At 61.0% G+C, this 115343-nt stretch carries 102 protein-coding genes and 2 tRNA genes (1 of these 104 running past the window's edge); 85 read left to right on the top strand and 19 right to left on the bottom strand.

Going from position 1 to position 115343, the window contains the following annotated elements; all coding sequences use genetic code 11:
• The 8 genes from LQE90_RS02740 to htpG form a co-directional block, all read left to right on the top strand.
• Window positions 1-811: the 3' portion of a sodium-dependent transporter gene (locus tag LQE90_RS02740; protein ID WP_216529148.1), read on the top strand. It extends 629 nt beyond the left edge of the window; only the last 811 of its 1440 coding nucleotides appear in the window; the start codon falls outside the window, past its left edge; the stop codon is at window positions 809-811.
• Between the two features lie 57 nt (window positions 812-868).
• On the top strand, window positions 869-1780 hold the full coding sequence (locus LQE90_RS02735) for an acetamidase/formamidase family protein (protein WP_216529149.1): 912 nt from the start codon (window positions 869-871) through the stop codon (window positions 1778-1780).
• A gap of 220 nt (window positions 1781-2000) precedes the next feature.
• Window positions 2001-3395: an APC family permease gene (locus LQE90_RS02730; protein WP_216529150.1), complete on the top strand. Its 1395-nt coding sequence runs from the start codon at window positions 2001-2003 to the stop codon at window positions 3393-3395.
• A gap of 169 nt (window positions 3396-3564) precedes the next feature.
• Window positions 3565-4491: a PfkB family carbohydrate kinase gene (locus LQE90_RS02725; RefSeq protein WP_114566696.1), complete on the top strand. Its 927-nt coding sequence runs from the start codon at window positions 3565-3567 to the stop codon at window positions 4489-4491.
• Between the two features lie 799 nt (window positions 4492-5290).
• Window positions 5291-6244: an SGNH/GDSL hydrolase family protein gene (locus LQE90_RS02720; RefSeq protein WP_231088172.1), complete on the top strand. Its 954-nt coding sequence runs from the start codon at window positions 5291-5293 to the stop codon at window positions 6242-6244.
• A 67-nt stretch (window positions 6245-6311) separates the two neighbouring features.
• Window positions 6312-8180, top strand: coding sequence for an MFS transporter (locus LQE90_RS02715; protein WP_216529151.1), 1869 nt, complete (start codon window positions 6312-6314; stop codon window positions 8178-8180).
• Window positions 8181-8305: 125 nt separating this feature from the next.
• Entirely contained in the window at window positions 8306-12607 is a 4302-nt protein-coding gene (locus LQE90_RS02710) for an EAL domain-containing protein (protein ID WP_216529152.1), read from the top strand.
• 180 nt (window positions 12608-12787) lie between these two features.
• Window positions 12788-14743 (top strand): molecular chaperone HtpG, encoded by a 1956-nt coding sequence (gene htpG / locus LQE90_RS02705; RefSeq protein ID WP_216529153.1) that lies wholly within the window; start codon window positions 12788-12790, stop codon window positions 14741-14743.
• 222 nt (window positions 14744-14965) lie between these two features.
• Here the strand turns inward: htpG and LQE90_RS02700 are convergent, their stop codons facing one another.
• Window positions 14966-16897, bottom strand: coding sequence for a bifunctional metallophosphatase/5'-nucleotidase (locus LQE90_RS02700; RefSeq protein ID WP_216529154.1), 1932 nt, complete (start codon window positions 16895-16897; stop codon window positions 14966-14968).
• A gap of 106 nt (window positions 16898-17003) precedes the next feature.
• Here LQE90_RS02700 and LQE90_RS02695 point away from each other — a divergent pair, with 106 nt between their 5' ends.
• Window positions 17004-17510 (top strand): nitroreductase family protein, encoded by a 507-nt coding sequence (locus LQE90_RS02695; protein ID WP_216529155.1) that lies wholly within the window; start codon window positions 17004-17006, stop codon window positions 17508-17510.
• A gap of 139 nt (window positions 17511-17649) precedes the next feature.
• Here the strand turns inward: LQE90_RS02695 and LQE90_RS02690 are convergent, their stop codons facing one another.
• The 3 genes from LQE90_RS02690 to LQE90_RS02680 form a co-directional block, all read right to left on the bottom strand.
• Window positions 17650-18171 (bottom strand): gamma carbonic anhydrase family protein, encoded by a 522-nt coding sequence (locus tag LQE90_RS02690; RefSeq protein WP_216529156.1) that lies wholly within the window; start codon window positions 18169-18171, stop codon window positions 17650-17652.
• Between the two features lie 78 nt (window positions 18172-18249).
• The gene (locus tag LQE90_RS02685; protein WP_216529157.1) at window positions 18250-19212 is read right to left on the bottom strand and encodes an aminopeptidase; all 963 of its coding nucleotides are present in this window, start codon (window positions 19210-19212) and stop codon (window positions 18250-18252) included.
• Window positions 19213-19387: 175 nt separating this feature from the next.
• Window positions 19388-20353, bottom strand: a complete 966-nt coding sequence (locus LQE90_RS02680; protein WP_216529158.1) for a DUF1177 domain-containing protein — start codon at window positions 20351-20353, stop codon at window positions 19388-19390.
• 496 nt (window positions 20354-20849) lie between these two features.
• On the opposite strand from LQE90_RS02680, the gene LQE90_RS02675 reads away from it, so the two are divergent.
• The 14 genes from LQE90_RS02675 (at window position 20850) to LQE90_RS02610 (ending at window position 36596) form a co-directional block, all read left to right on the top strand.
• Window positions 20850-21968, top strand: a complete 1119-nt coding sequence (locus LQE90_RS02675; RefSeq protein WP_216529159.1) for an S-methyl thiohydantoin desulfurase family protein — start codon at window positions 20850-20852, stop codon at window positions 21966-21968.
• Window positions 21968-23548 (top strand): hydantoinase/oxoprolinase family protein, encoded by a 1581-nt coding sequence (locus LQE90_RS02670; RefSeq protein WP_216529160.1) that lies wholly within the window; start codon window positions 21968-21970, stop codon window positions 23546-23548. Before LQE90_RS02675 ends, LQE90_RS02670 begins: the two co-directional genes overlap by 1 nt.
• A 1309-nt stretch (window positions 23549-24857) precedes the next feature.
• Window positions 24858-26150: an MFS transporter gene (locus tag LQE90_RS02665; RefSeq protein ID WP_114566684.1), complete on the top strand. Its 1293-nt coding sequence runs from the start codon at window positions 24858-24860 to the stop codon at window positions 26148-26150.
• 164 nt (window positions 26151-26314) lie between these two features.
• Window positions 26315-27589 carry a CaiB/BaiF CoA transferase family protein gene (locus tag LQE90_RS02660; protein WP_216529161.1) on the top strand — a complete coding sequence of 425 codons (1275 nt, stop codon included), beginning with the start codon at window positions 26315-26317 and terminating at the stop codon, window positions 27587-27589.
• Window positions 27590-27712: 123 nt separating this feature from the next.
• Entirely contained in the window at window positions 27713-28870 is a 1158-nt protein-coding gene (locus LQE90_RS02655) for an acyl-CoA dehydrogenase family protein (protein ID WP_114566682.1), read from the top strand.
• A 51-nt stretch (window positions 28871-28921) separates the two neighbouring features.
• Window positions 28922-30469 carry a class I adenylate-forming enzyme family protein gene (locus LQE90_RS02650; RefSeq protein ID WP_216529162.1) on the top strand — a complete coding sequence of 516 codons (1548 nt, stop codon included), beginning with the start codon at window positions 28922-28924 and terminating at the stop codon, window positions 30467-30469.
• Between the two features lie 82 nt (window positions 30470-30551).
• Window positions 30552-31013: a MaoC/PaaZ C-terminal domain-containing protein gene (locus LQE90_RS02645; RefSeq protein WP_114566680.1), complete on the top strand. Its 462-nt coding sequence runs from the start codon at window positions 30552-30554 to the stop codon at window positions 31011-31013.
• Between the two features lie 30 nt (window positions 31014-31043).
• Window positions 31044-31583, top strand: coding sequence for a MaoC family dehydratase (locus LQE90_RS02640; RefSeq protein WP_216529163.1), 540 nt, complete (start codon window positions 31044-31046; stop codon window positions 31581-31583).
• Between the two features lie 182 nt (window positions 31584-31765).
• Window positions 31766-32524, top strand: a complete 759-nt coding sequence (locus LQE90_RS02635; RefSeq protein ID WP_216529164.1) for an adenine nucleotide alpha hydrolase family protein — start codon at window positions 31766-31768, stop codon at window positions 32522-32524.
• A gap of 17 nt (window positions 32525-32541) precedes the next feature.
• A complete protein-coding gene (locus LQE90_RS02630; protein ID WP_216529165.1) occupies window positions 32542-33429 on the top strand; it encodes an electron transfer flavoprotein subunit alpha/FixB family protein in 888 nt (295 codons plus the stop codon).
• Between the two features lie 64 nt (window positions 33430-33493).
• Entirely contained in the window at window positions 33494-34789 is a 1296-nt protein-coding gene (locus tag LQE90_RS02625; RefSeq protein WP_216529166.1) for an FAD-dependent oxidoreductase, read from the top strand.
• Entirely contained in the window at window positions 34786-35085 is a 300-nt protein-coding gene (locus tag LQE90_RS02620; protein WP_216529167.1) for a ferredoxin family protein, read from the top strand. Before LQE90_RS02625 ends, LQE90_RS02620 begins: the two co-directional genes overlap by 4 nt.
• A gap of 82 nt (window positions 35086-35167) precedes the next feature.
• On the top strand, window positions 35168-35605 hold the full coding sequence (locus tag LQE90_RS02615; protein WP_181792544.1) for a MarR family winged helix-turn-helix transcriptional regulator: 438 nt from the start codon (window positions 35168-35170) through the stop codon (window positions 35603-35605).
• Between the two features lie 163 nt (window positions 35606-35768).
• On the top strand, window positions 35769-36596 hold the full coding sequence (locus LQE90_RS02610) for a nitrilase-related carbon-nitrogen hydrolase (protein ID WP_114566673.1): 828 nt from the start codon (window positions 35769-35771) through the stop codon (window positions 36594-36596).
• A gap of 252 nt (window positions 36597-36848) precedes the next feature.
• On the opposite strand, the gene LQE90_RS02605 is transcribed toward LQE90_RS02610, so the two are convergent.
• Entirely contained in the window at window positions 36849-38195 is a 1347-nt protein-coding gene (locus LQE90_RS02605; RefSeq protein WP_216529168.1) for a purine-cytosine permease family protein, read from the bottom strand.
• Window positions 38196-38481: 286 nt separating this feature from the next.
• Here LQE90_RS02605 and LQE90_RS02600 point away from each other — a divergent pair, with 286 nt between their 5' ends.
• The 12 genes from LQE90_RS02600 (at window position 38482) to LQE90_RS02545 (ending at window position 50586) form a co-directional block, all read left to right on the top strand.
• Window positions 38482-38619 carry a hypothetical protein gene (locus tag LQE90_RS02600; protein WP_216529169.1) on the top strand — a complete coding sequence of 46 codons (138 nt, stop codon included), beginning with the start codon at window positions 38482-38484 and terminating at the stop codon, window positions 38617-38619.
• Between the two features lie 55 nt (window positions 38620-38674).
• Window positions 38675-40195, top strand: a complete 1521-nt coding sequence (locus LQE90_RS02595; RefSeq protein WP_114566663.1) for a TrkH family potassium uptake protein — start codon at window positions 38675-38677, stop codon at window positions 40193-40195.
• Between the two features lie 38 nt (window positions 40196-40233).
• Complete coding sequence (locus tag LQE90_RS02590) at window positions 40234-40806, top strand: hydrolase (RefSeq protein ID WP_225749597.1); 573 nt, start codon at window positions 40234-40236, stop codon at window positions 40804-40806.
• A 53-nt stretch (window positions 40807-40859) separates the two neighbouring features.
• Entirely contained in the window at window positions 40860-41852 is a 993-nt protein-coding gene (gene rsgA, locus LQE90_RS02585) for a ribosome small subunit-dependent GTPase A (RefSeq protein WP_114566662.1), read from the top strand.
• 617 nt (window positions 41853-42469) lie between these two features.
• Window positions 42470-44146, top strand: coding sequence for an ATP-binding protein (locus LQE90_RS02580; protein ID WP_216529170.1), 1677 nt, complete (start codon window positions 42470-42472; stop codon window positions 44144-44146).
• Complete coding sequence (locus LQE90_RS02575; protein ID WP_114566660.1) at window positions 44139-44855, top strand: response regulator transcription factor; 717 nt, start codon at window positions 44139-44141, stop codon at window positions 44853-44855. The genes LQE90_RS02580 and LQE90_RS02575 overlap by 8 nt, the downstream gene beginning before the upstream one ends.
• Window positions 44856-44980: 125 nt before the next feature.
• Window positions 44981-45286, top strand: a complete 306-nt coding sequence (locus tag LQE90_RS02570; RefSeq protein WP_216529171.1) for a type II toxin-antitoxin system RelB/DinJ family antitoxin — start codon at window positions 44981-44983, stop codon at window positions 45284-45286.
• A complete protein-coding gene (locus LQE90_RS02565; protein WP_216529172.1) occupies window positions 45283-45729 on the top strand; it encodes a PIN domain-containing protein in 447 nt (148 codons plus the stop codon). The genes LQE90_RS02570 and LQE90_RS02565 overlap by 4 nt, the downstream gene beginning before the upstream one ends.
• Window positions 45730-46014: 285 nt before the next feature.
• A complete protein-coding gene (locus LQE90_RS02560; protein WP_216529173.1) occupies window positions 46015-48489 on the top strand; it encodes a molybdopterin-containing oxidoreductase family protein in 2475 nt (824 codons plus the stop codon).
• 14 nt (window positions 48490-48503) lie between these two features.
• Complete coding sequence (locus LQE90_RS02555; RefSeq protein ID WP_114566656.1) at window positions 48504-49166, top strand: 4Fe-4S dicluster domain-containing protein; 663 nt, start codon at window positions 48504-48506, stop codon at window positions 49164-49166.
• A gap of 62 nt (window positions 49167-49228) precedes the next feature.
• Window positions 49229-49909, top strand: a complete 681-nt coding sequence (locus LQE90_RS02550) for a TorD/DmsD family molecular chaperone (RefSeq protein ID WP_114566655.1) — start codon at window positions 49229-49231, stop codon at window positions 49907-49909.
• Between the two features lie 8 nt (window positions 49910-49917).
• Complete coding sequence (locus LQE90_RS02545; RefSeq protein ID WP_216529174.1) at window positions 49918-50586, top strand: ferric reductase-like transmembrane domain-containing protein; 669 nt, start codon at window positions 49918-49920, stop codon at window positions 50584-50586.
• 469 nt (window positions 50587-51055) lie between these two features.
• Here the strand turns inward: LQE90_RS02545 and LQE90_RS02540 are convergent, their stop codons facing one another.
• A complete protein-coding gene (locus LQE90_RS02540) occupies window positions 51056-51328 on the bottom strand; it encodes a DUF6092 family protein (RefSeq protein ID WP_216529175.1) in 273 nt (90 codons plus the stop codon).
• 9 nt (window positions 51329-51337) lie between these two features.
• Window positions 51338-51856 carry a nitroreductase family protein gene (locus tag LQE90_RS02535; protein ID WP_216529176.1) on the bottom strand — a complete coding sequence of 173 codons (519 nt, stop codon included), beginning with the start codon at window positions 51854-51856 and terminating at the stop codon, window positions 51338-51340.
• 648 nt (window positions 51857-52504) lie between these two features.
• Between LQE90_RS02535 and LQE90_RS02530 the strand changes: the two genes are divergently transcribed.
• The 5 genes from LQE90_RS02530 (at window position 52505) to LQE90_RS02510 (ending at window position 57790) form a co-directional block, all read left to right on the top strand.
• Window positions 52505-53071 (top strand): QueT transporter family protein, encoded by a 567-nt coding sequence (locus tag LQE90_RS02530; protein WP_216529177.1) that lies wholly within the window; start codon window positions 52505-52507, stop codon window positions 53069-53071.
• A 281-nt stretch (window positions 53072-53352) separates the two neighbouring features.
• Window positions 53353-54657 carry a glycosyltransferase family 2 protein gene (locus tag LQE90_RS02525; protein WP_216529178.1) on the top strand — a complete coding sequence of 435 codons (1305 nt, stop codon included), beginning with the start codon at window positions 53353-53355 and terminating at the stop codon, window positions 54655-54657.
• A gap of 187 nt (window positions 54658-54844) precedes the next feature.
• The gene (locus tag LQE90_RS02520) at window positions 54845-55753 is read left to right on the top strand and encodes a sulfite exporter TauE/SafE family protein (RefSeq protein WP_216529179.1); all 909 of its coding nucleotides are present in this window, start codon (window positions 54845-54847) and stop codon (window positions 55751-55753) included.
• An 84-nt stretch (window positions 55754-55837) separates the two neighbouring features.
• A complete protein-coding gene (locus LQE90_RS02515) occupies window positions 55838-57151 on the top strand; it encodes a histidine kinase (RefSeq protein ID WP_114566749.1) in 1314 nt (437 codons plus the stop codon).
• Window positions 57152-57376: 225 nt separating this feature from the next.
• Window positions 57377-57790 (top strand): DUF2871 domain-containing protein, encoded by a 414-nt coding sequence (locus tag LQE90_RS02510; RefSeq protein WP_216529180.1) that lies wholly within the window; start codon window positions 57377-57379, stop codon window positions 57788-57790.
• Window positions 57791-57867: 77 nt separating this feature from the next.
• Here LQE90_RS02510 and LQE90_RS02505 read toward each other — a convergent pair whose 3' ends face one another.
• The gene (locus tag LQE90_RS02505; RefSeq protein WP_114566647.1) at window positions 57868-58749 is read right to left on the bottom strand and encodes a MarR family winged helix-turn-helix transcriptional regulator; all 882 of its coding nucleotides are present in this window, start codon (window positions 58747-58749) and stop codon (window positions 57868-57870) included.
• Between the two features lie 426 nt (window positions 58750-59175).
• On the opposite strand from LQE90_RS02505, the gene LQE90_RS02500 reads away from it, so the two are divergent.
• A complete protein-coding gene (locus LQE90_RS02500) occupies window positions 59176-59598 on the top strand; it encodes a hypothetical protein (protein WP_216529181.1) in 423 nt (140 codons plus the stop codon).
• 303 nt (window positions 59599-59901) lie between these two features.
• On the opposite strand, the gene LQE90_RS02495 is transcribed toward LQE90_RS02500, so the two are convergent.
• The gene (locus tag LQE90_RS02495) at window positions 59902-60516 is read right to left on the bottom strand and encodes a VOC family protein (RefSeq protein WP_216529182.1); all 615 of its coding nucleotides are present in this window, start codon (window positions 60514-60516) and stop codon (window positions 59902-59904) included.
• 865 nt (window positions 60517-61381) lie between these two features.
• Between LQE90_RS02495 and LQE90_RS02490 the strand changes: the two genes are divergently transcribed.
• The 3 genes from LQE90_RS02490 to LQE90_RS02480 all read left to right on the top strand — a co-directional run bounded on the left by LQE90_RS02490 (window position 61382) and on the right by LQE90_RS02480 (window position 62252).
• Window positions 61382-61456: transfer RNA gene (locus LQE90_RS02490), tRNA-Gly, on the top strand.
• Between the two features lie 54 nt (window positions 61457-61510).
• On the top strand, window positions 61511-62158 hold the full coding sequence (locus tag LQE90_RS02485) for an HAD family hydrolase (protein ID WP_216529183.1): 648 nt from the start codon (window positions 61511-61513) through the stop codon (window positions 62156-62158).
• Between the two features lie 18 nt (window positions 62159-62176).
• A tRNA-Arg gene (locus LQE90_RS02480) sits at window positions 62177-62252 on the top strand.
• A gap of 170 nt (window positions 62253-62422) precedes the next feature.
• Here LQE90_RS02480 and LQE90_RS02475 read toward each other — a convergent pair.
• Together LQE90_RS02475 and LQE90_RS02470 are read right to left on the bottom strand one after the other, a co-directional pair.
• Window positions 62423-63781 (bottom strand): sensor histidine kinase, encoded by a 1359-nt coding sequence (locus LQE90_RS02475; RefSeq protein WP_216529184.1) that lies wholly within the window; start codon window positions 63779-63781, stop codon window positions 62423-62425.
• The gene (locus LQE90_RS02470) at window positions 63774-64457 is read right to left on the bottom strand and encodes a response regulator transcription factor (RefSeq protein WP_216529185.1); all 684 of its coding nucleotides are present in this window, start codon (window positions 64455-64457) and stop codon (window positions 63774-63776) included. The genes LQE90_RS02475 and LQE90_RS02470 overlap by 8 nt, the downstream gene beginning before the upstream one ends.
• A gap of 171 nt (window positions 64458-64628) precedes the next feature.
• Here LQE90_RS02470 and LQE90_RS02465 point away from each other — a divergent pair, with 171 nt between their 5' ends.
• Genes LQE90_RS02465 through LQE90_RS02450 form a run of 4 tightly spaced genes read left to right on the top strand, consistent with a single transcriptional unit; the run spans window position 64629 to window position 67612 of the window.
• A complete protein-coding gene (locus tag LQE90_RS02465) occupies window positions 64629-64817 on the top strand; it encodes a hypothetical protein (protein WP_147269858.1) in 189 nt (62 codons plus the stop codon).
• Between the two features lie 52 nt (window positions 64818-64869).
• Window positions 64870-65769, top strand: a complete 900-nt coding sequence (locus LQE90_RS02460; RefSeq protein WP_114566639.1) for an efflux RND transporter periplasmic adaptor subunit — start codon at window positions 64870-64872, stop codon at window positions 65767-65769.
• Between the two features lie 8 nt (window positions 65770-65777).
• The gene (locus tag LQE90_RS02455) at window positions 65778-66455 is read left to right on the top strand and encodes an ABC transporter ATP-binding protein (protein WP_114566638.1); all 678 of its coding nucleotides are present in this window, start codon (window positions 65778-65780) and stop codon (window positions 66453-66455) included.
• On the top strand, window positions 66452-67612 hold the full coding sequence (locus LQE90_RS02450; RefSeq protein WP_216529186.1) for an ABC transporter permease: 1161 nt from the start codon (window positions 66452-66454) through the stop codon (window positions 67610-67612). The genes LQE90_RS02455 and LQE90_RS02450 overlap by 4 nt, the downstream gene beginning before the upstream one ends.
• Before the next feature lie 44 nt (window positions 67613-67656).
• Here LQE90_RS02450 and LQE90_RS02445 read toward each other — a convergent pair whose 3' ends face one another.
• Window positions 67657-67974: a helix-turn-helix domain-containing protein gene (locus LQE90_RS02445; RefSeq protein ID WP_181792541.1), complete on the bottom strand. Its 318-nt coding sequence runs from the start codon at window positions 67972-67974 to the stop codon at window positions 67657-67659.
• A gap of 333 nt (window positions 67975-68307) precedes the next feature.
• Here LQE90_RS02445 and LQE90_RS02440 point away from each other — a divergent pair, with 333 nt between their 5' ends.
• Both LQE90_RS02440 and LQE90_RS02435 read left to right on the top strand, forming a co-directional pair.
• Window positions 68308-69864, top strand: coding sequence for an LCP family protein (locus LQE90_RS02440; protein WP_216529187.1), 1557 nt, complete (start codon window positions 68308-68310; stop codon window positions 69862-69864).
• A 185-nt stretch (window positions 69865-70049) separates the two neighbouring features.
• On the top strand, window positions 70050-71819 hold the full coding sequence (locus LQE90_RS02435; protein ID WP_231088171.1) for a GGDEF domain-containing protein: 1770 nt from the start codon (window positions 70050-70052) through the stop codon (window positions 71817-71819).
• A gap of 98 nt (window positions 71820-71917) precedes the next feature.
• Here the strand turns inward: LQE90_RS02435 and galE are convergent, their stop codons facing one another.
• Complete coding sequence (gene galE, locus LQE90_RS02430) at window positions 71918-73054, bottom strand: UDP-glucose 4-epimerase GalE (protein WP_216529189.1); 1137 nt, start codon at window positions 73052-73054, stop codon at window positions 71918-71920.
• A gap of 458 nt (window positions 73055-73512) precedes the next feature.
• Between galE and LQE90_RS02425 the strand changes: the two genes are divergently transcribed.
• From LQE90_RS02425 to LQE90_RS02410, 4 genes are all read left to right on the top strand, one after another.
• Window positions 73513-74094 carry a type IV toxin-antitoxin system AbiEi family antitoxin domain-containing protein gene (locus tag LQE90_RS02425; protein WP_231088170.1) on the top strand — a complete coding sequence of 194 codons (582 nt, stop codon included), beginning with the start codon at window positions 73513-73515 and terminating at the stop codon, window positions 74092-74094.
• Window positions 74091-74948 (top strand): nucleotidyl transferase AbiEii/AbiGii toxin family protein, encoded by an 858-nt coding sequence (locus LQE90_RS02420; RefSeq protein WP_216529190.1) that lies wholly within the window; start codon window positions 74091-74093, stop codon window positions 74946-74948. The genes LQE90_RS02425 and LQE90_RS02420 overlap by 4 nt, the downstream gene beginning before the upstream one ends.
• A 330-nt stretch (window positions 74949-75278) precedes the next feature.
• On the top strand, window positions 75279-75557 hold the full coding sequence (locus tag LQE90_RS02415; protein ID WP_216529191.1) for a twin-arginine translocation signal domain-containing protein: 279 nt from the start codon (window positions 75279-75281) through the stop codon (window positions 75555-75557).
• Window positions 75558-75949: 392 nt separating this feature from the next.
• On the top strand, window positions 75950-77362 hold the full coding sequence (locus LQE90_RS02410; RefSeq protein WP_216529192.1) for a phosphohexomutase domain-containing protein: 1413 nt from the start codon (window positions 75950-75952) through the stop codon (window positions 77360-77362).
• Window positions 77363-77494: 132 nt separating this feature from the next.
• Here the strand turns inward: LQE90_RS02410 and LQE90_RS02405 are convergent, their stop codons facing one another.
• Window positions 77495-77980, bottom strand: a complete 486-nt coding sequence (locus LQE90_RS02405) for a hypothetical protein (protein ID WP_225749580.1) — start codon at window positions 77978-77980, stop codon at window positions 77495-77497.
• Between the two features lie 116 nt (window positions 77981-78096).
• Between LQE90_RS02405 and LQE90_RS02400 the strand changes: the two genes are divergently transcribed.
• The 10 genes from LQE90_RS02400 (at window position 78097) to LQE90_RS02355 (ending at window position 88274) form a co-directional block, all read left to right on the top strand.
• Entirely contained in the window at window positions 78097-78351 is a 255-nt protein-coding gene (locus tag LQE90_RS02400; RefSeq protein WP_114566631.1) for a dynein gamma chain protein, read from the top strand.
• An 11-nt stretch (window positions 78352-78362) separates the two neighbouring features.
• The gene (nikR, locus tag LQE90_RS02395; protein WP_114566630.1) at window positions 78363-78785 is read left to right on the top strand and encodes a nickel-responsive transcriptional regulator NikR; all 423 of its coding nucleotides are present in this window, start codon (window positions 78363-78365) and stop codon (window positions 78783-78785) included.
• Between the two features lie 8 nt (window positions 78786-78793).
• A complete protein-coding gene (gene hypE, locus LQE90_RS02390) occupies window positions 78794-79816 on the top strand; it encodes a hydrogenase expression/formation protein HypE (protein WP_216529193.1) in 1023 nt (340 codons plus the stop codon).
• Window positions 79817-80026: 210 nt separating this feature from the next.
• Entirely contained in the window at window positions 80027-80215 is a 189-nt protein-coding gene (locus LQE90_RS02385; protein ID WP_114566628.1) for an ATP-binding protein, read from the top strand.
• Window positions 80216-80761: 546 nt separating this feature from the next.
• Window positions 80762-82672 carry a molecular chaperone DnaK gene (gene dnaK, locus LQE90_RS02380; protein WP_114566627.1) on the top strand — a complete coding sequence of 637 codons (1911 nt, stop codon included), beginning with the start codon at window positions 80762-80764 and terminating at the stop codon, window positions 82670-82672.
• Between the two features lie 5 nt (window positions 82673-82677).
• Window positions 82678-83430 (top strand): nucleotide exchange factor GrpE, encoded by a 753-nt coding sequence (locus LQE90_RS02375; RefSeq protein ID WP_114566626.1) that lies wholly within the window; start codon window positions 82678-82680, stop codon window positions 83428-83430.
• A gap of 119 nt (window positions 83431-83549) precedes the next feature.
• Window positions 83550-84500, top strand: coding sequence for a DnaJ C-terminal domain-containing protein (locus LQE90_RS02370; RefSeq protein WP_114566625.1), 951 nt, complete (start codon window positions 83550-83552; stop codon window positions 84498-84500).
• Window positions 84497-84889 carry a heat shock protein transcriptional repressor HspR gene (locus tag LQE90_RS02365; RefSeq protein WP_114566624.1) on the top strand — a complete coding sequence of 131 codons (393 nt, stop codon included), beginning with the start codon at window positions 84497-84499 and terminating at the stop codon, window positions 84887-84889. Before LQE90_RS02370 ends, LQE90_RS02365 begins: the two co-directional genes overlap by 4 nt.
• A gap of 44 nt (window positions 84890-84933) precedes the next feature.
• On the top strand, window positions 84934-87591 hold the full coding sequence (clpB, locus tag LQE90_RS02360; RefSeq protein ID WP_114566623.1) for an ATP-dependent chaperone ClpB: 2658 nt from the start codon (window positions 84934-84936) through the stop codon (window positions 87589-87591).
• Window positions 87592-87842: 251 nt separating this feature from the next.
• A complete protein-coding gene (locus tag LQE90_RS02355) occupies window positions 87843-88274 on the top strand; it encodes a universal stress protein (RefSeq protein WP_114566622.1) in 432 nt (143 codons plus the stop codon).
• 276 nt (window positions 88275-88550) lie between these two features.
• Here the strand turns inward: LQE90_RS02355 and LQE90_RS02350 are convergent, their stop codons facing one another.
• The 4 genes from LQE90_RS02350 to LQE90_RS02335 form a co-directional block, all read right to left on the bottom strand.
• Window positions 88551-89030 (bottom strand): rhodanese-like domain-containing protein, encoded by a 480-nt coding sequence (locus LQE90_RS02350; protein WP_225749576.1) that lies wholly within the window; start codon window positions 89028-89030, stop codon window positions 88551-88553.
• 227 nt (window positions 89031-89257) lie between these two features.
• Complete coding sequence (locus LQE90_RS02345) at window positions 89258-90124, bottom strand: TrmH family RNA methyltransferase (RefSeq protein ID WP_216529194.1); 867 nt, start codon at window positions 90122-90124, stop codon at window positions 89258-89260.
• A gap of 14 nt (window positions 90125-90138) precedes the next feature.
• Window positions 90139-90777, bottom strand: coding sequence for a cysteine hydrolase family protein (locus tag LQE90_RS02340; RefSeq protein WP_216529195.1), 639 nt, complete (start codon window positions 90775-90777; stop codon window positions 90139-90141).
• Entirely contained in the window at window positions 90774-91448 is a 675-nt protein-coding gene (locus LQE90_RS02335; protein WP_114566619.1) for a Crp/Fnr family transcriptional regulator, read from the bottom strand. Before LQE90_RS02335 ends, LQE90_RS02340 begins: the two co-directional genes overlap by 4 nt.
• Window positions 91449-91599: 151 nt before the next feature.
• Between LQE90_RS02335 and hcp the strand changes: the two genes are divergently transcribed.
• From hcp to LQE90_RS02320, 3 genes are all read left to right on the top strand, one after another.
• Complete coding sequence (gene hcp / locus LQE90_RS02330; protein WP_216529196.1) at window positions 91600-93231, top strand: hydroxylamine reductase; 1632 nt, start codon at window positions 91600-91602, stop codon at window positions 93229-93231.
• 288 nt (window positions 93232-93519) lie between these two features.
• Window positions 93520-94452: a nucleoside triphosphate pyrophosphohydrolase gene (gene mazG / locus LQE90_RS02325; RefSeq protein WP_216529197.1), complete on the top strand. Its 933-nt coding sequence runs from the start codon at window positions 93520-93522 to the stop codon at window positions 94450-94452.
• 45 nt (window positions 94453-94497) lie between these two features.
• On the top strand, window positions 94498-95256 hold the full coding sequence (locus LQE90_RS02320; RefSeq protein ID WP_114566616.1) for a GTP pyrophosphokinase: 759 nt from the start codon (window positions 94498-94500) through the stop codon (window positions 95254-95256).
• Between the two features lie 128 nt (window positions 95257-95384).
• Here the strand turns inward: LQE90_RS02320 and LQE90_RS02315 are convergent, their stop codons facing one another.
• A complete protein-coding gene (locus LQE90_RS02315; protein ID WP_216529198.1) occupies window positions 95385-96374 on the bottom strand; it encodes a TDT family transporter in 990 nt (329 codons plus the stop codon).
• 220 nt (window positions 96375-96594) lie between these two features.
• Between LQE90_RS02315 and LQE90_RS02310 the strand changes: the two genes are divergently transcribed.
• The 18 genes from LQE90_RS02310 to LQE90_RS02225 all read left to right on the top strand — a co-directional run bounded on the left by LQE90_RS02310 (window position 96595) and on the right by LQE90_RS02225 (window position 114978).
• Window positions 96595-97491 carry a LysR family transcriptional regulator gene (locus LQE90_RS02310; RefSeq protein ID WP_216529199.1) on the top strand — a complete coding sequence of 299 codons (897 nt, stop codon included), beginning with the start codon at window positions 96595-96597 and terminating at the stop codon, window positions 97489-97491.
• Window positions 97492-97617: 126 nt separating this feature from the next.
• Window positions 97618-98742 (top strand): aldo/keto reductase, encoded by a 1125-nt coding sequence (locus tag LQE90_RS02305; RefSeq protein ID WP_216529200.1) that lies wholly within the window; start codon window positions 97618-97620, stop codon window positions 98740-98742.
• A gap of 561 nt (window positions 98743-99303) precedes the next feature.
• Entirely contained in the window at window positions 99304-99981 is a 678-nt protein-coding gene (locus LQE90_RS02300) for a DUF559 domain-containing protein (RefSeq protein ID WP_231088191.1), read from the top strand.
• 592 nt (window positions 99982-100573) lie between these two features.
• A complete protein-coding gene (locus LQE90_RS02295; RefSeq protein ID WP_216529201.1) occupies window positions 100574-101662 on the top strand; it encodes a phosphate/phosphite/phosphonate ABC transporter substrate-binding protein in 1089 nt (362 codons plus the stop codon).
• Window positions 101662-102573 carry a phosphonate ABC transporter ATP-binding protein gene (phnC, locus tag LQE90_RS02290; protein ID WP_114566611.1) on the top strand — a complete coding sequence of 304 codons (912 nt, stop codon included), beginning with the start codon at window positions 101662-101664 and terminating at the stop codon, window positions 102571-102573. The genes LQE90_RS02295 and phnC overlap by 1 nt, the downstream gene beginning before the upstream one ends.
• A complete protein-coding gene (locus LQE90_RS02285; RefSeq protein ID WP_114566610.1) occupies window positions 102570-103439 on the top strand; it encodes a PhnE/PtxC family ABC transporter permease in 870 nt (289 codons plus the stop codon). The genes phnC and LQE90_RS02285 overlap by 4 nt, the downstream gene beginning before the upstream one ends.
• Entirely contained in the window at window positions 103436-104428 is a 993-nt protein-coding gene (locus LQE90_RS02280; protein WP_114566609.1) for a PhnE/PtxC family ABC transporter permease, read from the top strand. The genes LQE90_RS02285 and LQE90_RS02280 overlap by 4 nt, the downstream gene beginning before the upstream one ends.
• A 58-nt stretch (window positions 104429-104486) precedes the next feature.
• A complete protein-coding gene (locus LQE90_RS02275) occupies window positions 104487-104936 on the top strand; it encodes a phosphonate C-P lyase system protein PhnG (RefSeq protein ID WP_231088169.1) in 450 nt (149 codons plus the stop codon).
• Window positions 104933-105586 (top strand): phosphonate C-P lyase system protein PhnH, encoded by a 654-nt coding sequence (phnH, locus tag LQE90_RS02270; RefSeq protein ID WP_114566607.1) that lies wholly within the window; start codon window positions 104933-104935, stop codon window positions 105584-105586. Before LQE90_RS02275 ends, phnH begins: the two co-directional genes overlap by 4 nt.
• Window positions 105587-106735, top strand: coding sequence for a carbon-phosphorus lyase complex subunit PhnI (locus tag LQE90_RS02265; protein ID WP_216529202.1), 1149 nt, complete (start codon window positions 105587-105589; stop codon window positions 106733-106735). It abuts the gene before it with no gap.
• Entirely contained in the window at window positions 106719-107588 is an 870-nt protein-coding gene (locus tag LQE90_RS02260; RefSeq protein ID WP_216529203.1) for an alpha-D-ribose 1-methylphosphonate 5-phosphate C-P-lyase PhnJ, read from the top strand. Before LQE90_RS02265 ends, LQE90_RS02260 begins: the two co-directional genes overlap by 17 nt.
• Window positions 107581-108441 (top strand): ATP-binding cassette domain-containing protein, encoded by an 861-nt coding sequence (locus tag LQE90_RS02255; RefSeq protein ID WP_216529204.1) that lies wholly within the window; start codon window positions 107581-107583, stop codon window positions 108439-108441. Before LQE90_RS02260 ends, LQE90_RS02255 begins: the two co-directional genes overlap by 8 nt.
• A gap of 256 nt (window positions 108442-108697) precedes the next feature.
• Complete coding sequence (locus tag LQE90_RS02250; RefSeq protein ID WP_216529205.1) at window positions 108698-110053, top strand: alpha-D-ribose 1-methylphosphonate 5-triphosphate diphosphatase; 1356 nt, start codon at window positions 108698-108700, stop codon at window positions 110051-110053.
• Between the two features lies 1 nt (window position 110054).
• Window positions 110055-110813 carry a phosphonate C-P lyase system protein PhnL gene (locus LQE90_RS02245; RefSeq protein WP_231088168.1) on the top strand — a complete coding sequence of 253 codons (759 nt, stop codon included), beginning with the start codon at window positions 110055-110057 and terminating at the stop codon, window positions 110811-110813.
• The gene (gene phnPP / locus LQE90_RS02240) at window positions 110810-111601 is read left to right on the top strand and encodes a phosphoribosyl 1,2-cyclic phosphate 1,2-diphosphodiesterase (protein ID WP_216529206.1); all 792 of its coding nucleotides are present in this window, start codon (window positions 110810-110812) and stop codon (window positions 111599-111601) included. The genes LQE90_RS02245 and phnPP overlap by 4 nt, the downstream gene beginning before the upstream one ends.
• Before the next feature lie 375 nt (window positions 111602-111976).
• Window positions 111977-112777: an ABC transporter substrate-binding protein gene (locus LQE90_RS02235; RefSeq protein WP_216529207.1), complete on the top strand. Its 801-nt coding sequence runs from the start codon at window positions 111977-111979 to the stop codon at window positions 112775-112777.
• Between the two features lie 17 nt (window positions 112778-112794).
• Window positions 112795-114210: an amino acid ABC transporter permease gene (locus LQE90_RS02230; protein ID WP_216529208.1), complete on the top strand. Its 1416-nt coding sequence runs from the start codon at window positions 112795-112797 to the stop codon at window positions 114208-114210.
• Window positions 114211-114222: 12 nt separating this feature from the next.
• Window positions 114223-114978 carry an amino acid ABC transporter ATP-binding protein gene (locus LQE90_RS02225; protein ID WP_114568041.1) on the top strand — a complete coding sequence of 252 codons (756 nt, stop codon included), beginning with the start codon at window positions 114223-114225 and terminating at the stop codon, window positions 114976-114978.
• Window positions 114979-115343 lie beyond the last annotated feature (365 nt).

The raw sequence follows: 115343 nt of genomic DNA, 5'->3' as shown, positions 1-115343 counted from the left end.
CGAGTTCTACCTGATCCCCGACTTTGGCAAGCTGTTCGCCGGGGCAACGCCTGCGGAGCAATGGGCTACGTTCGGCGACGCCGTGTACGCGGCTATGGGCCAGGCGTTCTTCACGCTTTCGCTGGGCATCGCCGCCATGGAGATCTTCGGCAGCTACATCGGCAAAGAGCGCTCGCTCACGGGCGAGGCCCTGCGCATCTGCGGCTTGGATACGGCGGTTGCCCTTATGGCCGGTCTCATCATCTTTCCTGCATGCTTCGCGTTTGCGGTTGAGCCGGGCAGCGGTCCGGGCTTGGTGTTCGCTACGCTTCCTAGCGTGTTCAATCAAATGCCCATGGGTCAGCTATGGGGCGCGCTGTTCTTCGTGTTCATGAGCTTTGCCGCCCTGTCCACCATCATTGCGGTGTTCGAAAACCTGATCAGCTGGTCTATGGACAAGTGGGGTTGGAGTCGCAAGGTGGCCGTTGCTCGCACGGCTATTCTGGTGACGGTGCTCAGTCTTCCGTGCGCTCTTGGATTCAACGTGCTCGCGGGCGTCACCATTCCGGCTATCGGCGACATCCAGTCTATCGAGGACTTCATTGTGTCGAACAACCTGCTGCCGCTGGGCAGCCTGTTCTTCGTGCTGTTCTGCGTCACGAAAAGCGGGTGGGGTTGGGAGAACTTCCTGGCCGAAGCCGACACGGGCAAGGGGCTGAAGTTCCCGGCATGGTCGCTTCCGTGGTTGAAGTTCGGCATCCCCTCGCTGATTCTGATCATTTTCGTTATGGGGTATGCACCGAAAGTGGCGGTATGGCTGGGTATGGCGTAGCGGAACGCTGAAGGAATATACTGGACGAATCGTCAACCCAAGGAGGATGAAGGCATCATGCAGGTCATCGAAGATCAGGTCATTAAGTTTTCCAAGGACAATGCGCCTTGCTACACTGCGCAGCCGGGCGAGGTTTTGCTGTTCAAGACGCAGGATTGCTTTGCCGGACGCATTCCTACCGAAGACGTCACCATGAAGGACTTGAACTTCTCGTACGGGTTCACCAATCCGGCTGCTGGTCCCGTGTACGTGGAAGGTGCTCAGCCAGGTGACGTGCTGGTGGTTGACATTTACGACGTGCAGGTTGCTGACCAGGGCGTTATCGCAACCGATGACCACTGCGGACCGTTGTTCGAATCGACCGACTACCGCAGCAAGATCATCCCCATCAAAGACGGCATGGCCGAGTTCAACGGCGTTAAATTCCCCATCGACCCCATGATCGGGGTTATAGGAACCGCGCCCGACGGCGAGGATGTCATCGACGGTTTCGTGGGTGCTCATGGGGGCAATCTTGACAACAAACTGATCACCAAGGGAACTCGCATGTACTTCCCCGTGCGCGTGCCGGGCGCGCTGCTCCAAATGGGCGACGTGCACGCAACCATGGGCGACGCCGAACTGTGCGGCACGGGCATCGAGATTGCTGCCGACATTACAGTGAAGGTGTCGCTGGTGAAGGATTTCGAGTTGAACTGGCCCGTGCTCGAGACGTTTGGCCCGCACGGCAAGTGGTACGTGAACGCGAGCGCTCAGGAGTTTGACGAGGCCCTGATGAACGGCTCCAAGGAGATGCAGCGTTTGCTCATGCGCATTACGGGTTGGGACGCTATCGACGCCTACATGTACATGTCGGTGCAAAGCGACGTAGAGTTGTCTCAGGCGTGCAAGCCCTGCGAGGTTCAGCTGAGCCTGCGCGTTGGGACGCCGAAGTTGCCGCAGTTCCCGCCGCTGGTTCCCCAGCCGTAAGCGAGTTTTACCGGGAAGGGCGCTGTTGGAGCCGGGTGAATTCCCGGCTCTAATTATGTAAGCGTCCGTTTACAAAAAAGTTGTGGATTCGATGACAAGGTAGCGCGATAATTCGAGGATGCGCTTTGCTGCGCAAGCGCGCTGGGTTGCAGCGCTTTAGTGCAGCGGAGCGGCGAAGGAAGAGGCGGCTTCGGCTGCACGTTAGTAAGGGGGACCGACTATGTCGGCTCAAACCGATTCTCCGGCGAAAGCGTCCGGAGAGAGCATCGAGCAGTTCGGCTACAAGCAAGAACTGCGAAGGGGCATGACTTTGCGCGACGTCGTTTTGTACGGCGTGTTGTTCATGGTTATCATTGCTCCGCAGTCCATCTACGGCGAAATCCAAATCGCCAGCGGCGGCATGACGCCGCTCGTGTACATCGTAGGCTTCGTGGCTATCAGCTTTACGGCCATGAGCTACATGCGCATGTCGAAGCGCTTTCCCATTGCGGGATCGGTGTATTCGTATGTGCAGCGCGGCATCAATCCCCACGTAGGCTTCATGGCTGGTTGGCTCATTTTGTTGGACTACGTGTTCGTTCCGTCGTTGCTGCTGGTTATGGTGGCGAACTGGGGCGTTGCGCTTGTTCCGGGAAGCCCGTGGTATCTGTGGGTTGTTGTGTTTGTGGTGTTCAACACGTTCGTGAACATTCGCGGCATTCAGATGACGAAGGGCGTGGACTGGGTTATTTTCGTTGTTGAGATCCTGGCCGTTATCGCGTTCATCGCTATTGGCACGAGCTTCGTTTTGGGCGGCGGCGGTGCTGGTCAGCTGACGATCGACCCCATCTATCAGCCGGGTAAGGTTGATGCGCACTTTATAGCGACGGCGGTTTCCATTGCATGCCTGTCGTTCCTTGGCTTCGACGGCATGTCCACGTTGGCCGAGGAAACCGTGAAGCCCGAAAAGACCATCGGCAAGGGCATCCTCATCGCTTTGTGCATCATGGTGGTCGTGTTCGTGGCGCAGACCTACGTCGCCGCGCTCATTCAGCCCGACGTTTCGCAGGTTGATCCCGAAATGGGATTCTTTAACGCAGCGCTTATGGCGGGCGGTCCCGTTCTGTACAAGCTGCTGCTCGTTGTGAATATCGTGGCTGTTGGTATCGCCAACATCATGAACGCGCAGCTTGCTTCTTCTCGCCTGCTGTACTCCATGGGCCGCGACGGCGTGATCCCGCGCATCTTCGGCAAGGTTCACCCGAAGTTCCAGACGCCCTACATTGCGTCTATTGCATTGGGCGTTGTGTCCTTGATTCTGCCCATGTTCTTGGATATGACCACGCTGGTGGCATTCGTGAACTTCGGCGCGCTGTCGTCGTTCGTGCTGTTGAACTTTGCCGTGTTCTTGTTCTTCTTCGTGAAGGAAAAGAAGCGCTCTTCGTTCGGCGACGTGGTGAAGTACCTGATTTGCCCTTGGCTTGGCATATTCATTCTGGTGTACGTGTTCACCGGGTTTGATTTGCAGACTTATGCGGTGGGCATTTCCTGGATGGTCATCGGCCTGATTATCGGCGCGGTGAAATCGAAGGGCTACAAGGAGGTTCCGGAGGCGTTCAGGCATCTGGAAGTGTAGCGCACAGGCGATTGATTGTTGAGCGGGCGGCCTTCGGGTCGCCCGCTTTGCCGTTCGGGTTGGTGCGTTCGCTTGGCGCGCGACGGCGCTTTGCGTTTGCCTGCGCAGCGGCTCGCGCGGGTGTCGGTATACTATGCTGATCAAGGCGGATCTACGCGAAGGGGGAGCGATGGGGGCTTCGAAAGCTCGCAATGCGGTTCTGGCGGTGGGGGCCATTATGGTGGACGTGGTGTGCTGCGTACCGGCGCTGCCGGCCTCGGGCGAAGGCGTGGTGGTCGAGTCGTCGCGCGCCGTCGTGGGAGGCTGCGCGTTCAACTCTGCGAACGCTGCGCGCCAGTTGGGGGCCGACTGCACCTTGTTTGCGCCCGTGGGCGAGGGTATCTACGCAGGGTTTGTAGAAGGTGCGCTTGCGCAGCGCGGCTTGCAGGCGCCGTTGCGCGTGAAAGGCCGCGACAACGGATCTTGCACGTGCTTGGTCGAGCCTGATGGACAGCGCACGATGATCACTTCGCCGGGCGTCGAGCGCTACTTCGAGCGGTCGTGGTTCGACGTCATCGACGCTGCGCATGTTTCATGCGGTCTTGCCAGCGGATACGAGATAGAGGGTTCCGGCGGCAACGCTATCATCGAGTTCTTTGAAGAGCATCCCGAAATCCAGTTCTTCTATGCGCCCGGTCCGCGCATTTTGGGCGTGGGGCCGGAGAAGCACGCGCGCATCAACGCGCTTCGCCCCATCTGGCACCTGAACGATCAGGAGGCCCTTGCGTACACCGGCTGCTCGACGCTTGAAGATGCGGCTCGCGTTCTGGCTGCAGCTTGCGAAAACGCCGTAGTCATCACGGCGGGTGCTGCCGGCTCCTTTGTGCTTGAAGGGCCGGACGCTTGTTTTGCCAACGTTGCAACGGAGGCGGTTCGCGTGGTCGATACCGTGGGAGCGGGCGATGCTCATCTGGGCGCGCTTGCGGCTGCGCGCGCTGCGGGCCGTTCGTGGAAGGAATCGCTTGAGCTTGCGAACAAGGTGGCGTCTGGCGTATGCTCGGTTGAGGGCGCAACGCTTTCTGACGAGGCGTTCGCTCGGTTGGGCGTGGCGCTGTAGCGACGCGCCTGCAATTCGGCTGCGAGGTTGCCGTCGATGAAGGCGGCGCTCCGCTTGCGGAGTCTCGCGTTCGCTCGCGAAGGGGTGTGCGCACGAAAAACCGCCATAGCTGGCAGGTTTTGACGTTTAGGGGTTGTCGGGCGGCGCGTCGTTCTTTCTGTCATGAGGCTTGCTTTTTATTTTGCCTGGTCATGGCCTTAGGCTATTGCACTGCTCTTTTGCGAGAGCCCGTCCGGCGGGGTTCAACGACCTCAAACCGTGAAAACCTGCCAGCGATGGAGGTTTTTCGTGCGCAAGCTTGCTGGGAGAAGGCGCCGAGCGATGCGCGTGCGCGCGAAAGCGAAAGGCAGCCGGCCTGGGCGCGTCTGGAGAGGCCGCGTGCTGGGGTCGCACGTTGGGACGCGGCCTGGAAAGCCGTGCGTTGGGGCGCGTTTGGAGAGGCCGCGCGTTCGGGCGCCTGTTGGGGCCGCGCTCCCGCTCCCCGGCTGCGTGCCACGCGTCCGGGGCTCGTCCGGGCGCCCGTTGAGGCCGTTCGCTCGGCGCCCGTTGCTGCGCTTCCCGGCTGCGCGTTCGCCCGCGCGTCGCCGCGACCCGATCCCGCAGCCAGCGCACGCTGCGACCCGACCTCGCGACCCGATCCCGCAGCCAGCGCGCGCCGCGACCCGATCCCGCAACTCGATCTCGCGGCGGCCCGACGGCAATCCGGCTCGCACCGGCTTGTGGCTTTCGGCTTGCAGCATATATGTGCTGCAGGTTCGTTCGCCTGCCTTTCGCGCTTGGCGAAGAGCCTTGCGGTATCATGGTCGCCAGACGAGATCATGGAAAGATGGCGGGTGATATGAAGCGGTTTTCGGTACTGGGCGACTCCATCAGCACGTTCGAGGGGTGCAACCCCGAAGGATTCGACGTGTTCTACGAGAACGAGCGTCGCGACGCAACCGGCGTTCGCCTTGTGGAGGACACCTGGTGGGCGCAGGTTATCGAGCAATGCGGCGGCGAGCTGTTGAGCAACGGTTCGTTCTCTGGAAGCATGGTGGAGGGCGCGGGTTTTCCTGCGGCAAACAGTGCTGAGCGCATTGCGGCGCTGGCGAAAGACGGCGTTGCGCCCGATGAGATCCTTGTGTTCATAGGCATCAACGATTACGGGTGGGGCGGCCCGGCCGCCCAAGCTGCGGGCCGCGGAAACGCCCTGCCAGCAACGCTTGATCTGTCCGCCATTCCGGAAGCCGAGGCGGGCCTGGCTTCTGCCGATGCGGCCGAGCGGTTCGGCCAGGCGTATAGTGCGATGCTCGCTCGTATGCGCGCTGCGTATCCGCAGGCCAAAGTGTGGTGCTGCACGCTGTGCCCCGGTCGCATCGAGGGCTCTGTCCATTCGACGTTCGCGTACCGGTTGCGGGGCGTTCATTTCGATCGCTATAACGACGCTATTCGCCTGGCCGCCGAATCGAACGGATGCTGCGTTGCCGACGTTCGCGCTTTGGGCCGCGATTACGAAGCTCTTGAGGGAACCCACCCGACAAAGCGCGGCATGGCGCAGTTTGCCCTTATGGTCTTGCATGCGATGGCGGCATGCGATGGCGGCTCGCTCGAAGGCCACGCTTCGAACCCCCTTGTCGATGACGCGTTCGGCAGCGCTCCTCGCTCGCTCGAGACGTGCCGGAAACCCGCTTGCGTCGGTTGCGCATACGCCGGAGCTACGGGAAACAAGTGGCTTTGCGTGTGCCGAAAGGACGACGAAGCGCGCAGCGAATAGAGCTGCCCGGCGCACGCGTCCGGCTCGCGGCGCGCCTCACAACAAAAAAGTGAAAGGATATTCCTTCATGCAAGGGAAACCTCTTGTTCTATTGCTGCTGGTTTTATACGGAGCAGCATTTCTTGCGGGGTTCAATGAAAACCTTGTAAACATGGCTCTCGTATCCATCATGGCCGATTACGGGGTGGATTCCGTGACGGCCCAGTGGTTGGTGACGGGATACATGATCGTTGCCACCGTGGTGGTCATGTGCATGGCGTTTCTGTACCGACGCTTCCACTTGCGCACGCTGTTTTTCGCTGCATCGGCTTTGAGCTTCGCCGGTTCTGCGATGGGGCTTGTTGCGAACGGGTTCGAGATGCTGTTCGCAGCGCGCTTGGTGCAAGCGGTAGGCACGGGCATATTCATCCCTCTTATGATGAACACGATCGTGGCCGTCACGCCCAAGAACAAGCTGGGCACCTACCTGTCCATTGGCGGCTGCACTATCACGTTCGGACCTGCCTTGGCTCCGGTGGTGTGCGGGGCTTTGGTGACGACGTTCGGTTGGCACAGCATTTTCGTGGTTCCCATGGTTGCGATGGCAATCCTGTTCGGCCTAGGGCTTCGCTTCGTGAAGAACCTGGAAACCAGCGAAGCTCACCTTGACGTTCTTTCCGTCGTCCTTGCGGCCGTGCTGCTAACCGCGCTTTCGCTTGGGTTGGTGCAATTGACCATCGACGTGCCTTTGGCGCTTGGCTCTCTGGCGACTTCGGCTCTTCTGTCGGTGGCGTTTGTCGTGCGTCAGCTGCGTTGCAGCCATCCGCTCATCGATCTTGAGCCGCTGAGAAACCGAGCCTTCTGGCCCGCGTTGTTGCTGGCAACCGTCTCGATGATCAGCATGTTCTCCATGAGCGTGCTGCTTCCGCTGTATTTCGAGGGCGCCGCCGGCATGACTGCTCTTTCCGCGGGGTTGGTCATTCTGGTTCCCGTGCTGGCGAATGCGGGCACGACGCTGCTTGGCGGACGCATTATGGACAAGCGCGGCGAATGGCCCCTGTTGCCGTTAGGCTTCGGTGCCATCGCCCTCGGGTTCATCGCCTTGGCGCTGGCCGGGCCTACGCTGTCTATTCCCGTTGTGTTCGCGGCCGCGCTGCTCATGTACGTGGCGGTTGGCTTCGTGTTCTCGCCTTCTCAAACAGCGGGCTTGCGCACGCTGCCGCCGCAGCAAAATCCGTTTGGCGTGGCTCTTATGACCACGGTTGTTCAAATTGCGGCATGCGTTGGCCCGTCCCTTTACATTGGCATCATGTCGACGGGACAGATTGCGGCCGTCGCTCAGGGAGCGAGCGCGTCCCAGGCTGCGGCCGAAGGGTTTTCGCTGGCCATGTTGGTGGCAAGCGGGGTGGCCGCAGCCGGGTTCGTGCTGTCGTTTCTGTACGCCCGCGCCGCGCGAAAGCGAACTGCCGAGCGCATCGGGCATTCCGTGCCGTGCTTGGCCCTGCTGATGGAACCCGATCCGTACACGATGCCTGCCGATTCGACGGTAAGCCAGGTCATGCGCGCGTTCGTGGATCTTAAGGTGAGCGGCTTGCCTCTTGTGGATGCGGCGGGGCATCCGGTGGGCTTCGTGTCCGACGGCGACGTCATGCGCTATCTTGCCGACCGTCATCCGGTGGTCACGGGCGCGTACTCGCTTATGAAGGCAGCCAACGACCAGGGCATCGACGAACGCTTGCGCGAGCTCATGCTGCTGCCGGCGCGCACGATAGCCACGGAGAAGCTGATCGCGCTTGATGCCGACGCCACGCTCGAAGAGGCATGTTCGTTGCTGGCGTCGCGCCGACTGAAGAAGGTCCCGGTGGTAAGCGAGGGCCTTGTGGTGGGAACCGTCAACCGTTCTGACGTGTTGCGCTACGCCATGGACACGGTTTTGCAGGCCGCGCCGGTGCGGTAGCGGCAAAGGTTCTCGGCTGCTTTGTTATTATGTGTGAATATGTCGTACAATAATTCTCACGTGAAGGCAAAGACCAGGAGCCGACAAAGGCCGGCACCCGTTCCTTGGATAAAGGTGGTGCGCCCATGGGGGCAGCGTTCGGAGAGGTCGAAACCAGTGCCTATGTAATCGACGGCGACTATCGCATCGTCTATTTCAACGATAAGGCTGCGGAGTCTTTTCCTGGCTTGCAATGGGGAATGTGCTGCTATCACGCTTTGCGCGGCGAATCGGCGCCGTGCCACGATTGCCCGTTGCTGCTCGATCACAGCAACAAGGGCCTTCTGTACAATCAGGTGCTTCAAAGCTGGGTGGAAACGGAAGTCAGCGATATCGAATGGCCCGGTGCGGGCGATTGCCATATATTCTTGAGCCGCAAAACCGACAAGCCTGATTTAGGGGTGCCCGATTCTCCGCCGATCGATTCTTTGACCGGCTTGTACACGCGCGCAGCATTTTTCCGCGCCGTCGCCGACGCCCTTGCCGCCCACCCGAATCGCTCGTACTGCCTGATGGCCATCGACATCGAGCACTTCAAGCTGTTCAACGAATGGCATGGAGAAGAGGCCGGGGACCGATTTCTCGAAGAAGTGGGAAGGTTGCTCAGGGAGGCGTCGGTGCAGCAAAACGGCGTGGCGGGATACTTGCGCGGCGACGATTTCTGCATGCTGATTCCCTGTTCGCCCAAGGCGATCGAGGGTTTGCAAGGCCGTATTTCGCAAAGCACGCTACGGCATGGGCGGGGCATGGGGTTTTTGCCGGCCTTCGGCTTGTATCTTGTTGACGATCGGTCGCTTCCCGTAAGCACGATGTACGATCGAGCGTTGCTGGCGCTGGCTTCGGTCAAAGGCGACTACGCGCAGCGCTCGCGATGGTACGACGAGGGCATGCTGCGAGAGATCGAGGACGATCACTCCCTTTTGCTGGAGGTTCAGCGTGCCTTGTCGAACGGGGAGATTACGTTCTACGCGCAGCCGAAGTGCAACATCACTACGGGAAAGATCGTGGGCCTTGAGGCGCTCGTGCGCTGGGATCATCCCGAGCGGGGGCTGATTCCTCCTGATCGATTTATTCCCATGTTGGAGCGAAATGGGCTAATTACCACTCTTGACCTGCACATTTGGGAAGAAGTATGCTGCTCTCTTCGCGAATGGATGAAAAGGGGCCACGCGCCCGTTCCCATTTCCGTCAATGTGTCGCGCCGGGATTTGTACGCGTTGGACGTTCTTGCCACGTTCGAGGAGCTGATCCGCAAATACGGCATCGACCCTCGCTTGCTAGCGGTTGAAATTACCGAAAGCGCCTACGTTGAAGACTGCGATCTGATGGCGGTTATCGTCGATGGGTTGCACGATCTGGGTCTTTCGGTGCACATGGACGATTTTGGCAGCGGGTACTCGTCGCTCAACATGCTGAAAGACGTAAGCGTCGATGTTCTGAAACTGGACATGAAGTTGCTTGCGGCTGTGGACGCGCGCAGCCGCAAGGGGCGCGGCATTCTGGAATCGATCATCGGCATGGCAAGGCTCCTGGATATGCAGGTCATTGCGGAAGGGGTCGAAACCGAGTCTCAACGCGCGTTGCTTGCGCAGATGGGATGCTTGTACGGACAGGGGTACTTCTTCTACCGTCCCATGTCGAAAGAGGAGTTCGAGCCGCTTATCGCTGCTCGGAGAAACGTCGATTTCCGCGGTATGCAGGCCGATTCGATCGACCAGTTCAGCATTCGAGATTTGATTGAGAGCAAAATGCTGAGCAAAACCATGTTCGACGACATCATGGGCGCCTTGGTGCTGTACGACTTCCATGATGGCGAAGTGGAATTGCTGAGCGCCAACGAGCACTATTGCCAGCTTACGGGCATTGACCCCGTTGACCTGCACGAACAGCGGTATAGCTTCGCACGTCAGGCGTACGAGGCCGATTGGGACGAAATTGTGGCGGCGTTCGAAAGCGCTCGCCAAAGCGTTCCGAACGGTGCTACCGCCGTGGTGCGGCGCATGCGCGCCGGCGAAAAGACCGTTCATTTGCAAATGCGCCTAGTTTTTTTGCGCGAGCGCGACGGACATGCGCTTTACCTGGGGTCTTTGAGGGACGTGACTCAAGAGCAGCAGCAGGCGCGCCAGCTGGAAACCTCGCGTCGCGCGCTTTCTGCGGTGGCGGGCGCGAATTCGCCGGATTTCTCGCTGATGAACCTGACCGAAGAAAATCGCAAGACCGCCTTGTCCATTTCCGCTCAAATGTCGCCGGGCGGCTTGATCGGCGGGTACTGCGAGCCGGGCTTCCCTCTGTATTTCGCCAATGCGGCCATGGTGGACCTTCTGGGGTACGATTCCTACGAAGAGCTGGCGGAATCCATTGACTGGCAGGTTGGCAACACCATCCATCCCGACGATTTCGACTCGGTTGTGGCCGACATCGGCCCCGAATACTACGTGGGCCTTGAGTACACCACAACGTATCGCATGACCAAAAAGGACGGAACGTGGTTCTGGACCATCGACAAGGGGCGCGTCGTGGAGGCCGAGGACGGGCGGATGGCCATTGTCAGCGCGTGCACGGACATCACCGAAGTGATGATGGTTCAGCAGCATCTTGCGGAGCGCAACCGATTTTTGCTGAGCCGCAACGACGAGCTGGCGTTTTTGAACGAAGACATGCCCGGAGGATACCATCGCTGCCTCGACGGCCCCACGCATGACTTCTTGTATATAAGCGATCGCTTTCTTGAGATGTTCGGCTATACGCACGAAGAGATCAAGGAGCTGTTCGATGACAAGTACATGAATATGATCCACCCCGAAGATCGCGAGCGCGTTCTGAAGGGGGTGGCCTCCTTGAAGGAGGGCGATGCGCAGCCGTTCCCCTTGGAGTATCGCATGCGAGCAAAAAGCGGGTATCGTTGGGTGGTTGATCAAAGCCGCTTTTTGGAGTACGAGGGAACGTCGTTTTTGCAGGGCGTTGTGGTCGACGTGACCGAAACGGTTGAGCTTCGCAACATGATGCGCATTTTGATGGAGCATACGCCCAACGACATCGTGCTGCTGTCGTGGTCCGACCGCGAACGCGTGCGCGCACACGTGGTGGCGTGCGGGGTGTCGGGGAAGCACGGTCTTTCCTGCGAGCAGTACGAGAAAGTTGTCTTGGATCATCTGTATGCTCGGTCCGAGGAAGGCGAGCGTCGCCTTGTCGACCTGATTGCTGATAAAATCGAATGCGGGGAAGAGGCTGTTGTCGTTACGAAAGCCCGATTCTCAGGGCAGGAAGACGTTTGGATGCACATTGAAGCGCGCCGGGTCGAGATGCTGCCGGCGAAGCATACGGCCTTGTGCTTGTGCACCGATGTGACCGAAATCAAAGACCGCCAGCAAGAGCTTTGGCTTGCCCAACGAAAGCTCGAGGGCGTTTTGAGCCAGGCTGGCGTGAAAATTTGGGATTGGGATATGGAGAACAATCGACTGGTGCTTTCTCGAAGCGAGGTGGTCGATCGGGTGTTGGGCCATGTCGGTCGCATAGAGGAGAATCTGATGATAGTTGAAGGGTTCGACCTTGAAGACCTTCCGTTTCGTTATGTTCCTCCTGGATATCGGCAGGTGTTCACCAATTTTTTCCGTCGCGTTTACGCTGCGCGGGATCATGCCCGCTTGTCGTTCGAGGCGCCGTTCGAGCTTGACGACGAAACCACCATCTGGCTGGAGACCGCGTGCGAGACCGTGCGCGACGACCGAGGTCGGCCCATTCGCGCTGTGGGGTACTACCTTGACGTGACCGACCGTCGAAACGAGTCCTTGCGCAGCAAGGCGAACGTCGAGGCGCTGCGGCAGCTGAAGGAGCAGAGCGGGCAGTTGGCTAAGATGGCGGAAACGGATGCGCTGACGGGGCTGCGCAATCGGCAGTCCGCCATTCCCAAGATAGAGGGTCGTCTGCGTGCTGTGCGCGAAGGGTCGTTGAACGAGCTGCCGTGCGCGCTGGTCATGCTGGATTTGGATTCCTTCAAGCTGGCCAACGACGTGTTCGGCCACGCTTACGGAGACGAAGTCATCACGCACATGGCCAAATCGTTGCAAGCCGTGTTCCCCGATAACATCGTGTGCCGCATGGGCGGCGATGAGTTCTTGGTGTGGTGCGAGGACGTTGACGTTGCGTCGCTCGAGAACGCCCTTGACCGGGCTTTGCGCGCGATGGAGGTTCGTCGCGTGACGGATGGCCGCACCTTCTTGTTCTCGGCTTCGGCGGGGTATGTTTTGGCGCCGCAGGAGGGCGCTTCGTTCGACGAGCTGTATCGGAAGGCCGATGAGGCGCTGTTCTCGGCCAAGATGAACGGAAAGCGCTCATGTGCGGGGTATTCGCCCGATATGAAAAGCATCCGTTGCGAACTTGCCGAATGATCGAGGAGCAACTGCGGAGTATTGTGCGATGCGCTTGACATCTTTCGAGGTCGGTTTACAATCCTGATTTAGCACTCGAAGGCTGAGACTGCTAAATCAGGATGCTTCCATGCGCGAAGACGGTTGGCAGCTTGGCCCTTTGCATGACAGACGACGAAACGAAAGGGAGCGATGCCGACCATGCGCAAGTTCAAGACAGAGAGCAAGAAACTGCTCGACCTCATGATTAACTCCATTTACACGAACCGCGAGATATTCCTTCGCGAGCTTATCTCGAATGCGTCCGACGCGGTGGATAAGCTGTACTTCAAAAGCCTTACCGACAAAGATATCCAGCTGAGCAAGGACGAGCTGCGCATTCAGGTGTCGTTCGACAAGGATGCGCGCACCGTTACCGTCAGCGACAGCGGCTTGGGCATGACCAAGGACGACCTGGATCTCAATCTGGGCACTATCGCTCATTCCGACAGCATGGCCTTCAAGGCCGATAATGCCGAGGTGCAGGGCGAGGATGTGGACATCATCGGCCAGTTCGGCGTGGGTTTCTACTCCGCTTTCATGGTGGCCAAGAGCGTGCGCGTGGTTTCGAAAGCGTACGGCAGCGACGAAGCGTGGGCTTGGGAAAGCGACGGCGTTGAGGGCTACAGCATTTCCGAGGCGCAGCGCGACGGGCACGGCACCGACGTCATCCTTACGCTCAAGGACAACACCGACGACGACAACTACGATACGTTCCTGTCCGAGTACGGCTTGAAGAACCTGATCAAGCGCTACAGCAATTACGTGCGCTACCCCGTGCAGATGGAAGTTTCCAAGACGCGCGAGAAGCCGAAGCCCGAGGATGCGGGTGACGACTACACGCCCGAGTACGAGGATTACACCGAGGTCGAAACCATCAACTCGATGATTCCCATTTGGAAGCGCCGCGCCTCCGAAGTTACCGACGAGGAGTACAACGAGTTCTACAAGACCGACTTCCACGACTTCTCCGACCCGGCGCGTACGTTCAGCATTCATGCCGAGGGCGCGCTCAGCTACGACGCGCTGCTGTTCATTCCGGGCCGCGCTCCGTACGACCTGTACAGCAAGGACTTCAAGAAGGGCCTGGCCCTGTACAGCTCCAACGTGCTCATCATGGAGAAGTGCGAGGAGCTTTTGCCCGACCATTACAACTTCGTGCGCGGCGTGGTGGACAGCCAGGACCTGACGCTCAACATTTCGCGCGAGACGTTGCAGCACAACAGCCAGCTGCGCGCCATTGCCAAGAAGATCGAGAAGAAGATCACCTCCGAGCTCAAGAAGATGCGCGACAACGACCGCGAGGCGTACGAGAAGTTCTTCGAGGATTTCGGTCGCGGCTTGGAATTCGGCATTTACACGAGCTACGGCATGTTGAAGGACGAGCTGGCCGAGCTGCTGCTGTTCTACTCCGCCAAGCAGCAGAAACTGGTCACGCTTGACGAGTACCTGGAAGCCGCACCGGCTGATCAGAAGGCTATCTACTACGCTGCGGGCGAGAGCATCGAGCGCTTGGGCAAGATGCCCATCGTGAAGACGGTGCTCGAGAAGGGCTACGACGTGCTGCTGTGCACGCGCGACGTGGACGAGTTCTGCTTCCAGTCGATGATGGCGTACGGTCCCGAGCCCGAGCTTGACGCCGACGACAAGCCCATCGAGGGCACCGGCCCCAAGGAGCTCAAGAACGTGGCTTCGGGCGATTTGGATCTGGCCTCCGAGGAAGAGAAGAAGGAAGCCGAAGAAACCGCCAAGGAGAACGAGACCCTGTTCGCGGCCATGAAGGATGCTCTGGGCGATGCCGTGACGAAGGTGAGCGTGTCGTCGCGCTTGAGTGATGCGCCCGCGTGCATTACGGCGGCGGGTCCGGTGTCGCTTGAGATGGAGCGCATCATGGCTCAGATGCCCGATGGGGCCGAAGGCCCGAAATCCGAGCGCGTGCTGGAGATCAACGCGAAGCACCCCGTGTTCGAGGTGCTGAAAGAAGCGCAGGCGGGCGGCGATGCCGATAAGGTGAAGCTCTACGCCGACATTCTGTACAACCAGGCGCTGATCGTGGAGGGCATGCCCATCGACGATCCCGTGGCTTACGCAAACGCAGTAACGAAGCTGATGGCCTAACTTGTTTCGGCGGTTGACGACCGCCGAAACATGCTGACGCTATGGCCCACGCGACGCACTGCGCGGGCCAGGACGACAGGTCAAGGAAGCTCGCATGCAACCTGCACGTTGAAACTGCCCCGCCGAATCGGCGGGGCAGTTCGCATTCGGGGCTCGTGAACGTGCGAATCAGGGACGCTGCGGCGGCCCGTGCGGCGTGCTGCGTTAACGAGGGCGCGCTCGTTACAGCTCCTGATGTGCGTCCAGCTTGTCCCGTGCGCTCACGGCGACGGCGCCTGCTGCAACGGCCGTCACGGCGGCTCCAATGACCACGGCTTCGGCAGAGTCGCCAGTGCGTGCGAGCGGCTTGGGATCGGGCTTGGCCGTCGGCGCCGGCGCTGGCGCCGGTTCGGGCTGGGGCTGGGGCTCTGGCTCGGGCGCAGGATCGGGACCGTTCTTGATGGCAATGCGCCCCTGACCGCCTTCGCTTGCGTATTCGCTGCCGATGACGCCTTTCAAGTCGTACTTCAGGTACTCGATCAACGCGGCGTTGTCCACGTCGAGCAGCACGGGATCGTCTGCCTTGAACATGGTCATGCCGTCGCCGCCCTCCATGATCATATAGGTGTGCGACACCATCTTGTACGTTCTTTCCGTATCGAGCGGCCGTCCGTCCACCAGCACGTCTCGCACGCGGTATTCTCCGGCCACGCGCACGAAGCTTCCCTTGTCGTCAATCTCGATGGACGAGGGCACGTCGGTGCGCACGGCGTAGGTTACGCCAGACGTCTGCATGAATCCGCCGCTTCCTTCGGGTAGCTTGCTCGCGCCCATTTCAAGTGCATCCAGAATGTTCTGGCCCTTGGTTTCTATGTAGCAGAGCTGGTTGCTGTAGGGCTGCACGTCGATAACGTCTCCGTACGTGATCGTTCCCGGTTCGATGTTCGCGCGGATGCCGCCGCCGTTGACAAGCGCCACCTCGGCCATTATGCCGCCATGCCAGGCGAGGGCCAGGTACGCGTCCGCCACGAAATCGCCTAGGTTCGTCTCGCGCTGACGAACGGCCCAGGTGTAGTTGTCGCTTTCGGTTGCGATAAGCCGTACGTCCGAATAGCCTACCTTCTGCCCCGTTATCGCTTCTATCTGGGCTTTCTTGTTGTTGACGACCGCCGCCGTTGCTGCGTCGATGCCGTCCCACGCCGTTATCAGCTCGCCTGCGCAGGCGCCCGCGCTTGCTGCAATCCTGTTGGCGGCGGGATCGATGATGACTCGCCCGATGCTTTCAAGCTGGGTTCCCGTTTGCGTGACCAGCACTGGAACGCCGCCCTTGTTGAGCAGCGTGTCCACGTACTCTTCGTGAGAGTGCCCGTCGATCATCACGTCGATACCGGAGGTGTTCGCCACCACGCTGCTGCTGCTCCAACGCGGGGTCACGCCGGAGCGTCCCAGGTGCCCCATGGCAACCACGTAGTCCGCGCCGGCCTCGCGCGCTGCATCGACGGCGTTCTGCACGGCTGCGTACAGCTTGGAGCCCGAGTCGTCTTCGCAAAACCCGTAGACGTACGCGCCGCTTTGGTCCTGGAAATGCGCAGGCGAAGATTTCGTCAGCGACTCGGGCGTGCAGATGCCCACGAACGCCACGCGCTTCTGCCCGGCGGACGTTTCGTACGTGCGCATGGCATACGGGTCGAGCATGAGGTTGCCGGTGCGCAGGTCGGTGAAGTTGCACGACAGGTACTGGATTGGCCTGGCCTGCGGGTCCGATGCGTCCTTTGCGCGCGAAACCAGCACGTTGACCTGGTCCATTCCGTAGTCGAACTCGTGATTGCCGGGGATGGCCATATCGTAGCGACACTGTTTCATGATGTCGATCAGGTACTCGCCCTTCGAGAGCGTGCCCATGGCCTTGCCCTGCACGGCATCGCCCGCGTCGACCAGCGTGACGTTGTCGCCTCCGTAGGTCGAGCGTGCGGTTTTCACGTAGTCGGCCAGCTTCGCGTAGCCCAGATTCTCGTCCACGGCGCAATGCACGTCGTTCGTATGGACGATGACGATGGGGCCGGGTGCCGCGGCGGCTTCGATCTCGTCGGCGAGCGCGCGTCCGGGAATTCCCAGCGTTGCAAGTGCGACGGCGGATAGAGCGCAGAACGATCGACGGGTCATTGGATAGGCCATGGTGCCCCCTGTTCGTGAGAAGCGCGTGTTCTCCAAAACGCTGCGAGTAAGTATACTGCGGGTATGAAGCAGAAACGATCAGCGATTCCTGGAAAGGGAGGCTCTTATGGTTGAAGCGATTTACAAGCGAGCGAGCGTTCGCGCATTTACGGACGAAGCGGTGACCGACGATCAGGTGCGGGCGGCCCTGCGTGCTGCCATGGCCGCTCCCTCGGGCGGAAACCAGCAGCCTTGGGAGTTTTTCGTGGTGCGAGATGCCGAGCATCGTTCTCGGTTGTCCCAGGTCACAAAGTATGCGAAGCCGGCTGACGCGGCGCCGTGCGTCATTGTTGCCTGCATGCGCACCGAAGGCTTGCGCTTCCCTAACCTGGCTGTGCAGGACATGGGCGCCGCGGTTGAGAATTTGCTGCTTGCTGTGGCCGACATGGATTTAGGAGCGGTATGGATGGGTATTGCGCCTGATGAAGAGCCCATGAAGGCTGTTGCGGACATCGTGGACGCACCGGAGGGCATTCAGCCGTTTGCCCTTGTTGCGCTGGGGCATCCTGCGGCACCGCCCGCAGCGAAGGGGGCCGACCGTTACGAGGAGTCTCGCGTTCACTGGTTGAGCTAGCGCCGTCGCACGGTGCTGCAGTCGGTCGAGGAGCGGGAGGGCGAGGGCGAAGGATCGGCCTCTCGCTCCTCGACCGACTGCTCCTCGACCCTGGTCGCTTGTCCCGTTCGGCTGCGCGGCCAAACGGGACTGCAGCGGTTTATTCCACCACGCGCGAGCGCGCGTATTCCTGCGCATCTGCGATGTACGCCTCTTGCGAGTGGGCTACGTTGCGCGCCACCGCCTCGGCATCGAGCGTGCGCACCACTTTGCCGGGAACGCCCACTACCAAAGAGCACGGTGGGATAACCTGACGTTCTTTCACAAGCGCGCCGGCTGCGATCATCGATCCCGCCCCGATAACGGCGCCGTTCAGCACCGTTGCGTGCATGCCCACGGTCACGTCGTTTTCGATGACGGCGCCGTGAACCACGGCATTGTGTCCCACCGAAACGCGTTCTCCCAGCACGATGGGGCAGTCGTGGTCGCTGTGCAACGTGGCATTGTCCTGCACGTTGCTGTTCTTCCCGATGCGGATAGGGGCAACTTCGCCGCGAATCGCCGCACCGAACCACACCGAGCTTCCTTCGCCGAGCGTCACGTCTCCGCAGATCGCAGCGTTCGGCGCGATGTAGGAGGCTTGGCTTACGTCAGGGGCCATCCCCTTGAATTCAACGAGCATGTACGGTTCCTTTCGCCAGACGGATGTCTCCGGTTTGCCGCATTGTCCCGAAACCGCGCCCGACGGGCATCGCAAGAATCAGATGATTTCGCAGAATTCGCCGTCGCGGATGACGCACTCGTCGTCCAGATACAGAGTCGGGCGAAGCACGATGCCGTCGTAATGGCAGTCTGCCTTGGTCACGCCGCCAAACGATGCGTTCGTGCCGAATGCGACGTGCACGGTGCCGTACAGCTTTTCATCCTCCAGAATGATGCCGCAGAGTTTGGCGCGCTCGTTCGTGCCAATGCCCAGCTCGGCGATGGTGCCGTTCTCCGGGCGCGCGAACAGGATGCTCAGTTGCTCGGCGTAGGCGCCGTTTGCGTCGCCGCCTTCCGCCTGTACCAACCGCCCGTTCTCCAGGGTCACCACCAGCGGTTCGGCCAGCGTGCCGATGCCCACCATCGACCCGTCGATAACCACGCTGCCGTTCGCGCCACTTTCGAGCGGCGCGATGTACGCCTCGCCGGAGGGGAAGTTGCCGCTTGCGCCCGGCGTGCGGTACACGCCGGGGCTGGCTACGCCGTTGCGCCCGTTCAGGTCCATGGTCAGAACGTGTCCGTCCTTCTCGATGCGCGCCGTTTTCGCATGCGTCAACCGTTTGGTCAGCGCCATCGTCCGACGCTCCACTTCAGCGTAGTCGGCGCATGCGGCTCCGTCGCGCAGCATGTCCATGGTGACGCCGGGCATGGTTACCACGCGCGTTCCTGCGGCAGCTGCTTCGATGCGCGCCGTGGTGTGGGTGATCGACTTCGCGGTGGGGCATAGCGCCACGTCCGCCGTCTTCATTGCCGCGGCCACGGCAGCGGGTGGCTCTTCGCCGGTCACGCGTCCTTCGGGCATCACCATGAGCAGCGCGCGGCGGTCGAGCGCGCGGGCGGCGTCGTAGAACAGCTGCCCCACCTCGCGCGTGGGGTCGTCGGTCACCACCAGCAGCGTTTCGTCCTCGCCCAGCGCGAGGTTCGTCGAAAGTATGGTTTGTGCGCGTTCTTGCAGGTTCATAAGCAGCCTTTCGAGTTGATGCGTCTCTGTTCGTTCGCATCTTCGCCCGAAACGTACGGTTTGACGCCTGAAAGCGTACGTTTCGGGCGAAGATGCTTGCAAGCGGCGATGCCCGCGAAGCGACTTTGCTCGAAAGCGCTGTCGTTCGCGGGCATCCGTTTTAGCTGCAGCGAGTTTACGCCTGCGGGTCTACGGCAGGCAGCGCGCCCATTCCCTGCAGGTGCGCCATCGATCCGTAGCGTTCTACGAACCGGGCGTACTCGTCGGCGTCGTAGAAGGAGCATTTGCCCGCGCCGAAGGCCTTGGCCGCCTCGATCATGAACGAACCCGCTTCGTCCAGATCGGTCAGGTGCGTGGCCCCGGTCGCGCAACCGGGCACCGCCGTTTCGGTGGTGATGGCAACGCCTACGACGGGCGCATCGGTTGCCGTGCACGGCTGCAGGATGGAGTTCAGGTGGTACAGCCCGTTGCCGTACGGCGTGATGTCGGCCATGGTCAGCGGGAACGTGCGGGCGCGTCGTCCGGTTGCTATCTCGACAAGCGACACCAGATCTTCGCTTACGCGCAGGATGCAACCCTGCTTGACGGTGGGGGAGATCATGAACCCGCGATCGTTCATGATGCGGTTGCCCTTCGTGGTGTCCACCACCAGCACGGCGTCCAGCGCGTCGGCGCCGCCCACTTCCTCGCGGTTGACGTCGGCGGTTGCCACGGGCGAGCCCATGAACGCCACCGGCTCGTGCGGGAACGTGGGAGCATGCGGGCACACGTGGGTCGATACGAACACGTCGCCGGGCAGCACGTCGCCGCGCGCATGCATGGACAGCAGCTTCGCCGCGCAGGCCAGCGCCGTCAGCGCGCCGTCGCCGTCCGACACGAAGCCGATGCGCTCCGGTCGCGCGCCCAGCCCGCCCAGGCGGCCCAGCAGTCCGATGGTGGGGGCGTCGCCGCCCGCGGCGCGTCCCTGCGAGCCCGGAATGCGCACGCGTACCATGTCGGTTGCGCCTTTGGGGCCTTCCAGCACGTAGGTTTCCGCATCGCAAGCGGGATCGATGCTGCGCAGGTACTCGACGGCGGCTTGCCCGCTTGCGGCAGGCGAGTCCAGTATGTCGTAGAGCTCTATCAGCTGCTTCAGGATCATGGCGTCTCCTTGTTTTCTTGGTCTGGCAAACTGTGGTGCATACCGATTGGCGTTGGCTGCGCGTCAATCGGTACTGTTTCCTGCGGCCGCCGTCCGGCGCGGTCGTCGCCGGGGCCCTGTTAGGTCTGGTTGTTGGTGTGTGGGCACGATGCCGCACAGCAGCCGTGACGAGCCCTCGATTCCCTTTGAGCTGGCGGTATCGCGCTTGTGGGCTGCGCAAGAACGGTGTACTCGAAGTTGCATGCAGCAAGTATGGAAGCAATGCGGGCAACTTGCAAGGAGCTGGCCGAAAATGGAAGCACAAAAGCAAACCCGGGCCAAACCGGGGAGGCCATCGCCGTGCGCGAAACCCTAGCATGAAGCGCAAAACGCAGCTTGTTCGGGTGCTTTGTTGGGCACTTTGCAAGTTCGACGCGTTCGTTGCCGGCTTGCTCTATTACAATCCGAATGACAGACTGGTCATGTCAACGCTACGCGGAGAAAGGGCTCACGCACCATGAGAAGGAAGATCGGCATCAAAGAGATCGAGGACATGGCGCTTGGCGCAACCGTCCTTGGCGCTGGCGGGGGCGGCGACCCCTATGTTGGCAAGCTTATGGCCATCGAAGCTATCAAGAAGTACGGCGAGGTGGAGCTTATCTCGCCTGACGAGGTTCCCGATGACGCAGTGGTGTGCGTTTCGCAGATGATGGGCGCGCCCACCATCATGGTGGAGAAGATTTGCAGCGGCGCCGAGCCCATGGCCACCTACGACGAGCTGGTCAACGAGCTGGGGCAAGAGCCCTACGCCATCTACGCCGTCGAAGCGGGCGGCGTGAACTCGACCATCCCGTTCATCCTGGGCGCGACGCGTCAGATTCCCGTGGTGGACTGCGACCTCATGGGGCGCGCGTTTCCCGAACTGCAAATGACCACGCTGGGCATCAACGGCGTGAAAGGCCAGCCGGCGGTGCTCGCTGACGAGAAGGGCAACACCGTTACGGTGCGCGGCATCGACGATCGCTGGCTCGAGCGCATCGCGCGCCAGGCCACGTCGGTTATGGGCGGCTACACCATCTTGGCCTCGTACCCGTGCACGGGCAAGCAGCTCAAAGACTTCTGCATTCCCGACACCCCCACGCTGTGCGAGGAAATCGGCCGCACCATGCGCGAAGCGCGCGAGCAGCACGCTGATCCCATTGACGCCGTGTTGCGCGTGACCAAGGGCTTCCGCCTGTTCCGCGGCAAAGTGGTGGATGTGGAGCGCAAGACCGACGGCATGTTCGTGCGCGGGCGCGCCATCGTGGACGGCCTGGACGAGGACAAGGGCAGCCAGCTGATCATCGAGTTCCAAAACGAGAACCTTATTGCGTTGCGCGACGGCCAGCCGGTCACCACGTCGCCCGACCTTATCATGTCGCTGGACATGGAGTCCGGTGCGCCCGTTACCACGGAAGGCCTCAAGTACGGCGCTCGCGTGGTTGTGGTGGGCATGCCGTGCGCTCCGCAGTGGCGCACGCCCGAAGGCCTGGCCGTAGTGGGCCCGCGCGCGTTCGGCTACGACATCGACTACGTGCCGCTTGAGGAGCGCGTAGCGGCGGCTCAGGCGACGAAAATCCAGGGGGTGCAGGCATAATGGCAGGTCAGTTGCGCACGTGGCGCTTGGGCATCGACGTCGGCGGCACGAACACCGACGCGGTTATCATCGACGGCGACCTGAAGCTGGTCGCCGCCACCAAAAGTCCCACCACCGAAGACGTCATGAGCGGCATCGTTGCGGCCATGCACGAAGTGATCTCGCAGGTTGGCATGGAGGCCGCTCAGAACATCGGCTTCGCCATGCTGGGCACCACGCATTGCACGAACGCCATCGTCGAGCGCAAGCGCCTCAACAAGGTTGCCGCTTTGCGCGTGGGTGCGCCGGCCACCACGGCCATCAGCTGCATGGCCGACTGGCCCGACGAGCTGAAGAGCGCCATGCGCGTGCGCGACTTCTTGGTGCACGGCGGCAACGAGTTCGACGGTCGCGAGATCAGCCCCCTCAACGAGGACGAGATTCGCGAGGTTGCGCGCGTCGTCCGCGAAGAAGGCTTCGAGTCCGTTGCGGTGACCAGCGTGTTCTCTCCCGTTTCCGACGCGCACGAGAAGCGCGCCGCGGCGGTGCTGCGCGAGGAGCTGGGCGAGGAATTCCCCGTTACGCTGTCTTCCGAAATCGGATCGCTCGGCTTCTTGGAGCGCGAGAACGCATCCATCCTGAACGCCGCGCTCTACGACGTGGCGCGCACGACGGCCGACAGCTTCGAGGCCGCGCTGGCTTCCGAGGGCTTGGCCGACGTGGCGGTGTACCTGGGGCAGAACGACGGCACGCTCATGTCCGTGGACTACGCCAAGCGCTATCCCATCTTCACGATTGCCTGCGGTCCTACGAACTCCATTCGCGGCGCATCCTTCCTGACGCAGGAGAGGGACGCCGTAGTGGTGGACATCGGCGGTACCACCACCGATGTGGGCGTGCTGGCACATGGCTTCCCCCGCGAAAGCATGGTGGCCGTGGAGATTGGCGACGTGCGCACGAACTTCCGCATGCCCGACCTGGTGTCCGTGGGCCTGGGCGGCGGCTCGCTGGTGCGGCAGCTGGACGACGGCCGCGTGACCGTGGGCCCCGACAGCGTGGGCTACAAGGTGACGCGCGAGGCGCTGTGCTTCGGCGGGCAGACGCTGACCGCTACCGACATCGTGGTGGCCAAGGGGCTGGCTGATGGCGTGGGCGACCCTGCGAAGGTGGCGCACTTGGATGCTGCGTTGGTGGATGCGGCGTACGTGGAGATCAAGCGCATCATCGAAGACGCCGTGGACGCCATGAAGACCTCTGCCGGCGACGTGACCGTCATCCTGGTGGGCGGCGGCTCCATTCTTTCGCCCGAAGAGCTTGAGGGTGCGGGCCAGGTGCTGCGCCCGGAGAACTTCGGCGTGGCGAATGCCGTGGGCTCGGCCATCGCGCAGGTGTCCGGCCAGATAGCCAAGGTGTTCTCGTTGTCCGAAACGCCGCGTGACCAGGCGATTGCCGAATCGAAGCAGCGCGCATGCGACGAAGCCATCGAAGCGGGCGCCAACCCTAGCACCGTGGAAGTGGTCGACGTGGAGGACGTTCCCATGGCGTACCTGGGCGATGCGCTGTGCATCCGCGTGAAGGCTGTCGGCGACTTGATGCTGTAGGCTCTTTTCATATCGAAGAAGACTCCGCCGCCTGTGCGCGGAGCCTTCTCAAGCGCAGGGGCGGGACCGGTGACGCATCGGCCCCGCCCCTGCGTTTATCGACGCTTGCACTGCGGCGCCGGTTAAGGCGCCCGTCTGAAACGGCAGCCCGGCCAACCTCGTCGGCCTTGCCGGTCTCACGCCAGAGGCAATCTGGCCGCAGGGCTTTTCAATTCTGTCAAAACGGACGAGTTTTGCGGCGATTTTCCGCCTCTCGCGGGCAGGTTGCCAAGGGGTGTTTTTCATCATGCCTGGTCAGAACGCTGCTTGCTGTATTTATCCTGATTTGAGGACCAGCAAAACTCGTTCGTTTTGACAGAACCTCGACGAAGCGGCGCAAGCAGGGAGAATCGGAGCCGGGTCAAAGGGCGCATCGGCCCCGTCCCTGCGTTTATCGCCCGTTCCCGCACCCTGCATTCTGCCGATACTTTAGTTACTACATATTTTTAAGAACATAAAATTCTGCGTTGACGTATTATGTGTCGGAAGATACTATATGACCCATCGATCGAGGCAACGGGCCTCGACTCTGGGCAACGTTCTAGGGGACTGATATGTTTGTTCTTGATGTCAAGTCGCATATCAAGCGTAACCATCGCTTACGGCAAGCCAAGATGGGCATGCTCATGAGCAAATGGGCCTGGAACCGTAAAGGTTGCCCCCGCCAGTTCAAAGCGTTCTTCTCGCGTTTCACGCTTCCGAAGGAAACCGCTTTGTTCGCTCCGCTTCTGCAAACCCATCGCGTTTCTTGCTCGTCCGCTAACTACGGCGAAGCATCCGCAACGAAACTCTTCATTTTTATAGCTTGAGAAGGCATGCCTTGGTCGCGTGCGCCCTTGCAGGGCCCCGGCCATGTTGTATTCGGACTGCCTAGAGAAAGGGGTTGAAGGCATGGCGTAGCAGCGCCACACCTTCCCGGAGACGAACCGGCTTACCCCCCTGACCGATCCAAGCCATAGGAATCGATACCGCAAAGTATAGACGAAACTTGTTCAGATGCCGCCGTTTTCGGCGACTGGCAGGTCACTTCGCGTGTTTTGACCATCCTACTCATAGTCAGGGACCTCAGCCATACGCTCCTGGAAGGCCGGCCACCGTGCATGGGGCATGTCACGGTGTCGTCTGCGCATCAAGCTTCGCATCGAGCGATCCTTCGAAACCGCATCGACGTGCAGCTTTATTCGCAGAGTGGAAAACGTACTACAACGTTGGAAGCAATTGTTGGACACGAACCCGGAGGGGGACGCGTCCGCACAACAGGAGGTAATCGATGGCTACCAATACAGCCAAGAAAAAGGGGATTCACTTCGCATGGTTCGTCCTCGTCGGCGTTTTGCTGATGATGGGTCTGTGCCGTGGCGGCATCAACAGCGGCATGGGCCTGTTCTTCCAGCCCATCAGCGCTGATATGCATATCGGCGTGGGCGAAGTGGCGATGATGTCGTCCATTTCCGCTCTCGTCACCATGTTCTGGAGCCCGTTCGCGGGTCGTTTGCTCGACAAGTTCGACATCCGCATCGTCACCATCGTGGGCGTTATCGTGCAAGCGGGCTGCTTCGCTGCATTGTCCCTGGTCGACGCCGTGTGGGGCTTCTATGCGCTGGCCGCGCTCATGGCGTTCGGCTCGGTGTTCGTGACCCAGCTGGTGGGCCCGATGATGATCAACCGTTGGTTCAAGGACAAGAACGGCCTGGCCATGGGCATCATGATGAGCTTCGTTGCCATCTGCTCCGCCGTCCTTTCGCCGGTCGTTTCCTCCATCATCGCTTCGTCCGGTTGGCGCATGGGCTACATCGTGCTGGGCGTGCTTGCCCTGGTGGTTGTCATCCCGGCTGCGCTGTTCTTGTTCCGCACTCCCGAGCAGAAGAACACGCTGCCCCTGGGCGCTACCGAAGAGGATGCGAAGGCTCAGGCTGCCGACCCGGCCGCCGCTGCTGCTGCCGCCAAGAATCTGCCTGGTTTGACCTCGAAGGAAGCCCTGAAGACCCCGACGTTCTGGTTCTTCTTCATCTTCATGGTGCTGCTCACCGGCACGCTGGCGTTCGCCTCCATCGTTCCCACGCTTGCCATTGAGGCCGGCTTCGACACCGTGACCAGCGGCTTCGCCATGACGGCGTACATGATCGGCACGGCTATCGCTGCTATCGTGTTCGGTACGATCTCCGACAAGCTGGGCCCCCTGAAGGCTACGATGGTTGCGTGCGCCTGCGGCATCATCGCGCTGGTCGGCTTGATCTTCTTCCGCACGAACCTGTACATGTTCTTCGGCTCGCTGTTCTTCTACGGCTGCCTGTCCGCCACCCTGGGCGTTATCGGCCCGCTGGTTCTGGGCACGCTGTTCGGTCAGAAAGAGTTCGGCTCCATCTACGGCATCGTCATGATGGCCACGGGCATCGGCTCCATGATCCTGATCCCGGCGTACGGCTTCATCTACGACGCCACGGGCAGCTTCACTCCGGCCCTCATCATGATCCTTGGCTTCATCGTTGTCTGCGCCATCTCCATGATCATGGCTTTCAAGACCGGCAAGAAGGTCCAGGCCATGTGGATGCCGAAGGCGTAACCGCATCGCCCCTGCGGTGCTGGATCCGGGCGCGCGATCCGGCACCGCACATCCGAAGCGCGCCACCACCCTTTGGTTTCTGCGGGGCATTGCTCCGTGCATGACGACCCCGAACGGTCGGGGTATCGCCGAAACATCCATCCTGAGAAAGAGGAGGAAGCATCATGGCTCTGAAACTACTGGAAGGCATGAAGGTTATCGAGATCGCCGCGTTCATGGCAGCTCCCATGGGCGGCCGCATCCTGGGCGAGTGGGGTGCCGACGTCATCAAGGTTGAGCCGCCCACTGGCGACAGCAACCGCGGTATCGGTCTTGCACGTCATATTTACAACGGCGACCAGGCTGGTTGGGACTCCATCAACGCCAGCAAGCGCTGCATCACGCTGGACACCCGCAACCCCGAGGGTCTGGCCATCCTGAAGGAAATGCTGAAGGACTGCGACGTGTTCCTGTCGCACCTGCGCCCGAAGGACTCCAAGAAGCTCGGTCTTGACTACGAGAGCCTGTCGGCCATCAACCCGAAGATCATCTGCGGTTCCACCTCGGGCTACGGCACCAAGGGCGAGTGGGCTCCGCGCGGCGGCTTCGACGCTGCTTCGTACGCGGCGCGCGCTGGCTACGACCTGGACTGCCCCATCAAGGGCGACAACCCCATGATCCCGTACTTCGGTTTCGGCGACATCCCCACGGGCACCTACCTGGCGATGGCCGTGCTGGCTGCGTACGTCGAGCAGCAGCGCACGGGCAAGGGCCAGGACGTCAACGTGGCGCTCATGCATGCCGGCATGTGGAGCGTGGGCGTGCCCATCGTGACCGCTGCCTACGGCGACGAGTATCCCACGGATCCGAACTCGGTGCTGCCGCTGGCTCGTCCGTACATGTGCTCCGACGAGAAGGCCATCGCGCTCATGGGCCTGCAGTGGCACAACTTCTGGCCGGAGTTCGTGCATGCGTTCGGCATGGACGAGGGCTACATCGCCAAGTGGCCTGACTACCAGACCGCGCTTGCCGCTTCCGCCGAGATCACCCCGATCATCACCGAGGTTCTTGCCGGCGTGACGCGCGACGAGGCTATCGAGAAGCTCATGACCACCGACATCCCGTTCGACCTGTGCCAGCACTTCTCCGACCTGCAGGACGACCAGCAGGCTTGGGACGCCGGCTTCTTCCAGGGCATCGACTATCCCTCCGGCAAGCACATCGGCATCGTCAAGGCTCCCGCCATCTTCTCTTCGGGCGAGGCTGAGTTCGTGGCCAGCGGCTATCCGGGCGAGTTCACCCGCGAAGTCCTCAAGGAGTACGGCTTCGACGACGCCAAGATCGACGACCTGCGCGAGCGCGGCATCGTGACCGAAGAGGACCAGTGGAACAAAGACCAGTACAACATGGAGAAGATGATGGCTGCCGCCGCTGCCGCCAAGAAGAAGGCCGCTGAATAGCAGCAAAGCAAGAACGATCGGCGGCTGCACGCCGGTTCGAAGAAATACCGTTTCCGATCCGTGCGGGGGTGCGCTCCCCGCGCCCCCGCACGGAGCAACAACACGCCCAAGGAGGCACCACCAATGATCGATTTTTCCAAGACCGAGGAGCAGGAACTGCTTCTTGAGAGCATCAAGGAGCTTCTCGAGCGCGAGTTCCCGCCCGAGAAGGAGCGCGAGTGCTACCGCAACGCTGAGTTCCCCTGGGACGCCTGGAAGGCCATGGCTGAGGCTGGCTTTACGGGTCTTGGTCTGCCCGAGGAGGTTGGCGGCACCGATGTCGACCTGATGACGGTTGCTCTGGCCAACTTCACCATCGCTCGCTACGGCGGCCCGCTGTCCGCGTTCTACTCCATGGGCATGCCCACGATGTTCGATGTGTGCGCCTTCGGAACGCCCGAGCAGATCGAGAAGTACGTCAAGCCCTACATCGAGGGCGGCGCCCCCTTGGCTCTGGGCATCTCCGAGCCTTCGACGGGTTCCGACGTTGCCGGCATGCAGACGTCCTACACGTGGGACGGCGACACCGCGGTCATCAACGGCGGCAAGCACTACACCACGTGCGGCATGGAGGCTCCGGCCATCATCGTTATCGCCAAGGACCCCACCGTGGACAACGTGCACCGCGGCGCTACGATGTTCCTGGTCGACCGCGACACTCCGGGCGTGACCATCAACAAGCTTCCGAAGATGGGCCACGAGGATGCTCCCACCAGCATCTGCGAAGTGTTCTTGAACGACGTGCGCCTGCCTCGCTCCGCCATCTTGGGCCAGGAGCACAACGGCTTCATGCAGACCATGCACAACTTCACCCGCGAGCGCATCGCCAACGTGTCCGGCGTTATCGCTACGGCTGTGAACGCGTTCGAGGACGCTTGCGCCTACGCTAACCAGCGCGAGCAGTTCGGTCAGCAGATCGGTCGTTACCAGCTGGTGCAGGAAATGGTCATGAACATGGCCTGCAAGATCGAGAACATGATGAACATGCTGTACAAGCTGTGCTGGAAGGCCGACAACGGCGAAGACGTGCGCATCCTGGCCGGCATGGCGAAGTACTACTGCTCCAAGACCACTTGCGAAGTGGTCGACGACGCCGTGCAGATCCTGGCTGGCATCGGCGTGGTGGGCGACCATCGCGTGGGTCGCTACTACGTTGACATCCGCAGCTGCCGCATCGCGGGCGGTTCCGATCAGGTTATGGTGTTCAACACCGCTCCGCAAATTCTCAAGCAGTACCGCTAGTCTGATAGTCGCATTGCAGGAGGGTACGGTTCGAAGGGGGGGTTGACGTTTATGAGCTCACGGCATGAAGGCATTCCGCAGAAGTCCATCGATCTTGCCCAGCAGCTTAGAAGGCTTGCTGAAGCATGGGGAGATGAGACGGCGCTGGTCGAAGTCGCCAACAACGGATCCGAGCGCAGCATGTCGCGCAAAGAGTTGTTCGAGGCGGTGGAGAAGGTGGCCAGCCACCTGCATGCCCAGGGCGTGGCCGAAGGAGACTTCGTAGCTGTTGCCTTGCCTAACTGCCTCGAGCATGCGGTGGTCACCATCGCGGCTTGGCAGCTGGGAGCCTGCTGTGTGTTCATGCCCCCCAAGGGAACCGCTTCTGAAAAGCGCGATCTGCTTGGTTTGATCGACTGCCGTCTTCTTGTGTCGGACTGGGATTTCGAAGGATCTCACGGTGCGGCTACGCGAGAGGACGTGCGTGAATGGATGGCCGGAGACTTCCCGGAGGGTTCCGAAAACCTGCCCTTCTTCGCCTGCACGCCGATGCGCGCGGTGGCAACGGGCGGGTCGTCCGGGAAGCCGAAGCTGGTGGTGCAGGGGATCAAACCCGCGTACTGCGGTGCCGACCTGGAAAGCTGGACGGCTATGACCGGCCAGATTGCATGGGGTCGACAGCTGGTGCCGGGCGCGTTGTTCCACAACCTGTACAACAACACCACCTACATTGGCTTGTTCTTCGGGCAGACCGTGTACTTGATGGAGCGGTTCAACGCTGCACGTGCGCTTGAGCTGATTGAGAAGCACCAGATCGATTGCATTGGTTTGGTGCCCACCATGATGGAGCGCATGATGGCCGAGCCGTCATTTACGACGCGCAACCTGAGCAGCTTGAAGGCGGTGTTCCACAGCGGCGGGCCTTGCCCGGACCGCGTGAAGCTTGGCTGGATCGATCGTTTGGGCGCGGATCGCGTGTACGAAATGTACGCGGCAACCGAGATGGTGGGTTCCGCCGTCATTCGAGGCGACGAGTGGCTTGAGCATCGCGGCAGCGTGGGACGACCCGTGGGGTGCGCGTTCCAGATCAGGAGCGAGGAGGGCGAGGTCCTGCCGGCTGGACAGGTTGGCGAGATCTTTGGCAAGCCGGTTCCTGGCCTGATAACGCATTACGTGGGGGCGCCGTCCATAGCGGCCGATGACGAGGGCTACTGCAGCGTGGGGGACATGGGCTGGCTTGATGCCGACGGCTATCTGTACATATCCGACCGCCGGGTGGACATGATCGTCACCGGCGGGAAGAACGTGTACACGGCTGAGGTGGAGAACGCCCTGTTCGATTACCTGGGCATTCAAGATGCCGTGGTGATCGGCATTCCCGATGAGGAGTGGGGTCGGCGCGTGCATGCCATCCTGGAGCTTGAAGCGGGAATGGATGCATCGTCGATATCGTTCGATGACTTGAGCGCGTTTCTTCGTACGAAGATCAGCGGGTACAAGTGCCCGAAGACGTTCGAGATCATCGAGTGCATGCCCCGCACCGATTTCGGCAAGATTAGAAGAAAAGAGCTCATTGAGCAGCGCCTGCAAGGGCTGTCCGAGCATGAGCCTTGCGCATAAGCGCGAACAACGGTATTACCCCGCCGCCGCCGACGGCGGGCATTCGATACAAAGAAGCACTACCTATTAAGGAGGAGTCAGAATGCTGCAAGCACCGATGTACTTCGAGGACGTTGAGGTTGGTTACAAGTTCCAGTCTCCCGGTGGCCGCACCATCACCAACGCTGAAGTGGTGAACTTCGCGCAGATCACGGGCGACTACAACCTGGTCCACTTGGACAAGGAGTTTGCTAAGACCGGCATGTACGGCAAGAACGTTGCTCACGGCGCGCTCACGCTGACGCTGGTGGGCGGCATGCTCAAGCGCACGGAGTTCTGGACGGCTACGGCCGAGACTCTGGGCGATCTGACGGGCTTCAAGCATGTGAAGTTCTTCAACCCGGTGTTCTTCAACGACACGATTCACCTGGAGTGCGAGATCGTGGGCAAAGAGGACAACGGCGACGGCACGGGCACCATCGAGATCTCCATCCTGGGCATCAACCAGGAAGGCACGACCTGCCTCGACAACGTGCGCTACTACTCCATCGCCAAGAAGAACTAACACAAGCAACCATTTGAGGAGGATCTCATTATGAACGAGCAACTGCAGGCAGCTTTCGACGCCAAGTTCAAGGACACCTGGTTCTTCGAGGACGTGCCCCTGAACCACAAGACGCCGGCTACCACGGGTCGCACCATCACCGAGGCTGACATCCTGAACTTCGCCGGCATCTCCGGCGAGTGGGCTCCCATTTACATGGACCTCGAGTACTGCAAGGCCCATGGCCATGACACCGTGCTGGCTCAGCACATGCTGATCTACACGTTCACGCCCTCCATCAACCCCTCCGATCCCATGATGGCCAAGATGAACAACTCCATTCTTGCCACCAAGGGCACGAAGAACTGGAAGTTCCTGAAGATGCCGGCCGTGGGCGACACCGTCTACACCACGTCCGAGATTGTTGCGAAGGACGACAACAAGCCCGAGCGCGGCGTCATCATCATCCAGATGTCGATGATCGACCAGAACGGCGACGTTCTCCAGACCGGCGAGTATCACCTGGTCCTGGCCAAGAAGATCTTCTTCGAGAAGCAGTTCGAGGAAGCCGCTGCCAAGCATCAGCAGTAACAGCAACGCTGCGCACCGTGGCCGACCTTCCCGGCCGGCCACGGTATCGCCTGCGGACATGGACGCTTGGTCCAACCGCTGCGTATCGCCTAGCCGCTTTGTGCGGTACCCAACCGTTTGGTCGAAGCGTCCATGTCGCACGCGCGGCATGCTGACGATAAGTTAGAAAGGATAGTCATACCATGAACATCATCGTTCCCATCAAAGTTCTGGCCGACGATCAGGACATCGTCGTCGCTGCCGATAGGAGCCTGGACGACTCCAAGGCCCATCGCATCGTCTCCACCTACGACCTGAACGCGCTGGAGGCCGCGGCCCAGCTGGCCGCCGCGCACGACGGCTCGAAGGTCGTCGCCGTGTCGGTCGCCGACGCGAAGGCCGACGACTCGAAGCTGAAGAAGGGCATCCTGGCCCGCGGCGTCGACGAGCTGGCCATGGTCGCCGACGACGCCTGCGCCGACCTGGACGCGCACGCCACCGCCGCCATGCTCGCGAAGCTGGTCGGCGCGCAGGGCGGGTTCGACCTGGTCGTGTGCGGCGACGGCTCCGCCGACAACTACGCGCAGCAGGTCGACGTGCAGCTGGCCGACGCGCTGGGCCTGCCGGTCGTCACGGCGGTGTGCGCCATCTCCGTCGAGGGCGGCGTCGCGACGTGCGACCGCATGCTCGAGTCCCAGGTCCAGACCGTCCAGGTCGACCTGCCCGCCGTCGTGTCCGTCGTCCCCGACGTCGCGCTGCCGCGCATCCCGGGCATGAAGGACATCCTGGCCGCCGGCAAGAAGCCCTCCACGGTCGAAGCCGCCTCCGAGGCCGCCCCGGCCGTCGTCGAGATCGTCGAGACGAAGGCCCCCCAGCAGGCCGAGCGCAAGCTCGAGATCCTCGACGCCTCCGTCGACGGCGACATCGAAAAGTTCGCAGCCGCCCTCAAAGCGGCCCTGTAGGAAAGGTTGGTGCAGCAATGAAAGCACTCGTTATAGCCGAAACCCCGCTCGCCGCGCGCGCCCTGTGCGCGGGCGCCCGCACGATGGCCGACGAGGTCGTCCTGATAGCCCCCGGCGTCGAGCCGACGACCGGCGTCGCCGACAAGGTCGTCCACGTCGACGTCCCCGCCGGCTCCGCGATCGACGACGCGTACGCGACCGTGAACGCGATCGCCGACGCCGAGGCCCCGTCCGTGGCGCTGGTCGAGCCCACGCGCCGCTGCAAGGTGCTCGCGGGCCGCTTGGCCGCGCACGCCGGGACCGCCGCCGTCACCGACGTCATCGAGTTCGCCGACGGCCTGGCCACCACCATGTACTTCGGCGGCGTGGGCCAGCGCAAGAGCAAGCCGGCCGGCAGCCTGGCCGTCTACACGGTGGGCGCGGGCGTGTTCGACGAGTCCGCCGCCACGGGCACCGACGCCGTCGAGGAGGCAGCGTTTGAGGCCCCCGAGCGCGCCCTGCGCGTCACGGGCGAGAAGGACCTGCCCGCCAGCGACGTTGACCTGCCTGCCGCCGACGTGGTCGTGGCCGGCGGCCGCGGCTTCGCCGAGGAGGCCGACCTCGAGCTCATGCGCGCCCTGGCCGCCAAGATCGGGGGCGAGTGCGGATGCTCGCGCCCCTTGGCCGAGGGCGTAGACTGGATGCCGAAGGAAGCCTACATCGGCGTGTCCGGCGTGATGCTGGCGCCGAAGGTGTACGTGGGCGTGGGCATTTCTGGTCAGATGCAGCACATGGTGGGCGTGAACCGCGCCGGAACCATGTTCGCCATCAACAAGGACAAGAACGCTCCCATCTTCAAGCAGTGCGATTACGGCATCGTGGGCGACCTCAAAACGGTCCTCCCCGCGCTGGCGGCAGCCCTGTAGGGAGCCGGCGCGAAAGGGGCTGCGGGAAGCGGCCCCTTCACCCCGATACGAGAAAGGATAGGACATGGCTGATTTCGACGCGATCGTCGTCGGGTCCGGCTGCGCTGGGGCCGTGGCGGCCTACGAGCTGGCGCGCGCCGGCAAGTCGGTCCTCGTGGTCGAGCGCGGCAGCTTCGCCGGCGCCAAGAACATGACGGGCGGGCGGATCTACTCGCATTCGCTCAAGAAGGTGTTCCCGGACTTCGAGCAGGAGGCGCCCCTCGAGCGCAAGATCACCCACGAGCGCATGGCGTTCATGGACCCCGCGGCGCAGCTGGCGGTGGACTTCGCCAGCCCGGAGCTGGCCGAGGAGGGCAAGGACTCCTACAGCGTCCTGCGCGGGCCGTTCGACCAGTGGCTGGCCTCCAAGGCCGAGGACGCGGGCGCCGAGTACATCTGCGGCATCGCCGTGGAGGAGCTCTTGAAGGACGGCTCCGGCAAGGTCTGCGGCGTGCGCGCGGGCGAGGACGAGATCACCGCCGAGGTGGTCGTCCTGGCCGAGGGCTGCAACACCGTGCTCGCCGAGCGCTGCCTGGGCAACCCGCGCCCCAAGGCCTCGCAGATGGCCGTGGGCATCAAGCAGGTGCTCGAGCTGCCGGCCTCCCAGATCGAGGACCGCTTCCTGTGCCCGGAGGGCGAGGGCGCGGCGATGCTGTTCGTGGGCGACTGCACGCACGGAAACGTGGGCGGCGGCTTCCTGTACACCAACAAGGACTCGATCTCGCTCGGCCTCGTGGCCACCGTCTCCACGGCGGCCGACGCGTCGAACCCGTACCCGGTGTACCAGATGCTCGAGGACTTCAAGAGCCACCCGGCCGTGGCGCCCATCATCCGCGGCGCGAAGCTGGTCGAGCACTCCGGCCACATGGTGCCCGAGGGCGGCTACAACATGATCCCGAAGTACGTCTTCGACGGCTGCCTGGTGGCCGGCGAGACGGCGGGCCTGTGCATGAACATGGGCTACCAGGTGCGCGGCATGGACTTCGCCGTGGCGTCGGGCCAGATGGCGGGGCAGGCGGCCGTCAAGGCGCTGGACGCGGGCGACACGAGCGCGGCGGGCCTGGCTTCGTACAAGCAGGCCATGGAGGACTCGTTCGTCGTCAAGGACCTCGAGACCTTCCGCAAGTGGCCCCACGTCATGGAGGGCTGGGACCGCATGTTCGGCGAGTACCCCGCCATGGTGAGGGAGATCTTCAACGCCATGTTCAGCGTGGACGGCGCGCCGCAGAAGCCGCTCGTGAAGCGCATGATGCCCATCGTGAAGAAGCGCGGGCTGTTCAAGCTCGCAGGCGAGGTGCGAAAGGCGGTGAAGGCGCTGTGAGCAAGGTATGCGAGATCACGGTCAACGTCGACGAGTTCCTGGCGTTGGACAAGTACGAGGTGGACGAGGAGAACGCCCACATCGAGCTGGTGGACGACCCTGACGACGAGGAGTTCCTCAAGCTGGTGCGCGTGTGCCCGGCGGCCCTCTACAAGGTCGACGAGTCGGGCGCGAAGTCGTTCGACTACGCCGGCTGCCTGGAGTGCGGCACCTGCCGCATAGCCTGCGGCTCGACCATCGTGAAGAAGTGGGAGAACCCCCAGCCCACCATGGGCGTGGAGTACCGCTTCGGCTAGGATTCCGCTATCCTAGACAGAGTATGTGGATTCGAGCAAGCGAAAGGCCCCGATGAAGGCTTCCCTTCAAGAAATAGCGATCGTGACCGAACTTTTCCGGTTGGTGAAAGAGGTCAACCGGACGTGTTCGCAGCCGTACATGGCGCGCATGGGCCTTTCGCAACTCGAAGCCGATGTCCTGATGGTTTTGTCAGGCCATCAGAAGAAAGGCGAGACGATCCGTCCCGGGTCGCTCGCCCGATTGCTCCGCATGCCCGCCAGTTCGCTGTCGCAAGCGCTCAAGCCGCTTGAAGACAAAGGGTACGTGAAGCGGGAACGGCTGCGCGATGATGCGAGAACCGTGTCGATCGAGCTGACGGAGCGTGGATGGGAGCTGGCAGAAGGGTGCCAGTACGAGATGCACGCGCTTATCACGGAATTCTGCAACACGATTGGCGTGGACGAGATCGAGGATCTTATGGCGTCGCTCGACAAGGTGTTGGAATTCGCGAATTCGTACGGCCGTCCAACGCGCGTTTGACGGTCTGTTCCGAGCTTTTTGCTGATAACGCGGCGCGTTTGCTGCGGCTTTCGCCCTGCTGCGTCCATCTTCCCGACATTCGGCTGCTTGTTCTTTGGCGTTCTGCGTTCGTCATGAGATAATGCCGTCAAGACGAAATCTGCACCCAATAAAGGAGTTGTTCATGACCGAAGCGAAGCGCACGGCGCGTTTGGCGCTCGTCCAGTTTGAAAGCGCCCTGTGCGATCCGGCCGCCAATACCGAAAAAGCTTGCCGCATGATAGCCGAGGCTGGGGCACAAGGCGCCGACCTGGTGATTTTCCCCGAGTTGTTCTCTACGGGGTACCAGCTGAACATCGTGGGACCTCGCATTGTCGAACTCGCCGAACCGGTGGAAGGCCCTACGGTTACGGCTTTGTGCGAAGCTGCTCGCGCTGCGAATTGCTACGTGGTTGCCGGTCTTGCGCTGACGTACGATTTGACCGGCGTGGTGTACAACAGCTCCGTGTTCATTGACCGCGGCGGCAACCTCATGGGTACGTACGACAAGCAGCACCTGTGGGCTTTGGAGCGCTTCTACTTCCGCTCCGGCTGCGACTGCCCGGTGTTCGAGACTGATTTCGGGCGCGTCGGCGTGATGATCTGCTACGACATGGGCTACCCGGAGGTGGCGCGCATGTTGACCTTGCAAGGCGCCGACCTGGTGGTGTGCCCCAGTGCGTGGTGCGCCGAGGACATGGACGTGTGGGACGTGAACGCCCCTGCCCGCGCATTGGAGAACACGGTGTTCTTGGCGGCTGTGAACCGCTTCGGCGAAGAGGACGGCTTGTCGATGCCCGGTCGTTCGCTGGTGTGCAACCCGCGCGGCCATGTGGTGGCGCAGCTGGAGGATCCTGCCGAAGGCGTGCTGTACGCGGATATCGATCTGAACGAGATCGACGGCTTCCGCGAGCGCAGCCCTTATCTGCGCGATCGCCGTCCCGACTTGTACGATTTGGTGCTGCTGCCGTAAGGGGAAGTCTGGTTGAACTGCGCTTTCGCTGGGCCTGCCGCTATCGTCGGCGTTTCCCATTGCGCCGAGAGCTAGCGCCGCCTGCATTGTCGCCCGAAACGTACGTTTTCAGCCCGAAAAACGTACGTTTCGGGCGACAATGTGCTTCCAGGCTGACTCGCGCAAGCAGGCTGATTTGCGCACAAACGAAAAGCCCCGCCGGCGCAGTGCGCGCGAGCGGGGCTTTCACCTGCAAGGAGCTATGCTCTTCGCTTACAGGACCTGATCCGTTTCCGCGAACGTGATCACGTCCTGCTTCTTGATGCTGGCGTAAGCCTTCATGATGGCCCAGTACAGCACACCGGCCAGAACAAGCGAGTTCAGGCCCGGAATGCCGATTGCCATGATGCTGGTGACTTCGCCCACGGCGAAGCCGGCGATCCAGCACACGATTGCGATGGGGTTCCAGTTCTCGACCTTCGCGGGCAGCTGGCCCTTGGCGCGCGACTCGTCGAGCGTCTTGCGGCTGCGGCGCAGCACGAAGTAGTCGATGACCATGATGCCGGCGACGGGCGGAATAGCCACGCCCAGCAGCACCAGGAAGTCGGTGAAGTAGTTGATGATGCCGATAACCGACAGCGCGGTGCCCACGATGCCCAGCATCCATACCAGCGCGTTGCGGCTGAGCTTCTTGTTGAACAGGGCGTTCAGCATGGTGGCCAGGCCCAAGCTGGACGAGTACAGGTTGATGTCGTTGAGCTTGACCGTAGAGGCCACAACGATGATGACGCCGATGATGCCCGAGGTGCCCATCATGATGTCGACGACGTTCTCGGTTCCCATGGCGTGCGCCAGCAGAACGGCCAGAAGGTTCATGCCCAGTTCGCCCACGAACGTGCCGATGAGCGTCATCCAGAACACCTGGTTGCCGTTCTTCAGGAAGCGCGCGTAGTCGGGGGTGCAGATGGCGCCTGCAATGAAGCCGCCCGCAACCATGGTGGTGGCGGCGCCCAGGGTAAGGGCCGGTCCCGGAGGCGCGGTGGTCAGAAGCTCGGTGAGCGAGTGGTTCTGCAGGATGATGGCTGCGGCCACAATGACCACGATCACGAACAAGGGCACGAATATAGCCGCGAAGTTCGCGATGGCCTTGATGCCGAACACGACCAGGAGCGTGATGCCCAGGCCGGTGACGATGGCCCAAATCGGGTACTCCATGCCGCCCAGGAAGTCGGTCAGCGTGACGATGCTGGCCATGCCTTCGCCGAACACGGAGTTCTGCACGCCGAACCAGCCGACCATCGAGATGGCCACAACGCCGCCGAACAGGGCAGAGCCGCCCTTGCCGAAGCCCGCCCAGCGCGAAAGCAAGCTGGTGGACAAGCCCTCGTGGGCAGCGGCGGTGCCAAGCGCCCAGCTGACTACCTGCAGCAGCACCGATCCCAGCATGGTTGCCAGGAACGCGTCCCAAAAGGTCAAGCCGAAGCCGAGTGCGGCTCCCAACATGAGCTGCGACACGCAGCAGATCGCGCCGATCCTGATGAAGAGAATCCGCCAAAACGGCTGTTTCGCTTCGTCAGGAACGCGCGACAACGAGTAGTCGATGTCTTCTTCCGTTGCCATTACTGTTCCTTTCCGTCCCGCGCGCTTTTGCGACGGGAAACCCCATGTCCGCACGAATGGTTGTAAATTTGTGCGGGCGATTAAAAGATTCGGAAATTATACCTTGACACCCCTTGCGCAAGCCCCGCAGGTGAAAAGTTTAACGATTAGGTGTCGATTTCTTTGCTGAACGCCCTTGCGAACGGGCTGCGAATATGCAAAGCTGGCGCTTCGGCGTCTTTTCTGGGTTGTGCGCTGTTGCCGAGCTGGCGTGTCGTGTTGCGCATATTTGTACTAGAATACCTGCATGCGCAAAAGAAAACAGGACATCCGCCAAGCTATCGAGACGCCAGCCCTGGGGTTCGGCGTTGTGATGTTGGCGTTGCTTTGCTTTTTGCTTGCGCTGTGGACGCTTATCATTGTCGTAAGGGTCGTGCTGGATTGATCGGCTTCGAGATAACACCGCGCGTCTGCGGAATAAAGCGAGGTTAGAGCGCACCATGTGGCAGCGGTTCACCTTATACGATGTCCGGGTCATCGGCCACTACCTGGGCGTGCTCGTGCTGTTCTCGTCCTTGGCGCTGCTGGTGCCGTTTGCGACGGCTCTTGCGTTTCAGGAATGGATTCCTGCGGCCAACTATCTGCTGACCATTGGCGTTTCTCTTATCATAGGGTCTGGCCTGCGCTTTTTGCGCATAGAGCCCGGACGGCTCAACCGCCAGCAAGCCCTTGTTGTCACCGGTCTGGCTTGGATCGTGCTGGCTATGGTTGCCACGATTCCCCTCCACCTGTCGGGCCACTACGAAACGTACCTTGACGCGTTGTTCGACGGCGTGTCGGGCATTACCACCACCGGCGCAAGCATCATCACCGATCTGGATCACCTGTCGAACGCCGACAACATGTGGCGCTTCATGATGCACCTGATCGGAGGCTTGGGACTCATCGTTGTGGCGTTGTCGTTCGGCCTGTTCGGCAAGCGCGCGGGTGCCAGCCTGTATATGTCCGAGGGCCGAAGCGAGCACGTGGTTCCCAACGTGGTCCAAACCACGCAGTTCATTGCGAAGATCGCCGTCGGCATCATCCTCATTGCAACGGTTATCTTGACGGGCATGTGCCTGTTCATAGGGATGGAGCCGTCGCGCGCGCTTTTGCAGTCGCTGTGGCTGTCGATTTCCGGCTTTATGACCGGCGGATTCGCGCCCATGAGCCAAAGCGTTATGTACTATCATTCCCTGCCCATCGAGCTGGTGCTCATGCTGCTTATGCTGCTGGGATCCATCAACTTCGTGCTTCATTCCGAGGTGTGGAAGGGCCATGTCGAAGTGTTCTTCAAAGACTTGGAAATTCGCACGATGGTTTTGTGGATTGCGGTCATGACCTGTGTTTTTGCAGCTTCGTTGAGCGCGAGCGCCGAGTTTTCCAACCTGCCGGCCATGCTGCGGCGCGGCTTGTTCACGGTGATCTCGGCCTTCTCGACTACGGGATTTCAGAACGTCACTACAAATCAGCTGACCACGGCCCTTTCGTCGGGCGCGTTTTTGGTGGTGGCCATTCTGATGGCCGTCGGAGGCAGCGGCGGGTCCACTTCGGGCGGTTTCAAGTTCAGCCGCATGGGCGTTATCATGAAATCGTTGGTGGCAACTATCAAGGAAGCACTTGCGCCCGACTCCGCGCGCGTGGTGGTTGACTACAATCACGTTGGTCGCCGCATTCTCTCGCCCGAAGTGGTGAAAGAGGCTATGACGGTGTTCGTGCTGTACGTGGTCACGTATGCGATTGGCTCGCTGGTGGGCATTGCCCATGGTTACGACGCGACGCAGGCTATTTTCGAATCGGTGGCTATGGCCAGCAACGGCGGCATTTCTTCGGGGCTTGCGGCTCCGGGTATGCCGGTCACCCTCGAGCTGTTCTACATCCTTCAAATGTGGGCCGGCCGTCTTGAGTTCGTGACGCTTCTGGCGCTTATCGTTGAAATTGTCGTGTCGCTTGATCCCCGAAGGTTGGTGCATCGGTCGTGAACGTGCCGTGGTGCAACAGGAAAAGAACGTGGTGGACGATGGCGGCGGTCTTGATGGCGTGCATTCTGATCGGGAGCTTTGCGTCGAGCGGTGCCGCTGCAACGGCGTATGCCGAAGAGGCCGAAGGCGGGAATGCGGTGAATCCGCAGCAGCTTCCCGATAGCTCGTTCATCTACGATACGTCCATTGCCGACTTGAGCGAGGCCGACGCGTATTACGATAACCAAACCGTGCAAGTAACGGGCGAGGCCATTGGCGATAGCATCAAAGAGGGCTTGGATGGAAGGCATCGCTGGATCACGCTTTCGTCGCCGGGCGATTCGGCAACCATTACGGTGTACATGTCGAGCGAGGCGGCGGCGAAAATAGACACGTTCGGCGCGTACGACAGAAAAGGCTCCATCGTGCAGGTGCGAGGAACGTTTCACCTGGTGTGCCCGGAGCACGAGGGTCTGTCGGACTTGCATGCCGAAGTTGTGACCGTTATCGAGCCCGGCGAGCGAAAGCAGGATCCGTTCGTGTTCGGAACGTTCGTCCCCGGTATCGTGGCCGTGGCCATCGGCCTTGCCATGACGGGCGTATTCTATTGGTTGAGGGAGCGCCAGCGCTAGCGCTTTTTTGATGGTGAGGGTGCGGTTGTGCCGATTGGAGCAGAGGAGGACGCTTGCAAAGGGCCCAGGTAGTCAAGCTTGATCGTGGATATCCGCTTGTGCGATGCGACGATGGGACGCTTGTGCGATGCGAACATGCAACGGCGCTGGTCAAGGGCGAGGAAGTGCGCGCCGTGATCGGCGATTTCGTTGAAGTGGACGTGCCGGAGGGGCATGACAAGGGCATCATAGCCAGTATTCTTCCGCGCACGCGCGCGTTCGTGCGCAAAGATCCGACCGAACGGGCGCTTCCGCAGGTGCTTGCCGCGAACTTCGACCGCGTGTTCGTGGCGCAGCCCCTTGCCGACGTGAACGCTCGTCGGCTTGAGCGCGAGCTGGTGCTGGCTTACGAAACGGGTGCCTTGGTGACCGTTGTGCTGACTAAGGCGGATCTTGCCGAGGACGAAGCGCATGTGGCCGAGGTGCGCGATCGCGTGCGCGCGCTGGTGGGTCCCGACGTGCAGACGCTGGTGGTTTCCGAAAACGATCCCGTCAGTGTGGAGGCCGTGCGTGATCTGGTGCCCCGAAATACGACTGCCGTGCTGCTGGGAAAGAGCGGCGTGGGGAAGTCGAGTCTGGTGAACATGCTGGTGGGAAGCGATATTCAAGAAACGACGCCCGTGCGCGACGACGGGAAGGGCCGTCATACCACGGTGAGTCGCGAGATGGTCCCCATTCCCGGCGGCGGGTTCATGGTGGACATGCCCGGCGTGCGCGGCCTGGGCTTGTGGGAGGCCGATGCGGGCATCGGCGCCGCGTTCTCGGACGTGGAAGAGATTGCCGAGGGCTGCCGATTCCGCGATTGCCGCCATGTTGACGAGCCTGGGTGCGCCGTGCGTGCTGCGGTGGAGGCTGGCGAGATCAGCAAGGAGCGGTTCGCGTCCTATCGAGTGCTCAAGCAGGAAACCGCTGACCTGCGCGAACGTCGCGAGGAGGCTCGTCGCATGCGCGGCGAGAAGGCATCCGATCGCAAGGGCGGAAAGGGACGCGCGCGCAGGAAGCGGTAGCGTCGAGTGCCGCGTCTGCGGGTTGACTGCGCCGGTGGCCGCTGGAGGGGTTGCACGTGAGGGTCGGATGCGCCGACGAGCCGCCGACGGGGGGTCGCGCCTGGGCCGGCTGCACCGGCGGCCCGCCGCTGGCGCATCCGCGCACGAAAAACCGCCTTCGCTGGCAGGTTTTCACGTTTAGGGGTCGTTTTGCTTGGCCGGACGAGCGCCCTCGAAAGCGCGATGCGACACTCCAAAGCTGTGACCAGGCAAAACTAAACGCGGGCAGCGCCATGGCGAAGAGAGCGCTCAACATGACGACCTCAAACCGTCAAAACCTGCCAGCGAAGGCGGTTTTTCGTGCGCATGCTTCCCCTGCGGCGGCGGCAAGCGGCGGCAAGCGGGCAGCGCGCCGGCACGTCACCGAGGAATCGCCTGCTTATCGCTGATGTCGACGAACGTACGGGGCTGTTCGATTGCGGTGCCGCCGCGAATCGCGCGAGGGCCGTTCGCACGTTCCCCTGCTTCCGTTTTCGGCCATGCGCCCGATGCGCACTGCTTTACGTGGCTCTTAGTCTTGTGCTAGGGTTTACATCGCAATGCGAGGGGGCGTTGCGAATACGGGGGCGGGGACGCGCATGGGGAAGCACTCTTTCAGTCTGAAAACTATTTATCTAGCTGCGTTGACGGCGGTGTTCGGCGTGTCGTTTCTTGCGTTTGCCGTGTTCGATTTCTACTCGCAGCAGCGCCAGACCGAGGCGGCTTTGCTGGAAGAGGCCCGCACGTTTGCTCGCGAAATGGACGCCGTGTGGCAGTTTATGGACAACTCGCAAAGCGTGATCAACAACACTTCTGACGGGACGTACGAATTCAAGGGTTTGCACTGCTCATTGGTTGGAAAGAGCGTCGGGCGCTTATTCTCGGCCGGCAGCGACTACGCTATTCGCTACACCAATTTCAACCCGCGCAGCGAGCAGGACATACCCGATGAATTCGAGGCGGAAGCGCTCGAACGCTTCAACGCCAACTCGTCGGTGAAAGAACATTACGGCATTGCCGAGTATCAGGGGGAAGAGCGTTTCCGGTACCTGCAAGCACTTGAGGTTGATAACAGCTGTCTGTCCTGTCACGGCGAACCGGCGGGCGAGCTTGACGTTACCGGCAAGGAAAAAGAAGGATGGACGCTCGATTCCGTTGGGGGCGCTATCAGCATTGTCATTCCCATCGATCAGCAACAGCAAACGCTGCGCGACAACGTGATTCGCGACGTCGTGTTCTTCCTGGGGATCACCGTGTTCATTGGCGCGGTGATCTACGTGGTGACAACCTTCTTCGTGCTGCGCCCGATAGGGGGGTTGCATGCGGCGTTCGGAAAGCTGAAGCGCGGCCGTATGGATGCAGAACTGGGCGGCGGGCATGCGGCGAAAGAGGTGCAGCAGCTTGTTGGCGGGTTCAACGACATGGCGGGCGATCTGCGCGATATGTACGAGCACTTGGAGTCGCAGGTTGAGGCTCGCACGATTGATTTGCAGGAAGCCAATGCGCTGCTCGAGCATCAGCGCGACAAGTTGGAAAAGCTGAACGAAAGCCTTGAGCAGGAGACTCGTTTCAAGTCCGATCTTTTGTCCATGGTGAACCACGAGCTGCGCACTCCGTTGACGTCTATCATTACGTTCGCGCAGATTTCGCGCGAAACGTGCGATCCGGGGCGTGAAAGCGATCGGCGGTCTTGGGAGGAAATCGAGAAGAACAGCCAGATCTTGCTCAACATGATCAACAACATGCTGGACATCGCACGATCCGACGCGGGCAGCATCAAGTCTACATGCGAGCCGATGGATTTGGGCGACGTGGCGGCGTCGGTCAAGGGCACCATGGCTCCGCTCGCGCGCAAGTACGAGGTTTCGTTCCGCACGAGGGTTGCTTCGGACGTGCCCCTGGTGAACGGCGATTACGAGAAGACGTTGCGTATGCTTGAAAACCTGGCCAGCAACGCCATCAAGTTCACGCCCGACGGCGGGTCAGTGGAGTTGAGGGTGGCATACGACGAGAATCGTCAGGTGGTAACGCTGTCGATGGTCGATACCGGCATAGGCATTGCGCCCGAGGACCAGGAGCGCATTTTCGAGCGATTCTTCCAGGTGGATAGCACGTCGACGCGAAAGTACAATGGCAGCGGCCTGGGCCTTGCCCTTGTGCGCGAATACGCTGACGTGCAAGGGTTCGCCATTTCGGTGGAGAGCGAAGTGGGGAAGGGCAGCGCTTTCGTTATTACGGTGCCGAAGAGGCTGATAGTGGGGGAAGACGATGTATAAGGTGATGCTCATCGACGATGAGGATAATTTGCGACAGGCGATCGAGCAGCTTCTAACGTCGAACGGGTACGCATTTTGTGGCGCGAAAGACGCCGAATCGGGCATGGAGATGCTTCTGCATGAAAAGCCCGACCTACTGTTGCTCGACGTGATGCTGCCGGGAACGAACGGGTTCGATTTGTGTGCGCGCATCCGCGAAGAAGGCCGCCGCATTCCGGTCATTTTCCTTTCTGCGAAATGCGATATTGTCGACAAGAGCATCGGCTTTCGGTCGGGTGGGGACGATTATGTGACCAAGCCGTTCGATGCCATGGAGTTGCTGCTGCGCATCGAGGCGAACATCCGCCGTCATAAGGACACGATAGATTTTGCGCGCTCGAGAAATCGGGAGGGGGTTGCTCAGATTGGCGATCTTGAAGTGCATTTTGGAGAGTACCAGGTGCGCATCAAGGGAAAGCCGGTGCAACTGACCACGAAGGAGTTCGAGATCGTGGCGTTTTTGGCGGCGCACCCGGGCAAGGTGTTCACGCGCAGCCAAATTCAGGAGTACATCTGGGGCGAGTCCGATGCCAACTGCAAACCGACCAACAACATAACGGTGTTCGTGCGCAAGATTCGCGAGAAGATCGAAGAGAACCCTTCCGAGCCACGGTACCTGCTAACGGTTCAGCGCGTGGGTTACAAGATGGCTGATCGAGTGGAGGGTTAAGGGCTCGCGGGAAGCCAAAGATTCGTTACTCCGCTTGTTTCCTGCATCAAGCAAGGCATTATGTCTTAACAAATTGCATTACATAATGCAATTTGTTAAGATCGTGCAGAGCAAAGGAGGCGAAAATGGCTGTTGCGGGAACGATTAATGCGCGGTTGCCGGAAGACCTGAAGCGTCGCGGAGGTCAAGTTTTGGCGCGCGAAGGGGTGTCGACGACGCAAGCCGTTCGATGCCTCTATGAGTATTTGGAGCGAGAGCAACGTGTGCCTGAGTGGATGCGTGGCGATGCGGGTGCATGCGACGAAGTGTCCAAGCGCCGCGAGAAGCTTCGTTCGCTGGTGGGGGTGGTCGACTTGCCTCGTGGAGTTGACGCACGGCAGGAATATCGCGACTACCTGGTAGAAAAGCACGGACCGGGGTTGCGCTCATGAAAGTGCTTCTTGACGTTAATGTCATAGTTGACATTTTAGGAGCGACCGAAGACGTGCTTTATTCGTTCCAGGCGTTGGACGTGATGTTGCTGAAGCGGTTCGAGCCATTCATGACCGCGTCGATGGCGCCCACGGTTCAGTACGTTCTTTCTGCTCGTAAATACGCTTCAAAGCCGGGAGCCATTTCGGCGCTCCAGAATTTAGTTGACGTCGTAAGCGTCCTTGATGTGACGGAGGTTGACCTTCGTCACGCGTTGGTCGATCCTCTGGGCGATTTTGAAGATGCAATGGTCGCCTGGGCTGCTTTTCGACATGGAGTCGATCTCATTGTGACTCGAAACGTGCGGGACTTTGTCGGATCTCCCGTTGCCGCTATGACCCCTCAGCAGTTCTGCGAAGTCTACCGCCCCGCTGGCTATGAGTACGATCTGGCCAGGTCTTAGGCGGATTTTCTTGCTTGGCGAGATTGTCCGGCACCTTTTCGCATCCTCGATGCACCATTTAATCTTATTAATCTAGTCATTAATATCCGGTTAATATCTTCTTAACGCAAAACTTATTTTCGGTTTATCGCAATAATTTTCAATGATCCGTAGAGTGCATAGCAAGGGAAAGTCGGGGGAAGCGAGACTTTCCATCTTGTGCTGCGGACGGCCTCCCTCCCTGCTGTTCGCAGCACAAGAACGGTGCGGCCGAGAGGTCGTGGGGAGAGAACGAGAGGAGCAAGCATGGCTGAAAATGCAACGCATGGTTTCACCCGCAGAAGCTTCATCAAGGGCGCGGCGGCGCTCACTGCAACGGGCGCGCTGGTTGGCTGCAGCCCGCAGGCCAAGAATCTGGAGGAAACGGACAAGAAGCAGGAAGCCCCCGAGACGCAGCTTTACCCGGGTGTCTGCCGTGGTAACTGCGGCGGCGGCTGCTTTTTGAATGTGCACGTGCGCGACGGGCAAGTGGTGCGTACGTCGGCGCGCGATATGCCGAACACGGAGTACAACCGCATCTGTCCTCGTGGCTTGACGCACGTGGGTCGTATGTACAGTTCGGAGCGCGTGCTGTATCCCATGAAACGCGTGGGAGAGCGTGGTTCGAACGATTTTGAGCGCATTAGCTGGGACGAGGCGCTCGATACCATAGCTGAGAAGTGGAAGAGCTATCGCGAGCAATTCGGCCCGAAGTCCATCATGTTTTTTTACGGATCGGGAAACTATGCTTTGTATAGCGGTAGTTGCAACGCGGCAGGTGCGGTTGTGCGGTTCGAGAACATTCTTGGATGCACCGACGCCGGCCTAGATGTTGACGTAGGAACGGGATACGGCGCGTCGCGTGCTCATGGTGGAGCTGATCTGGGCAATGAGCTTACTGATCGTAAGAATGCAAAAACGCAGATTCTTTGGGGCAACAACCCTGCTATTTCGCTCCCTCATACCCTGCACTTCATGATGGAGGCAAAGGAAAACGGGACGCGCCTTATCGTGATCGATCCGGTGTACAACCCGAACACGGCCAAGGCCGATTGGTGGATACCCGTCAAGCCCGGTACGGACGGTGCGCTCGCGTTAGGTGTTTTGAACGTGCTGATCGGGAACGGTTGGGTGGATGAGGATACGCTGCGCAGCAAGACCAACTGTGGCCTGCTCATCAAGGAAGATGGCATGTACCTACGCATGAGCGATCTGGGCGTTGAGCCGACCGAGGGCGACGTTGACCCGCTTACGGGCAAGCCGAAGGTTATCAGCCCGCCTGCCGTATGGGACGAAGCTGCGAGCAAGGCCGTTGCGTTCAGCGAGGCTCAGAAGCCGGCGCTCAAGAACGTGGCTCCCATCGAGGGCATTGTGGTTCAAACGGTGTACGAGAATGCTATGAGTTACATTTCCGCTTGGACGCCCGAAGCGGCATCTGCTGTGTGCGGCGTTTCCGTAGAGGACATTCAAGAGCTGGCACGCGTGTATCACGAGGACGGTCCGGTGACGACCGAAATCATGCAAGGCTTGAACCATTATCGCAACGCACACTACACTGGTTGGCCGGTATATTTGGTCGGATTGCTGACTGGCAATGCTGGCAAGCCTGGTGCTGCGATCGGCCAGAGCGAGGAATACCTGCCTCAGATGCTGTTCTCCAACATCAAAGGTGCCTGCTATCCGGTTAATTCCGCAGGAGAGGCGGCTCCGGGCATTTCGGGACATCTGGATACGACGGTGTTCGAAGAGGTGTTCACTACGGGCAAGTTCAAGGGCGAGGACTACGTGGTGAAAAGCGCGTACATCCATTGCTCGAACCCGCTTGTGACCATGTGCAGCAACGATTATACGTCACGCTGGATCGATGCTCTCGAGTTCGTCGTGGTGGCCGACATGTGCATGACCGAAACGTGCAAGTACGCGGATATCGTGCTGCCCGCCGCTCATTGGTTCGAGCAGCAGGACATCGGCTTCTTGTTCTCTTCTCACCCGTATCTTTTGTGGCAGGAAAAGTGCGTCGAGCCGCAGGGCGAATCGAAGCCTGACTTCCAAATCTTTGGCGATATTCTGGATCGCCTTGGTTTGGGCGAGTTCTGGTGCACGGAAGACGAGTATGCCGAGACCATTCTGGATTCCGAGTATTGGAAGTCTTTGGACTGCACGCTTGAGAACATCAAGGCGAAGGGCGCTGTTCGCATCTATCCGGAAGGCGACAAGCTGGGCTCCGCCGATCCGCTGCCTACGGAAACTGGGCGCATTCAGCTGTACCAGGAGGTTGCCGTTCCCAACAACGTTGCTACGACCGATTTCGACATCTCGAAAGAGCGCGGTTTGCATTGGGAGACTCCCGTCTACGTTGGCGAGGACCGCGAGTATCGGAAGACGTATCCGTTTAGCTTGCTGTCCGAGCACATGCGCACTCATACCCATACGCAATGGTGGGAATGCGGCTACGTGCGCGAGTTCGAGCGCGAGCCGGTGGTGCGTATCAACCCCGATGACGCGGCTGAGCTGGGCATTGCAGAGGGCGATACCGTACGCTTATCCAACGATAACGGGTATGTGGTCATGAAGGCGGCTATCAGCGCTGGTTTGCCGCGCAAGATGATCTCGTCGGGACGCAGCTGGCAGAAAGACGATTTCATCGATGGTCATTTTGCAAACCTGTCTTCGAAGGACTACAACTCCATGATTGCAAACCAGGCTTTCAATGATGTTGCGGTCATGATCGAGAAACTGTAAGGGAGTGGTGAGGAATGACCCGTTACGGAATGGCGATCGACCTGAATCGTTGCTTCGGCTGCCAAGCGTGTGCCGCTGCGTGTAAGATCGCGAACAATATGCCAAAGGATGTTAACTACAACATTGTGTACACCAAGTCGGATAAGAGTCTTGATACGCTTGGTCTGGCAGTTGCGACCGGTGCCGTTTCCAATGACTGTGCTGGCGGGACGCACGATGACCCGGTGCTGTCCTTTTTCCCTATGCAGTGCCAACACTGCAAGAAGCCTGCGTGCCTCGACGTGTGCCCGACGGGCGCTACCGTCAAGGATGAGGAGACCGGCATCGTATCGGTGGACAGCGAGCTGTGCATCGGGTGCGAGTCGTGCATCAAGGCGTGCCCGTACGAGGGCGTGCGCACGCTCATCAAGAGTCCCGAGTACTACCTTGACGTGGTGGTAGGCGAGTATGACGCGCCGCCTCATAAGGCCGGTACGGTGGAGAAGTGCACGTTCTGCAAGAACCTCATCGACCGTGACGAGGTGCCCGCTTGCATGCAGCTGTGCCCGGGCCGTGCGCGCTACTGGGGCGATCTGGACGACCCCGAGTCCGCGGTGTCCAAGGCTATCGAGGGCCGCGAAGTCCTGCTCTTGCAGGAAGATGCCGGCACTGAGCCGAGCGTGTACTACCTGCAATAGCTTTACGCGGGGCGGCGGTTTTTGCAGCAACCGCCGCCCCTTTTCAAAAAGGGGGAGGAAGCATGGAGCAATACGACGCTTTGAAAAGGGCCGTGGGGAGGGCCGACGCGTGTGAGCTTCTTTCGCGCGCGTTTTCATATCCTGACGACGTGTTTGCAACTGCGCTCGTCGAAGGTGCTCTGGCCGACGATGCTCGGTCTTGCCTGTTGGACATGGGTATGTCGGCTTCCGTTGCTGATGATTTGGCAACGGGGCTGCGGGCATGGGCGGAATCGTCCGTTGCGGACGTTTTGTCGGAGATGAGGAAAACGTACTCGCGCTTGTACCTTGCGCCGGGCGGGCACACGCCGATTTTCCCTTACGAAAGTGCTTTCCTGCATGTTTCCATGGGCGCTCCGGGTGTTCCCTCGTTGTTCCGCACGCCCGTCACGCTTGACGTCGAGCGCTGCATGCGCGAAGCCGGAGTGATGGCGAAGAACGGGCGCAAAGAGCCGTGCGACAGCGTTCAGGAGGAGTTCGAGTTTCTTTCGTACCTGTTCGCTCAGCAGGCCGAGGCTGTTCGCACCGAGAATAAAGAAACGCTGACCAGTCTAAACGAGCAAACTCAAGCGTTTCTTCGAAGCCACGCGCTTGCCTGGCTCCCCCGATTCATGGAGCAAACCTGCGACTTGACCGACGGGCCGTACGCCGCGCTCGCCTTGTACGCTTCCGCCGTCTTGACGTCCTTGCCTGACGAAGAATAGGGGAACGTATGGATTTCCTGCTGGTCTTTATTTGCGCCGTTGCGGCGGCGTTTGCGTTGCGCAATCCCATAAAGAAGGCACCGGTGGCTTTCTATATTTTGGCCGTGGCGGTGAGCGTGCTGTTCATTGCGGCGGAGTTTTTCCCAATGCCGCGTGCAGTGTGGAGCGCTTTGTTCCTGCTCGTTCAAAAATGCATGCTGGCCTTGGCTTTGTTCGCCGTGGTGATGTTCATCGGCGTGTTCTCGCGCGATTCTCGAGCAGGCCGTTGGCTTCGTCCCATTCGCGCGGAGCTGTCCATTATCGCCTGGATTCTGTCGTTGGGGCACATGGCCGTGTACCTTGTCTCGTACCTGCCTCGATTGGGCGGTGTGAACAAGGGCGCCGTGATGATCTCGTTCGTGGTTGCTTTGGTGCTGTTCGCCCTTTTGCTGGTCTTAGGGGTTACGTCGTTCAACGTGGTCAAGAAGCGCATGAAGAAAGACACGTGGAAGCGCGTGCAGATGCTGGCGTACCCGTTTTTCGGTTTGGTATATCTGCATCTGATGCTCATGCTGCTGCCGCCTGCTTTGCATGGAGGCGTGGCCGCGCAGGTCAGCGTGGCGGTGTACTCGGTGCTGTTTGCCACTTATGCCCTTTTGCGCGTTCGGCGTGCGATGATCGATCGAAAAGCCGCATAGCGGCAGCGCGACCGGGTTGGGCCGGCGGATTGTGCCTGGGTCGGCTGCGGTGGCGAGCCGTCGACGGGGCGCGCGCCTGGGCCGGATGCGCCGGCGGCCCGCCGCTGGCGCAGCCGCGCACGAAAAATCGCCTTCGCTGGCAGGTTTTCACGTTTAGGGGTCGTTTGGCTTGGCCGGACGAGCGCCCTCGAAAGCGCGATACGACACTCCAGAGCTGTGACCAGGCAAAACTAAACGCGGGCAGCGCCATGGCGAAGAGAGCGCTCAACATGACGACCTCAAACCGCAAGAAACTGCCACGCAGGGCGGTTTTTCGTGCGCATGTTTCCCCTATGGCGGCGGGAAGCGGCGGCAACAAGCGGGCAGCGCGCCGGCACGTCACCGAGGAATCGCCTGCTTGCCGTCCGCCGCGCATCCGGCTGCGCGGCGAGTTCTCCTTACACGCATCCGGCTGCACGGCGAGTTCTCGCTACACGCATTCCACTAGTTTGGCGGCTGCGTCATTGAGCATGGCGTAGAACGAATCTTCGTCGGTCATGCAATCGTTTTTCCGGGCGTCGATGAGCTCGGCCAGCTCTTGCAAGGCTGCTGCACGATCGGCGTCCTCTTCGGCCAGCATGAGGGCAAGGCGCTTGGACGCCTCGATCAAACGCAAGGGTCCGTAAGCTTCCGGCTCTCCCTGCAATCCCGCAGCCGACGTTACCATGTACACTAGCAATTCCATTGCGTTGTTCGTGTTCATGCTGTGCTCCTAATTCCAGGTGTTGTAGAAGGCGATCTCGGCCAGGGGCTTGCGCGCGGGCGCTTTCGGCTTGTGTGCTGGATGGCCTATCGCGATTACCAGCTCGATGACTATGTTGTCGGGCAGGTTGAGGATGCGTCGCAGCGCCGTGTCGTTGTAGGACTTGATAGCGCAGGTGCCCAGCCCCCGATCGGCTGCCGCCAGCATGATGTTCTGCGAGGCGTACGCGCAGTCAAGCGTTGCGAACTCGTCTGCGCCTTTCGCGCCACCCCGCCTTTGCGCGTACGCGCGGTCGGAGCACGCGACGATGAGCGCAGGCGGGTTGCCGCTCATGCCCGGCGAGAACAGGTCGATTTTGCGTACCAGCTGCGGATCGGTCACGATGCCGAATTTCCATGCCTGCACGTTGCTGCCCGACGGCGCCCAAGCTCCCGCTTCCACCAGTTCTTCAAGCACGCTGGTTTCCACCGGCTCGTCTGTGAAGGCGCGCACGCTTCTGCGCTGCTGTATCGCTTGCAAGGTTTTCATGCAGTTCCGGCTTTCTCTTCGGGCGCGGACGCGCGATGTTCTTTCTGTCGTATTCTACCCGACGAGTTGCGGCTGGGCTGCGCGCGTTGCGCTCCCAGCCCGATGGTCTGGCGGCAGGGCGAAGATCTGTTGGTGGGATCGTTCGATCCGTTCGTGGCGCAAAATCCCCGGTCTGCGCTGCTGGACGAGGACTCTCGACAGCCGTCGAATCCGCTGCGTCTCGGTGAGCTGGTTCGTTGATGCGGGCGCACAAAACGACCGCACCCGACAAGCCGCGCAAGGAGCGCAGTCCCGCGATTTCGTGTCCAAAAAAATCGCGGGAAAGGCACCGAGCCGCGCGTTCGGCCATCGGCCCCCTGCGCGTTCAACCTCCTGCGTCCTTGCGCGCAGAACGACGGCGCAGACGCCCGCGTGCGAACGAGCGCCAAGCGAACAGCGCCCTCGCCCCTGGCGCCCTCGGCTTTGCTGTGCGCCGTGTCGCGCGGCGCGCTCAAGGCCCGCTTCTCTGCTATACTGCCTTCTGGCTTTGCGCTGCGGATTTCACGCCCGCATCGGAAGGTCTCGCATTTGCATCGTTGGGCCCTGCACTTGCGACCTATAGTTGCCCAAAGCCCGCGGCGCTTGCCGTGCGGAGACAAGGAGATATCCATGAACAAGAAGACGACGTATGTCGCCCAAGCGGGCATGATCGCAGCCGTGTATGCTGCGGCGACGCTGGTGACCCTCATGCTGCTGCAAGGCTTAGCTTGGGGCCCGGTGCAGTTTCGCATCTCGGAAGCGGTGTGCGTGCTGGCGGTGCTCACGCCTGCGGCCGTTCCCGGTTTGACCGTCGGCTGCATCATTGCGAACCTGATTGCGCTGGCCGTCAACGGTACGGGCGCGCTTGGCATGCTTGACGTGGTGTTCGGCAGTTTGGCCACGTTTGTAGGGGCGCTCTGGTGTTGGAAGATGCGCGAAAAGCCGAAGCTGGCGCTGCTTGGCCCGGTGATAGCGAACGCGCTCATCGTGCCGGCGTACCTGCCCTTGATCCTGCAGGGTTTGGGTTACTACACCATTCCGTTCACTAGCATTGCGCTTGATGGCATGTATCTTCCCATGTACCTGTTCGGCGTGGTGGCGACCGGTTTGGGCGAGGCGCTGGTCATGTATGTGCTGGGTCTTCCTCTGTTGACGGCGCTCAAGCGCTTTGGCGTGGTGAAGCAGCCCGACGCGTAAGCGCATCTGGCGAGTTCGCACTCCGGCGAGCTTGCGGCGTACCGGGCGCGGATCTTCGCATCGCATACTCTGTTTCAGTTCACGGGGGCGTCGGACTATCGGCGCCCTTTCTGTATGTTCTATAGGTGCTCACCAGGCGCTTCACTGTTTCGATGAATTGGACAGCGGGTTGGTTGAAAATAGCTACAATAGGGAGGTTAGACTCGCAACGAACGTGCCCTCGGACGCTTTTGGAGGTGCGCGTGCGAATCTGCAAAGTGTCGGTCGAATGAAGGACGTGCATGAATCCCGTTATCGTCGTTCCAGTTTTCATATCAGCCCGCCGCCGAAAAGACGGCGGCAGCGTGCTTACCACGTACGATCACGCGACGCCGGTTTCGGCGCCTGGCGAGCTGCCTCGCCTGCTTGCTTCGCTTCAAAAGGTGCGCGGTCTTGGGCAGATCGTCTTGCTGGTTGTTAGCGAGCCGTCCATCGAAAACCAAGCTGCCGAAAAAGTGCAGGCCACGGCTTCGCGCTTCTCGTCCCTTAACATCGTGGTCATCGGCGCGCCTGAGCTGGCGCTTATCCAGCAGCGCATGGAGCAGTTGGGCTTGGGCAAGCTGCAAAAGGAAATTGGGCTTGCGGGTTACGGTGCTATGCGCAACCTCGGCTTGGTGATGGCCAACGTGCTCGGCTACGATTCGGTTGTGTTCCTAGACGATGACGAAGTGGTCGACGACGCCGACTTCCTCCAAAAAGCCATGTACGGCCTGGGCAAGCTTACGAAAAAGGGCATTCCCATTTTGGCCAAAACCGGTTTCTACTTCAATTCCGAAGGGTCGTACCTGTCCAAGAGCCAGGACAAGTGGTACAACCATTTCTGGCAGCAGGGCAAGGCGTTCAACAAGTGGATTACCAAAGCCATGCGCGGTCCTCGCTTGTCGCGCTCGAACCATGTGTGCGGCGGGTGCCTGGCGCTGCATAAAGAGGCGTTTCGCCGCTTGTCGTTCGATCCGTGGATCGCGCGCGGCGAAGACCTGGATTACATGCTGAACCTGCGCATGTACGGGTCGGACATCTGGTTCGACAACCAGTGGAGTTTGCGTCACCTTCCCCCTGAGACCGAAAGCGAGGGCACGCGTTTTCGTCAGGACATCTTCCGTTGGCTTTACGAGTATCGCAAGATGGAGTACAGCCGCACGCAGATCGACCTGCTGCAGGTGAAGCCTTCGTCGCTTGAGCCGTATCCGGGTCCCTTCCTGGAGCCGGGCATCACGAATCGCATTCGCCTGACGGCGTTTCTGCGCAGCCTTGCTCGGCCCGACAAGCGCGCGTATCGCAAGGCCGCCCGTGCCGCGACCGGCGAAGCCACCACGTACGCTCAGCGCAATTGCGCGAAGTACTTCGAGTTCCAGTTCGTGTGGCCGGAGCTTATGGCGCGCATGGAAAACGACCAGATCCTGCGCACCGCGCTGCTGCAATCGTCTGCGCAGCGCCAGCTGAACGCCAGCGCTGCCGGGTCTTCGCCCATGCGTCCCGTACCCGCTCCCGCACAGGCTATCGACCCGGGCGTGACCAGCGAAATTCGCCTGAACATCGCGGAATAACGCGCTTGATGAGCATCACCTGGTTGGCCGGCGAAACGCCGGCCGCCTTGCGTTCGGGGCCGGAAACGGAAACCAAACGCTTACCTTTGTAAAAAGCAGTACCGTATTTGGCGAAAGGCATCTGCACTTCGGCTACACTTGACGCTGCGCGTGCTTGGGCGCCAAGCGAAAGGAAAGCTCAGCGTTCATGGATATCTTCATGCTCTATGTTCTGCCGGCGCTCGTCGGCGTGGGAATCGGCATTTTGTCAGGGCTGCTCGGCATCGGCGGCGGCACGGTCATGGTTCCCATTTTTCGGTTGGCGTTCGATATGAGCCCCGTCATGTCTACGGCTACGTCCCTGTTCACCATCATTCCCACATCCGTTTCGGGCGCGGTTTCCCATATTCGGCATAAAACCTGCATCCCGTCGCTGGGCATTGCCGCGGGCCTTGGCGGCGCGATCACGTCGCCGTTGGGCGTGTGGCTTGCCCAGATATCTCCCGCTTGGATGATCATGTTGGCTGCCGCGCTCATCATCGGGTGGTCTGCGTTCAAGATGCTGTCCAAAGCGTTCAAGATGAAGAAGGCGTCGCCCGTTGCTGCGGAATCGTTGCAGGCGGCTGCCATCCGGGTCGAAACGGCGCCTGATAAATCCGTCGATTTCGCGACCACGACCACGACCACGACCGCGACCGCGTCCGGCGGCCCTGCCGGTCCTTCGCCGTCGAGCAAGCTGACGCGCAAGCAGCTGCTAGTGGGAGCGGCAATCGGCCTGGTCGCGGGCGTGGCATCGGGATACGTGGGCGTGGGCGGCGGTTTCATCATGGTGCCCATGATGTTGTCGTTGGTGGGCATTTCGATGCGCCAGGCTTCCGGCACTTCGCTCATTGCGGTCATGATCTTGGCCGTTCCGGGCGTTATCGAGCAGGCGTTGCTGGGAAACATCAACTATGCGGCGGGAATCGCCATAGCCATCGGGTCCATTCCCGGTGCTGTTGTAGGCGCTCGTCTTGTTCGCGTGGTGCCCGAACGCATGCTCCGCTTCATCTTCGGATGCTTCCTTCTGCTGGCGGCTGCCCTGTTGGTGCTGAACGAATTCGGTATACTGAGCTGACGCGCCCGGTGACGACACTCGCGCGCGGTCTGTAGAAGCAATTTCGAGCGCGGTGTGCAGATGTCGCGTTGTGCGGGAGGCACCATGAGGAAAGAGTCGCAAGAGCGGGCGTCGTTGCCCCGTTTCTTCACCCTTGAGATGTTCATGTTCACGATCACGGTCCTTTCGGGCCTGGTGCTTATTTGGAACCTGATCGCGCCGAACAACAACATCATCGCGCTCTTTTGCGCGGGCATCGTATTTACGCTGTCCATCGTGGTGGTCATCAGGCTGCTCATGGACCCTGATTCGGTGCGCGCCCGGCAATCTGACGCCATGCTCAAGCTGGCAAGCCGTACGCTGGCCTGCATGAACGAGGGCCTTGACCGCACGGCGGCAGAAAAAATATGCGGACTGCTTCTTCCTTCGACGGCCGCTATTGCCGTGGCCATTACCGACAAAGACAGGATTTTGGCGTATTCGGGGTACGAAGAGTCCGAGAATCCGTCGGGCAGCATCATCCGCACGCACGCCACGCATGCTACGATCGCCGACGGCGAAATGCGCGTTTTGTTCACGCCCGAGGACATCGGTTTTCCGCACGACAGCTCAACCATCAAGGCTGCCATCATCGTGCCGCTCACGGTGGGCCGCAACGTGGAGGGCACGCTCAAGTTCTACTATCGTCGCGCCAGCCATATCAGCGAAACGCAGAAGTCTATCGCGGAGGGCTTCGGGCAGCTTTTGTCTACGCAGATGGCCGCCGCTGCGCTTGAAGAGCAGACGAACCTGGCTACCAGCATGGAGTTGAAAATGCTGCAAAGCCAGATCAATCCCCACTTCTTGTTCAACACCATCAATACCATTGCTTCTCTGATCCGTACGGATCCGGAAACCGCGCGCAAGCTGCTGCGCGAGTTCGCCGTGTTCTACCGGCGCACGCTGGAGGATTCTGCCGACCTGATCATGTTCGGTCGCGAAATGGAGCAGACGCGGCGGTACTTCACGTTCGAGGTGGCGCGCTTCGGGGCTGATCGCGTTGCCATGGTGGAGGAGATCGACTCGCGCATCGACGACATGATGGTCCCCCCGTTTTTGATGCAGCCGCTGGTGGAAAACGCGGTTCGCCACGCCATGCCGTCGGAGGGCAAGCTGACGATAACCATTACGGGCGAGGTGATAGGCCAGGACGTGATCGTGCGCGTGATGGACGACGGCGTTGGCATGACGGAGGAGTCTCGTCAAAACATTCTGCATCCTGAATCGTCGACGGGCCTGGGGATTGCCGTGAAGAACGTGCACGATCGCATTTGCGGCTACTTTGGCCCCGGCACGCACATGGACGTGGAAAGCGAGTTGGGGGCGGGGACGTGTGTGAAGCTGGTGCTCAAAGGCGGAGCTCGTCGCGAGTATCAGTAGGCGTTCTTGTGCAAGATGCGTTTGACCAGTGTATTTGCTTGATATGTGAGCGTTACGGTTCTTTTCTTGCGCTTGTGCTACCTCTATAATATCATTTAATATGAACGATGTTCATGTAAGAGGGGGCTCTGCGCGAGGCTGCAAACGGCTTCGTCGGGGCTTTGGGAAGATCGCAGTCGAAAGACGAGCGACGCAACGCTTTGTTGGAATCGGAAAGAGGCGAGCATGGTCAAGAAATACACTACTTTTGCGTTGGTTTATGCGGCGATCGCGTTGGCGATGGGCGTGTTCTATCGGGAATTCACCAAGATTTTGGGATTTGACGGGTTTACGAGCCTTTCGTTTATCCATACCCACTATTTCGTGCTGGGCATGGTCTTCTTCCTGCTGCTCGCGCTGCTTGAGAAGTCGTTCTCGTTTTCGGCCCAGGGCAAAACCATGCCCTTTGTTGTTGTGTACAACATTGGCCTGAACATTGCGTGCTTGGGCTTTTTGATTCGGGGGATCACGCAGGTGCTTGGCGTAACGCTGGCAAGCGCGCCCGATGCGGCGTTGGCGGGAATCGCCGGCATCGGCCATATCCTGCTTGCTGTTGGCATTGTTGCAATCTTGCTGAAGGTGCGCAAAAGCGCAGCGTAGGGCTTTTGCGGCGCGATGCGACGGTTGCCGGCCGTCGCATCGCGCCTTCTTATTGACGTGCTACGGGAGCCGCAGGTCTAGAACGGCGGCTCCTTCGTTTTGTGCATGGCTGCGACGATCTTTTCGGCTATGTCGAAGTATTGGTGGGCCTTGCTTCGACTCTCTTCGGGAATGATGGCGATGAGAGCTCCAAGCAAATCGGGGACGATGAAGGTGTCAAGGTCGTAAAGCGCCTGCTCGGTGATGCGCGCGTACGTGTAGCGCTGGTCCGAGGCTGACCGCTGCCGCTCAACGTATCCCTGCTTCTCGAGTTTCTTCAACGCTTCCGAAACCTCGGGCGGTCGTAGGAACACCTTGCCTGCAATCACGATAGGGGACAGCCCGATGGGCGCGTCGGTAAGGCAGGCGAGGATCTTGAAGCTGTTCAGGGACACCCCGTTCTTTTTCAGGGCGCGGCATTCTGTTGCGTGATTGACGAACACGCATTCGGCGTACGAGCGTTCCACGTTGTCAAGGGTTAGCCCGTATTTGCTGATCACGCGGTTGTTCGCGGCTGTTTTCAAGGAATCGTAGTATGTCAGCAGAAGTTCGTCGGTGGTGTAAAGCTCCCAAATCTGTCTGACCTGGTCCACAATTTCTCGGTCGATGTCTTTGATGAGCTGGACGGAGCGTTCGGTGCACAGGACAACGGTGTTGCGTCGGTCGTCTTTATCCCACTGGGTTTTGACCAGGTTCATCGCTTCAAGCTCTTTGATGGTCATGGTAACGGTCGATGGATGCAGGCTGAGCGTTTTGGCAAGGCTTCGCATTTGGTCGAATCGCTCGAATGCCTGCAGCCGCGCAAGGATTCGGTACTGGTTTACTGATATGCCGCCTGCAAGTCCAATGGTCTTGGCGAGCGCTTTGTGCGCGGCGGTAGTGGCAATGACCCAGTTGTTCAGTCGTAGGCACAGCGTCATGGATCGATACACCCTCTCCAAGGCGTCGTAACGGATATGATAAAAATGTTACTATTTTTCTATCGAAACCGTTTCGCAGGGCTCCAAAGGTTTACATACCGAATCGAATCATTAATTGAACTGATAAATTAGTATGCAAACTAGTTGCTTGACTTTTGACGTGCCTCAAGCTGGGTATTCCGCTCGATTATGCGCCGCGTTTCGAATTGCGCGAGTTCGTGCGAAGCACCCGTTCGCACGCCTCGTTCACCGCGCGCCCTGAAGCCTTGATGGGCACATGGTTGGGCATATTGATCGTTTGTCCATGCATGGTTCAGCTGGGCGTTTCGGGCGGTATCATTTCACACGCGCTGGAACTTGGATTTCGCGGCGCACGAGCCTTCCTCCGACGGGTGAAGGTTGCGAAGGGGCGGCAAAGGAGCTTCGATGCGCATGTTCGATATCTTTAGACGAAGGTCGTGCAGTGCGAGCAAGCCGAAGGCTTTGCCGTGCGATGAGCAGGTGGGGAAGGGTGTCGTTTGCGATTTGGAAGAGCTTTCGCATGCGGTTGGCGTGGAGTTACATGCGCGCTCTCGGGCGGCTGGATCTGCTCAGGATCTGCTGACGCTTTTGGCTCAGAAGACGGAATGCCCTTCCATTGGAAGTTTAGGGGTGGAGCCGTGGAGGGGCCGGGCGCGCGTGCTTATGGGGTCGGTTGCTCATGAGGAGTACACTCCGGCGGCGTTGACGGCGGTTGCGCACGTTCTGTACGCCGAAGCGCTGCGTTTTGATACTGCCGACGAAGCTCATCGGTTTTTCGAGTTGCTTGACACGGTGCTCGGCCAAGCGGATGGCGAAGAAGTCTCGTGATGGCGCGTGCGCTTGGCTTTCGGGTTGAGGCGCATGGCAAGGATGAGACGATCCTGTCAAAACGAACGAGTTTTGCTGGTCCTCGAACCAGGATAAAAGCTACTGGCGGCTGCGTGACCTGGGGCGATGTAAAACGCGTTCGAGGAATGGTTCTCCCAAAGACGGGAAATCGCCGCAAAACTCGTTCGTTTTGACAGGATGGCGCGACGATCCGCGCGGAAGGGCGGGCATTGCGCCGCCGACCGTCGGAGGGGCGGGGCGTCGCGTGCCGAATAGCTGTGGGACCGACTCCTGCTTGCTGGTTCAGGCGCGTTTCTTGAAGCTGACCTCGATGTTGCCGCCTGATGCAAGCTCAAGGCGCTCGTCGTCGCACAATTCCCGTATCAACGGGAATCGAACGGGGTTTGTGCCGTAGACGACCCGGTTGATTTGCTCGATACCGTTTGGGTGGACGAAGTTCTTGGGCTTTGGATCGGTAGAGAAGTAAGTCATGAGGAAAGGGACGTCGAGGGCTGTTGGAGATGCGATTCGGAATCGCAGGTCTCTGCCATGTGCGTTCACTCGATGGGCGGGAGCTTCGCAGCTTCTGATTCCGTGTTTCCGCAGAACCGCCCTTTCTTCGGCAAGGTTGCTCCCGTAGCTTTCCAAGGCGAGTTCGCGATACCCCGGGGCGCAAGAGTCAAGGCGTTCGAACCGATCGACAAGGGCGCCTTTGCCCAGAAGCCGCATGAGGACTTTTGCGGCGTCGGGCATCCTTGAGCCATCCAGCAGCTCGATATAAGGTCCTGTGGAAAAGTAGATGAGGGCATTGATCGGGCTTTTCGTTCTTCCGTACTCGACCGCGAACCCTTCTTTTCGGTATTCTCGAACAGCTTGATCCAGCTGCTCGACTTTCAGTATGAGGTGACTTAGTTTCATAGGCGGCTTTCTTTCTCCAGGGCGCTTTTTGATTCTTGGGGGGGGGTGTTGCAGTGTTGCGGGTTGCTTTGCCTAGGGAATAATTTTAGGGACGGGCGGGTGCGTCTTTTGTAAGTTATACTAGGCTAACAAAAGAATATTGCAAGTAGCTTATCGTGTGCGAACATCCATGCACGAGGGTCGCGGTTCCAATGCTTTGGGCGCGAATCGGTGCCTATGGCAATTTGCGCCGTATGCGAAGCCACATAATGGCTGCCTTCGAACGCGCGACCAGGCATTTCGCCAACGCGCTGTTTCGCGTCCTGCTTTCGGCGCCCGATTTTTTGCCATAGGCCCCGATTCGCGCCTGTGTTTTCAAGGGCGGTCCTCGAGTTAGGATGAAGTGAGCGGCAACCGGGGGTTTTGAGGAGGAGTCGGGCGTGCGCGCCTTGCCGTGCGCCGAGTGCGCGCCGGGCGTGCGCCTTGCGAGCGCCGGGCGAGCTTTCTGAGCCTCCGATATGCATCGGTTCCGCTCATCCTGTCAAAACGAACGAGTTTTGCTGGTCCTCAAACCAGGATAAAGGCTACTGGCTGCTGCGTGACCTGGGGCGATGTAAAACGCATCCCAGAAGCTGTTCCCTCAGGGGCGGAAAATCGCCGCAAAACTCGCTCGTTTTGGCAGGAAGGCGTGGCAAGTCGGCGCTGCGCGACGGCGCAGACTGTCGACGTCCGCCCTGCACGCCGCGCGCAGCCGTCTTGTAGAACCCGCGCGACCTGGGTTGAAGCCAGGCGCGCGCCTTGCGACAGGCGTCATGTGGCCTATCGATGGAATATTCTCTGATATTTTCAGACGAATGGGGAATATAAGGTTATAATTCCCTACATTGCGGGTGTGGCCAAGTGGTAAGGCAAAAGCTTCCCAAGCTTTCATTCGCGGGTTCGAGTCCCGTCACCCGCTCCATAGACTTACGATCCAAGCCTCGGCTTGGATTTTTTCTTATGATAGGAGGTTGCCATGGCTCGCTTCGACACGCTGGTGTTCGACTTGGACGGCACCCTGCTCGACACGCTCCCTGATTTGGTGGTTTTAACGAACGCCGCACTCGGGGAATTCGGCTTTCCCCCGCGTACGACCGACGAGATCCATAGCTTTGTTGGTAATGGGGCACGTGCGCTTATGTACCAAGCTGTTCCCGCCAGCACGTCGCCCGAGCAAGCCGAGGCCGTCATGCAGCGTTGGAAGGATTTGTACCCTCAGATTGGCAACAAGCTTACCAGCCCGTATCCGCACATGATCGAAACCCTGGCCGAGCTCAAGCATCGCGGTGTTCGTCTGGGCGTTTTGTCGAACAAGTTCGATCAAGGCGTCCATGACGTGATCGATCAGCACATGCCCGATCTGTTCAAGGTGATGTACGGAGAGTGCGACCAGATCCCTCGCAAGCCCGATCCCACGGGCCTGCTCCGAACCATTTCCGAACTGGGCTCGACGCCCGACCGCACTATCTACGTGGGGGATTCCCCGGGTGACATCAAGGTGTCGCGCAATGCCGGCACGTTCGCCATGGGCGTTGCATGGGGGTATCATGATGCGGCGCATCTTCAAGAAGCGGGCGCGGATATCGTGATCGAGGATGCGCGAGACTTGCTCAACTTCGTTTAATGTTACAATAGCCACCGCGCCTCCGTAGCTCAGGGGACAGAGCACCGCTCTCCTAAAGCGGGTGCCGCGCGTTCGAATCGCGCCGGGGGCACCATTGGATGCTGCAGGTCATCGGTTTTCAACCGGTGGCCTGTTTTGTTTCAGGGCGAGCGCGAGCCGCCCCGCCGCGCCCACGCGTGCTACCACGCCCGCGCCCACGCGAGCCGCACCGCCGCGCCCGCGCGCACGCGCACCACCGCGCCCACGCCTGCAAGCAAGTTCCCGCTATCTGGCCGTAGCCTTCTTGAACGATGCCGTTACCGTGACCCCTCCAGAGGGATTGCGCGTCATCTTGATGGCGCCCCCATGCGCGTCCATGATGCTTTTCGCAATGGAAAGCCCCAGTCCGTTCCCGCCCGTTTCTCGAGAGCGCGCCTTGTCGGCGCGATAGAATCGATCGAATACCCGACTTAGATCCTCGCTGCTCACTCCCACGCCGTTGTCCGAAACCAGCAGCAGAGCCGACGCTCCGCGTTCTTCGACTGATACTCGAATCGCATCGCCTCCCTCGGTGTATTTGAGCGCGTTGTCCAACAGGATGGCCAGAAGCTGCTGCAGCTTGTCTCGATCGCCTTGCGCCAAGACGTTGTCCGATGTGCGCACGGTTAGCGTTTTTCCCTCAGCCAGCGCCAGATCCTCATAGGCCGCCGCGACGCCGCTTGCCAGAGCGCCAAGGTCAAGCTCGGTCATGTCGGCTGCATTGTCCTCCGCGTCTGCGGTGGTCAGCGCCAAGAGGTCTTTGGTCAGCCGGGACAGCCTTCCCGCCTCTTCGATGGTGATGCTGATGTCTTCGAACTTGTCGATGATCCTAGCGTGAGGCTCTTCCAGCAAAAGCTCCTGCGTCGTACGTATGACGGTGAGGGGCGTGCGCAGCTCGTGCGAGGCGTTCTGAACGAACTCCGTTTGCTTTTCCCATGCATCGGCTATGGGCCGCAGCGTTTTGCGCGACAGCGCGTAGCTGGCGCCCGCGCAAACCAGAAGCGCTATCGATAAGCCGACGATCAAGGTAAACCTGAATTGCTCCAGGATGGCTATCTCCGAATCCACGTTTACGATGGTTTGCAGGTACGCAATCCCGTCCGCGGCGGGCTCCACGCGATAGTTCGCCGCGCGATAATGATGCCCGTTTTTCTCCATGAGGTACGCCGTGTCCAAAACGCTGGGATCGAACGGCAGGGTCTCGAAGAAATTGGGATACGTGGAGTAGATGCCGAACGTATCCATCACGGTTCCGTCGCTTGCGCGCGCAAGTAGGACGGTCTGAGGATTCTCTTCCAGGCTTTCTTCGACTATCTGGCTTTGGGGCGTCTCGCTGGCAACTTCGCCTTGCGCCGGCGGAACCTCGGCCTCTTCTTGCGCCGGGCTTTCGTCGTTCGCGTCGGTTTTCACTTCGGTGCCCGTTGCCAAAGATTGGTCTTCTCCAACGCCGACCATGAGTATTTGCTGGTCGACGGCTCTGAAGATGTTGGCGTTGACCGTTTGGTACACGAATGCGCCTAGCGCGGCGAATATCAACCCGAACACAACAAAGAACAGGGCTGCGTAGCGAATGGACACCCGCTTCATGCGCGCGCTCTCACGCATGGTCGTCCTCGTCCGTTAACAAGTAGCCTACGCCTCGAATGGTTTTCAGGTACGCATCGTATCCGAAAGGCTTGAGCTGCTTGCGGATGGCGCTCACGTATACTTCCACAACGTTTGACGATGTGTCGGAAAGAAAGCCCCATACCTTGTCGAACAGCTGCGACTTCGATATGAGCTGCCCCTGGCGACTGACCAGGTACTCAAGGGCGTCGAACTGCTTGCCCTTCAACTCGATAGGGCAGCCTTCGATTGATGCGGTTCGGTTCGTCGGCGAAATGATCAGCTGCTTGAAACTGAGGTCAGCCGATCCGTACAGTCCCATGGTTCGTCGAAGAATGGCCTCGATGCGCAGCAGCAGCTCGTCTTTGTCGAACGGTTTCACCAGGTAGTCGTCAGCTCCCGTCCTGAATCCGCGCGCCTTGTCGGCAATGGTCCCCTTGGCAGTAAGGATGAGCACCGGCGTGAACACCTCGTTCTTGCGCAGCTTTTCCAAAACTGAGTAGCCGTCCATTTCGGGGAGCATGAGGTCAAGCACGACCAGGTCGTAAATGCCTTCTTTAGCAAAGAAGTAGCCTTCCGCCCCGTCGAATGCCTGATCCACGTCGTAGGTCGAGGAAAGGCATCGCTTGATGGCGTTCGATAGGTTGCGATCGTCTTCGACGATAAGAATCTTCATGGTTCACCCACCTTCAGTTGCGCCCATTCTATCATCGCATCCTTAAACGATCCTGAAGCGGGAGGTGGAGATATCTCCACAGATGAGAGCACGCTTTTTAAGGGTTTTTTAAGGGGCCTTTCGATAGTATGCGCAGCGTGAAGTTGACGGATGCGAAAGAAAGGCATTCCCATGAACGATTCCAAGACTAGCAACGCATACAAGATTCTTGTCGTCATGCTTTCGGTGGCGATTCTGGTAACCGGCGGCCTGCTGCTGGCGAAAACCATGAACAAGGACACGTCGATGACGGCGGTCCCCGTTGGTTCCGCCTCGCTTGGAGGCGGCGATCAAAACGCTTTCACGACCGACGAGGCGTAACCACGGGCTTGGCGGGCGTGGGCCTGCATGATGAACAACGATAGGAGATAGCATGGTAAGGAACGTCGTCAAAGTGGTCGTGGTGGTGGTGCTGTGCGCCGCGCTGGGCGGCCTTGGGTATCTGCTGTACCAGCAGACCAATTCCGCTGCCGTCCCCGAAGGCGAAATGATGCCCACCGGCACGGTTGCCAAGGGCACGGTGGTGAAGCAGGTGAAGGGCACGGGCGAAGTGAAGGCCGCTCAGGTCGAGAAGCTGAAAATGCCCAAATGGCGCTACTTCAAAGACTCCGAGGTGCCGCTGAACAAGGTGATTCCGGCGGGCACCGTGCTGGCGAACTTCACGTACGGGGATCCGTTGGTGGCTCCGTACGACTTGGTTGTTCTGTCCAAGAGCCTTCCGAAGGCCAAGGAAGAAGTAACCGAGGAGCATTACATCGAAGTGGCGCGCGTCAACGCCATGCATGTTGAGTTCGACGTCCACGAAAGCGATCTTTCCACCCTTTCCGAGGGGCAGGCTGCCCAGGTTGTGCTCGGCTCCAACGAAGGTAAGACGTTCGAGGGCAAGGTAGTGAACATCAACCAGGTGGGCACGTACAACTCCACCGGATCGAAGTACAAAGTGACCATCGAGATCCCCAACGACGGCAGCATTCTGATTGGCATGACGGCGAACGTGCGCATCAACGTGGGCGAAGCTGCCGATGTCCTGACGGCGCCGGTGAGCGCTATCGTGGATGCGGGCGGCGGAAAGACCACGGTGCTCGTGCAGCGCGAGGGCGGCATGATGGAGCCTGTCGAGGTTGAGACCGGCTTGTCGGACGGCAAAATTGTCGAGATCAAGAGCGGCCTTAACGAAGGGGACGCGGTCGTCCTGAACGAAGCGGGAGCGGGCGGCGGTGAAATGCCCGGTGAAGAAGGCGCCGGCGCAATGATGCTTCCGGCTGCGGGTTAGGCGCTCTCATGATTTCCATGACCCATCTTACAAAAACCTACCGCATGGGAGACGACGAGGTGCGTGCGCTCGACAACGTGAGTTTCCAGGTGAAGCGCGGGGAGTTCGTTGCCATCGTGGGGCCGTCGGGTTCGGGCAAGTCCACGCTCATGAATATGATCGGGCTTCTGGATTCGCCTGATTCGGGCACGTACTTGCTTGACGGCGAAGACGTTTCCCGCATGTCGGACGATCGGCTTGCCGGCGTGAGGAACCGAAAGATCGGCTTCGTATTCCAGCACTTCAACTTGCTGGGGAACATGAACGCGCGAGAGAACGTGCGTCTGCCGTTGCTGTACCGGGGCATGCGCGTGGCGGAGGCCGACCGTTTGGCGAATTGCATGCTGGAGAAGGTTGGGCTTGCCGGGCGCGAAAAGCATCGGCCAACCCAGCTGTCCGGCGGCCAGCAGCAGCGCGTCGCCATTGCGCGCGCTCTTGCGGGCACGCCCGAAATCTTGTTGGCGGACGAGCCTACTGGCGCGCTTGATTCGCGCACGAGCGTCGAGATCATGGACATGCTCAAGGAACTGAACGCTCAAGGGCAAACCGTGGTGCTGATCACGCACAACCCCGAGCTTGCCCTGGAGGCGAACCGCACTGTGACCATAGCCGACGGCGTGCTGTACGAGGAGGTGAAAGCCGTATGAAATGGGTGCAGATAGCGAAAGAGGCGTTGGGCAACGTTGCGCGCAACAGGCTTCGCACGGCGCTCACCATGCTTGGGCTGATCATCGGCATTTCCTCGGTGATCGTCCTCGTGGGCATGAGCGACGGCTCGAACCGCCAGGTTTCCGAGCGGATGAAGGCGCTCGGAGGCGATGTCATCTCGGCGCTTTTGTTCGAGGCGTCCCTTGATTACAGCGACCTGTCGTCCATATCCGAGCTTTCGAACGTTGCGAAGGTGGCTCCTGCGAAAAACGTGAACGCTTCGGTGAGCGTTGGCGCGAAGCATTCGAGCCGCGCGACGGTGGAGGGGTCTGACGAGCAGTATCTGGCTGCCCGGAACCTGGAACTGGCCGCGGGCCGCAATCTTTCCTCGGTGGATCGCGCCAACAAGTCGAACGTTACCGTGCTGGGCGGTTCGGTTGCTCGCGATCTGTTCGGCACCACCGACGTGGTGGGCCGTACGGTCAAGATCGGCGGCAACGAGTTCACCGTGGTGGGCGTTCTCAAAGAGCAGGGCGCGTCCATGGGCCTCAGCACGGGAAGCGTGGTGATTGTCCCGATTCCCGCCGCGTACGCTTTGGGCGCCGACGGCAAGATCGATTCGGTGTATGTTCGCGCAACGGACGAAAACAGCGTTCAGCAGGTAAAGCAGGCGGTGTCGAGCTATCTGAGGGTCGACAAGAACATCTCGCCGTTCAATTTCGTCGTGAACACCCAAGACGAAATGCTGAACGCGGGCGGCTCCATCAACAAGACCATGACGGTCCTTCTTGCCGGGGTTGCCAGCATATCGCTGCTGGTTGCGGGCATCGGCGTTATGAACGTCATGCTGGTTTCGGTTGCGGAGCGCATCCGCGAGGTGGGCATCAAGAAGGCCCTTGGCGCTCGCTGCGGCGACATCATGTTCCAATTCTTGGTGGAAGCCCTGCTCATAAGCTTGTTGGGCGGTACGCTCGGCATCGCGTTCGGCGTGGGCTTCTGCAAGTTGGCCGAGTTCGTCGGCATGGCCTGCGTGGTTTCCCCGTCCATTGTGGGCATTGCGTTCGGCGCAAGCACGTTTATCGGCCTGGTTTTCGGTATTTTCCCCGCGTACCGGGCTTCGAAGCTGCGGCCTATCGAAGCTTTGCGGCAAGAGTAGCAAGCGGGCGCCCGGATTCCTCCCCCGGGCGCCTTGCTTGGCGCTTAGCGAAGGCGCGCGTGGTCCGCGTCGCTGCGCAGACCGATGGGCGAACGCTTTTTCCTGTCGGCTGGCTTTTGCGTGGTGAGCAGTTCTTCGGGGGTTGTTTCAAGCGCGTCGGCTATCTTCACAATGACGGAGAGCCGAGGATCGGCAAGCCCGCTTTCTATCTTGTTGAGAAACGGGCGTCCTATGCCCAGCATGAGGGAGAACGTGTGCTTGTTTATCTTGGCTTCAAGGCGCAGGCGCTTGACGTTTTCGGCCAGAACATACGAGAGCCTTCCTTCGTCAAACTCCTGGTGAGAAGGGTTATTATGTCCCAAGCCTGAATGCATGAAGAACAGGCTACTGCCAGCCAAGGGAAACGGCGTAACCGCCAGAATACGTTTCTGCACTAATTCGGAAAATGTGCGCTTTGTACCCAGCGCATGCCTATTTTATGGTTGTAATCGATCGATGCTACAATATATGTCATACGCGTCGAATCTGCGGATGCCGGTATATGGACGGTTTGCGAATCGTTTGGGCATCGGGGGGTTCGGGTAGGTTTTGAAGACTGAGGCCCTGGCAGCCGATGCCTTTCGCCGACGGGGAGACGGTGCATGGCTCGTTCTGTACCGCGCTCCGTTCGCGCGAAGGGTCGTTGAGGAGAATATATGGCGCCAAAAAACTCTCGCACCAGCCGTCCCGCGGCCCGTTCGTCTCGCGCTCCCCAATCGGCGCGCGCCGTTCGTTCGGCGAAGGCTGCGCAATCGGGGCGGATTGCTTCTCGGGCTCAAGCGAGCTCGTTTTCCCAGGGCGGTGCGGGCGAGCCCTCTTCGTACGCCGGCTATCGATCGGCTTACACGCCGGGCAGCCAAGGATCGGGCGCGAACGGTGCCTACGGCCGACAAACTGCGGTAAGCCAGTACTCCCGCAACAACGCGTCTTATTCGACCGCATCTTCTCGCAAGTCGAATCGTGGCAAGAAGATTGCGGTTGGCGTGCTCGCGGCGTTGCTGGTGGCTGTTGTGGGCGGAGGAACGGCGTTTGCTTTCTGGATGGACGGCGTCAACAGGCAGCTCAACCAGGGCACCAAGTCCGAATCCGAGCTGAGCGCCATCAGCGATGCGCTGAAGCCGGTCTCCAATCCGGCGTTTACCGAGCCGTTCTACATGATGCTTATCGGCTCCGACCGTCTTGACGACGACCCCTCTGCCGGCGCGCGTTCCGATACCAACATCGTTGTGCGCGTCGATCCCGCCAAAAACCAGGCGACCATGGTGTCCATTCCTCGTGACACGAAAATCGAAATCGACGGATACGGCACGAACAAGTTCAATGCCGCGTACAACTACAGCGGCGCGGCCGGTGCCATCAAAGAGGCCAGCAAGCTTTTGAACGTGGATATTTCCCACTATGCCGAGGTCAACTTCGAAGAGCTGAAAGGCCTGGTCGATGCCGTGGGCGGCGTGGACATCGTGGTGGACGAGCGGGTTGACGACCCCGACGCCGACGGAACGTCCGCGCATCCGGAATGGCCGCGCGTCATCATCGAAGAGGGCGAGCAGCATCTTGACGGCAACCAGGCGCTCGTGTTCGCGCGCAGCCGCGCGTACGTCGACGGCGACTTCACGCGTACGGCCAACCAGCGCAAGCTGATCATGGCGATCGTCAACAAGGTGCTCGCTTTGCCCGTTACGGAGCTTCCGGGCGTTATTCAAAGCGCTGCACAAAGCGTGACCACCGACTTGTCCGTGAACGACATCATTTCGCTGGCGCAGCAGTTCCGCGATGATGGCGAACTGACCATATACTCGGCCATGCTGCCTTCGTACACCCAGTACATCAACGAGGTGTCTTACGTTATCAACGACGCAGAAAAGACTAAAGAGATGATGAAGGTTGTCGACGAAGGCGGCGACCCCAGTGGAATTACGTCTGCTGGCGGCCCCTCCGTTTCGTCGAGCACGTCCAATTCGGGCGGTAGTTCGGGATACGTGGATAACTCCCTATATTACGGAGGGTCCTCCTCAGGCTCGACGAGCAATCAAGCGCCGGCTGCGGGAGGCACGGGCGCGACGGGCTCCGGCACCGGATCGGGGGGAGGCACGGGCGGCGCGGGTTCTTCCGGCGCGGTTGGCGCCGGGGGCTCTGCGGGCACCGGCTCGGGCGATGCGAACGCTCCTGGTGGAGGCGGAGCTTCGGGCTCTGCAGGCGGTTTGGCTGCCTAGCGTGCCTTGTGCGCGGTTTGCGGGGCATTTTGTCCGATGGGGTGTATAATCGCTACAACCTTGCCCCTTCTGGACAGTCGTGAGATGTTGGTGTCGTGAACATGCGGTGGAAATATAAGGGTGTCATGCGGCGACTCGTCGGATGGGATTCGCCGTATTTTTCGCGTACTCTTATTGCGCTCGGCTTGTCTGTAGCGATAGTCGGAGTGGTCATATTCGGCATTTTCAACTCGTTTTCCCGCTTTCTGAATGCCGAATTCGTCGTGATGACAACCGAGAGCATGAGCGACTATACGCTTGCTCAGAAAGTGGAGGTTGAATCTTCCATCCACGAAACGCGCGGCGTTCTTTCGTCTATGCGTGCGCTTGCCGAATCCATCGATCTTGAATCTCAGGGTGAGATGTACGCGACGTACTTGCAGTCGTGGAACGAGAAGGGGCTGTTTCGGGTTGTTTACTCTTCCATAGAGGAATTGGAAGCAGGCTTGGAAGTCAACGTTCTTTGGAAGGACGAGCAGATCGACATTCTTACTCGGCTGAAAGCAGGCCAGTCGGTGGTTTCCGAGGTGCGCAAATCCGAGCGCTACGACGGCTACTATTATAGTGTTGCAGAGCCGGTGGTGAAGGACGACCGCGTGGTTGCCGTGCTGAGAAGCGTGGTCGATGCTTCCACGTTGCTGCAAACAAGCCAGGAGGACACCCAGGTTACGTTGATATCCTCGCTGCTGGTTAAAAAAGACGGATCCATCATTCCCGTGCGCCAAAATACGGAAGGATTGGCCGGGGTCAATCTGTTCGAGCTGCTGGAAGAGCGCGGGTGCTCGCTGCAGGCCGTGGATCAGGTGCGCTCGGGCATTCAAAAAGACAACGAAGTGATAACCACCGTGATCGGCTCCGATGGCGGCTCGACCGTGTTTATGACGATAGCGCCGTTAGGGATCAACGATTGGAACATCGTCAACTTTACCGAAGAGAGCGATCTTGCTCGGCATGCCGAGCATATCCTGGAGGGGACGGTAACAACGGGCGCCTCGCTGGTTGGCGTTGGCGTTGCTGCGTGCGTGATCATGGTTTTTGCGGTGGGCGGCATTCGTCGTCGAGCGCGTCGCGATGCGGAGCGCTATACGGTGCTCGCCGAGTTCTCCGATACCGTGCTGCTTGAATATTCGTACGCGACCGACGTTCTTGAGCTGACGCCGAACGCGCGCGAGGTGTTTCGGTTGGAGGAGCTGTCGGCTCAGTCCTATCTTGAGCGCGGACGGTCTTTGATCGACGTGTGCGAAGATGACTACGACGCTCTAGTTGAAGCGCTTGAAAACCCGCATCCAAGCGAGACGCGCGTGGTGCTGTGCCGCGTTCGGTCGATTTCGGACGAGTATCGCTGGTTCAGCTTCACGTTCCGCTATTTGTACGAGGGGTCGCAGCCGTATCGCGCGGTCGTGAAGATTGTCGATGTCGACGACCAGCGGAAAAAGGAAGAGCGACTCGAACATCGGCTGAGGCTTGACGGGCTGACCGGCGTGCTAAACAAACTTGCCGTTCAGGAGCGCATAGAGGCTATGCTCAACGCAGGTGATCCCGGCATCCTGTTCGTGATCGATGTGGACGATTTCAAGCTGGTGAATGATTCGTACGGTCATTTGGCGGGCGACCGCGCACTTGCGACCATCGCTCGGGTGCTTCGCGAGGTCTTCGATCGGCGCGGGGTTGTCGGTCGAGTGGGCGGGGACGAGTTCGCGGCGTTCGTTTTGTCGGACGACGGGCTTTCCGATGCTCGGGAAATTCAGGCCACTTTGCGCGCACAAGCGAAGGCGGTCTCCCTTGAGATGGGATTCGACTTGGGAATGAGCGTTGGCACGGCGTTTTTCCCGCAGGACGGCAAAACCTACCAAGAGCTTTTCGATGCTGCCGACAGCGCAATGTACGAAGAAAAGCGAGACAAAGACTCCCTGTAGATGAGCGAGGGCGGTGCAGGGCGGGAGGGGTTAAGCCTTGCTTCCGTCGATGTCAAAAGAAAAAGAAGGGGCCGAGGCCCCTTCTTTGCTGCGGTGCGCTATGCGGTGGCGTAACCGTCGGGATTCGTGGACTGCCAACGCCAGCTGTCGGCGCACATGCGGTCCAGATCGTACTGCGCGACCCATCCCAGCTCTTCGCGCGCCTTGTCGCAAGCTGCGTAGTTCACCGCTACGTCGCCTGCACGGCGCGGCTTGATTTCGTACGGCAGCTTCTTGCCGCACGCACGCTCGAATGCGTGCACGACGTCGAGCACGCTCGACCCGGTGCCGGTGCCCAGATTGAAGATGCCCACGCCGCGGCGCGTTCCGTCCTCTGCCGGCGTTCCGGCCAGCGTTCCCGCGGTGCTCGCCTTGCCGGTGCCCACTTTGCCGCCCATCCAATCGAGCGCTGCCACGTGCCCGCGTGCCAGGTCGACTACGTGGATGTAATCGCGCACGCCCGTGCCGTCGTACGTGGGGTAGTCGTCGCCGAACACGCCGACGCATTCCAGCTTGCCGACGGCAACTTGCGCAACGTACGGCAGCAGGTTGTTCGGGATGCCCTTCGGGTCTTCGCCGATCAGGCCGCTCTCGTGCGCACCGATGGGGTTGAAGTAGCGAAGCAGCACGACGTTCCATTCGTTGTCGCCTACGTACAGGTCGGTCAGCACCTGCTCGAGCATGCTTTTCGTCCAGCCGTAGGGGTTGGTCGCGTCGTGCTTCGGGCAATCTTCGGTGATGGGAATGAACTCCGGCTCGCCGTACACGGTGGCGCTCGACGAGAATACGATGTTCTTCACGCCATGGTCGCGCGCGACCTCGCACAGGGCCAGCGTGCCCGCGAAGTTGTTCCAGTAGTATTCGAGCGGCTTTTGCACGCTTTCGCCTACGGCCTTGAATCCGGCAAAGTGGATGATGGCGTCTATCTCGTTTTCCTCGAAGATGGCGGCTAAGGCGCTGCGGTCCAGGATGTTTGCTTCGTAGAATGCCAAGCGATCGTCGTCGGCGGCAAGTCCGGTGATGCTGCGAACGCGGTCGACCGCGACGGCGCTCGAATTGCTCAGGTCGTCGACGATGACCACGCGGTATCCTTGATTCAGCAGCTCCACGCACGTATGGCTACCGATGAACCCGGCGCCTCCCGTGACGAGCACGCAAGTTTCCTCGTGGCTCTTGGCAAGGTTCCTGTTCGCCATGGCTGTCTCCTCTCCCGTGGATGAGCGCGTGCGCATCCGTTCAGTTCGTCTTTCGTGCGAGGCGTTGCTTTCTCGCATGTTCATAATACCAGCTTGCGGGCGTGTTTTTCCTCGAACCCGCCAAAGCAACATGCCCTTGTTGTGCCGCTGCCGTGCTGGCGGCGGAATTGTCGGCGTCGGTTGTGCGGCGAGCTCTTCCTGGGAAAGCCCCTTTGCCTTCCGGAGAGCCTTGATGCTTTCGTCTAACATAGGGCGGCCCCTTTTTGCTGTTCGTTGTCTTTTGTATTGGTTGCAAATTTCCGTTGCCGCAGGCGGTACGAGTTGGCATTGCGCCACGGCGCCGGATGTTGCGGAGTTCTTCTTCGTAGGAGGTATCGTTCTGTTGTGCTGAATTGTACTATCAAGCTTAATATGCAATAATATTCAGCATAGATGTACATTTTGGAAAGAGGGTGGCCATGATCTTAGTCGAGATTGCGAAAGGCCAGAACGGCTACGTGTCCGCATCGCAGGCGACGGCCGCCGGTATCCCCAGGAGGAAACTCGCCGAGGCCGTTGGCAAGGGCGAGCTGGTGCAGATCGAGCGCGGTCTCTACGCACTCCCGGAAACCTGGGAGGACCCCTACCTCGTCGCTCAGTATCGGTTCGCTCGCGGCGTCTTCTCCGATGACGCGGCACTGTTCCTGCACGGCATGACCGACCGTGCGCCCTTCTTCCTCACCATGACATTCCCAAGAGGCTACAATGCCACGCCTGCCAGGGAGGCGGGGATAGTCTGCCGCACCTGCGCCGACGAGGTGCTCGAACTCGGACTCACGGAGCTCACCACCCAGCACGGCAACGTTGTCAGGGCCTACGACCTGGAGAGGACGCTTTGCGACCTGGTCAGGGGCCAAGGCACGGTGGACTCGCAAGTTGTCACCCCGGCGATGCAGGCTTATGCGAGAAGCCCCGAACGAGACGTTGCGAAGCTCGTCGAGTATGCCCGCAGGCTCGGTGTCGAAAGGAAGATCCGCACGTACCTGGAGGTGCTGCTGTGAGGACGAAAAACGCGATGCAGCTCAAGGCCCGCGTGAACAGCATGGCCAAGGAGGCGGGCATCCCCGCCCAGGCGCTTATGCAGAACTACCTCCTGGAAAGGCTGCTCGAACGCCTTTCCAGATCGGCGTGGAGGGACAACGTCGTCATCAAGGGCGGCGTGCTCATCTCGTCCCTTGTCGGCGTCAGCTCCAGGACCACCATGGACCTGGACACGACGGTCAGGGGATTCGCCCTCACCCACGAGTCCGCGGAGAGGGCATTCCGCGAGATCATGGCGGTCCAGGCGGACGACGACTGGGAGTTCGAGTTCGACAGGACCGAGGACGTTCGCGAGGCCGACGACTATCCGGGCGTCCGCGTGCACCTCAGGGCAAACTACGCGCCCATGTCCGTTCCGCTGACGGTCGACGTTACCACCGGGGACAGGATCACGCCAGATGCAGTGGAGTACAGCTATCCGCTGCTGTTCGGGGAGGGCGAGATCAGCCTGATGGCATATCCGATCGAGACCGTGCTCGCGGAGAAGCTCGAGACCGTGGTCTCCCGTGGCGTCGCCAACACCCGCCCGCGCGACTTCTACGACGTCCACGTTCTACTGGGTGCCAAGGGCGACGATGTCGACATGGAGACATTGGGGGATGCCCTGGCGTCGACTTGCGAGAAGAGGGGCAGCCAAGCTGCTATCGTCCGCTGGGCCGAGGTGCTCGACGATGTCGCCGGCGACGCGGCCATGCTGGCGCAGTGGGCGAAGTACGTGAGGAAGAACCCATACGCTGAAGGAATATGCCTCCGGGAGTGTTGCGAGACGGCGAAGAGAGCTCTCGCCGTGCTCCGCGCCAGCCCCCGAGGCTAAAAGCATGCGAGATGGTATCCGCGTCGACATTCGCGGAAAGACCAACATGGGAACAACCGGGCGCTTTTGCATCGGCCGAGGAAATGAGGGCTTCTCTTCGTATCGGCGAGGAAGGCGACACTCGATTCGTTTTTCCTAACCAATGCTCCCGTTTTGCTTGTTTTCTTGCAGCTGCGACTATCCCCCGAAAAAGGGCCAATCGCGCGTTTTCCCAGGTGCCCCCTCAACGGGGGATGCAGAGCGTTGCGCTGTCGGGATAGGGTGTGAAGCGTTGCGGGGAAGGGGAGCGCCGGAGGGAGGCGCGATTCTCGCACGGAAGGGAGTGACAGCATGGAGCTCGATCGCAGGAACTTTCTGAAGGGAGCGGCGGTCACGGCTGTTGGAGCCGTAGGCGCGGCTACGTTGGCGGCGTGCTCGCCAGCGAGCAAAGCCGACAAGGATGCGGAAGCCGCCAATGCCGGCGTACCGGAGGGCGAGTCGTACAATACCGCTGCTACGGCGCAGCGTAAGTGGGCCTTCGAAATCCCGCCTGCGCCCATCGCCGATGCGGACATCAATTATCACAGGATAGCAGATGATTCCTTCGCCGGACCCATCCTCGTGGCGTGAGGCTTCGGAGATTACGTCGACAGTTCAAGCGAGGTTTGTTTCCAGGCGCGTTTCCGGACAATGTTCCCTCTATTTCATATTATCCTTGACAAAGGATAATATTGCCGTTAAAGTACTACGTGATGAAACGACCAACTTCTCCGGTTTCCTCGTTTCACTCGTCCAAGCGCAGACCGCCTCCCCCGCGGTCTGCGCTTGCGTTTGGGCCGGGGCGGCTGGCCGGCCAAATCCCGCCGCCGCGAAGCAGTTCCTCGAAGCAGCAGCGCCTTCTCATCCGCCTCTTTTGCGTTGGCTTGGTCCGATCGATGCCGATTTGTCTATAATGAACAGCAGTATGCCTTGCACGTGGCCGGGCGCTTTGCGCTTCGGCACCCATAAGGAAAGGAAGTTTCGTGGCAGACATTCACTTCGGCACCGATGGATGGCGCGCTATCATCGGCGAAGACTTCACGAGCGATAACCTGGTGCGCGTCGTGGACGCGGCCGCTCGTATGTTCAAGGAAGACGCGGTGGCGGCCGGCCGACCGGCTGACGCGCCGGGCACGTTGATCGTCGGTCATGATTGCCGTCAGGATGCGCATGCCTACGCGCAGTTGGCGGCCGAGGTTGCTGCGACGCAGGGCTTTGCGGTCAAGCTGACGCAGGATTACTGCCCCACGCCCACGCTGTGCTGGTCCGTGGCGCAGGACGCCGACGCGGTGGGCGGCATCATGCTCACCAGCAGTCACAACCCGGCTGAATACCTGGGCGTCAAGTTGCGCATGGCCGACGGCGGCGCGGCGGGCAAGGACTTCACCGATCGCGTGGAGGCGGCGTTCGTCGACGAGCCTCTTGAAGCTCGCGGAACGTATGAGACGGTGGATCTCATGACGCCGTACCTGGCTACGCTGAAAGAGCGCGTTGACGTCGAGGCTATCCGCAGCGCCAACTTGCGCGTGGTGGTGGACCCGCTGTACGGAGCGGGTCGCCTGTACCTGGCGAATCTGCTGCGCGATCTGGGCGTTGAGGTGTGCGAGATCAACAATGCCGAGGATCCCACGTTCGACGGGCTGCACCCCGAGCCCATTCCGCCCTGGGTTGACCGCTGCTTGGCGAAGGTTCCCGAACTGGGCTACGATGCCGGCTTTATCAACGACGGCGATGCCGATCGTATCGGCGCGGTGGACGAGCACGGCAATTTTGTGAACCCGCACCGCATCATCACGCTGATTACGTCGCATCTGGCCGAGGACAAGGGCCTTTCCGGCCGCGTTGTGTCCACCATCACGGCGTCGGCCATGCTGGCTCGCCAGTGCAAGCGCTTGGGCCTGGAGCTGACCAGCACGCCCGTGGGCTTCAAGTGGATTTACGCCGAGATGGAGAAGGGCGACGTCATGCTGGGCGGCGAGGAGTCCGGCGGCATCGGCATTCCCGGCCACGTCATGGAGCGCGACGGCCTGCTCATGGCGTTGCTGCTGTGCGAAACCATGGCGCAGCGCGGCATGAGCCTGGGCCAGCTGGTGGACGACATGTTCCAGAAGGTGGGCAAGCTGGAGTTCGAGCGCCAGGGTCTTACCATCACCGACGAGCAGATGGCGAATTTCCGCGCGAACATCGTGCCGAGCTACGCACCCGAAAACGTGTGCGGGAAAAAGGTCGTCGACGTCGATCGTCGCGACGGCGTGAAGTTTTACCTGGAAGGCGATGCATGGGTGATGATGCGCCCCTCCGGCACCGAGCCGCTCGTGCGCATTTACGCCGAAGCCGAAACCGTGGACGAGGTGCGCGATCTTCTTGCTGCTGCTGCGGAAGTGGTGACGGCTTAATTTTCGAGGACGCGTTTCGCGTTGCAAGGAGGGCCGGCTTCGGCCGGCTCTCCCGATGGGAAGCGGGACCGGTAAGACGAGATAGGGCGGAGGGGCAAGGTCGGTGACGTAGCCCCTCCGCCTCGCTCGGCTTTACCGGTCCCGCCCTTTTGCGTCGCCCCGTTTGGGAAGCTTCTTGAGCAGGGCCCAGGCCACTTGTTTTTCTTGGCCGTCGTCGAGCATGCGGGAAAACGACCGGAACGCCACGCAGGTGCGTCCGAAAACGCGGCTCGCTTTTCCCGGAACGGCTTTGCATCGGTACGTCTCGCAAAGCGCCTTAAGAGCGGCCTCGTCGGTTGCGACAAGGCAGAGCGGGTCCACGCCTTCGATCAGCAAAAACAGCGCTTGGCTGTCAAGGGGCGTTCCCTCGGGGGCTAACGTTGCGAACAGGCAGGCATCGCGCCCGTACCCGAGGGCTGCGGCGGAGCTGTTCAGCGCATTGCGACTGCGCTCGTCAAGCTGTTGCGTGCTCAGCACGCACACGAGCCCCGAGCGCGCGCCGCTCAGGTGGGCTCCGAACAGCTCCCACGCTTCATCCAATGCGACCTCGTACATGTTACCGTTTGCAGATTTTTTCACACTGTCCCTTGCGGTCCATTCTGGTTCGCCGTATAACAATCATGATAGCAAGAAACGGGCAGCTTGCGCCGCGCTTCCTGCAAGGGGCGGTTGCCGTACGATAAAGGAGGCTCGCTATGTGCACGAACGGTATCAACACGGGTCAGTTCGAGCAGATGATCGACCAGATCGACGACCATATTAAGCTGGAGCGCCGTTGGGCGCACTCCCTTGGGCATACGGCGGGCGATGCCGGCTACGCTACTGTCAGCGAGAAGCTGCATGCGGCGCAGGCGCTGCTCGACGATGTGCGCGCGTTGCTCGACGAGGCCAAGGACGCCCTTGAGGACGACGCCGAGTCGGCGGGCGGCGTTACCGTCAGCCTGGTGTAAGCGGAGCATCCATGGGCAATGATCTCATGCGGTTCTCGGTTGCAATGCCCGAGGATTTGCTTGTTCGATTCGACCAGCTGGTAGCGCGTCGCGGCCTGGCGAAGAACCGCAGCGAAGTCGTGCGCGACTTGGTGCGGGATGCGCTGGTGGAAGACGAATGCTCCACGCCCGGCGTTGAGGTGGTGGGCACGATCACCATCGTGTTCGATCACCATGCAAGCGATTTGCAAGAGAAGCTGCACGCCATCCAGCACGAGTATTTTCAGGAAATCGTTTCCTCGATGCACGTCCATCTGGATGCGCACAATTGCCTGGAGGTCATCGTGGTGCGCGGTGAAACAGGCTTGGTGCAGGATATCGCGAACCTTATTCTGGGCACGAAGGGCGTGCAGAACGGTCGTCTGGTCGTAACTACGACCGGGCAGTATATGTAGGGAGCAGTATGGACACGACGGTCATGTTGGGCCACGGCAGTGGCGGTACCATGATGAAACGCATCATAGACGAAGTTTTCTTCGCGGCGTACGCCGGAGACGAGCTGTTGCGCGGTGACGATGCGGCGGTGCTGCCCGCCCCTGCTCCGGGCGAGCGCTTGGCGTTTTCAACCGACAGCTTCGTGGTTACTCCGCATTTTTTCCCCGGCGGCGATATCGGTCGTTTGGCCGTGTGCGGCACGGTGAACGATGTGGCTACAAGCGGCGCAACGCCACGCTATCTGAGCTGCGGATTCGTGCTGGAAGAGGGATTTCCCATCGAGGATTTGAAGCGCATTTGTGCATCGATGGCCGAATGCGCTCGCGAAGCGGGCGTTGCGCTGGTCACCGGTGACACGAAGGTGGTCAACCGCGGTCATGGCGATGGGGTGTACATCAACACCTCGGGCGTGGGCACGCTTTCCGAAGGCATCGACCTGGGCGGGTCGCGGTGCCAGCCTGGCGATAAAGTGCTGGTCACGGGAACCTTGGGCGATCACGGCATCACCATCATGAGCTGTCGCGAATCTCTTTCGTTCTCGGCTGACCTGGAAAGCGACGCCGCGCCCCTCAACCATTTGATCGCCGACGTGCTTGCGGCGGCTCCTTCTACGCGCTGCTTCCGCGACCCTACGCGCGGCGGTTTGGCGTCTACGCTGAACGAGCTTGCGGCGCAGTCGGGGACCGACATCACGATCGAAGAGGATGCCGTTCCCGTAAAGCCTGCCGTACAGGGCGCGTGCGACATGCTGGGTTACGACGTGCTTCAGGTGGCGAACGAGGGCAAAATGGTGTGCGTGGTAGCCGCCGATCAGGCCGAAGCCGCGTTGGCTGCCATGCGTGCGAACCGCTACGGTGCCGACGCCGCCATGATCGGAGAGGTTTCCGCTGCGCAGCCGGAACGCGGCTCCAAGGTGTTCTTGCGCACGGCTTTCGGCGGCACGCGCATTCTCGACATGCTGGTGGGGGAACAACTGCCCAGAATTTGCTAGATATTCGAAGCCGTTCTTGTTGAAGCGGGACTTGAAAGCGCCGCGCGGTTGTCGATGGTAAATCGACGGCGCTTTTCGCGCCGCACCCTGAGAATTTCACCATTTTTTCTTGCAATCGGCGGGAATAATGGTATCTTGCGGGCATGAAGTTTTGGGGAAGCCCTCCGGCCTTGGCGCTGGGTTGCTTTAAAGACGAGAAGGAGTGTTATCATGGCTCACCCGGTTATCGAAGCCGATGAGTGCATCGGCTGCGGCATCTGCGTCGATGCGTGCCCGCAGGAAGTGCTCGAAGTCGTTGGCGGCGTCGCTGAGGTCGTGAACGAGGACGCCTGCATCGCATGCGGCGATTGCGTTGAAGAGTGCCCCATGGGCGCCATTCCCGAGGTTGTCGAAGAGTAACTTCCTCACTCGGACTGCTCGCTTGAGCGAATTTGAAGCTCTCGTCTCCTTCGTAGGAGGCGGGAGCTTTTTTGCGTTCGGCGCTAGGCGCGCAACGCTTTCGATCGGCGGGTCTTCATCCGGTTGCCCCGGCGCTTCTGGCCGCCGGTGCTGCCGCCGCTTCGCGCCCGGCTTTTCATTCTTGCGCGGGCTGCGCCGTTGCTTCGCGGGCTGGTCCGCGGTCTTGTGAACTTGTCGGAAGCGTCGGCCTTGCAACAGGTGCGTGCATGCTGCGTAACAAGTGCCGAATTGCCCCTGAAGGAGTTGCTGCGGTGTCTATAGTTGGCGTGTTGAAATAACTTGTGTGACAAATTGGTAACTAACTTGACAACCAAAGACTTAGATTATATATTCCAAAACATCGAAAGCGGATTGAGCGTCGAGGCAGCACCTTTTGCTTGGTCCTTGCTGACGACCGCGCGCTCCCGAGCGCGCATTGCATGCGAATACAACAACTGCTGACACGTGAACATTGGTTACAAACTCCAACAGAGAGGAAGCATGATAATGGGTAAGATTCTAGGCATCGACTTGGGCACCACGAACTCCGCCATGGCCGTGATGGAGGGCTCCGAGCCCGAAATCCTCGTTAACGCCGAGGGCGACCGCACCACGCCGTCCGTCGAAGGCTTCCGTAAGGACGGCGAGCGCGTGGTGGGCAAGGCCGCGAAGAACCAGGCCGTCACCAATCCCGAGAACACGGTTGCATCCGTGAAGCGCTTCATCGGCCGTTCCTTTAACGAGACGGGCGAAGAGCAGAAGACCGTCAGCTACAAGGTCCAGAAGGGCAAGGACGGTCGCGCGGTCGTCGACATCGACGGCAAGGACTACACGCCGGAGGAAATCTCCGCCATGGTTCTGCAGAAGCTCAAGAACGACGCCGAGAAGCAGCTGGGCGGCCCGGTGACCCAGGCGGTCATCACGGTTCCCGCGTACTTCAACGACGCTCAGCGCCAGGCCACCAAGGACGCCGGCAAGATCGCGGGCCTCGAAGTGCTTCGCATCATCAACGAGCCGACGGCCGCTGCGCTGGCCTACGGCCTTGACAAGACCAACAAGGACGAGAAGATCCTCGTCTTCGACCTGGGCGGCGGCACGTTCGACGTGTCCATTCTCGAGCTGGGCGACGGCGTATTCGAGGTTGCGGCTACCGCAGGCGACAACCACCTGGGCGGCGACGACTGGGACCAGCGCGTCATCGACTGGATGGCTGATAAGTTCAAGGCTGAAAACGGCATTGACCTGCGTGCCGACAAGATGGCTCTGCAGCGTCTGAAGGAAGCCGCCGAGAAGGCGAAGATGGAACTGTCCTCCACCACGCAGGCCAACATCAACCTGCCCTTCATCACGGCTGACGCGTCCGGCCCGAAGCACCTGGACTACACGCTGACCCGCGCTGAGTTCGAGCGCATCACGAAGGACCTGCTGGATCGCGTTCGCACCCCTGTCGAGCGCGCGCTCAAGGACGCGGGCCTCAAGTCCGGCGACCTTGACGAGGTCATTCTGGTGGGCGGCTCCACCCGTATGCCCGCCGTGCAGGACATCGTGAAGAAGCTCACCGGCAAGGACCCGAACATGTCCGTGAACCCGGACGAGGTCGTGGCCATGGGCGCTGCCGTCCAGGGCGGCGTGCTGGCTGGCGACGTCGAGGGCATCCTGCTGCTGGACGTGACCCCGCTTTCGCTGGGCGTCGAGACCATGGGCGGCGTGATGACCAAGATGATCGACCGCAACACCACCATCCCGACCCGCAAGACCGAGATCTACTCCACCGCGTCGGACAACCAGACGTCGGTCGAGGTCCACGTCCTGCAGGGCGAGCGTCAGATGGCGGGCGACAACAAGACGCTGGGCAAGTTCCAGCTGACCGGCATCCCCGCGGCTCGTCGCGGCGTGCCTCAGATCGAGGTTACGTTCGACATCGACGCCAACGGCATCGTGAACGTGTCGGCCAAGGACCTGGGCACCGGCAAGCAGCAGCAGATCACCATCTCCGGCTCCACCGCGCTGAACGACGACGAGGTCGAGCGCATGGTGAAGGATGCCGAGCAGCATGCTGAAGAGGACAGGAAGCGCAAGGAAGAAGTCGAGATCCGCAACAACGCCGACGCTTTGGTGAACGCCACCGAGCAGACGCTGGCCGAAGTGGGCGACAAGGCTCCGGCTGACGTGAAGGCTGCTGCCGAAGAGGCCATCGCCGAGGCGAAGACGGCTCTGGAGGGCTCCGATATGGATGCCATCAAGGCTGCGACCGAGAAGATGCAGCAGGCCGGGTACAAGCTGGCCGAGGTCGTGTACTCCACCGAGGGCGCCGCTGCCGGTGCCGGTGCGGCTGCCGCTGAGACGGCTCCTGCCGACGACACCATTGAAGCTGACTACGAGGTTGTCGAAGACGACGACACGAAGGAAGGGAAGTAATCGCCATGGCCCAGCCGAGCACACCCTCGCCGGCGCGCGCGGCGCAAGGCGAAGGCAAGCAGATCCCCATTGAAGACGTCCGCGCTGCTGCCGAGGAGTCTCAGCAGCAGGGACGCGATGCCAACGCGGGCGACGGCGCCCCCTCCTCTTCCGACGCCGTGGCCGATGCTGTCCCGGTCGATCCGCAAGGATCGGCCGAGGGCGGCGCCCCTGGAGCGGCTTCGGCCGAAGGCGCCGAGGCTGCTGCGGAAGCCCAGCCGACCAACGACGAGCTGGTCGCCCAGGCCCAGGCGGAAGCGCGCGAGTGGCAGGACAAGTTCATGCGCTTGCATGCCGAGTGGGATACGTACCGTCGCCGCACGACCGAGCAGCGCGAAGTCGAGAAAGCGCGCGCTACGGAGAAGCTTGTTTCCGGGCTGATCCCCGTCATCGACGACTTCGAGCGCACTATCGACTACGCAGCCAAGAACGGTGAAACAGGACTGTTCGACGGCGTGAAGGCGGTGCATGCGAAGTTCGTCGGCGTGCTGACGAAGGACGGCGTGCAGGTTATCGATCCGGCGGGCGAGGCGTTTGATGCGCTGGAAGCCCAGGCGGTTGCCACGGTCGATGACGCAAGCGTCCCCGACGAAACGGTGAGCGAAGTGTACCAAAAGGGTTACAAGATGGGATCAAAGGTCTTGAGACCCGCAATGGTGACCGTTACCACCGGCGGACCAAAACGCGAAAAGCCGCAGGAAGACGCGGAAAAGAAGTAAAGCAACGGTAAGCGGGCGACACCATACGGTAGCCCGCTTTTGCTTAATGATGAACAGGTAACAGCGAGGCTTCGGCGCGATGTCGTGGGCCTCCTCACATTGAAAGGAAGGTGGAGCGCATGTCGGCCACTCCCGACTATTACAAGACGCTGGGCGTTCCACGCACGGCGACGGCCGATGAGATAAAGAAGGCGTTCCGCAAGCTGGCACGAACGCACCATCCCGACGCCGGCGGCGACGAAGCGAAGTTCAAGGAGATCAACGAGGCGTACGAGGTTCTTTCCGACGACAAGAAGCGCAAGCTGTACGACCAGTACGGCACGGCAAACGAGAACCATATTCCCCAAGGCTGGGGCGGCGGTGCCGTGAACGTCGAAGACATCTTCGGCGGCGGCGCGGGTGGCTTCGGCAGCTGGGCCGATATTCTGGAGAGCATTCGCCACGGAGAAGGGGCCTTCGGTTCCGATTGGGACTTCAACGGCTCCGGTTTCGGCGGCGCCCGCCAGCCGCGCCCGCGCAAGGGCCAGGACATGAACGTGACGTTGAACGTGACGTTCGACGAGGCGTTTTCGGGTGCCGAGAAGCGTGTGACCGTGCGCGTTCCGGGCCGCGGCGAATCGGAAACCTTGACGGTGAAGATTCCGGCCGGCGCCGTCGACGGCGGTCGTCTGCGCTTCAAGGGCAAGGGCGGTCCGGGCGAAAACGGCGGCGCATCGGGCGACTTGCTGATCACCACCAAGATCGACGAGCATCCCTACTACAGCCGCAAGGGCGCCGACGTGCTCATGGACGTGCCGGTAAGCGTGGCCGAGGCGGCGCTGGGCGCGAGCGTGGTGGTTCCCACGCCTGACGGCACGAAGGTGCGCGTGAAGGTTCCCGCCGGCACGCAGGACGACACCGTTCTGACCGTGCGCGGCAAGGGCGCTCCCAAGGTGAAGGGCGAGGGCTCGGGCGATCTGAAAATTGCCGTCAAGGTGCTGGTTCCGAAGGAAATGAACGAAGGCCAGAAGAAGGCTATGGAAGATTACCTGGCTGCGACGACGGAAGACGTGAGGAGCTGGGCGCAATGAGCGAACGTACCGACCGCAACCGCCCGCTGTACATGATCAGCGTGGCCGCGCAGCTGGCTGGCGTGCATCCCCAGACCTTGCGTGCTTACGAGCAGAAGGGCCTCGTGTCTCCGCAGCGCACCAGCGGCAACACCCGCATGTACTCGCAAGCGGACATCGAACGCCTGGAGCTTATTAACGAGCTGACGGGCGAGGGTATCAACTTGGCAGGCGTCATCCGCATTCTGGATTTGCAGGGGCGCCTTGACGAGCGCGACAACGAACTTGACGACCTGCACAAACGCGTTCGCCGCCTGGCCGACCGCGTGCACGAGCTGGAAACGCGCGAGAGCGTCAGCGCCCTGGTGCGCGTTTCCGACCTGCCGCCCTCGTTTCGACAGCTACCCTAGCTAGACCTGCTTTTGCCATAGACGAAAGCGAAGGAGGAACGTATATGAACATGGGCAACTTGAACAAGCTGGCCCTCAGCGCGCAGGAGGCGCTTCAGCAGACGATCGTGATCGCTTCTGAAGCCGAGGCCTCCCAGGCGGAACCGATCCACATGCTGAAGGCATTGCTCGAATCGAAAGAAAACAATCTGTCCGCCATCATCAAGCGCATTGGCGCGGAGCCTTTCCAGCTGCTTGCCAACGTGGATGCCGAGATTCAGCGCATGCCGAAGGTCAGCTCCAACAGCAACATGATGATGAGCGGCATTCCCGGTCCCGCTTTGCTGGGCGTGATCGACAATGCGGTGAAGGTGGCCGAAAAGCTGGGAGACAGCTACGCTACAAGCGAGCACCTGCTGATTGCCCTGTCTGAAGATAAGGGCGCGGCGGGCAAGGTTTTGAGCGTGGCGGGCGTAACGCGCAAGACCATCGAAGCCGCCTACGATGAGCTGCGCGGCGACACGCGCGTGACCGACCAGCAGAATAAAGTGCAGTTCGAGGCGTTGGAGCAGTACGGCCAGAACCTGACCCAGCAGGCGCGCGAAGGCAAGCTGGACCCGGTGATCGGCCGCGCCGAGGAAATCCGCCGCACTGTACAGGTGCTGAGCCGCCGTACGAAGAACAACCCCGTGCTCATCGGCGAGCCGGGAACGGGCAAAACGGCCATCGTCGAAGGTCTGGCGCAGCGCATCGTGGCAGGGGACGTCCCCTCCAGCTTGAAGGATCGCGACATCATCACGCTGGACCTGAGCGCGATGCTGGCCGGCGCCAAGTACCGCGGCGAGTTCGAGGATCGCTTGAAGGCCGTGCTGCGCGAAGTCAAGCAGAGTGAAGGCCGCATCATCCTGTTCATCGACGAGCTGCACACCATCGTGGGCGCCGGTTCCACGGGCGACAGTTCCATGGACGCGGGCAACATGCTGAAGCCCGCCCTCGCCCGCGGCGAGCTGCACGCGATTGGCGCGACCACGCTTGACGAGTACCGAAAGTACATCGAGAAGGACGCCGCTTTGGAGCGTCGTTTCCAGCCGGTGCTGGTCAGCGAGCCTACGGTCGAGGACACCATCGCTATCCTGCGCGGCCTTAAGGAAAAGTACGAGATCCATCACGGCGTGCGCATCACCGACAGCGCCATCGTTGCCGCGGCCGAGCTTTCGAACCGCTATATCTCCGATCGATTCCTGCCCGACAAGGCCATCGACCTCATGGACGAGGCTGCCAGCCGCCTGCGCATCGAGATCGACTCCATGCCGGAAGAGGTCGACGCTGCCGAGCGCAAGCTCACGCAGATGCAGATCGAAGAGCAGGCGCTCATGAAGGAGAGCGACGAGGCTTCTCGCGAGCGTCTTGACGTGCTGCGCCGTGAAATCGCGTCGGCTCGTGAGGACTTGGACAAGCGCAAGGCCGAATGGCAGAACGAGAAGGACGCGATCGAGAGCGTGCAGAACCTCAAGCTGGAGCTGGAAGGCGCCCAGCTTGAAGAGGAGCGCGCCACGCGCGAGGGCGATCTAGTGAAGGCATCCGAAATTCGCTACGCGCGCATTCCCGCATTGCAGCAGCAGCTGCATGCCGCCGAGGAAGCGCTCAACGTCAAGCAGCAGGACGGGGCTATCCTGAAAGAGGAAGTCTCCGACGACGAGATTGCCGAAGTGGTGTCCACCTGGACCGGCATCCCCGTGCAGAAGATGATGCAGGGCGAAATGGCGAAGCTGGTCGACCTTGAGGATAAGCTGCACGAGCGCGTGGTGGGCCAGGACGAGGCCGTGTCCTCGGTTGCCGGTGCTATTCGACGCAACCGTGCGGGCCTGTCCGACCCGGACCGCCCCATCGGCAGCTTCCTGTTCCTGGGCCCGACGGGCGTGGGCAAGACGGAGCTGGCCAAGGCGCTGGCGGAATACCTGTTCGACAGCGAGAAGGCCATGGTGCGCATCGACATGTCCGAGTACATGGAGAAGTTCAGCGTGCAGCGCTTGATCGGCGCGCCTCCGGGATACGTGGGCTACGACGAAGGCGGCCAATTGACCGAGGCCGTGCGCCGCAAGCCGTACAGCGTCATTTTGCTGGACGAGATCGAAAAGGCACACCCGGACGTGTTCAACATCTTGCTGCAGGTGCTCGATGACGGCCGTTTGACGGACGGGCAGGGCCGCGTGGTGTCGTTCAAGAACTCGATCATCATCATGACCAGCAACGTGGGGTCGCAGTTCATTCGCGAATTTGCCGAGCATGGCGACGAAAAGGCTATGAAGCAGGCCATCGACGGCGCGCTGCGCGCGACGTTCAGGCCCGAGTTCATCAACCGTATCGACGACGTGGTGGTGTTCAACGCGCTCAACATGACGAACATCGAGCCTATCGTCGATCTGCAGCTTGAGGAAGTGCGCGCGCGTTTGGCGGATCGTCGCATCACGCTCGATGTGACGCCTGCCGCGATGGAGCACTTGTCCATCGACGGTTACGATCCCATCTTCGGAGCGCGCCCGCTCAAGCGCCTCATCCAGCGCGAGATCGTGGACCGTATCGCGCAAAAGGTGGTCGAGGGCAATCTGCGCGACCGCAGCCACGTGCTGATCGGCATCGACCAGGACGGCAACTACGAATGCACGGTTGAAGATCCCCTGGACTTCGACAGCTTGACCTTGGATGCGACGCCTATCGACTAGCGTATCTTTTCATGCGAACGAGCGAAGGGTCCGGCATTGCCGGGCCCTTCGCGGTTGCAGGGCCGGTCGAGGCGGCGGGACGGAGGTTGGGGGCAGGGCGGCAAGGTGGGGGAGCAGGTGGATTTCCCGAATTGCTTTCGCTACGCTCACGTTACCTGTTTTCCGTGGTCAGAGTAGGGAAAAAGTCTTATACTGAAGGGGAAGCAGAGGCGGTGGGCTCAGGGCCTGCCGCGACCGAAAGGGGGCCGATTATGGCTGTGAACAACCTGCTTGTTGCGTTCGACGAATCCGAGGGCGGACGCCGCGCTCTGGATATGGCCGTCAGCTTGGCCGAAGTCAATCCCGCGGTGCATATCGACATCGCGTACGTCGTTCCCATCCCGTTGCTGGACGAGAGCCAGATGGCCAGCTTCAAAGAGATTCTCGACATGATGATTTCCGACGGGGAGGATTTGCTGGCCGAAGCGGTTGCGGACGTGCGCGAGGACGTGGCGGCTCGCATCGACTCCTTGTTGCTGACAGGCACGAACCCTGCCACCGAAATTCTCAAACTGGTCGATCAGCGCGAGTACGACCTGGTGGTTGTGGGGAATCGCGGTTTGAGCGGCCTTAAAGAGTACTTGGGCAGCGTGAGCCACAAAATACTGCACGGCTCCAAGATTCCGGTGCTGGTTGCAAAGTAAGCGCACTTCTTGCATGGATTCGCCAACGTGCGGACGGCTTGCCCCGTCCGCACGTTTTTTTCTGGCTCGTGCATGGTGGGTCGGCACTCGCCATGCATCGGCGGCGTTGTGGCGCAATCCTGTGGTTCAGCATCATGGGTTCGGGCATTATGTTCGCCTCGCAGGGCCGTGCGCTTCCCGCAGCTGGTCGTGCGGAACAGTTTGCCCATACCCGTCCACGTGTCTGCTTGAGCGGGACGCGCACGGCCCTGCAAGGCGAACCTGTAACCTTGGAATCTAGCTGCCGTTCGGTTGGGAACCTGCAACTGTTTCCCCGTGCCAGTCGATGATGCCTCCCATGTCGGTTACGTTTTTGTACCCCAGCGATACCAGCTTCTCGGCGGCCTGCCTGCTGCGCACTCCCGAGCGGCAATAGATCAGCAGCTCGGCATCCGGGTCCGTCAGTTCGGCGGGTTGCTGGTCGCCGATGGTCTCAACGGGAATGTTGATGGCACCGGGGATGTGTCGTTCGGCGTATTCCTTTGGTGTGCGCACGTCGACTACGGTGACGCCTCCTTGCTCGATCAAGCCTTGGGCCTCGATGGAATCTATGGTTCGATGCGCGTTGGATGATGCGTCGGATTCGCTCGTGCGCTCCATGCTTGTTCCTTCCTGGGTTGACGACGGGTTCGAGCAGGCGACAAGCGCCAGCAGCCCTGCTGTTGCAAGGACGGCAAGGCTCAGTGCCAGGCCGAGGCGTTTCGTTCGAAGGTTCACGGTCCTTGCTCCTTATCTGCCGGTACAGTATGTACGTGCAATAACTGTAACTTTAGCAAGTACAGATTGGGGAGTCAATAAAACAATAGCGAATGACTATGGAATTCATAGGTGCCGCATGCTTTCGTTTGCGGCGGCCGAGCGATTCCTGTGCTTGAGCGGTTGTCGCGCGGGCGATCCCCCGCTGGCGCGGTGCTGGCGATGCGGCTTGCGGCTCGTCGTTGGCTTTAGCGCGCCGACGGACGTGCGCGCAGCTCCCAGAAGGCTACCGCGCTCGCCGCAGCTACGTTGAGCGAATCCACGCCATGGGCCATGGGGATGCGCACCGTGTAATCGCAGCGTGCGATGGTGCTGCGGGAAAGGCCGTCGCCTTCCGTTCCCAGCACGATGGCCAGCTTTTCCTCGGTGGCAAGAGCGGGGTCGTCAAGCGATACGGAGTCGTCGGAAAGAGCCATGGCGGCCGTTTTGAAGCCCAAACTGTGCAGCAGGGGGACGCCCTCTTCCGCCCAGGTGCTGTGGCCCGTTGCTCGGGCGGCGTCATCGTCTCCGATGCGGGTCCAAGGTACTTGGAACACGGTTCCCATGGAAACGCGCACGGCGCGCCGGTACAGCGGGTCGTAGCACGAGGGCGTGACCAGCACCGCATCTAAGTTCAGCGCTGCGGCGGAGCGGAAGATGGCTCCCACGTTGGTGTGGTTCGTAATGTCTTCGAGCACCGCGATGCGCCGAGCGTTGGCAACCACGTCGGCAACGCTGCGCGGCTTGGGGCGACGGAAGGCGGCCAGCGCACCGCGGGTCAGCTCGAAGCCGGTGAGTTTCGCCAGCTCGTCGTGCGGTGCGACGAACACGGGCACCTCGGGGTGATCGAGGGCGATGCGATCGATGACGGGCTGCAAAGCGGGAACCCATTTCGCCTCCATGAGCATCGACAGCGGCTCCAAGCCGGCTTCGAGCGCTCGCTCGATGACCTTTCCCGACTCGGCGATGAATATGCCTTTCTCGGGTTCGAGCTTGCTGCGCAGCTGCGCTTCGGTCAGGCGCGCGTACGCGTCGAGCCGGGGGTCTTCGAGCACGTCGATCTCTAGCAGGGGCATGGGTACCTTCTTCCTTAAGCGTTGCGCTGCGCTGCGCGCGCGTTGGCTGCCGTGTCGCGAACGTCGGCCAAGCCGCGGTCGCAGAACTCCTCGCACGTCATGATGTGCGCCCCGATGTGGGCCATGTCCTGGATGTTGGCCGCTTGCACGGCGGGGGAGCGCGATGACGTGCAGTCCTCCACGACCACCACGTTGTAGTCGAGCGACAGCGCGTCGTAGCAGCTGGTCCGGATGCAGTTCGGCGTGGTGGTGCCCGTGAGGACCACGGTGGTGATGCCCAGCCTTCTGAGCGTCAGGTCGAGCGACGTGTTGAAGAACGCCGAGAAGCGCGGCTTCACCAGCACGCGGTCGCCCGGTTGCGGCGCGAGCGGCGCCGGTTCCTCAAGCGAGCGCGGGCTTGCGCATGCGGTCGATACCGGCTTGCCGCCTTCGGCCCACGCTTCGTGTCGGCAGGCTTCCACGTCCGATCCGTCTTCGGCGTACGAGCGCACCACGTGAAACACGGGCATCCCCCTGCGCCTGGCCGCATCCAGCGCGCGGGCGCAGGCGGGCACCGTGGCGGCTGCGCCCGCTACGCACAAAGACGATGACGCGTCGATGAATCCATGCTGCATGTCGATGATCAGCAATGCGGCGGTGCGGGGGTTGATCATAGGGCGCTCCCTCGGGTGATTTCGAATTGGCTTTTATGATAATCGATCAAGCCCTCCCGCTTCATGCGGGAAAGCTCGGCGCACATGGCGCTGCGGTCGATTGACAGGTAATCGGCCAGCTCTTGCCTGTCAAACGGGATGGTGAACCGATGCCCTCCGGCCATCTCGGCCTGGTCGGACAAATACGACAAGAGTTTCGCCCGCGTTGTGCGTTTGGACGTGTGCTCGATCTTGCGGGTGAGCGCATGCGTTCGCCGCGCTACCACGCCCAGCACGTTGCGAATGAGCTGCGCGTGGAACGCGCAGGAGGTGGGGCACATGGTGGTAACGCGGCCTACGTCCATGAACAGGATCGTTGTTTCCTCGGCGGCTATTACGTTGATGTCGTAGGCAAGATCCTGCTCGCAGGCGTACACCTCGCCGAAGGATTGCCCCGGACCGAAGGATGCAAGGATGCTGCGGTTTCCCCACCAGTCTTCTTTTTCGAGCCGAACCGACCCTTCCAGCACCAAGCCCATGGTCGACGAGGTGTCTCCTATGCGAAAGACGGCCGATCCTTTGGGGTAGCTGCGCTGGTGCGCGCCCAGGCATTGCAGCATGGAGTCGACGTGCTGCGGATCGATGCCGTGGAACAGGGGCGAGCGGTTGATCAGATGGGCGTAGCGGTCCATTGTGCTCCTTTGTTGGAATTACAACGGAAAGCATAGCGGTTGTGTCGTAGGGTTGCAACTACGCAAGACGAGAGCGGGCGAGCGCGTTCTGGTTTCGCGGCGCATGCTGCGGACCGAGGGAGGCGCGGACCCTCGAAAGAGAGGAAGAGCAATGACGGATGCGAATGCAATGTTTTGCTTCCAGTGCGAGCAGACCATAGGGTGCAGCGGTTGCACGGGCGCTGCGGGAGCGTGCGGCAAGCAAGCTTCCACCGCCCAGGTGCAAGACGAGCTGACGGGCGCGCTCGTGGGCCTGGCGCGTACGGTGCGTGCGGCGGGCGTGACGGGCGATGCTCGCCGCGCGGCCGACGATCTGGTGATGGAAGGGCTGTTCGCCACGTTGACGAACGTGGACTTCGACGATGCGGAGCTGGAATCGCTTGTACGGCTCGCTCGCGCGCAGAAGGCGCTCATAGCTGCGGATGCGGGCATGGATCAGGCTCCCGACCTGGACTTGCGTGAAGTTTGGAATGATCTGGAAGACGTACGCTCGCTCAGGTCGCTTGTGCTGTTCGGCTTGCGCGGGATGGCCGCGTATGCGTATCATGCTGCGGTTTTGGGGTATCGGGACGAAGCCGTGTCCTCGTTCATGCACGAGGGGCTTGAGGGGGTTGCCGTTGCGCAGGCCGACGAGCTGCTGCCGCTGGCGCTCATGGTAGGCGAAGTGAATCTGCGCTGCATGGAACTGCTCGACCAGGCGAACACGCAAACGTTCGGCACCCCCGAGCCCACCACCGTGTCGCGCACGGTGGAAGCGGGTCCGTTTATTGTGGCAACCGGTCATGACCTGCATGATTTGAAGTTGCTGCTCGACCAGGCGGCTGGCCGCGGCGTGAACGTCTACACGCACGGAGAGCTGCTTCCCGCGCATGCGTATCCGCTGTTCAAGCAGTATCCGCATCTCAAGGGGAACCTGGGAACGGCCTGGCAGAACCAGCGCGACGAGTTTGCGGAGCTGCCCGCACCCATCCTGTTCACCACGAACTGCCTCATGCCGCCGGCATCCTCCTATGCCGATCGCGTATTCACGACCGGCGTGGTGGCGTATCCGGGTGCCGCGCACATCGGTGCTGCGGAAGATGGCAGCAAGGACTTCGGCCCCGTCATCGAGCGCGCGCTCGAACTGGGCGGGTTCGCCGAGCCGCGCGTATTCGCAGCTATCGAAGGCTCGCGCGGGGAGAGCGCCGGCGCCGACGCGTCGCTTGTGACCGGGTTTGGCCACGGCACTATCCTGGGAGTTGCAGACACGGTGGTCGATGCGGTGAAGCAGGGCGCTATCAGCCATTTCTTCCTGGTGGGCGGATGCGACGGCGCGCGCCCCGGGCGCAGCTACTTCCGCGAGTTCGTGCAGAAGACCCCCGAGGACAGCATCGTGCTGACGCTTGCGTGCGGGAAGTTTCGCTTCAACGATCTGGACCTGGGATCTATCGGCGGCCTGCCGCGCCTTATGGACATGGGGCAGTGCAACGACGCGTACGGCGCGATCAAGGTTGCCGTGGCGCTGGCCGAGGCGTTCGAGTGCGGCGTGAACGATCTGCCGCTGACGCTGGTTCTGTCGTGGTACGAGCAGAAGGCCGTCTGCATCCTGTTGACCCTGCTGCACCTGGGGATCAAGGGCATCTACCTGGGCCCGACGTTGCCGGCGTTCGTTTCTCCCGCCGTGCTTGACGTGCTGGTGCGCGAATTCGACGTGCATCCCGTGGGCGATCCGGAGCACGATCTTGCCGCGATTCTGAAGGCGTAGGCAGGTGAGGGCATAGGGCTTTCGCGGCCGGGGCTGCTGCTGTTGGAGCGCAGCCCCGGCCGCATTGCTTGCGGGGCGCGCGTCGCGTGCGACATGCGGCGCGTCGTGCGAACCCCGCGCCCTGTCGCCGCGCCCTGCCGTGCGGCGTGCGCCCTGTTGCCGCGCCCTGCCGCCGCGCGTCGCGTGCGGTTGATTTTCGTGCGTTTTCGGTTCCTGCGGCATCGTTGGTTTCGTTTTGACGGCGAGGGGTATACTGCTGGGCAGAAGAACAGCAGAAAGGACCGTCTCATGACCGTATCCCGGTGCGAATCCGCGCTTGACATTGCCGCCCATCCGATCGAGCATCCGTCGTTTGACCAGTTCGTTGCTACTATCGCTGCCTTGCGCGCGCCCGACGGCTGCCCGTGGGATCGCGAGCAAACTCATCAGAGCATCGCGCACAACATGATCGAGGAAGCCTATGAAGCGGTCGATGCTATCGAGGCCGGAGACAGCTCCCACCTGCGAGAAGAGCTGGGCGACGTCTTGCTGCAGGTGGTGCTGCAAAGCCAGATAGCCTCCGACGCGGGGTCGTTCGACATCAACGACGTATGCTCCGACGTTAATGCGAAAATGGTGCGCCGCCATCCGCATGTGTTCGGAGAGAGCCAGGCCGCCAATGCGGGCGAGGTCTTGGATTTGTGGGATCAGGTGAAGCTTTCCGAAAAAGGAACGGCGGACGAAAGCGCGCAAGCCGACGGCGCTCGTCCTTCGGGGCTTCTGGACGGCGTCCCCACCAGCTTCCCCGCGCTTATGCAGGCTCAGAAGATTTCGCGCAAAGCAGCTTCGGCTGGATTCGAATGGAAAACCCTTGAGGACGTGTGGGCCAAGGTGGACGAAGAGGTGGCCGAGCTTCGCGAGGCGTACGCGGCAGCCCCCAAGGCTTCGAACGGGAAGATCGATGCGAGCGCGGCCGACCCCCGCGCTGCGCAATTGGCCGCAGCCGTCGAGCTCGAGTTCGGCGACGTGCTGTTCAGCCTGGTGAACGTAGCGCGCCGCATGGGCGTGGACGGCGAAGGGGCCTTGCGTGCAACCTGCGCGAAGTTCCGCGCTCGGTGGTCGTTCATGGAGGGCGCGGCATGGGCGCAGGGCCGCCGCATCGAGGACTTTTCCGCCGATGAGCTTGAAGCGCTGTGGGAAGAATCAAAGGCTGCGTTAGCCGGTGCGAGCCCTTCGATGTAGGCTATCATACGACCTTTACCGCGTACTGTTGTAAGGAGCATTGTCATGGAGGTGGCGTTCGGCGTGAAAGACGAACCCTTGTTTTCGGGTGAACGGGCTGATCAAAACGGGTCCGTGGAAGAAGGAGGGATCCAGCCGGCGTTTCGTTCGACCGATGATTTGCGCGGGCCCATGGATGACCTGTGGCGCCTGCGCGAGGCTGAGGCGAAAACACGCGAGATCATTCAGAAGTACCAGGCTGCTATGCGTGAAATGCAGGTGCGGTTCGAGATTTTGGACCAAGATCTCAACCTCAAGAAGAATCGCAATCCCATTCACCACATCGAATCGCGCATCAAGAAGCCTGCGAGCATTTTCGAGAAGCTGGAGCGTTACGGAAAAGAGCCCACGCTCGAGAACATGGAACGCTACATCATGGACATCGCGGGCGTGCGGGTGATCTGCTCGTACATCCACGACGTATACAACCTGCTGGAGCTGCTTCAGAAACAAGATGACCTGTCCATCGTCACGGTGAAGGACTACATTGCAAGTCCGAAGCCCAACGGATACCGCAGTTTGCACGTGATCGTGCGAATTCCCGTGTACTTCCTTGACAAGAAAGAGTTCATTCCCGTGGAAGTGCAGCTGCGCACGATCGCCATGGATTTTTGGGCCAGCCTCGAGCATGATCTCAAGTACAAGGCGGTGCGCGAGGTGGAGGGGCTTGACTCGTATGCCGAGTTGAAGGATTGCAGCCGGATTATCGAGGATGTCGAGGCCCGCATGCAGGTGCTCGCTCGCAGCCTGGAGATGGGCAAGTAGCTGCTTGTCGCGTTAAGCGGCAAACGGCAAACGGCAAGAGAAGAGGGCCGTATGCGTCTGCGACGCGTTTGCGCGCAGCATGCATACGGCCCTCTTCGATCCTTCGAAGTTCGGAGTTCAGAGGTCGGCTAGTTGTCGAAGTTCTCCGAGAAGCGGGCGATTTGCTGGTTCTCTTGCAGCACGGCGGCGCTTTGCGGCTGCTCGATGCGGCGCACGAAGAAGCGAACGTAGTGGCTGAAAACGTACGCCACCATGACAATCGCAATGGCCGTTTCCGCAACGAACAGCAGGTCGAGCGCTTCGGGCAGGGCGACGCCGCTTGCTCGGAAGAAGACCAGGGCCTTTCCCAGCGCCGTTGCCGTGATCACGAACGGAAACGTCATGGCGGCGTAGCTTGGGTAGAACCGAAGGCGCAGAAGGCGGGGCAGCTTCGACAGCACCAGGACGAACAGGGCTTGCGCCAGCACCAGCATCGCGGCTACGAACAGGGGGTTGGGGTCGGCTGCGGTTGCCAGGTACCCTACAAGCGACAGGCTCATGGGCGCCGTGTAGATGCAGAACAGCGGGCGCGCTGCCTCGGGAATTTCATGCTTGGCGTAGCGGTAGGTCACCAGCGCAAGCAGTACCAGGTAACAGGCGAATCCGAACCAGAACAGCACGTGGCCGGCACCCGTCATTGCAAATGTAGGTGACGTGACCGAGGCCACGACGATTCCCACGTAGCAAATAAAGTAGGTGGGGAACACCTCGTGCAGTTTGAAATGGGCGATGAACCGCGCGGTGAACCATCCCATAAGGGCCAAGTGCGAGATGACGGCGGCGGCCCAGATGGCGAAGGCGAGTTCGTAGGCGGCGGGCGCCAGGTAAACGGCCAGCTGCATAAGGGTCATGAACAGCGTTGCGCTGACGCTTGCCAGAATGGAATTATGCAGGTCGTCGCGAATCATGTTGGGGAACAGGACGATTTTCGCAGCGAGCAAAGCAATGAGGGCAAACGCGAGCACGCCGCAAATGACATGGATCGCTTCGGTGTACGGTTGCAGTAGATTGCCCAGCGCTGCCAGGCCGAGCGCGACGCCAGCGGTGGGGATGGGCACTTTTTGTATGACGTTGAGCACGGCTCGCCTTTCTGTTGAGCTTATCGTAAACGAGAATAATCTTGTTGTAGGTGATCTCGCGATGATTCACGCGAAACGCGCAGCTTCCTGACCGAAGGCGCCTTTGGCGTATTCTTCCATACCGTAACAACAAAGGAAACTAATATATATTTATGTAGCAATAAGGTACTGTTATGGCATTGGCGAAAAGCACGATGCTCGATGAAGGGTGGAGGCTCGTATGCAGGACTTTCGCGTAGCAACGTTTTTAACGGTGTGCCGCACGATGAACTACACGCGCGCCGCCGAAGAGCTTAACGTGACGCAGCCGGCGGTGTCGCAGCATATTGCGTACCTGGAAAAAGCGTACGGCGCCTCTTTGTTCGATTACCGCAACAAGAAGCTTGCGCTTACCGCTGCGGGGCGTATGCTGCGCGATGCCCTGTCCACCATGGCCCATGACGAGGCGTTGCTGCGCGATCGCGTTGCCGAGGCCGTTGCCGGGTCGCGCGTCGATCTGGTTGTGGGCATGACGCTGACGGCGGGCGAGTATTTGGTTGCGGCGCCGCTTGCTGACTTCTTGGTCGAGCACCCGCGGTACCGGGTTACCGTGCGGTCCGGCGGCACGGCGGAACTGCTTGAGCTTTTGGGAATGGGCAAAATAGATTGCGCGTTCGTGGAGGGGTTCTTCGATAAGAGCGCTTACGCTTGGAACGTCTACCGAAGCGAGCGGTTCGTGTGCGTATGCGCGCCGGATCATCGCTTCAGTCAGGATCCGGGGCGGGTGGAGGACCTGTTCGGCGAGCATGTGCTGGTGCGCGAGCGGGGCTCGGGCACGCGCGCTGTGCTCGAGCATGCGCTGGCCGCCCGCAACCTTTCCGTCGATGGTTTCAGCCAGGTGAGCGTGGTGGAGAGTCTCGATATTATCAAGGTGTTCGTACAGCGGGATATGGGGATCGCGTTTCTGTACGAGGCTGCGGTTGAGCGGGAGCTGCGCGAAGGAACGCTGCGCGCCGTCGAGCTGGAAGGCTTCTCCGTGGAGCATGACATAGCCTTCATACGGCTGCGCAACAGCATTTTCGAGCAGGAATTCCAGTACCTGTTCGATTGCCTTGCCGGTTCCGGTTCGCGCGCGTAGCGTTGCTGTGGGATGCGCGCTCGGCACGATCTTTTTTTCGCGTACGGAAACTTCTTGACTTGGAGCCTGCTCCAATAGGTATGATTTTTCTTGTCACCGAATACAGGAAAGCAAGAAGGAGCGTTCGTGAAACCAGAATTCCAGAATACGTCGAAGCTCGGTTTCGGCTGCATGCGCCTGCCTTTGCTGGACCCTCAGGACCAGAAGAGCATCGACCTTGAGCAGTTCAAAGAGATGGTGGACGCGTTCATTGCGGGAGGCGGCACGTACTTCGACACCGCGTTCGTCTACCACGAGGGCGCTTCCGAGACGGCTTTGCGAGAGGCGCTGGTGCGGCGCTATCCTCGCGATTCGTTCACTATCGCCACGAAGTGCTTGGCCTGGGCGGCTCCGGATGCCCAGACGGCTCAAAGCAACCTGAGAACCTCCCTTGAGCGTTTGGGCGTCGATTACGTTGACTTTTACCTGCTGCATAACGTGGGCGGCGCTCGGACCGCCACCTTCGACGCGTATGACATGTGGGATTTTGCCAGGCGCGAGAAGGCGGCGGGGCGCATTCGGAATTGGGGATTTTCCATGCATGACGGCCCCGACGCGCTCGATGCCTTGCTGCGGGCGCACCCTGATGCCGATTTCGTTCAGCTGCAAGTGAACTACCTGGATTGGGACGATCCGGTTGTGGAAGCGCGCCGATGCATGGAGGTTGCCGAAAAGCACAACGTACCCGTGGTGATCATGGAGCCCGCCCGCGGCGGACGCCTGGCCGACCTGCCCCCGCGCGTTGCGGAGCCCTTGCTGGCGTGTCGCCCGGAGTTGAGCTTGGCTTCGTGGGCGTACCGATTCTGCTACAACCTTCCGAACGTGTTGACGGTGCTGTCGGGGATGTCCTCCCCAGATCAGGTTCGGCAAAACGTGGAAGAGCATCGCGGCAACAAGCCGTTCTCGCCTGATGAGCGCGCGGCGCTGGAGACGGCGCGGAGCATTTTGTCCAATCTGGCGTCCATTCCCTGCACCAATTGCCGGTACTGCGTCAAGGGCTGCCCGGAGCACGTGGTTATCCCCGAGATCTTAAGCCTTTTGAACCTGGAGCTTATGACCGAGAATCGCGATTTCGCGAAGGGCTTGTATTCCTGGCAGGCAGCTCCTGGGCCGGCTTCGAAGTGCATTGCCTGCGGCGCGTGCGAAGCCATGTGCCCGCAGGGCATCGACATCGTTCGTCAGCTTGAGGTTGCCGTGGACCACTTCGAGTAGGGGATGCGCCGAGTCTTTCGGTCGCAGGGCCGCGGCGGACCCGGATGCGTTTTGCTGGGTGAGACTCGTGCGCCTCCTGCACTTGGTACGAAATCGCGGGTCTGCGCTTTCCGGCGATCGTCTTCGATACCCGTCGAATCTACCGCGTTTCGATGAGCTGGTCTGTTGATGCAGGCGCTCAAAACGGTTACGGCCGATGGGCTGGTTGAGCAGCGCAGACCCGCGATTTCGCGCCAGGCAACGTGCTCGGCAGAGCGCTTTGTAAAATGATATGCTTTCTACATGTATATCTTAATAAGTCATAGAACTGCCTTGCAGTTTTGGCGCAGCGATCGGAGCCTGCTTTTTCGAAACGCCTCCGCTCGCCGCGATGCGACTTCGCGCGCCGAGCGCACGTTGGAAAAAGGCGAGCGACCGGTTTTGCCGGATGGCGTTCAACTGCCTTTCGAATGTCATCCGCCTTTCGAGGTGCTGGTATCCCGCCCTTCCGCGCGTCCGCGTTCTTCGCTGTTGACGGGACGGCTGTGGAGCGGTTCGCTTCCGAAGGGATCGTTTTTGCAGGTGGGGAATGGCGTGCTGGCCCCTTCGCCGGAATTTCTATTTCTTCTGATGGCAAGCGACCTTTCTTTGGAGGAGCTTGTGTATCAAGGCATGGAGCTGTGCGGCACCTACGCTCAGCGCAAAGAGGGCGGCACGGAATACAACCTGCCCCCGCTTACCTGCGTTTCCAAGTTGAAGGCGTTTGTCGAAGGCGCTGCTGGAGTGCGGGGCCGGAAAAAAGCCGCCCAGGCGTTGCTTTACATGAACGACGGTTCGGCGTCTCCTCGGGAATCGGCTCTCTACCTGCTGTTGTGCTTGCCGTATCGCTTGGGAGGCTACGGCATCGAGAAACCCTTCCTCAACTATCGTATCGACGTTCCTATGCGATTTCGTCGCAGTGCGTCTCAGGGGTACTGCGTTTGCGATTTGTGCTGGCCGCGGGTTAACGTATGCGTCGAATACGATTCCGACGAATGTCATACGGGCGCTCAGCATATTTCGCGCGATTCGAAGCGCCGCAACACGTTGGTGTCTATGGGGATGACCGTGATAACGGTGACTAACGGCCAGATTTCCAGTGGAGAAGCTTTGTTCAAAATCGCTGTGCTGATTGCCCAAATGACGGGCAAGAGACTGCGGTTCAAGGATCCCGAGTTCACGCGGGCGCATTACCGCTTGCGCGAGGCCGTACTGCGTTAAGGCCCCGCATGTTTTCTGGGTTTGGCGTCCAGTTTGGCACGGGATTGCGGGTCTGCGCTCCTTGAGAAATGCCTTCGATCGTTGCCGGATCTGTTGCGGCTTGTTGAGCTGGCCTGTTGGTGCAGCTGCTCAAAACAACCGCAGCCGATAGTCCGGCGAGACGACGCAGACCCGAGATTTCGTGCCAAGACCCTCGTTTTCTGTGCGCGTATCGGTGGCGGCTGGGCGTTGGTGCGAGAGTCGCCTCCGGGATCCGGGATCCGGGAAAAGGGCGACGCCTGCTTGATGCGGGAAGCGCCGCTTGGCGCGGGGCCTGTCTGATACGGGGATCCTGCTCGGCTCGGAACCCTGCTTGGCGCGGGACCCTGCTCGGCACAAGAAGCGCCGCTGTCCGCCTTTTCCGCAGGCTTCTTTACGGGTCCTTTGCCCGGATCTGACAGCTTCCTTGCTTGAACTTGGGAGCTTCTTTACCTGCGCCTGAAGTGCCTTTTACCTGCCTTCCGTACGATTGATTGCGCGCACCGGAGATCCGATGCGCGCAACAACGAAACCATCCGACACGTGCGTGTCGGAATCGCGAAAGGAAGAAAGCATGGCAGAAGGGTTTCTGAGCAGGCGCCAGTTCGTAGTGGGCGGTGCTGCGCTTGCAATGGCGGGCATGTTCGGCGCGATGACGGGCTGCACGGCTGGCGGAAGCGGCGCGGCTGCGGGCTCCTCCGAGTCGCAGACCGACGGCGGGTCCTCCGCTGAACCTATCACGATGGTATGGCTTCCTGACAACTCTTCGGCCGACATGACCTCCTCGCGCGAGGCTATCGGCGCGGCCATCACGGCAGCGTGCGGGCGCGAAGCGAAGCTGCTCACCACCACGGATTACAACGTGGCCATCGAGTCCATCGCTTCGGGCAAGGCTCAAATGGCCCTTTTGGGTCCCGAAGGTTACGTGCAGGCCAACAAGAAGAACCCCAAGGTGCAGGCTGCGTTCACCAACAGCGACAAGGACGGCGGCCTTGAAGGGGCTTGCTACTACAGCCGCATTTGCGTGCGCACCGAAGACGCCGAGCAGTACAAGAAGGGAAGCGGTTATTCGATCGAGGGCATCAAGGGCAAGTCATTCTCGTTCGTGTCGGCCACGTCCACTTCGGGCTTCAAGGTTCCGTCGAGCGGCATCGTGAAAGAGTTCGGGTTGGACAGCTCCGACCAGCTGTTGGAGGCCGGCAAGTTCTTCAGCGAAGTGCTGTTCGGCAACTCGCACGTGGGCTCGGTGGTGAACTTGCTTTCGGGCGACGCCGAGGCGGCGGCGTTTGACGACGTTGACGTGGACATGTACCTTGACCTCGTGTCCGGCGAGCCCAACAGCATCGGTGCCGTATACAAGGCGAAGGACAACGCCGAGGCCCCCATGGACACGGTGCGCGGGAAAAGCTTCACCATCATCGCGCTCACGCCGGTTTTGAACTCGCCCATCTGCTTCAACGAAGAGGCGATCTCTGATGAAGATCGCACGAAGATCGTCGAGCACTTCTGCTCCGATGCGGTTGCCGGCAACAAGCAGATCTTCATCGATCCTGAAGACAAAAACGCAAAGGGCCTGTTCAAGAAGGAATCTGAGAAGACCCGATTCGTCAAGACCGACGATGCGTGGTACGAGCCGATTCGCAAACTGGGCGGGGCGGAGTAATGCTTGACGCGCGCGTATCCGTTGCGCCGGGGGCGCCCGCATCGGCGGGCGCTTCGCCTGCGCAGGCGAAGCATCGATCCGACAACCTGCTTGATCTGCGCGGCGTGACGAAGAGCTACGACGGTTGGTCGAAGGCGCTCGACGGGGTGTCGCTTTCCCTGGCTCCGGGAGAGTTCGTCAGCATCATCGGATGCTCGGGTGCGGGCAAGTCCACGCTGCTGCGATGCGTGAACCGGCTGATCGACCCTACGCAAGGGTCGGTCCTGTTTGACGGTCGGGACGTGACGGGCGTGCGAGGTCGCGAACTTCGCGCGTGCCGCCGTCGTATTGCGATGGTGTTCCAGCACTACAACTTGGTGTATCGCGCAACCGCCATCGAGAACGTGTTGCAGGGCCGTTTGGGCTACAAGTCTACGCTTGCGGGCATGTTGGGCCTGTTCAGCGAGGAAGAGAAGCGCCGTGCGTTCGAGATTCTCGACCAGGTGGGCTTGGCGGATTTCGCTTATACGCGCACCGATCAGCTGTCCGGCGGACAGAAGCAGCGCGTGGGCATTGCCCGTGCGCTGGTGCAGGACCCGCTGCTCATGCTGGCCGACGAGCCCATTGCCAGCCTGGATCCGAAGTCTTCTCGCACCGTGATGGAGCACTTGCGTTGGGCGGCTGACGAGCTGGGCGTTGCCTGCCTGGTCAACCTGCACCAGGTGGATTTCGCGTGCGAGTTCTCCGATCGCATCGTGGCCCTCAAGAAAGGCCAGCTGGTGTTCGATGGCTCCCCTGCCGATCTGACCGAAGAGATCATTGCCGACATTTACGATTCGGGCGAAGACGACGAATCCGGCCGCGGCGAAGCGTCGCGTGCGGGTGGAAAGGCGCAGCCCTTGTCCGACGAGTCGACGGGAGAGGCTGCATGATCGATCGCGCTATCAGACGTGCGCCCGTTGCGGCCGTGCGCGCAAAATTACGCGGTCATCGTGCTGTTCCGCGGGGTCAGTACGACGGGTCCTTCTTCCTGCGACGCACCGTATCCCTTGTTGCGGCCGCCGCAGTGTTTCTTGCGTTGGGCGCGCTGTCGGGCACCTACGTCGGATTCGATTTCATCCAGGCGGTGCTTGACGTTCCGGGCGGGTTCGTATGGATGGCCACGCAGTTCGTTCCGTCGGTCTCGTCCCTTCAGAAGCTGGGCACCATTCTGCCCGCTTTGGCATCGACCGTGCTGGCTTCGATCGCGTCGAGTTGCACGGCGGCGATCCTGGCGTACGTATGCGCGGTTTTGGGCTCTCGATCGGTGGGGGTGGGCGGTCCGATTCCCCTTGCGGTGAGGGCTATCGCGTCGCTGTTTCGCAATATTCCGGTGGTTGCCTGGGCGTTCATCTTGCTGTTCTCGTTCAAACAAAGCGAGTTCACGGGTTTCTTCGCGCTGTTCTTGACCAGTTTCGGCTATTTGACAAGGTGCTTTTTGGAAAGCATCGACGAGATGGGCTCTGGTCCCGTGGAGGCGTTGCGCGCCGCGGGGGCCAGCTACGGGCAGATCGTGGCGCAGGCCGTCATTCCCATGAGCATCACGTCGGTTGTCAGCTGGGTGCTGTACATGATCGAGACGAACATTCGCGATGCCACGCTCATCGGCCTTTTGACGGGAACGGGCATCGGCTTCGTGTTCGACGTGTACTACAAGAGCTTTCGCTACGACGTTGCCGGGTTGGTGATCCTGGCGATCATTCTGGCGGTTGTGGCGTGCGAGCTCACGTCGAACTACGTGAGGAGGAAGATCATATGATGCGCAACGCCGACAAGGTGGCTGCGGAGGCGATGGCCTCGTCCATTGCGGAGGACGCAGGCTACGTGCACGGGGCTTCTGCCGACATGCGGGGCGTTGGAGCCGGGGCCGCCGCCTCGGTTGACGGGAGCTTCGGAGGCGGGGCTTCGCCTGCGGTGGCCGGTGCGCGCGTTACGCGTTCGGGCAAGATCAAGACCCATGTGGCCAGCGCTTCGAACAAAGCCCTGTACACGGTTCTGGGCGTTCTGGCCGTCGTGACCGTGTACGCCCTGGTAACCATGGACTACGGCAAGGTCTCGTTCTTCGCTGCAATGGCTGCCGCTGTCGAGGATTTCTTCATGATGATGCTGCAGCCGGGGCTTGGCGGGCACTTCACGCTGCCTGACGTGATGGAGGGGCTGTTCGTGTCGTTGGCCTTGGCGCTGCTTACGACGTTCATCGGCGCGGTGATCGCGTTCGTGCTGGGCCTTCTGGCTGCGTCGAACCTGTCAAGCAGAGCCGTAAGCAACGCCATCAAGGTGTTCATGAGCGTGGCCCGCGCCGTTCCCACCATCTTATGGGTGCTCGTGTTCTCGGTGGCTATCGGGCTGGGCCCTGAGGCGGCGGTCACCGGCTTGCTGTTTCATAGCGTGGCGTATTTGGTGAAAGCGTATTCGGAAAGCTTCGAAGAGGTGGACGCCGGCGTGCTGGAGGCGCTGCGCGCGAGCGGGGCTTCATGGTGGCAGGTGGTGTTTCGGGGCGTGGTGCCCGAAAAAGTGAACGAAATGCTCTCGTGGACGTTCATCCGTTTCGAGATCAACTTTGTGAACGCTGTGGCCGTGGGGGCCGTGGCGGGCGCGGGCGGCATTGGCTACCAGCTGTTCTTGGCGGGAAGCTTCTACTACAACATCCATGAGGTGGGGCTGATCGTGTACCTGTGCTTGGCGGTTGCGGTGGTGCTGGAAGTGGTGGCTACGAAGCTGCGGAAGCGCTATATCGTGCAGCGGTGAACTTCGCCTGCGCTGGGTTCGTGGTGGTTGAGATTCAACTTGTAATGAAAGGAATGCTGTGACTTTGAAGCGATACGAACGCACGCGCGCTCTCGTGGAGGGCGACCCTGCGCTGGCGCGGGCTATCGTGTGCGAAATCGAGCGCGATGCGGCGCCGGGCGCCATCGTCGTGCTCGATGACCCTCGCGAAGAGCTGGTGATGATGCAGGTGCGCGAGACGGCGCAAGGAACCCTGTTCTACCTGGGCGAAGCGCTGGCAACGTCGTGCCGCGTGCGCATGGGGGATGCTGTTGGCTTGGGGCTGGTCTTGGGAAGCGATCGCTGCCGCGCCTACGAGCTGGCCGTGGTGGATGCGGCGTTTTCCGGGGAGGCGGGCGCGGCTCGCGCGCAGCGCTGGGAGCCTCGGCTTGCCGATGAGCTTGCTCGCATTGCCGAGCGAGACGCAGCCGATGCGCGCCGCGTCGACGCCACGCGCGTGGATTTCTCGACCATGGAGGTAGAAGCATGATGATCAGGGAGGATGCGGATCTGCATCGTATGCAGCGGACGTTTCGCAGCGTGTTGGACGCGTTTGCGTACCCGGGTACCGTTCATCGCGTCGAGGCCGCGCCCGACAATCCTGCGCGCCCGACGGCTCTGGATCCGGCGCTTGAGTCGATCGTACGGCTGTTCGTCGATCAGGCGGTGACGTTCGCCGTGGCCGATGTGGAGCCGGATGCTCTGGCCGCGTACGTGACCAGCGAATCGCATGCGTCTCGCGCTTCCGTTTGCGACGCCGGTTTCGTCATCGTGCCGGCACGTGCGGATGCGCGCATGGCAGCCGAGGCCGTGTTGGAGTCGTGCCGCGGAACGCTGATGGCCCCGGAGAAAGGAGCCACCCTGCTCATGGGCTGCACGCGTATCGCGGAGGCTTCCGCTGCGACCGAGCGCACTGAGCCGGCGATGTTTGCTGTCGAGGTGCGCGGGCCGGGCGTGCGGGATGCGAACCGCTTTGCCATCGACCGCATCGGTTGGGCCGAAGCCCGTGCGGCGCGCGAGGACGAGTTTCCGTGCGGCGTGGAAATGGTGCTGGTCGATCCTTCGGGCAACGTGGTGGCCGTTCCCCGCAGCTCGCGCGTGACGTGTGTTGGCGAGCTCGACGCCAAGGGGGTGCTCTAAATGGGATACGTTGCGGTTCGCGGCGGCGGCAAGGCCATCGAGGAAAGCCTCAAGCTGCTTGAGCTCGAACGCGTCAGCTCTTCGGCAGCGTGGGGAACCGACCAGATCGAGGGCACGTTTCCTGACCTGATCGACCAGGTGATGGGCGAGGCGTCGCTGTACGCCCCGCGCTTGGCGGCGCTTGCGCTCAAGCAGGCGCAAGGATCGCCCGATGAAGCGGTGTTTCTTCTGCGCGCGTTTCGCTCGACGCTGGAGCGGCCGTACGTTTCGCGGCCCATCGATACGGGGAGCATGCGCGCGAATCGCCGGGTGTCGGCGGCATTCAAGGACGTTCCGGGAGGTCAGGTTCTTGGCGCTACGCGCGATTACGGCCATCGTCTGCTCGCGTTCGACCTGGAGACCGAAGACGAGGAAGTCCTTGCGGAAAAGCGCGCGGAGCTGCTGCGTCACTTTGACGAGGACGCCTGCGCCGCAACTGCCGCTGCAGACGGCGCGCTCCCCGCTGCGCTTCCGCGCGTTTTGGATTACCTGCGCGGCGAAGGACTGGTCGAACCCGTGCGATGCGATGATACCCCGCCGGTTGACGCCACCATGGTCCCGCTCACGTTTCCCGCGCCGCGTTCCGTGCGCTTGCAAACGCTTGCGCGCGGCATGACGCAGGCCGTCGAGGCGTTGGGGTACGCGGCCATTCGCGGCTTCGGGCCCGCGCATCCCACGGTGGGCGAGCTGCGCAGCGGCACGGTTGCGGTGTCGGTCGATCACCCGCTGGAGGCGGGCGGCGCCGAAGACGCGTACTACCTGGGGTCGGTTCCCCTTACCGAAGTCGAAAGCGTGTTCATGTCCCATGAGGACGAGGCGGCGAACCTGTCGGCCGGCTTGTCTTTGGCCGTGGGCTACGGCTGCGTGTTCGGCCGCGCCGAGACCAAGGCCATCGCCATGAGCGTGCTCGATCGCTGCTTGGAGCTGGGCGATGCGCGCTATCCCACTGAAGACGAGGAGTTCGTTTTGTACCACGTGGACGGCGTGGAGGCTACGGGGTTCATCTCGCACCTCAAGCTGCCGCACTACGTCACGTTCCAATCGAAGCTGTCCAGCGTGCGCGGCACGCGCGAGGAAGGGAAGGGGCCTGCCGATGCAGCAGCGCTATAATTACGCGTTTTTCGACGAGGCGTCGAAGCGCGAGATCCGCCGCGCGATCATCAAAGGCGTGTCCATCCCGGGTTATCAGGTGCCCTTCGCGTCGCGCGAAATGCCCATCGGACGCGGGTGGGGCACGGGCGGGTTGCAGATCACGCTCAGCCTGATCGGGCGCGATGACGTGCTCAAGGTGATCGACCAGGGGTCGGACGACAGCGTGAACGCCGTCAACATCAAGAAGCTGGTGGCCGACACCACCGATGTCGAGGTCACCGACGTTACCGAAGAGGCCACGCTGGTGCAGTCGCGCCATCGCATTCCCGAGCAGCCGCTGCGCGCAGACCAGGTGCTGGTGCTTCAGGTGCCCACGCCCGAGCCGTTGCGCAGCTTCGAGCCGAGCGAGGCCGTCACGCGGCGCCTGCATGCGGAAGCCGACTACACAGGCGCGTGGCTGGAGCTGTTCGACCAGATCGTGCGATTTAACATGACCACGACGGGCGCCGATCACCCCGTGCTTGTGCACGATCGCTACGTCATGGCCCCGTCTCCCATTCCTCGTTTCGACAACATGAAGCTTCACCAGGCCGATCACCTGACCCTGCTGGGTGCAGGCCGCGAGAAGAAGATATACGCGGTGCCTCCTTACACGAACGTCGCTCCCTTGGATTTCGAGGACTATCCCTTCGCGGTGGAGCGCTTCGACGGCAAGCAGTGCCGCTTGTGCGGCGCTCGGAACGTGTACCTGGACGAGTTGGTGGACGAGGAAACCGGCGCCGTGTTCTATCAGTGCAACGACACCGCGTTCTGCGCTTCGTCGACCCTGCGAACGACCAGTGATTCTTTGGAAGGAGCGCCCCATGCTTGATGCGCAGCACTTCGGCGCAGATGAAACGCCCAGCTTGTCGGTGCGCCACCTGTCGAAGCGGTTCGGCTCCGGTTGCGCGTATTGCCTGGATTCCTCGGCGCAGCTCGAGCGCAACGTGTGCCCGCGCTGCGGTACGGTGCATGCGGTGCGCGACGTGAGCTTGGACGTGTTCCCCGCCGAGATCGTGGGCGTGGTGGGCGAGTCCGGCAGCGGAAAGTCCACGTTCATGAAGTGCCTGTTCTTCGACGAGGAGGCAACGTCGGGCGACGTTCGCGCACTGCCGTACGACGGTGGCGCCGCCAACCTGTTCGATTTGTCGTCGCAGCAGCGTCGGGCTATTCGGAACACGGTGTTCGGCATGGTGTATCAGAACCCGTATCTGGGCTTGCGGATGGATTTTTCCAGCTTGTCCAACATTGCCGAGCAGATGATAGCCGCAGGCAGCCGCAACGTGGGCGCCATGCGCGCACGAGGCGAGGACTTGCTGGAGCGCGTGAACATACCGCAGGCGCGCGCGGTGGAGCCGCCGCGCAACTTTTCCGGCGGCATGCAGCAGCGCGTTCAGATTGCGAAGGCCCTGTCCAACAACCCGCCCATCCTGCTGCTCGACGAGGTGACCACGGGGCTCGACCTGTCCGTGCAGGCCGCCGTGCTCGATCTTATCCAGCAGATCAGGCGCGACTTCAACGTGAGCATGTTGGTGGTAAGCCACGACCTGGGCGTTATCCGCATGCTGGCTGATCGCACCCTGGTCATGCTGGACGGCCGCGTCATCGAAAGCGGCCTGACCGACCAGATCCTCGAGGATCCCCAGCATGCCTACACCCAGCAGCTCGTCTATTCGCTGCTCTGACGAGCAGCGGGTTCCGGCGGTCGGTAGACCGCCGGAACCGCCCGACGCTGCGGGAGCTTCCGGCACCCAATCTTGGCGCTCCAGGCCCTCGTCGCGTGCAAAAGCACGCTTCCTCGAGCCTTCGCGCCAATCTTGGGCACCGGGAAGCCCCCTCGCTGACGTACTACGCCAACCAGCACGCCCCGCATGCCGCCTGGCGGCGGCATGGGCAGGTCGCTTCGCTCCTGCCCGACCAACTCCCGAAAGGAATTCTTCCATGGACAACAGCTCTTGCATCATCCGCGGCGGTACGGTGGTGTGCGCCGATCGCGTATTGCCCGATCACGACGTTGTCGTGATCGATGGGCGCATCGCTTCCATCGAGCCTTCCAGCGTGTCGGATTTCGACGCGCAGCCCGATTCCGTCGTCGGCGTGCTTCCCGTAGTCGATGCGCGCGGCGCGTATGTGGCTCCCGGGCTGATCGACATCCACTCCGACTACGTGGAAAACGTGGCCTCGCCGCGCCCGAGCGTGGTCATGGACCTGAGCACGTCGCTGTACAAGGCCGACCGCGAGCTGGTGTCGCACGGCGTGACCACCATCTTCCACTCGCTTTCGGTGTACGGGGCGCACATCTTCGACCACAAGCCCATTCGCGATTTCGGAAACGTGAGCGCGCTCATCGACCGCGTGGCGGCGCTGCGCGGCGGCGAAGAGCGCGACCACCTCATTCGCCACCGCCTGCACATGCGCGTGGAATTGGACTCGGTGGATCTGTACGACGACATCGAGGAGTTCTTGCGTTCGGGCAAAGTGGATCTGGTGTCGTTCATGGATCACACCCCCGGCCAGGGCCAGTACCGTGACCTGCTGGTGTTCGGCGACACGCTCAAAGGCTACCGTGACGTTTCCGACGACGAGGTGCGCGATATCGTCCGTCAGCAGCAGGAAAGCCAGAAAATGACGTACGCCCAGATCACCGCCTTGGCTTCCATCGCGCGCGAGCGCGGCGTGTCCATTGCCTCGCACGACGACGACAGCGTGGAGAAGCTTGCTTTCATGGACGGCTTGGAGGCCACCATTTCCGAGTTTCCCATTTCGCTCGACATCGCCCGCGAGGCGCGGGCGCGCGGCATGCACACGATTGCCGGGGCGCCCAACGTCATGCTGGGCCACAGCCATTCGGGCAATCTGAGCGCACGCGAGGCCGTGCAGGCCGGCGCGATCGACGTGCTGTGCAGCGATTACTATCCGGCGGCGCTGCTCGATGCCGTGTTCACGTTGCGCGATCGGTGCGGGTTGGATATCGCGCGAGCATTTTCCCTGGTCAGCATCAATCCCGCGAAAGCTGCGGGCATTGCGGACGAGGTGGGCTCCCTTGCCGTGGGCAAGCGCGCGGACATCTTGCTGGTGCGCGAGATCTCCTGCGGAGAAAGCGCTGGCGGCACCTCGACCGGCTTGGCGCAAGGCGCGGGCAAGCGCACCATGCCGGTGGTCACGCGCGCGTTCGTGGGCGGCCATTCCGTGTTTCGCTCGCACTATCCCGATCAGCCGTGCGGGTACGGGCGCGACCTTGCCGAGTGCGACAAGGCTGTTCGCGCACCCCGCGCCGCGTGCGTCGAGGTGATGTAGCATGACCGTCGAGCGTTCCGACGGCCTGGAGCCATGCACGGCCGTCCAGGGAGCTCCCGCAGCTCCCTTGCTTCAGATCGAGGGCCTGTCGAAGTCGTTTTTGCTCCATCGGGTGGACCGGAGGATCCAGGGGTGCCACGACATTTCGTTCTCCATCGCCCCCGGTCAGTTCGTGGGCATTACCGGTCGCAGCGGCAGCGGGAAGTCCACCATCCTGCGCTGCATCTGGCGCACGAACCTGCCTGAGCACGGGCGTATCCTGTACGACTCCGCGCGCTTCGGCCTGGTGGACATCGCCCAGGCCACGCAGCGCCAGATGCTGTACCTGCGCTCCTACGAACTGGGCTACGTGTCCCAGTTCTTAAATGCCCTGCCGCGCCAAACCGCGCGCGACATCGTGTTGAGAAGCGCATTGGAAGCCTACGGCGCGACCGAGCGCGAGCGGGCGGAGGCGGAAACCGAGCGGATGCTTCGCCACTTCGACCTGGACGAAGAGCTGTGGGAGCTGTATCCGCGCACGTTTTCGGGAGGCGAGAAGCTGCGGCTCAACATTGCGGCGGCCATGATCAAGCGCCCCCGGCTGCTGCTGCTCGACGAGCCCACGGCATCGCTCGACAATGCGTCGAAGCTGAAGGTGCGCGATCTGATCCAGCAGCTCAAAGCCGAGGGAACCACCATGCTCGGCATTTTCCACGACCTCGAATTCATGGAGGGGTTGTGCGATCATGAGTTCAACATGCAGGAAGGGATGATGGCGTGATCGAAGATCTCCATGTGCATACCACCGTTTCGGACGGCTCGGACACGTTCGAGGAGGTGCTCGAGCAGGCGCGCCAGCGCGGCATTGGGCGCGTGGCGTTCACGAACCACGACACGACGCGAGGGCTTGACCAGGCAGCCAAGCTGGGAGAGCGACTGGATGTTCGCGTGGTGGGCGGCGTGGAGATAAGCGCGTACGATTTCGAGCGCATGCGCAAGGTGCACGTGCTGGGCTTGGGACTGCACGAGGGGGCGTCAGCGGTGGAGGCCCTGTGCGCGCCCACGCTCGAGCGTCGCAACGCGAATTCGCTTTGGCAGCTTGATCGGTTGGCATCGGCCGGCTATCGTGTCGATGTGTCGAAGGCCCTTGCGCTGAGCTGCGCTTCCACGGCGTTGTACAAGCAGCACATCATGGCGGCGCTCACCGATGAGCCGTACGTATCCGCAGCCTATCGCGCGCTGTACCGAAGCTTGTTCAAGAACGGCGGCATCTGCGATCGCGATATCGCGTACGTGGACGCGCGCGATGCCGTGACGGCTATCGTGGAGGACGGGGGGCTGGCTGTTTTGGCGCACCCCGGTCAGCTGGATAGCTACGATATGGTTCCGGCGCTTGCGGAATGCGGTTTGGGAGGTATCGAGCGGTTCCACCCCGACCACACGCCCATCGATCATGCGCGCTGTGCGAATGTGGCCGAACGCTACGGATTGATATGCACGGGCGGGTCGGATTACCATGGCCGGTTCGGAGGAATCCCGTATCTGGGCTTTCGCATTCCTGCTGCCTAGCCCGTCGGCTTGTCTTGCCGCTTGGGGCGGCGGTTTGGCCGGGCACGCCCGCACAGGCGGACGGCCGGGCCGCCGCGCCCACGCGCCCGCACGGCTCGACCGCCGCGCCGCCGCGCCCGGACCGCCCCACGCCCCCGTACGCCGCATCCCCACACCCACACCCACACCCACACCCGCGTCCCCAACACGCTCCACCACTTTACTGCGCTAAACCGTAGAACCCCCTGAAACGACCGCTCGGGGGCCGTCAGGCCCTGCCTATCCAGTTCGAAACGCATAGTTCTTTGATAAAACGCGCTCGGGGCCGTATAGTGGTGCGACTGCATACCATGTGCATGTTCGGAAAGAGCGAACATTGTGGAAAGGGGAGAGGATATGAATATCAAGAAATGGGGCCTCGTTGCCGTTGCGGGCATGCTGGCCGCAACGCTGACGCTGTTCGGCTGCTCGTCCGGCGACCAGAACGCCGCTTCGGATGCAGCGGGAGCCGACGGGGGCTACCAGCTGGTCAACGGCGGTAAGCTTACCGTTGCCGCATCGCTCGATTTTCCGCCGTTCGAGAATCTTAACGGCGACAAGCCCGAGGGTTTTGCGGTGGACCTCATGAACGCCCTTGCCAAGGAAATGGGCCTTGAGTGCGAGTACCTGCCTTCCACCAAGTTCGACACCATCGTTCCGCTTATCCAGGCTGGCGGCAAGGCCGACGTGGGAGTTTCCTCGTTCACCATCACCGACAAGCGCCTGCAGCAGATCGACTTCACCGATTCGTACTGCGACGTGAACCAGAGCATCACCGTGCGCAAGGATTCGGGCATCACCGACGTGTCGCAGCTTGAGGGCAAGAAGATCGGCGCTCAGTCCGGCACGACCGGCTACGAGTGGGCTGCCGAGAACATCAAGGACGCCGAAGTGACCGCGTACGACGAGATGACGGCCGTGTTCGCCGCCCTCGATTCGGGCCAGATCGACGCGATTTCCGTTGACCTGCCCGTTGCGAACTATTACGTGAAGGCGTATTCCGACTGCGAAGTCATCAAGGAGATTCCCACGGGCGAGCAGTACGCCGTTGTGGTGAGCAAAGAGAATCCTGAGCTGACGAAGGCTCTCAACGAAGCGCTCAAGGCCGTGCGGGACAACGGCACGTACGACGAGCTTGTTGCCAAGTGGCTCAAGTAGTCTGACTGTTTCGAATCATGAACATCGTTAACGGTGCAAAAGCGCACATCGCTCGTGTCGCAGTGGTCTTGGCCGCTGCGGCACTTGCCGTTTCGCTGGCCCAGCCCTTGTGCGCGCATGCGTTGGAAACCGAGCGTTGGAGCGCCCAGCCCAACGACGCCGACGGTTCGCAGGTGCTCGGTGCCACGCCCACGCGCGTTACGTGGCAGGGTCAAACAGCCGAGGACGAGTCTTTGTCCCAGGTGGTCATCGACTTGCCCGAAGGTTCCACGGTTGAAGCTGAAAACGTGAAGGTCACGGTCATGAACGGGCTCGACCGTTTGGACGTGGCCGCTCAGGCGACGGTCGACGGCGTGCGGGTGACGGCGTCTTTCGCTGATCCCGCTCCTGCCGGTTCGCTTGTCATGCTGGAATGCAATCGCGTGTTGCTACCGGGCGGAGGCGGAAGCTTCGGCCTGGCGGGAAGCTACACAACCGCCGATGGGCAGCAGCATGACATGCCTGCAACCGACAAGACGTTCACCGTAGTCAGCACGTCGCCAGCCGATCAGCTGTCCTCGTGGCTCGGGCAGCAAGAATGGGTGAAGGCGTGGAACTCCAACAAGTTCCTCCATCTGTTCTTCGATCCCACGATCGTCGTGACATCGGTGCCCACGGTATTCTCCGGTTGGCTTGTGGCCCTTGCGCTGGTGGTGGTCAGCTTCCCGCTGTCCATACCCCTGGGGTTGATGTGGTCGTTCCTTCGCATGGCGAAAAGCCGTATTCCGCGCGCTATCGGCGCAACGTACATCAACGTCGTGCGCGGCACGCCGCTGTTCTTGCAGATCTACATCGCGTTCTTCGGTCTGCCGCTGCTCGGCATCAAGATGGACCTGTTCGTCCTGGGAGCCATCGTGCTGGTGCTGAACTCCAGCGCGTATCTGGCCGAGATATTCCGTGCGGGCATCCAGTCCATCAACACGGGCCAGTTCGAAGCGGCCCGCTCATTGGGCATGAACGGCGCGCAGACTATGTTCTACGTGATCATTCCGCAGACCATTCGTCGCGTCATTCCTACGATGACCAGCGAGTTCATCCTTATGTACAAGGACACCTCGCTCTTGGCGGCTGTCGGCGTTATGGAAATCATGATGTTCTCGAAGACCATCACGGCGGCAACGGGCAACGTAACGCCCTACATCGTGGCCGCGGGCTTCTACTTGATCGTGACCATCCCCATGACGAAGCTCATCAACTCGATGGAGCAGCGCATGGCGGGCGGTCGCAGGAAGCGCAAGAAGGGCGCGCATGCGGGTTTGGGCAGCAATCCCACCGATGCGATCCTTCCCGATTCCGACGCTGCCGTAGCGCGCAGCATTCGCATGTCCGAGACGTTTGCCGGCCCGGGTGCGGTGGGGGACGACCCCTCGCCCAGCGGCCGACTGAGCCATTAAGGAGGTGCTTCCATGAACGATGTAAAGGAATCTTCGGAGGCCCCCGTCGTGCGTATCGAAGGACTGCGCAAGGCGTTTGGCGACAACGTGGTGCTGCGGGGCATTGACCTTGACGTGTATCGCGGCGAAGTGGTGGTTATCCTGGGGCCGTCCGGCTCGGGAAAGTCCACGCTGCTTCGGTGCGTGAACATGCTGGAAACGCCCACCGAGGGCCGCATCTTCTTCGAGGATACCGAGATCACCTCGAAGAAGACCGACATCAACAAAGTGCGCGCCAAGGTTGGCATGGTGTTTCAGAACTTCAATCTGTTCCCGCACCTTACGGCGAAGCGCAACGTGATGCTGGCTCAGCAGAAGGTGCTCCGTCGCGGCAAGGAGGAGTCCGAGCAGATCGCGATCGAGCAGCTTGAGCGCGTGGGCCTTGGCGAGCGCGTGGAGTACAAGCCGTCCGAGCTGTCGGGCGGCCAGCAGCAGCGCGTGGCTATTGCGCGCGCGTTGGCCATGGATCCCCATGTCATGCTGTTCGACGAGGCTACCAGCGCGCTTGATCCAGAGCTTGTGCGCGACGTTCTGGGCGTTATGAAAAGCCTGGCGAAAGCGGGTATGACCATGATCGTGGTCACGCACGAAATGGGCTTCGCGCGCGATGTGGCCGACCGCGTCATCTTCATGGACGGCGGCTTCATCGTGGAGCAGGGAACGCCGGAAGAGGTGTTCGACCATCCGAAGTCCGACCGTACCAAAGACTTCCTCGGACACATTTCGTAACCCGTCCGAATACTGCGTAGAAAAGAGAGGGCCGGACTCCTGGAGTTGCGGCCCTCTCTTTGCGTGCGGCGCCGGTGCCGTCGAGCGCGATCGCGTTTTCCGTGAGCATCCCTTCATTCACGTTTAGCGTGCCAAGGAGGATAGCCTGATACAGGTCATTGTCCTGGTGCTTCTTATCCCAAAACGCAAGGCTGACCAGGAGGCCCGTATCTCCCAGGCAGCATCTGGAAGTCGAGTGCTCCGCGCTCAGTTTCTCGCCCGCCCCCGCTCCAGCCCCCATCCCACCCCCCCCCATCCCGCGCCCGCACCCATCCCGCACCCCCCCCCCCCCGAGTTCTACGCTTCCCTTACGAGGTCGAATATCT

It is taken from the genome of Paraeggerthella hominis (assembly GCF_021044775.1).
GTDB classification, from domain to species: domain Bacteria; phylum Actinomycetota; class Coriobacteriia; order Coriobacteriales; family Eggerthellaceae; genus Paraeggerthella; species Paraeggerthella hominis.
Note: the sequence above shows the minus strand (reverse complement) of the source record. Positions and strands in the feature narration are given on the sequence as shown.

Bases quoted from the DNA above. Each gene is read 5' to 3' on its own strand.
- LQE90_RS02735 (WP_216529149.1), top strand. From the start codon at position 869: ATGCAGGTCATCGAAGATCAGGTCATTAAGTTTTCCAAGGACAATGCG.
- LQE90_RS02730 (WP_216529150.1), top strand. From the start codon at position 2,001: ATGTCGGCTCAAACCGATTCTCCGGCGAAAGCGTCCGGAGAGAGCATC.
- LQE90_RS02725 (WP_114566696.1), top strand. From the start codon at position 3,565: ATGGGGGCTTCGAAAGCTCGCAATGCGGTTCTGGCGGTGGGGGCCATT.
- LQE90_RS02720 (WP_231088172.1), top strand. From the start codon at position 5,291: ATGGTCGCCAGACGAGATCATGGAAAGATGGCGGGTGATATGAAGCGG.
- LQE90_RS02715 (WP_216529151.1), top strand. From the start codon at position 6,312: ATGCAAGGGAAACCTCTTGTTCTATTGCTGCTGGTTTTATACGGAGCA.
- LQE90_RS02710 (WP_216529152.1), top strand. From the start codon at position 8,306: ATGGGGGCAGCGTTCGGAGAGGTCGAAACCAGTGCCTATGTAATCGAC.
- htpG (WP_216529153.1), top strand. From the start codon at position 12,788: ATGCGCAAGTTCAAGACAGAGAGCAAGAAACTGCTCGACCTCATGATT.
- LQE90_RS02700 (WP_216529154.1), bottom strand. From the start codon at position 16,897: ATGGCCTATCCAATGACCCGTCGATCGTTCTGCGCTCTATCCGCCGTC.
- LQE90_RS02695 (WP_216529155.1), top strand. From the start codon at position 17,004: ATGGTTGAAGCGATTTACAAGCGAGCGAGCGTTCGCGCATTTACGGAC.
- LQE90_RS02690 (WP_216529156.1), bottom strand. From the start codon at position 18,171: ATGCTCGTTGAATTCAAGGGGATGGCCCCTGACGTAAGCCAAGCCTCC.
- LQE90_RS02685 (WP_216529157.1), bottom strand. From the start codon at position 19,212: ATGAACCTGCAAGAACGCGCACAAACCATACTTTCGACGAACCTCGCG.
- LQE90_RS02680 (WP_216529158.1), bottom strand. From the start codon at position 20,353: ATGATCCTGAAGCAGCTGATAGAGCTCTACGACATACTGGACTCGCCT.
- LQE90_RS02675 (WP_216529159.1), top strand. From the start codon at position 20,850: ATGAGAAGGAAGATCGGCATCAAAGAGATCGAGGACATGGCGCTTGGC.
- LQE90_RS02670 (WP_216529160.1), top strand. From the start codon at position 21,968: ATGGCAGGTCAGTTGCGCACGTGGCGCTTGGGCATCGACGTCGGCGGC.
- LQE90_RS02665 (WP_114566684.1), top strand. From the start codon at position 24,858: ATGGCTACCAATACAGCCAAGAAAAAGGGGATTCACTTCGCATGGTTC.
- LQE90_RS02660 (WP_216529161.1), top strand. From the start codon at position 26,315: ATGGCTCTGAAACTACTGGAAGGCATGAAGGTTATCGAGATCGCCGCG.
- LQE90_RS02655 (WP_114566682.1), top strand. From the start codon at position 27,713: ATGATCGATTTTTCCAAGACCGAGGAGCAGGAACTGCTTCTTGAGAGC.
- LQE90_RS02650 (WP_216529162.1), top strand. From the start codon at position 28,922: ATGAGCTCACGGCATGAAGGCATTCCGCAGAAGTCCATCGATCTTGCC.
- LQE90_RS02645 (WP_114566680.1), top strand. From the start codon at position 30,552: ATGCTGCAAGCACCGATGTACTTCGAGGACGTTGAGGTTGGTTACAAG.
- LQE90_RS02640 (WP_216529163.1), top strand. From the start codon at position 31,044: ATGAACGAGCAACTGCAGGCAGCTTTCGACGCCAAGTTCAAGGACACC.
- LQE90_RS02635 (WP_216529164.1), top strand. From the start codon at position 31,766: ATGAACATCATCGTTCCCATCAAAGTTCTGGCCGACGATCAGGACATC.
- LQE90_RS02630 (WP_216529165.1), top strand. From the start codon at position 32,542: ATGAAAGCACTCGTTATAGCCGAAACCCCGCTCGCCGCGCGCGCCCTG.
- LQE90_RS02625 (WP_216529166.1), top strand. From the start codon at position 33,494: ATGGCTGATTTCGACGCGATCGTCGTCGGGTCCGGCTGCGCTGGGGCC.
- LQE90_RS02610 (WP_114566673.1), top strand. From the start codon at position 35,769: ATGACCGAAGCGAAGCGCACGGCGCGTTTGGCGCTCGTCCAGTTTGAA.
- LQE90_RS02605 (WP_216529168.1), bottom strand. From the start codon at position 38,195: ATGGCAACGGAAGAAGACATCGACTACTCGTTGTCGCGCGTTCCTGAC.
- LQE90_RS02600 (WP_216529169.1), top strand. From the start codon at position 38,482: ATGCGCAAAAGAAAACAGGACATCCGCCAAGCTATCGAGACGCCAGCC.
- LQE90_RS02595 (WP_114566663.1), top strand. From the start codon at position 38,675: ATGTGGCAGCGGTTCACCTTATACGATGTCCGGGTCATCGGCCACTAC.
- LQE90_RS02590 (WP_225749597.1), top strand. From the start codon at position 40,234: ATGGCGGCGGTCTTGATGGCGTGCATTCTGATCGGGAGCTTTGCGTCG.
- LQE90_RS02580 (WP_216529170.1), top strand. From the start codon at position 42,470: ATGGGGAAGCACTCTTTCAGTCTGAAAACTATTTATCTAGCTGCGTTG.
- LQE90_RS02575 (WP_114566660.1), top strand. From the start codon at position 44,139: ATGTATAAGGTGATGCTCATCGACGATGAGGATAATTTGCGACAGGCG.
- LQE90_RS02570 (WP_216529171.1), top strand. From the start codon at position 44,981: ATGGCTGTTGCGGGAACGATTAATGCGCGGTTGCCGGAAGACCTGAAG.
- LQE90_RS02565 (WP_216529172.1), top strand. From the start codon at position 45,283: ATGAAAGTGCTTCTTGACGTTAATGTCATAGTTGACATTTTAGGAGCG.
- LQE90_RS02560 (WP_216529173.1), top strand. From the start codon at position 46,015: ATGGCTGAAAATGCAACGCATGGTTTCACCCGCAGAAGCTTCATCAAG.
- LQE90_RS02555 (WP_114566656.1), top strand. From the start codon at position 48,504: ATGACCCGTTACGGAATGGCGATCGACCTGAATCGTTGCTTCGGCTGC.
- LQE90_RS02550 (WP_114566655.1), top strand. From the start codon at position 49,229: ATGGAGCAATACGACGCTTTGAAAAGGGCCGTGGGGAGGGCCGACGCG.
- LQE90_RS02545 (WP_216529174.1), top strand. From the start codon at position 49,918: ATGGATTTCCTGCTGGTCTTTATTTGCGCCGTTGCGGCGGCGTTTGCG.
- LQE90_RS02540 (WP_216529175.1), bottom strand. From the start codon at position 51,328: ATGAACACGAACAACGCAATGGAATTGCTAGTGTACATGGTAACGTCG.
- LQE90_RS02535 (WP_216529176.1), bottom strand. From the start codon at position 51,856: ATGAAAACCTTGCAAGCGATACAGCAGCGCAGAAGCGTGCGCGCCTTC.
- LQE90_RS02530 (WP_216529177.1), top strand. From the start codon at position 52,505: ATGAACAAGAAGACGACGTATGTCGCCCAAGCGGGCATGATCGCAGCC.
- LQE90_RS02525 (WP_216529178.1), top strand. From the start codon at position 53,353: ATGAATCCCGTTATCGTCGTTCCAGTTTTCATATCAGCCCGCCGCCGA.
- LQE90_RS02520 (WP_216529179.1), top strand. From the start codon at position 54,845: ATGGATATCTTCATGCTCTATGTTCTGCCGGCGCTCGTCGGCGTGGGA.
- LQE90_RS02515 (WP_114566749.1), top strand. From the start codon at position 55,838: ATGAGGAAAGAGTCGCAAGAGCGGGCGTCGTTGCCCCGTTTCTTCACC.
- LQE90_RS02510 (WP_216529180.1), top strand. From the start codon at position 57,377: ATGGTCAAGAAATACACTACTTTTGCGTTGGTTTATGCGGCGATCGCG.
- LQE90_RS02505 (WP_114566647.1), bottom strand. From the start codon at position 58,749: ATGACGCTGTGCCTACGACTGAACAACTGGGTCATTGCCACTACCGCC.
- LQE90_RS02500 (WP_216529181.1), top strand. From the start codon at position 59,176: ATGCGCATGTTCGATATCTTTAGACGAAGGTCGTGCAGTGCGAGCAAG.
- LQE90_RS02495 (WP_216529182.1), bottom strand. From the start codon at position 60,516: ATGAAACTAAGTCACCTCATACTGAAAGTCGAGCAGCTGGATCAAGCT.
- LQE90_RS02485 (WP_216529183.1), top strand. From the start codon at position 61,511: ATGGCTCGCTTCGACACGCTGGTGTTCGACTTGGACGGCACCCTGCTC.
- LQE90_RS02475 (WP_216529184.1), bottom strand. From the start codon at position 63,781: ATGCGTGAGAGCGCGCGCATGAAGCGGGTGTCCATTCGCTACGCAGCC.
- LQE90_RS02470 (WP_216529185.1), bottom strand. From the start codon at position 64,457: ATGAAGATTCTTATCGTCGAAGACGATCGCAACCTATCGAACGCCATC.
- LQE90_RS02465 (WP_147269858.1), top strand. From the start codon at position 64,629: ATGAACGATTCCAAGACTAGCAACGCATACAAGATTCTTGTCGTCATG.
- LQE90_RS02460 (WP_114566639.1), top strand. From the start codon at position 64,870: ATGGTAAGGAACGTCGTCAAAGTGGTCGTGGTGGTGGTGCTGTGCGCC.
- LQE90_RS02455 (WP_114566638.1), top strand. From the start codon at position 65,778: ATGATTTCCATGACCCATCTTACAAAAACCTACCGCATGGGAGACGAC.
- LQE90_RS02450 (WP_216529186.1), top strand. From the start codon at position 66,452: ATGAAATGGGTGCAGATAGCGAAAGAGGCGTTGGGCAACGTTGCGCGC.
- LQE90_RS02440 (WP_216529187.1), top strand. From the start codon at position 68,308: ATGGCGCCAAAAAACTCTCGCACCAGCCGTCCCGCGGCCCGTTCGTCT.
- galE (WP_216529189.1), bottom strand. From the start codon at position 73,054: ATGGCGAACAGGAACCTTGCCAAGAGCCACGAGGAAACTTGCGTGCTC.
- LQE90_RS02425 (WP_231088170.1), top strand. From the start codon at position 73,513: ATGATCTTAGTCGAGATTGCGAAAGGCCAGAACGGCTACGTGTCCGCA.
- LQE90_RS02415 (WP_216529191.1), top strand. From the start codon at position 75,279: ATGGAGCTCGATCGCAGGAACTTTCTGAAGGGAGCGGCGGTCACGGCT.
- LQE90_RS02400 (WP_114566631.1), top strand. From the start codon at position 78,097: ATGTGCACGAACGGTATCAACACGGGTCAGTTCGAGCAGATGATCGAC.
- nikR (WP_114566630.1), top strand. From the start codon at position 78,363: ATGGGCAATGATCTCATGCGGTTCTCGGTTGCAATGCCCGAGGATTTG.
- hypE (WP_216529193.1), top strand. From the start codon at position 78,794: ATGGACACGACGGTCATGTTGGGCCACGGCAGTGGCGGTACCATGATG.
- LQE90_RS02385 (WP_114566628.1), top strand. From the start codon at position 80,027: ATGGCTCACCCGGTTATCGAAGCCGATGAGTGCATCGGCTGCGGCATC.
- dnaK (WP_114566627.1), top strand. From the start codon at position 80,762: ATGGGTAAGATTCTAGGCATCGACTTGGGCACCACGAACTCCGCCATG.
- LQE90_RS02375 (WP_114566626.1), top strand. From the start codon at position 82,678: ATGGCCCAGCCGAGCACACCCTCGCCGGCGCGCGCGGCGCAAGGCGAA.
- LQE90_RS02370 (WP_114566625.1), top strand. From the start codon at position 83,550: ATGTCGGCCACTCCCGACTATTACAAGACGCTGGGCGTTCCACGCACG.
- LQE90_RS02365 (WP_114566624.1), top strand. From the start codon at position 84,497: ATGAGCGAACGTACCGACCGCAACCGCCCGCTGTACATGATCAGCGTG.
- clpB (WP_114566623.1), top strand. From the start codon at position 84,934: ATGAACATGGGCAACTTGAACAAGCTGGCCCTCAGCGCGCAGGAGGCG.
- LQE90_RS02355 (WP_114566622.1), top strand. From the start codon at position 87,843: ATGGCTGTGAACAACCTGCTTGTTGCGTTCGACGAATCCGAGGGCGGA.
- LQE90_RS02345 (WP_216529194.1), bottom strand. From the start codon at position 90,124: ATGCCCCTGCTAGAGATCGACGTGCTCGAAGACCCCCGGCTCGACGCG.
- LQE90_RS02340 (WP_216529195.1), bottom strand. From the start codon at position 90,777: ATGATCAACCCCCGCACCGCCGCATTGCTGATCATCGACATGCAGCAT.
- LQE90_RS02335 (WP_114566619.1), bottom strand. From the start codon at position 91,448: ATGGACCGCTACGCCCATCTGATCAACCGCTCGCCCCTGTTCCACGGC.
- hcp (WP_216529196.1), top strand. From the start codon at position 91,600: ATGACGGATGCGAATGCAATGTTTTGCTTCCAGTGCGAGCAGACCATA.
- mazG (WP_216529197.1), top strand. From the start codon at position 93,520: ATGACCGTATCCCGGTGCGAATCCGCGCTTGACATTGCCGCCCATCCG.
- LQE90_RS02320 (WP_114566616.1), top strand. From the start codon at position 94,498: ATGGAGGTGGCGTTCGGCGTGAAAGACGAACCCTTGTTTTCGGGTGAA.
- LQE90_RS02310 (WP_216529199.1), top strand. From the start codon at position 96,595: ATGCAGGACTTTCGCGTAGCAACGTTTTTAACGGTGTGCCGCACGATG.
- LQE90_RS02295 (WP_216529201.1), top strand. From the start codon at position 100,574: ATGGCAGAAGGGTTTCTGAGCAGGCGCCAGTTCGTAGTGGGCGGTGCT.
- phnC (WP_114566611.1), top strand. From the start codon at position 101,662: ATGCTTGACGCGCGCGTATCCGTTGCGCCGGGGGCGCCCGCATCGGCG.
- LQE90_RS02285 (WP_114566610.1), top strand. From the start codon at position 102,570: ATGATCGATCGCGCTATCAGACGTGCGCCCGTTGCGGCCGTGCGCGCA.
- LQE90_RS02280 (WP_114566609.1), top strand. From the start codon at position 103,436: ATGATGCGCAACGCCGACAAGGTGGCTGCGGAGGCGATGGCCTCGTCC.
- phnH (WP_114566607.1), top strand. From the start codon at position 104,933: ATGATGATCAGGGAGGATGCGGATCTGCATCGTATGCAGCGGACGTTT.
- LQE90_RS02265 (WP_216529202.1), top strand. From the start codon at position 105,587: ATGGGATACGTTGCGGTTCGCGGCGGCGGCAAGGCCATCGAGGAAAGC.
- LQE90_RS02260 (WP_216529203.1), top strand. From the start codon at position 106,719: ATGCAGCAGCGCTATAATTACGCGTTTTTCGACGAGGCGTCGAAGCGC.
- LQE90_RS02255 (WP_216529204.1), top strand. From the start codon at position 107,581: ATGCTTGATGCGCAGCACTTCGGCGCAGATGAAACGCCCAGCTTGTCG.
- LQE90_RS02250 (WP_216529205.1), top strand. From the start codon at position 108,698: ATGGACAACAGCTCTTGCATCATCCGCGGCGGTACGGTGGTGTGCGCC.
- LQE90_RS02245 (WP_231088168.1), top strand. From the start codon at position 110,055: ATGACCGTCGAGCGTTCCGACGGCCTGGAGCCATGCACGGCCGTCCAG.
- LQE90_RS02235 (WP_216529207.1), top strand. From the start codon at position 111,977: ATGAATATCAAGAAATGGGGCCTCGTTGCCGTTGCGGGCATGCTGGCC.
- LQE90_RS02230 (WP_216529208.1), top strand. From the start codon at position 112,795: ATGAACATCGTTAACGGTGCAAAAGCGCACATCGCTCGTGTCGCAGTG.
- LQE90_RS02225 (WP_114568041.1), top strand. From the start codon at position 114,223: ATGAACGATGTAAAGGAATCTTCGGAGGCCCCCGTCGTGCGTATCGAA.